Source organism: Deltaproteobacteria bacterium (assembly GCA_005879535.1).
Taxonomy (GTDB): Bacteria; Myxococcota; Myxococcia; order Myxococcales; family 40CM-4-68-19; genus 40CM-4-68-19.
Window position 1 is genome coordinate 1 of sequence record VBKI01000053.1, and the last position, 113,689, is coordinate 113,689.

The 113,689-nt window shown below is 68.6% G+C and carries 99 protein-coding genes, 1 tRNA gene and 8 pseudogenes (1 of these 108 cut by a window edge); 50 read left to right on the forward strand and 58 right to left on the reverse strand.

The features are described from left to right. Both E6J58_07125 and E6J58_07130 read left to right on the forward strand, forming a co-directional pair. Positions 1-721, forward strand: a 721-nt coding sequence (locus E6J58_07125) for a hypothetical protein (protein TMB39195.1), incomplete at its 5' end; no start/stop codon positions are given. Next, positions 721-873: pseudogene (locus E6J58_07130) on the forward strand (site-specific integrase). The gene E6J58_07125 and the pseudogene E6J58_07130, both read left to right, overlap by 1 nt. Before the next feature lie 160 nt (positions 874-1,033). Here E6J58_07130 and E6J58_07135 read toward each other — a convergent pair. The 8 genes from E6J58_07135 to E6J58_07170 form a co-directional block, all read right to left on the reverse strand. After that, positions 1,034-1,110: transfer RNA gene (locus E6J58_07135), tRNA-Arg, on the reverse strand. After that, positions 1,101-2,480: a hypothetical protein gene (locus E6J58_07140; GenBank protein ID TMB39196.1), complete on the reverse strand. Its 1,380-nt coding sequence runs from the start codon at positions 2,478-2,480 to the stop codon at positions 1,101-1,103. The genes E6J58_07135 and E6J58_07140 overlap by 10 nt, the downstream gene beginning before the upstream one ends. Continuing rightward, positions 2,477-2,941, reverse strand: coding sequence for an EVE domain-containing protein (locus E6J58_07145; protein TMB39371.1), 465 nt, complete (start codon positions 2,939-2,941; stop codon positions 2,477-2,479). Before E6J58_07145 ends, E6J58_07140 begins: the two co-directional genes overlap by 4 nt. Further along, positions 2,941-3,843 carry a hypothetical protein gene (locus tag E6J58_07150; GenBank protein TMB39197.1) on the reverse strand — a complete coding sequence of 301 codons (903 nt, stop codon included), beginning with the start codon at positions 3,841-3,843 and terminating at the stop codon, positions 2,941-2,943. The genes E6J58_07145 and E6J58_07150 overlap by 1 nt, the downstream gene beginning before the upstream one ends. A gap of 10 nt (positions 3,844-3,853) precedes the next feature. Continuing rightward, positions 3,854-5,311, reverse strand: coding sequence for a DUF1501 domain-containing protein (locus tag E6J58_07155; protein ID TMB39198.1), 1,458 nt, complete (start codon positions 5,309-5,311; stop codon positions 3,854-3,856). Further along, positions 5,070-6,722: a DUF1800 domain-containing protein gene (locus tag E6J58_07160; GenBank protein TMB39199.1), complete on the reverse strand. Its 1,653-nt coding sequence runs from the start codon at positions 6,720-6,722 to the stop codon at positions 5,070-5,072. Before E6J58_07160 ends, E6J58_07155 begins: the two co-directional genes overlap by 242 nt. Continuing rightward, positions 6,719-8,260, reverse strand: coding sequence for a murein biosynthesis integral membrane protein MurJ (murJ, locus tag E6J58_07165; protein TMB39372.1), 1,542 nt, complete (start codon positions 8,258-8,260; stop codon positions 6,719-6,721). Before murJ ends, E6J58_07160 begins: the two co-directional genes overlap by 4 nt. Positions 8,261-8,372: 112 nt before the next feature. Further along, complete coding sequence (locus E6J58_07170; protein ID TMB39200.1) at positions 8,373-10,691, reverse strand: hypothetical protein; 2,319 nt, start codon at positions 10,689-10,691, stop codon at positions 8,373-8,375. A gap of 181 nt (positions 10,692-10,872) precedes the next feature. Here E6J58_07170 and E6J58_07175 point away from each other — a divergent pair, with 181 nt between their 5' ends. Genes E6J58_07175 through E6J58_07185 form a run of 3 tightly spaced genes read left to right on the forward strand, consistent with a single transcriptional unit; the run spans position 10,873 to position 13,228 of the window. Next, complete coding sequence (locus E6J58_07175) at positions 10,873-11,568, forward strand: TetR/AcrR family transcriptional regulator (GenBank protein TMB39201.1); 696 nt, start codon at positions 10,873-10,875, stop codon at positions 11,566-11,568. A gap of 6 nt (positions 11,569-11,574) precedes the next feature. Then, positions 11,575-11,835 carry a hypothetical protein gene (locus E6J58_07180; GenBank protein TMB39202.1) on the forward strand — a complete coding sequence of 87 codons (261 nt, stop codon included), beginning with the start codon at positions 11,575-11,577 and terminating at the stop codon, positions 11,833-11,835. A gap of 4 nt (positions 11,836-11,839) precedes the next feature. Next, entirely contained in the window at positions 11,840-13,228 is a 1,389-nt protein-coding gene (locus E6J58_07185) for a TolC family protein (protein ID TMB39203.1), read from the forward strand. A gap of 5 nt (positions 13,229-13,233) precedes the next feature. Here the strand turns inward: E6J58_07185 and E6J58_07190 are convergent, their stop codons facing one another. After that, positions 13,234-13,833 carry a hypothetical protein gene (locus E6J58_07190; GenBank protein TMB39204.1) on the reverse strand — a complete coding sequence of 200 codons (600 nt, stop codon included), beginning with the start codon at positions 13,831-13,833 and terminating at the stop codon, positions 13,234-13,236. A 71-nt stretch (positions 13,834-13,904) separates the two neighbouring features. Between E6J58_07190 and E6J58_07195 the strand changes: the two genes are divergently transcribed. The 7 genes from E6J58_07195 to E6J58_07225 all read left to right on the forward strand — a co-directional run bounded on the left by E6J58_07195 (position 13,905) and on the right by E6J58_07225 (position 20,623). Continuing rightward, a complete protein-coding gene (locus tag E6J58_07195) occupies positions 13,905-15,236 on the forward strand; it encodes an MFS transporter (GenBank protein TMB39205.1) in 1,332 nt (443 codons plus the stop codon). Beyond that, complete coding sequence (locus E6J58_07200) at positions 15,233-15,622, forward strand: nuclear transport factor 2 family protein (GenBank protein TMB39206.1); 390 nt, start codon at positions 15,233-15,235, stop codon at positions 15,620-15,622. Before E6J58_07195 ends, E6J58_07200 begins: the two co-directional genes overlap by 4 nt. A 5-nt stretch (positions 15,623-15,627) precedes the next feature. Further along, on the forward strand, positions 15,628-16,599 hold the full coding sequence (locus E6J58_07205) for a zinc-dependent alcohol dehydrogenase family protein (protein ID TMB39207.1): 972 nt from the start codon (positions 15,628-15,630) through the stop codon (positions 16,597-16,599). A gap of 75 nt (positions 16,600-16,674) precedes the next feature. Further along, complete coding sequence (locus E6J58_07210) at positions 16,675-16,893, forward strand: hypothetical protein (protein TMB39208.1); 219 nt, start codon at positions 16,675-16,677, stop codon at positions 16,891-16,893. A gap of 100 nt (positions 16,894-16,993) precedes the next feature. Continuing rightward, positions 16,994-17,890 carry a hypothetical protein gene (locus E6J58_07215; protein TMB39209.1) on the forward strand — a complete coding sequence of 299 codons (897 nt, stop codon included), beginning with the start codon at positions 16,994-16,996 and terminating at the stop codon, positions 17,888-17,890. After that, positions 17,874-19,187 carry a hypothetical protein gene (locus E6J58_07220; GenBank protein ID TMB39210.1) on the forward strand — a complete coding sequence of 438 codons (1,314 nt, stop codon included), beginning with the start codon at positions 17,874-17,876 and terminating at the stop codon, positions 19,185-19,187. The genes E6J58_07215 and E6J58_07220 overlap by 17 nt, the downstream gene beginning before the upstream one ends. A gap of 95 nt (positions 19,188-19,282) precedes the next feature. Next, positions 19,283-20,623: a phosphoenolpyruvate kinase gene (locus E6J58_07225; GenBank protein TMB39211.1), complete on the forward strand. Its 1,341-nt coding sequence runs from the start codon at positions 19,283-19,285 to the stop codon at positions 20,621-20,623. On the opposite strand, the gene E6J58_07230 is transcribed toward E6J58_07225, so the two are convergent. Both E6J58_07230 and E6J58_07235 read right to left on the reverse strand, forming a co-directional pair. Next, positions 20,611-21,204 (reverse strand): hypothetical protein, encoded by a 594-nt coding sequence (locus E6J58_07230; GenBank protein TMB39212.1) that lies wholly within the window; start codon positions 21,202-21,204, stop codon positions 20,611-20,613. The two genes, E6J58_07225 and E6J58_07230, sit on opposite strands and share 13 nt — an antisense overlap. Positions 21,205-21,213: 9 nt before the next feature. Then, complete coding sequence (locus tag E6J58_07235) at positions 21,214-21,753, reverse strand: NUDIX hydrolase (protein ID TMB39213.1); 540 nt, start codon at positions 21,751-21,753, stop codon at positions 21,214-21,216. Between E6J58_07235 and E6J58_07240 the strand changes: the two genes are divergently transcribed. Beyond that, positions 21,752-22,375 carry a hypothetical protein gene (locus E6J58_07240; GenBank protein TMB39214.1) on the forward strand — a complete coding sequence of 208 codons (624 nt, stop codon included), beginning with the start codon at positions 21,752-21,754 and terminating at the stop codon, positions 22,373-22,375. The genes E6J58_07235 and E6J58_07240 overlap by 2 nt on opposite strands. Here E6J58_07240 and E6J58_07245 read toward each other — a convergent pair. Then, positions 22,372-23,679, reverse strand: coding sequence for a 5'-deoxyadenosine deaminase (locus E6J58_07245; GenBank protein ID TMB39215.1), 1,308 nt, complete (start codon positions 23,677-23,679; stop codon positions 22,372-22,374). The two genes, E6J58_07240 and E6J58_07245, sit on opposite strands and share 4 nt — an antisense overlap. Positions 23,680-23,764: 85 nt before the next feature. Between E6J58_07245 and E6J58_07250 the strand changes: the two genes are divergently transcribed. Genes E6J58_07250 through E6J58_07260 form a run of 3 tightly spaced genes read left to right on the forward strand, consistent with a single transcriptional unit; the run spans position 23,765 to position 26,530 of the window. Then, on the forward strand, positions 23,765-24,460 hold the full coding sequence (locus E6J58_07250; protein ID TMB39216.1) for a rhomboid family intramembrane serine protease: 696 nt from the start codon (positions 23,765-23,767) through the stop codon (positions 24,458-24,460). A gap of 45 nt (positions 24,461-24,505) precedes the next feature. Further along, the gene (locus tag E6J58_07255; protein ID TMB39217.1) at positions 24,506-26,266 is read left to right on the forward strand and encodes a fatty acyl-AMP ligase; all 1,761 of its coding nucleotides are present in this window, start codon (positions 24,506-24,508) and stop codon (positions 26,264-26,266) included. A gap of 3 nt (positions 26,267-26,269) precedes the next feature. After that, entirely contained in the window at positions 26,270-26,530 is a 261-nt protein-coding gene (locus E6J58_07260) for an acyl carrier protein (GenBank protein ID TMB39218.1), read from the forward strand. Here E6J58_07260 and maiA read toward each other — a convergent pair whose 3' ends face one another. Together maiA and E6J58_07270 are read right to left on the reverse strand one after the other, a co-directional pair. Further along, a complete protein-coding gene (gene maiA / locus E6J58_07265) occupies positions 26,531-27,157 on the reverse strand; it encodes a maleylacetoacetate isomerase (GenBank protein TMB39219.1) in 627 nt (208 codons plus the stop codon). Beyond that, complete coding sequence (locus E6J58_07270) at positions 27,154-28,137, reverse strand: NAD-dependent epimerase/dehydratase family protein (GenBank protein TMB39220.1); 984 nt, start codon at positions 28,135-28,137, stop codon at positions 27,154-27,156. The genes maiA and E6J58_07270 overlap by 4 nt, the downstream gene beginning before the upstream one ends. Positions 28,138-28,255: 118 nt before the next feature. On the opposite strand from E6J58_07270, the pseudogene E6J58_07275 reads away from it, so the two are divergent. From E6J58_07275 to E6J58_07290, 4 pseudogenes are all read left to right on the forward strand, one after another. Beyond that, positions 28,256-29,098: pseudogene (locus E6J58_07275) on the forward strand (polyketide synthase). Positions 29,099-29,401: 303 nt separating this feature from the next. Further along, positions 29,402-29,812, forward strand: a pseudogene (locus E6J58_07280) (hypothetical protein). A gap of 123 nt (positions 29,813-29,935) precedes the next feature. Next, positions 29,936-30,901, forward strand: a pseudogene (locus tag E6J58_07285) (acyltransferase domain-containing protein). A 231-nt stretch (positions 30,902-31,132) separates the two neighbouring features. After that, a pseudogene (locus tag E6J58_07290) lies at positions 31,133-31,585 on the forward strand (acyl carrier protein). Positions 31,586-31,994: 409 nt separating this feature from the next. Here E6J58_07290 and E6J58_07295 read toward each other — a convergent pair. After that, positions 31,995-32,177, reverse strand: a pseudogene (locus E6J58_07295) (hypothetical protein). On the opposite strand from E6J58_07295, the pseudogene E6J58_07300 reads away from it, so the two are divergent. Both E6J58_07300 and E6J58_07305 read left to right on the forward strand, forming a co-directional pair. Continuing rightward, positions 32,111-32,755, forward strand: a pseudogene (locus E6J58_07300) (SDR family NAD(P)-dependent oxidoreductase). The pseudogenes E6J58_07295 and E6J58_07300 sit on opposite strands and share 67 nt — an antisense overlap. 888 nt (positions 32,756-33,643) lie before the next feature. After that, positions 33,644-35,032 (forward strand): aminotransferase class I/II-fold pyridoxal phosphate-dependent enzyme, encoded by a 1,389-nt coding sequence (locus tag E6J58_07305; GenBank protein TMB39373.1) that lies wholly within the window; start codon positions 33,644-33,646, stop codon positions 35,030-35,032. Here E6J58_07305 and E6J58_07310 read toward each other — a convergent pair. Both E6J58_07310 and E6J58_07315 read right to left on the reverse strand, forming a co-directional pair. Further along, a complete protein-coding gene (locus E6J58_07310) occupies positions 35,029-35,670 on the reverse strand; it encodes a response regulator transcription factor (GenBank protein TMB39221.1) in 642 nt (213 codons plus the stop codon). The two genes, E6J58_07305 and E6J58_07310, sit on opposite strands and share 4 nt — an antisense overlap. Then, positions 35,667-36,761, reverse strand: coding sequence for a hypothetical protein (locus E6J58_07315; protein ID TMB39222.1), 1,095 nt, complete (start codon positions 36,759-36,761; stop codon positions 35,667-35,669). The genes E6J58_07310 and E6J58_07315 overlap by 4 nt, the downstream gene beginning before the upstream one ends. A 68-nt stretch (positions 36,762-36,829) precedes the next feature. Between E6J58_07315 and E6J58_07320 the strand changes: the two genes are divergently transcribed. After that, positions 36,830-37,549 (forward strand): ankyrin repeat domain-containing protein, encoded by a 720-nt coding sequence (locus tag E6J58_07320; GenBank protein ID TMB39223.1) that lies wholly within the window; start codon positions 36,830-36,832, stop codon positions 37,547-37,549. Positions 37,550-37,804: 255 nt separating this feature from the next. Here the strand turns inward: E6J58_07320 and ubiE are convergent, their stop codons facing one another. Both ubiE and aroF read right to left on the reverse strand, forming a co-directional pair. Next, on the reverse strand, positions 37,805-38,491 hold the full coding sequence (ubiE, locus tag E6J58_07325; GenBank protein ID TMB39224.1) for a bifunctional demethylmenaquinone methyltransferase/2-methoxy-6-polyprenyl-1,4-benzoquinol methylase UbiE: 687 nt from the start codon (positions 38,489-38,491) through the stop codon (positions 37,805-37,807). Next, on the reverse strand, positions 38,488-39,345 hold the full coding sequence (aroF, locus tag E6J58_07330; GenBank protein ID TMB39225.1) for a 3-deoxy-7-phosphoheptulonate synthase: 858 nt from the start codon (positions 39,343-39,345) through the stop codon (positions 38,488-38,490). Before aroF ends, ubiE begins: the two co-directional genes overlap by 4 nt. A gap of 117 nt (positions 39,346-39,462) precedes the next feature. On the opposite strand from aroF, the gene E6J58_07335 reads away from it, so the two are divergent. Genes E6J58_07335 through moaA form a run of 8 tightly spaced genes read left to right on the forward strand, consistent with a single transcriptional unit; the run spans position 39,463 to position 47,973 of the window. Further along, positions 39,463-40,686, forward strand: coding sequence for an isochorismate synthase (locus E6J58_07335; GenBank protein TMB39226.1), 1,224 nt, complete (start codon positions 39,463-39,465; stop codon positions 40,684-40,686). Beyond that, positions 40,626-42,311 carry a 2-succinyl-5-enolpyruvyl-6-hydroxy-3-cyclohexene-1-carboxylic-acid synthase gene (menD, locus tag E6J58_07340; protein ID TMB39227.1) on the forward strand — a complete coding sequence of 562 codons (1,686 nt, stop codon included), beginning with the start codon at positions 40,626-40,628 and terminating at the stop codon, positions 42,309-42,311. The genes E6J58_07335 and menD overlap by 61 nt, the downstream gene beginning before the upstream one ends. After that, the gene (locus tag E6J58_07345; protein ID TMB39228.1) at positions 42,308-42,982 is read left to right on the forward strand and encodes an alpha/beta fold hydrolase; all 675 of its coding nucleotides are present in this window, start codon (positions 42,308-42,310) and stop codon (positions 42,980-42,982) included. Before menD ends, E6J58_07345 begins: the two co-directional genes overlap by 4 nt. Next, the gene (gene menB, locus E6J58_07350) at positions 42,979-43,794 is read left to right on the forward strand and encodes a 1,4-dihydroxy-2-naphthoyl-CoA synthase (protein TMB39229.1); all 816 of its coding nucleotides are present in this window, start codon (positions 42,979-42,981) and stop codon (positions 43,792-43,794) included. Before E6J58_07345 ends, menB begins: the two co-directional genes overlap by 4 nt. Then, on the forward strand, positions 43,791-44,660 hold the full coding sequence (locus E6J58_07355; GenBank protein TMB39230.1) for a 1,4-dihydroxy-2-naphthoate polyprenyltransferase: 870 nt from the start codon (positions 43,791-43,793) through the stop codon (positions 44,658-44,660). The genes menB and E6J58_07355 overlap by 4 nt, the downstream gene beginning before the upstream one ends. After that, positions 44,660-45,646 carry an o-succinylbenzoate synthase gene (locus tag E6J58_07360; protein ID TMB39374.1) on the forward strand — a complete coding sequence of 329 codons (987 nt, stop codon included), beginning with the start codon at positions 44,660-44,662 and terminating at the stop codon, positions 45,644-45,646. Before E6J58_07355 ends, E6J58_07360 begins: the two co-directional genes overlap by 1 nt. After that, on the forward strand, positions 45,643-46,821 hold the full coding sequence (locus E6J58_07365) for a 2-succinylbenzoate--CoA ligase (protein TMB39231.1): 1,179 nt from the start codon (positions 45,643-45,645) through the stop codon (positions 46,819-46,821). The genes E6J58_07360 and E6J58_07365 overlap by 4 nt, the downstream gene beginning before the upstream one ends. 15 nt (positions 46,822-46,836) lie before the next feature. Then, complete coding sequence (moaA, locus tag E6J58_07370; protein ID TMB39232.1) at positions 46,837-47,973, forward strand: GTP 3',8-cyclase MoaA; 1,137 nt, start codon at positions 46,837-46,839, stop codon at positions 47,971-47,973. 6 nt (positions 47,974-47,979) lie between these two features. Here the strand turns inward: moaA and E6J58_07375 are convergent, their stop codons facing one another. Further along, positions 47,980-49,194, reverse strand: a complete 1,215-nt coding sequence (locus tag E6J58_07375) for a class I SAM-dependent RNA methyltransferase (GenBank protein ID TMB39233.1) — start codon at positions 49,192-49,194, stop codon at positions 47,980-47,982. On the opposite strand from E6J58_07375, the gene E6J58_07380 reads away from it, so the two are divergent. From E6J58_07380 to E6J58_07400, 5 genes are read left to right on the forward strand one after another with little or no spacing between them, the layout of a single operon-like run. Next, positions 49,117-49,947, forward strand: a complete 831-nt coding sequence (locus E6J58_07380) for an SAM-dependent methyltransferase (protein TMB39234.1) — start codon at positions 49,117-49,119, stop codon at positions 49,945-49,947. The genes E6J58_07375 and E6J58_07380 overlap by 78 nt on opposite strands. Continuing rightward, positions 49,944-50,900 (forward strand): agmatinase family protein, encoded by a 957-nt coding sequence (locus tag E6J58_07385; GenBank protein ID TMB39235.1) that lies wholly within the window; start codon positions 49,944-49,946, stop codon positions 50,898-50,900. Before E6J58_07380 ends, E6J58_07385 begins: the two co-directional genes overlap by 4 nt. Before the next feature lie 15 nt (positions 50,901-50,915). Beyond that, positions 50,916-51,680: a methyltransferase domain-containing protein gene (locus tag E6J58_07390; GenBank protein ID TMB39236.1), complete on the forward strand. Its 765-nt coding sequence runs from the start codon at positions 50,916-50,918 to the stop codon at positions 51,678-51,680. A 43-nt stretch (positions 51,681-51,723) separates the two neighbouring features. Next, complete coding sequence (locus E6J58_07395; GenBank protein TMB39375.1) at positions 51,724-52,455, forward strand: glycosyltransferase family 2 protein; 732 nt, start codon at positions 51,724-51,726, stop codon at positions 52,453-52,455. Then, on the forward strand, positions 52,452-52,850 hold the full coding sequence (locus tag E6J58_07400; GenBank protein TMB39237.1) for a DUF2304 domain-containing protein: 399 nt from the start codon (positions 52,452-52,454) through the stop codon (positions 52,848-52,850). Before E6J58_07395 ends, E6J58_07400 begins: the two co-directional genes overlap by 4 nt. Before the next feature lie 8 nt (positions 52,851-52,858). Here the strand turns inward: E6J58_07400 and E6J58_07405 are convergent, their stop codons facing one another. Then, positions 52,859-53,485, reverse strand: a complete 627-nt coding sequence (locus E6J58_07405; GenBank protein TMB39238.1) for a hypothetical protein — start codon at positions 53,483-53,485, stop codon at positions 52,859-52,861. A 17-nt stretch (positions 53,486-53,502) separates the two neighbouring features. Beyond that, positions 53,503-54,855: a DUF2142 domain-containing protein gene (locus tag E6J58_07410; GenBank protein TMB39239.1), complete on the reverse strand. Its 1,353-nt coding sequence runs from the start codon at positions 54,853-54,855 to the stop codon at positions 53,503-53,505. 75 nt (positions 54,856-54,930) lie between these two features. Between E6J58_07410 and E6J58_07415 the strand changes: the two genes are divergently transcribed. From E6J58_07415 to E6J58_07430, 4 genes are all read left to right on the forward strand, one after another. Further along, positions 54,931-55,722: a glycosyltransferase gene (locus E6J58_07415; protein TMB39376.1), complete on the forward strand. Its 792-nt coding sequence runs from the start codon at positions 54,931-54,933 to the stop codon at positions 55,720-55,722. A 131-nt stretch (positions 55,723-55,853) separates the two neighbouring features. Beyond that, complete coding sequence (locus E6J58_07420; protein ID TMB39240.1) at positions 55,854-56,753, forward strand: hypothetical protein; 900 nt, start codon at positions 55,854-55,856, stop codon at positions 56,751-56,753. A 34-nt stretch (positions 56,754-56,787) separates the two neighbouring features. Beyond that, positions 56,788-58,236 carry a glycosyltransferase family 2 protein gene (locus E6J58_07425; GenBank protein TMB39241.1) on the forward strand — a complete coding sequence of 483 codons (1,449 nt, stop codon included), beginning with the start codon at positions 56,788-56,790 and terminating at the stop codon, positions 58,234-58,236. Positions 58,237-58,262: 26 nt separating this feature from the next. Beyond that, positions 58,263-59,087, forward strand: a complete 825-nt coding sequence (locus tag E6J58_07430; protein ID TMB39242.1) for an FkbM family methyltransferase — start codon at positions 58,263-58,265, stop codon at positions 59,085-59,087. Here the strand turns inward: E6J58_07430 and E6J58_07435 are convergent. Together E6J58_07435 and E6J58_07440 are read right to left on the reverse strand one after the other, a co-directional pair. Continuing rightward, on the reverse strand, positions 59,078-61,702 hold the full coding sequence (locus E6J58_07435) for a DUF2142 domain-containing protein (protein ID TMB39243.1): 2,625 nt from the start codon (positions 61,700-61,702) through the stop codon (positions 59,078-59,080). The two genes, E6J58_07430 and E6J58_07435, sit on opposite strands and share 10 nt — an antisense overlap. Next, entirely contained in the window at positions 61,584-63,749 is a 2,166-nt protein-coding gene (locus E6J58_07440) for a glycosyltransferase (protein ID TMB39244.1), read from the reverse strand. Before E6J58_07440 ends, E6J58_07435 begins: the two co-directional genes overlap by 119 nt. Before the next feature lie 99 nt (positions 63,750-63,848). On the opposite strand from E6J58_07440, the gene E6J58_07445 reads away from it, so the two are divergent. Both E6J58_07445 and gmd read left to right on the forward strand, forming a co-directional pair. Next, positions 63,849-64,802: a GDP-L-fucose synthase gene (locus tag E6J58_07445; protein TMB39245.1), complete on the forward strand. Its 954-nt coding sequence runs from the start codon at positions 63,849-63,851 to the stop codon at positions 64,800-64,802. Then, positions 64,799-65,797, forward strand: a complete 999-nt coding sequence (gene gmd, locus E6J58_07450; protein TMB39246.1) for a GDP-mannose 4,6-dehydratase — start codon at positions 64,799-64,801, stop codon at positions 65,795-65,797. The genes E6J58_07445 and gmd overlap by 4 nt, the downstream gene beginning before the upstream one ends. 31 nt (positions 65,798-65,828) lie before the next feature. On the opposite strand, the gene E6J58_07455 is transcribed toward gmd, so the two are convergent. Further along, complete coding sequence (locus E6J58_07455) at positions 65,829-66,824, reverse strand: zinc-binding dehydrogenase (protein TMB39247.1); 996 nt, start codon at positions 66,822-66,824, stop codon at positions 65,829-65,831. A gap of 46 nt (positions 66,825-66,870) precedes the next feature. Between E6J58_07455 and E6J58_07460 the strand changes: the two genes are divergently transcribed. Next, complete coding sequence (locus tag E6J58_07460; protein ID TMB39248.1) at positions 66,871-67,722, forward strand: hypothetical protein; 852 nt, start codon at positions 66,871-66,873, stop codon at positions 67,720-67,722. On the opposite strand, the gene E6J58_07465 is transcribed toward E6J58_07460, so the two are convergent. From E6J58_07465 to E6J58_07540, 16 genes are all read right to left on the reverse strand, one after another. Beyond that, entirely contained in the window at positions 67,719-69,419 is a 1,701-nt protein-coding gene (locus tag E6J58_07465; protein TMB39249.1) for a TldD/PmbA family protein, read from the reverse strand. The genes E6J58_07460 and E6J58_07465 overlap by 4 nt on opposite strands. Before the next feature lie 97 nt (positions 69,420-69,516). Then, on the reverse strand, positions 69,517-70,854 hold the full coding sequence (locus tag E6J58_07470) for a nucleotide sugar dehydrogenase (GenBank protein ID TMB39250.1): 1,338 nt from the start codon (positions 70,852-70,854) through the stop codon (positions 69,517-69,519). Positions 70,855-70,888: 34 nt separating this feature from the next. After that, positions 70,889-72,790, reverse strand: coding sequence for a hypothetical protein (locus E6J58_07475; protein TMB39251.1), 1,902 nt, complete (start codon positions 72,788-72,790; stop codon positions 70,889-70,891). Further along, the gene (gene asnB, locus E6J58_07480) at positions 72,787-75,873 is read right to left on the reverse strand and encodes an asparagine synthase (glutamine-hydrolyzing) (protein ID TMB39252.1); all 3,087 of its coding nucleotides are present in this window, start codon (positions 75,871-75,873) and stop codon (positions 72,787-72,789) included. The genes E6J58_07475 and asnB overlap by 4 nt, the downstream gene beginning before the upstream one ends. Beyond that, positions 75,849-76,880, reverse strand: a complete 1,032-nt coding sequence (locus E6J58_07485) for a glycosyltransferase family 4 protein (GenBank protein ID TMB39253.1) — start codon at positions 76,878-76,880, stop codon at positions 75,849-75,851. The genes asnB and E6J58_07485 overlap by 25 nt, the downstream gene beginning before the upstream one ends. A gap of 23 nt (positions 76,881-76,903) precedes the next feature. Continuing rightward, a complete protein-coding gene (locus E6J58_07490) occupies positions 76,904-77,932 on the reverse strand; it encodes a glycosyltransferase (GenBank protein TMB39254.1) in 1,029 nt (342 codons plus the stop codon). Between the two features lie 78 nt (positions 77,933-78,010). Beyond that, on the reverse strand, positions 78,011-79,486 hold the full coding sequence (locus E6J58_07495) for a polysaccharide biosynthesis protein (GenBank protein TMB39255.1): 1,476 nt from the start codon (positions 79,484-79,486) through the stop codon (positions 78,011-78,013). Beyond that, positions 79,483-80,661 (reverse strand): polysaccharide deacetylase, encoded by a 1,179-nt coding sequence (locus tag E6J58_07500; protein TMB39256.1) that lies wholly within the window; start codon positions 80,659-80,661, stop codon positions 79,483-79,485. The genes E6J58_07495 and E6J58_07500 overlap by 4 nt, the downstream gene beginning before the upstream one ends. 50 nt (positions 80,662-80,711) lie before the next feature. Then, positions 80,712-81,899 carry a GNAT family N-acetyltransferase gene (locus E6J58_07505; GenBank protein TMB39257.1) on the reverse strand — a complete coding sequence of 396 codons (1,188 nt, stop codon included), beginning with the start codon at positions 81,897-81,899 and terminating at the stop codon, positions 80,712-80,714. After that, positions 81,896-83,095 (reverse strand): aminotransferase DegT, encoded by a 1,200-nt coding sequence (locus E6J58_07510; protein ID TMB39258.1) that lies wholly within the window; start codon positions 83,093-83,095, stop codon positions 81,896-81,898. The genes E6J58_07505 and E6J58_07510 overlap by 4 nt, the downstream gene beginning before the upstream one ends. Before the next feature lie 2 nt (positions 83,096-83,097). After that, the gene (locus E6J58_07515) at positions 83,098-84,237 is read right to left on the reverse strand and encodes a GNAT family N-acetyltransferase (protein TMB39259.1); all 1,140 of its coding nucleotides are present in this window, start codon (positions 84,235-84,237) and stop codon (positions 83,098-83,100) included. After that, complete coding sequence (locus tag E6J58_07520; GenBank protein TMB39377.1) at positions 84,234-85,148, reverse strand: exopolysaccharide biosynthesis polyprenyl glycosylphosphotransferase; 915 nt, start codon at positions 85,146-85,148, stop codon at positions 84,234-84,236. Before E6J58_07520 ends, E6J58_07515 begins: the two co-directional genes overlap by 4 nt. A 699-nt stretch (positions 85,149-85,847) precedes the next feature. Next, positions 85,848-86,573: a CpsD/CapB family tyrosine-protein kinase gene (locus E6J58_07525; protein TMB39378.1), complete on the reverse strand. Its 726-nt coding sequence runs from the start codon at positions 86,571-86,573 to the stop codon at positions 85,848-85,850. A gap of 90 nt (positions 86,574-86,663) precedes the next feature. Further along, on the reverse strand, positions 86,664-88,046 hold the full coding sequence (locus tag E6J58_07530) for a hypothetical protein (GenBank protein TMB39260.1): 1,383 nt from the start codon (positions 88,044-88,046) through the stop codon (positions 86,664-86,666). A 43-nt stretch (positions 88,047-88,089) separates the two neighbouring features. Beyond that, positions 88,090-89,280 (reverse strand): hypothetical protein, encoded by a 1,191-nt coding sequence (locus tag E6J58_07535; protein ID TMB39261.1) that lies wholly within the window; start codon positions 89,278-89,280, stop codon positions 88,090-88,092. A gap of 11 nt (positions 89,281-89,291) precedes the next feature. Further along, positions 89,292-89,852, reverse strand: coding sequence for a sugar ABC transporter substrate-binding protein (locus E6J58_07540; GenBank protein ID TMB39262.1), 561 nt, complete (start codon positions 89,850-89,852; stop codon positions 89,292-89,294). 304 nt (positions 89,853-90,156) lie between these two features. On the opposite strand from E6J58_07540, the gene E6J58_07545 reads away from it, so the two are divergent. After that, positions 90,157-90,360, forward strand: a complete 204-nt coding sequence (locus E6J58_07545; protein ID TMB39263.1) for a hypothetical protein — start codon at positions 90,157-90,159, stop codon at positions 90,358-90,360. A 42-nt stretch (positions 90,361-90,402) separates the two neighbouring features. On the opposite strand, the gene E6J58_07550 is transcribed toward E6J58_07545, so the two are convergent. From E6J58_07550 to E6J58_07575, 6 genes and pseudogenes are all read right to left on the reverse strand, one after another. Then, a complete protein-coding gene (locus E6J58_07550; GenBank protein ID TMB39379.1) occupies positions 90,403-92,037 on the reverse strand; it encodes a sigma-54-dependent Fis family transcriptional regulator in 1,635 nt (544 codons plus the stop codon). 131 nt (positions 92,038-92,168) lie between these two features. Then, the gene (locus E6J58_07555; protein ID TMB39264.1) at positions 92,169-93,332 is read right to left on the reverse strand and encodes an alpha/beta fold hydrolase; all 1,164 of its coding nucleotides are present in this window, start codon (positions 93,330-93,332) and stop codon (positions 92,169-92,171) included. A gap of 12 nt (positions 93,333-93,344) precedes the next feature. Further along, positions 93,345-94,352: an SDR family oxidoreductase gene (locus E6J58_07560; protein ID TMB39265.1), complete on the reverse strand. Its 1,008-nt coding sequence runs from the start codon at positions 94,350-94,352 to the stop codon at positions 93,345-93,347. A gap of 79 nt (positions 94,353-94,431) precedes the next feature. Next, a pseudogene (locus E6J58_07565) lies at positions 94,432-95,160 on the reverse strand (SDR family NAD(P)-dependent oxidoreductase). Positions 95,161-95,185: 25 nt separating this feature from the next. Continuing rightward, a complete protein-coding gene (locus E6J58_07570; GenBank protein ID TMB39266.1) occupies positions 95,186-95,935 on the reverse strand; it encodes a uracil-DNA glycosylase in 750 nt (249 codons plus the stop codon). Beyond that, complete coding sequence (locus tag E6J58_07575; protein TMB39267.1) at positions 95,932-96,297, reverse strand: RNA-binding protein; 366 nt, start codon at positions 96,295-96,297, stop codon at positions 95,932-95,934. Before E6J58_07575 ends, E6J58_07570 begins: the two co-directional genes overlap by 4 nt. Positions 96,298-97,176: 879 nt before the next feature. Here E6J58_07575 and E6J58_07580 point away from each other — a divergent pair. Then, positions 97,177-98,139, forward strand: a complete 963-nt coding sequence (locus E6J58_07580) for an ABC transporter permease (protein ID TMB39380.1) — start codon at positions 97,177-97,179, stop codon at positions 98,137-98,139. Between the two features lie 187 nt (positions 98,140-98,326). Further along, complete coding sequence (locus E6J58_07585; protein ID TMB39268.1) at positions 98,327-98,671, forward strand: hypothetical protein; 345 nt, start codon at positions 98,327-98,329, stop codon at positions 98,669-98,671. A gap of 12 nt (positions 98,672-98,683) precedes the next feature. Here E6J58_07585 and E6J58_07590 read toward each other — a convergent pair whose 3' ends face one another. The 4 genes from E6J58_07590 to E6J58_07605 all read right to left on the reverse strand — a co-directional run bounded on the left by E6J58_07590 (position 98,684) and on the right by E6J58_07605 (position 104,393). Beyond that, positions 98,684-100,375 carry a hypothetical protein gene (locus tag E6J58_07590; protein ID TMB39269.1) on the reverse strand — a complete coding sequence of 564 codons (1,692 nt, stop codon included), beginning with the start codon at positions 100,373-100,375 and terminating at the stop codon, positions 98,684-98,686. A gap of 196 nt (positions 100,376-100,571) precedes the next feature. Further along, positions 100,572-101,627: an ABC transporter ATP-binding protein gene (locus E6J58_07595; GenBank protein ID TMB39270.1), complete on the reverse strand. Its 1,056-nt coding sequence runs from the start codon at positions 101,625-101,627 to the stop codon at positions 100,572-100,574. Then, the gene (locus tag E6J58_07600) at positions 101,620-103,293 is read right to left on the reverse strand and encodes an iron ABC transporter permease (GenBank protein TMB39271.1); all 1,674 of its coding nucleotides are present in this window, start codon (positions 103,291-103,293) and stop codon (positions 101,620-101,622) included. Before E6J58_07600 ends, E6J58_07595 begins: the two co-directional genes overlap by 8 nt. A gap of 2 nt (positions 103,294-103,295) precedes the next feature. Then, positions 103,296-104,393 carry an ABC transporter substrate-binding protein gene (locus tag E6J58_07605; protein ID TMB39272.1) on the reverse strand — a complete coding sequence of 366 codons (1,098 nt, stop codon included), beginning with the start codon at positions 104,391-104,393 and terminating at the stop codon, positions 103,296-103,298. Between the two features lie 71 nt (positions 104,394-104,464). Here E6J58_07605 and E6J58_07610 point away from each other — a divergent pair, with 71 nt between their 5' ends. Then, complete coding sequence (locus tag E6J58_07610; protein TMB39273.1) at positions 104,465-105,130, forward strand: response regulator; 666 nt, start codon at positions 104,465-104,467, stop codon at positions 105,128-105,130. Beyond that, a complete protein-coding gene (locus E6J58_07615) occupies positions 105,127-106,533 on the forward strand; it encodes a sensor histidine kinase (protein TMB39274.1) in 1,407 nt (468 codons plus the stop codon). Before E6J58_07610 ends, E6J58_07615 begins: the two co-directional genes overlap by 4 nt. A 7-nt stretch (positions 106,534-106,540) precedes the next feature. Here the strand turns inward: E6J58_07615 and E6J58_07620 are convergent, their stop codons facing one another. From E6J58_07620 to E6J58_07640, 5 genes are all read right to left on the reverse strand, one after another. Beyond that, the gene (locus tag E6J58_07620; GenBank protein TMB39275.1) at positions 106,541-107,683 is read right to left on the reverse strand and encodes a hypothetical protein; all 1,143 of its coding nucleotides are present in this window, start codon (positions 107,681-107,683) and stop codon (positions 106,541-106,543) included. Positions 107,684-107,755: 72 nt separating this feature from the next. After that, positions 107,756-108,508 carry a triose-phosphate isomerase gene (locus E6J58_07625; GenBank protein ID TMB39276.1) on the reverse strand — a complete coding sequence of 251 codons (753 nt, stop codon included), beginning with the start codon at positions 108,506-108,508 and terminating at the stop codon, positions 107,756-107,758. Beyond that, positions 108,505-109,692: a phosphoglycerate kinase gene (locus E6J58_07630; protein TMB39277.1), complete on the reverse strand. Its 1,188-nt coding sequence runs from the start codon at positions 109,690-109,692 to the stop codon at positions 108,505-108,507. Before E6J58_07630 ends, E6J58_07625 begins: the two co-directional genes overlap by 4 nt. Before the next feature lie 6 nt (positions 109,693-109,698). Further along, complete coding sequence (gap, locus tag E6J58_07635; GenBank protein ID TMB39278.1) at positions 109,699-110,706, reverse strand: type I glyceraldehyde-3-phosphate dehydrogenase; 1,008 nt, start codon at positions 110,704-110,706, stop codon at positions 109,699-109,701. A gap of 72 nt (positions 110,707-110,778) precedes the next feature. Further along, complete coding sequence (locus tag E6J58_07640) at positions 110,779-111,006, reverse strand: hypothetical protein (GenBank protein ID TMB39279.1); 228 nt, start codon at positions 111,004-111,006, stop codon at positions 110,779-110,781. 239 nt (positions 111,007-111,245) lie between these two features. Between E6J58_07640 and E6J58_07645 the strand changes: the two genes are divergently transcribed. Further along, positions 111,246-111,881 (forward strand): hypothetical protein, encoded by a 636-nt coding sequence (locus E6J58_07645; protein TMB39280.1) that lies wholly within the window; start codon positions 111,246-111,248, stop codon positions 111,879-111,881. Between the two features lies 1 nt (position 111,882). Here E6J58_07645 and E6J58_07650 read toward each other — a convergent pair whose 3' ends face one another. Both E6J58_07650 and E6J58_07655 read right to left on the reverse strand, forming a co-directional pair. Beyond that, positions 111,883-112,065 carry a hypothetical protein gene (locus tag E6J58_07650; protein ID TMB39281.1) on the reverse strand — a complete coding sequence of 61 codons (183 nt, stop codon included), beginning with the start codon at positions 112,063-112,065 and terminating at the stop codon, positions 111,883-111,885. Positions 112,066-112,139: 74 nt separating this feature from the next. Next, entirely contained in the window at positions 112,140-113,483 is a 1,344-nt protein-coding gene (locus E6J58_07655; protein ID TMB39282.1) for a hypothetical protein, read from the reverse strand. Here E6J58_07655 and E6J58_07660 point away from each other — a divergent pair. Continuing rightward, positions 113,263-113,689 carry the 5' portion of an HD domain-containing protein gene (locus E6J58_07660; GenBank protein TMB39283.1) on the forward strand. 329 nt of this gene lie beyond the right edge of the window, so the window shows 427 of its 756 coding nt (coding positions 1-427); it begins with the start codon at positions 113,263-113,265; its stop codon lies beyond the right edge, outside the window. The genes E6J58_07655 and E6J58_07660 overlap by 221 nt on opposite strands.

Sequence of the window (113,689 nt, forward strand, 5' to 3'; positions counted from 1 at the left end):
CGAGACGCACCTCGCTGACAACGAGTTGGTCCACCTGCCGCTGCGTTCGGTCACTGCCGCCAGGATCGAATCCTATCTGCAGGGCAAGGCGGCCGACCTCGCTCCCGCCTCACTCAATCAGCTCCGCGGCATGATCCGCACCGCCTGGAATGCCGGTCGCCGAGCTGGCTTCTGCGCGGGGGCAAACCCCGTCGCGGACGTCAAGCTCCGCCGCGTCCCCAAGCGTAAGCCGACGTTCCTCGAGGCGCACGAGGTGGCGCCCGTACTCGAGCAGATCGCCGAGCGCTGGCGGCCCTTCTTCGCGACGGCCATCTACACCGGCCTGCGCAAGGGCGAGCTGATCGGGCTGCGCAAGAGCGATATCGACCTGCACCGTCTGCTGCTCACGGTGCGCAGCAGCTACGACCGGACCACCAAGGGCGCGCACGAGGAAGCGATCCCCATCGCAGCTGAACTCGTGCCTTACCTCGAGCGTGCTCTCGACCAGTCGCGCAGTGAGCTCGTCTTTCCCGGACCCGATGGAAAGATGCTCAGCGAGCACACTCCGGTCGGCGACATGCTTCGTCGCGCGCTCTGGGGCGTGCTGGAATCGTCACGGGATGGCGCCACGTCTGCCGCTGGTGCAAGCGCGAGGAACACCACGCCGACGATGCGCAGCGCTTCTGCACCACCTGCGTGCGCCAGGAGCGGCCCGGGTTTCCCAAGCGCGGCCGCAAGCTGATGGCCATTCCCATCCCACGCCGCGTGCGCTTCCATGACTTGCGCCACACCACCGCGAGCTTGCTGCTCGCCGCCGGCGCCGACCTGTACGCCGTCGCACGCATCCTGCGGCATACCGATCCGAAGCTGACCTTCGACGTCTACGCGCACCTCGTCCCTGGCTACCTGGCTGGGGCGATCGGCCGCCTGCAGCTCGGTCTTCCGCCGCCCGCGCCGACAAATTTTGGTGCACCCGTGGTGCACAGGTCGCGAAAGGCGGCCGAAGCGGTGATCGACGCACCGACAAATCGCCCGGGTTTCCGCGATCGCAGAGTGGCGGGCGCTACTGGATTCGAACCAGTGGCCTTCGGCTTCGGAGACCGACGCTCTATCCAACTGAGCTAAGCGCCCGCAGGCGGCGGTGTGTACCCCGCCGGGACGGCAGTGGCAAGACTGAATGGCGCTGCTGCGGTGCGCCCGGAAGGCGACGCCGCCGCGAGGGCGAGAAGTGCCGAGCACAGCCACCAATAGTTGCAGAACGACTGCTTGTTCCAGATCAGCACCCCCGCCCATGCGGCGGCGGCGGCAGCGCACGCCAGCGGCAGCTCGAGACGCCGGCGGGCGCAGAAGGCGAGCACCGCCGCTCCGAGCACGACGCCTGCGAGCGCAATGGCCTGCACCGAAGGACCCGCGAGCCGGACGCCCAAGGCCGTCAGCGAGAGCGAGTCCGCCCGGAAACCCTGGACGAAATGGAAGCGCACCAGCCCACGCCAGAAGCCCGCGGGATCGGGAAGGGCAAACGGCACGAGCAACGCGAGCAGCACGGCTGCCGCCACCCAGAGACTGCGCCGGCGCGGCATTGCGAACGCGAGCGGGACGACGAGGAAGAGCGAATACTGCTTGCTCGCCACCAGCAGTCCCAGCGCCGCGCCGACGAGCGCCCAGTGCGCGCCGCGGGCAATCGCGTACACCGTGAGCGCGAAGCAGAACAGCACCAGCGGCTCCGTCCACGCCTGCTCGAGCACGAACATCGTGCGCGGCTGGAAGAGCACCAGCGCCGCGGCCAGCTCGCCGGTGTTCCCCGGAGCGGCGCGCGCGATGAGCCACGCCGCCGCCACCGTCAAGGCGAGGAGCGCATAGCGGACGTCGCCGAAGGCGGCGAACGCCGGCACTCCCGCGAGCAGCGTCAAGGGCGGATAGGGAAAGGCGGCCACGCGCTGTCCCTGCAGCAGCTCCGGAGCGTACGGCGCCAGCGCATTCGGACCATAGATGTCCGGATACGACGCGGAGTACGGATTCGCGCCGTGCAGCAGCGCGTCCGCCCCGCCCTGCTGGAAGACCCAGACGTCGATCCACGGCCGCGGGCTCGCGCGGAGCACCACGATGCCCAGCAACAAGAAACAGAGAAGCAGAAGCAGGAAGCGCGCGCGGACCAGCGACGCGCGCAGATGGATGCACAAGTACGCCGAGAGGACCACCAACGAGATCAGCGCGAACCAGCGAAAGCCGCCCTGGAACGCTCGCGGATCCGCGTAGTAGGTCGGCGTCGTGAAGAGATGGCAGGCAAGCCCCGCCGCACACCCCGCGCCGAGCACCGCTTGCGCCGCGACCGGGTTCTCCAAAGCCGCGCTGCGCTTGCGCCAGACCACGCCGATGAGCGCCGCGATCGTCGCCAGCGTCACCAGCGCCAGCGCGCGCTCGTCGTACGTTCCGCTGGAGATCTGTAACGCCAGTGCGACGGCGAGCGCCGCCAGCGCAAACAGCGCCGCGGGACCCGTCACTTCTCTCCCATCCGGACGATGAGCGCGAACTCCTTCTCGCCGACCGGCTGGACCGAGAGACGCTGCCCTCGCTGCACCAACGGCATGTTCGAGAGCGCCTTCGTCTCGCGGATCTCCTGCAGAGTGATCGGGTGCGCCAGCTTGTGCACCGCCTTCACGTCGACCTGGAACCAGCGCGGCGCTCCCGGCACGCTCTCCGGGTCGTAGTGATCGTTCTGGGGATCGAACTGCGTCGGGTCCGGATATCCCTCGCGCGCGACTTCCGCGACGCCCACCACGGCCGGCGGGTCAGCGCTGGAATGATAGATGAGGACCCCGTCGCCCTTCTTCATCCCGTCGCGAAGAAAATTGCGCGCCTGGTAATTGCGGACGCCGTCCCAGCCGCTGGTGCGGTTCGGGGCGCGCATCAGGTCGTCGAACGAGAAGACGTCGGGCTCCGTCTTCAGCAGCCAGTGCGCCATCACCTGGCCCTGGCTCGCCCCTGCGGCGCCGGCCCGAACTTCCATCCCTCCTCATGCTGCCACTGCAGCTCGTCGTCGACGGAGAAGGCTAGGTACCAGGGCTTGATCGGCAGCACGTTGTAGCGCCCGTCGATGAACAGCGAAGGCGTGCTCTCGACGCCCGCGGCGAGCCCCTCGCGGCGATTCTTCTCGACCTGATCGTCGAATTTCCCGGCGTACACCTGCTTCAACATCTCGTCCCCGTCGAGGCCGACCTCCTTCGCGTACGCCTTCAGATTTTCGTCCTCGAGCTGCTCCTGATGCGCGAACAGCGTCGCGTTCAGCGGCCAGAACTTCCCCTTGGAACGCGCATACTCGGCGCACGCCGCGGCGATGCGCGCCCGCGGGTGGGAAGTGAATGGGAAATACTTCGCGCAGAGCCGGGCCTTCCCCTTGCGCGCCTTCTCGACCAGCTCCTCGAGCGGGGTTACCGCCAGGGCGCAGTGCGGGCACTGGTAGTCGCTGAACTCCACGAGCGTGACGGGCCCTTTGCCGTCGACGGGACAGGCGGCGGCGTTCAGACGAACGCGCCGGCCGGGATCGAACGAGGCGTAATACTGCTCGACCAACTGCACGATCGGCGTCGCCGGATGGCCTTCGCTCGCGAGCTGCTTGACCAGCGCCGCCATCCGCACGGCGTGCGGATCCGTCTGACCAGCCGCGAGGCACTTGGCGAGCGTGTCCTGACAGCCTGCGTAGTTGAACACCTCAGTGGCGACGTCGAGGAAAACGCCGCGCTGCGCGTGTGTGAGATCGGCGAGATCGGCGCGCGGAACGATGTTGCGGGCCTGCTCCGCGGTCACCGGATTCGACTGCGCCATCGCCGCGGACGCCGCAAGCGACAGCAAGACGAAGAAGCGCATGGGCACGCGTTTATACCAGACCGGGGAGTGGCGCACCGTCGAATCCGGGGAACACGCGCCGCACGTCGCGAACGCCGAGCTGGGCCTTTGCCGCCGCGGCGAGCAAGCTGCGCAAGTCCGTGGTCACCGCCAGGTCGCGGCCCTCGTATAGCCGGTTCTCTTGAAGGCCGGGCCAGATGCCGTGAATTCTCCCTCCGCGGACGCCGCCGCCGAGCACGAACGCGATGCTGGCGTGCCCGTGATCCGTGCCGTTGGCGCCGTTCTGCCGCACGGTGCGGCCGAATTCCGTCGCGGCGATCAGCATCACGTCCGAGGCGCGGCGGCCCAGATCGCGCTGGAAGGCAGCCAGCGATTCCGCGAGCCGGCGCAAGCCGCTCTCCAGGCGGGCCGGCTGCGCGGCATGCGTGTCCCAGCCGCCCGCGTCGAGGCAGCCGATCCGCAGCCCGACGTCCGCCTTGATCAGTCGGGCGAGCTGCCGGAGCGGCTGCGAGAGAGGGGCTTTCGGGTAGTCGGGCGCCGGACCCTCGAGTCCGCCTTCCAACTTCCCCTCGAGGAGCTGCAGCGCGGCGAACGCCTCCTTTCCGGAAGCAGCCACCGGCTCGTCGGAGTGCAAGCCGTACATCGCGTCGAATGCGGCCTGCGCCTCGATGCGACCCTTCTTTCCCGCCGGCGCTCCCGCCAGCGCGTGCAGACGGAGCTGGTCGAGCGAGGAGAACGCGAGAGCGCCGCGCGCACCCTGCAGGGACCGCGGCAGGCGCTGAGAGACCGCGACGGCCTCCACCAGCGACGGATTCCGGATCTCTGCGAGCGAACGCGCGAGCCAGCCGTCCGGCGTCCCTTTCACACCCGGGGTGCCCAGCTCGAGGAAGTCCTGCGCGTCGAAGTGCGATCGCGTCGGATCCGGCGAGCCGATCGCGTGGACGATGGCGAGGGAACCGTCGCGCCAGAAGGGCAGCAGCGACTCCATCGAACGATGAAGCGCGAATCCCGGAACCCCGAGATCCGCCATGTCCTCACGGCGCGCGAGCTGCGGGCGCAGCGCGTACAGCCTCGGCTCGTCCACCGGAGGCACTGCGTGCAGCCCGTCGAGGGCGCCGCGGAGAAAGAGGAACACGAGGACCTTGCTGCCGCCGGTCTCCTGCGCGAGGGCGCGACGAGTCCAGACCGGCAGAAACGAGCCTGCCGCGACCAGGGCGCCGTGCTTGAGGAGGAATCGCCGGTTCACCTCATCTCCTCTGCAGCTCGGGAGCGCCGAGCAGCAGTCCCACGGCGCGCGCGGGCACCAGATCGGGCGGAGCGGGAGATCGGCGCAGCTCCTCGAGGATGTAGGCGCGCGTCTTCTCCGAAAGCTCCGTTGCGCCGAGCCGCGCTGCGACCTTCTGCACCGTCTCTTCCGCGGTGGCGGCCTGCAGTGGCGCCAGATCGAGACGCGTGCCAGGCACCTTTCCGTTCGCGAGTTGAAGACCAAAGTCGATGCGGGCGAGGAGCGCTCCGGAGGTGAGCCAGGTCTGGGCCCGGTCGGGATAGCCGGTCGGGGCCTGCGCCGCATAGAGCGGCTCGCCGATGCGCGCCACCACCTTCGCGAGGGCCTGCGGATCGTCCACTGCCGCATCGAGAGCGCGCAGTGACGCGGCCACCAATTCCAGCGGCGAGCGAACCTTCGCGCGAAGCGCCGTGCGGCTCCAGAACTCGGGCGATTCGAACAGGGTGCGCAACATCGAGCGGATGTCGCCGGCGGTGCGCAGATACGTGACCGCGACGCGATCGACGAGCGCGTCCGGCGGTTCGTCGCTCACGAACCTGCGGGCCAGCTTCTGGGCGATGAATCGCGCCGTCGCGGGATGGGCGGCGAGGACGTGCAGCACCTGCTTCGCATCCTCTTCGCCCCGACCCGGTGGAATGAGTAGCCCGAGCACCACCTTGCTGCCGAAATCGTGCACCGCGGGCCGGAAGACGAAATGCGGATTCGTCCTCGGCTCCGCGACGGTCCACCCGGTAAAGCAGCGGGCGACCTCGACCACGTCCTCTTGCGTGTACCCGCCGTCGACGCCGAGCGTGTGCAGCTCGAGGAGCTCGCGGGCATAGTTCTCGTTGATTCCGCGGTTCTGCTTCGCGCCCGGACGGGGGACCGCCGAGCGCCAGTTGTCGAGGTAGATCAGCATGGCCGGGCTATGCGCCGTGGCCTCGAGCAGCTCGGGGAAGCTTCCCAGCGCGTGCGCGCGGATGACGTTCTGCTCGTAGTCGGGAAGGAGCGCCGCCTCCTCGTGCTTCCCGGCGAAGACGTTGAAGTGATTGAACCAGAAGTCGGTCATCACCTCCTTGAGCTGCCGCCGCGAGAACACCGCGCGCATCAGCTTGGCCTGCGCGAGCTGGGAGATCGCGTCCCTCTTCAGCGATCCATTGCGCATCGGTTCCTGCGGCTCGCCACCGTCGGGAGGAGGAGGCGCGTCTTCGACCATCGCGGCTCGCTTGCGCATCTGGCGCTGCTCCACGAGCTTCTGCACCAGTGCGTCGGGACCTTCCCGGAGCAGGTCGAATCGCTGAAGCTTCTGCTCGAGCAGAGCGTCGTCGAGGCGCTCCGGGTGCAGCTGCTCCTCGACGAAGGCGGCAATCCCCACGCTCTGCGCACGCAGCCGATCTTCCGGCCGCGCACCGAACGTAGTGCGCGAGAGGATGTGCTCGATCATCTCCGGGGCAGTCAGCGGCGGCGCACCCGGGGCGGCTGCCTCTTGCGCCGCCGCTTCCGGCGCCTCCGCGGCGAGCGCAGGTGTGAGGTCCTTGCGCGCCGCATGCGAGCAAGCCAGCACCAAGGCGCAGAGCAAGGCGGGACGCGCCATCGACATCCCAGACACGACGGACGTCTGGGTGGTGAAATTCAAAGCCGCAGCATCCGGCGCGCACGCTCCAGCGCGCGGGAAGCCTCGTCGACCTTGAGGGCGAGCGCGACGCCCAGGTACGTCGCGCCGAAGATCGCGAGCACCACGACAGCCCGAATCACCGGATGCACGGGAGGGAGGGCAATCTTCACCAACAGGCCGGCCGCGGTCGCTGCGGCAGCCGAAGCCCAGAGGCGGGGGAGCAGGCCCTTCGGCAGATGGCAGGGCCCGATGCGTGCGCCAATCCCGCGGCGGAGGAGCGCAAACTCGATCCAACCGGCAACGCCTGCGCTGCCCGTCAGGCCAAGCGCGCCATAGCGCAGGTCGATGTGCAGGAGCCGCGGCACCCAGAGGCCGAAGAAGACGCCCAGCGCCGCGGTGAGCACCACTCGCAGCGTCGCGTAGCGCAGAGGCGTTCGGGTATCCCGCAGCGCGTAGAAGGCGCTCGAATAGAGCCGCGCCATCGTGGCCGCGAGCAACCCGACGGTGCTGCCGATGAGGAACAACCAGACGTACTGCGTGTCGCGGGCGCGAAAGTTGCCCGTCTCGAAGAGGGCAGCGCAGATGACGTCGCCGAGGGCAAGGAACGCGGCCACCGTCGGCACCACCGGAAACGCGATGGTCCGCAGCCCTGCCTCCGTCTGCGCATGCAACTTCTCGCGCACGTCCGCATCCGCCGACATCGACGGCAGCGCGGCGGCGCTCACCGCCATGCCGAACAGCGAGACCGGCAGCAGGTAGACCGTCTGCGCGTAGCCGAAGGCCGCCACGGTCCCGGTCTGCATGAAGCTGGCGATCAGCATGTCGACGTACGCGGAGAGCTGGACGACTCCGCGTCCGGCGACGACGGGAAAGAAGTTGCGCGTCACCTCCGCCACGTCGGCATCGCCACGACCCAGCGAGAGACGCGCGCTCTTCCCCAGCAGCCGGACGACGGAGGGCAACTGCACGAGAAGCTGTAACGCCCCTCCCGCGACCGCGCCCCACGCGGCCCAGACCGCGATGCGCGACTGATCGCCCGGCGGCCCTGCGTGGGCGCCGAGGATCAGCGCCGCGACGATGGCCGCGCTCCAGACTACGGGCGCCGCGTAGCTGAGGAAGAACCGCCCGTGGCTGTTCAGGACGCCGATGCAGAAGGCGGAGAGGACCAGCAGCGAGATCCCGGGAAAGAAGATCCGGACCAGGACGATGGCGAGGCCGCGCGTGTCTCCGCTGAAGCCAGGAGCGATCACGTCGAGCAGCCAGGGAGTGGCCGCGATACCGATCAGTGCCAAGGCGCCGGTCAGAAGCGACAGCAATCCGGCGACGGCGCCAGCCACCCGACGCGCTTTCCCCTCTTCGCCACGCGCGCGGAGCGCGGCGTACACGGGAATGAAGCTGGCGGAGAGCACGCCTTCGCCGAGCAGGTTCTGCAGGAAGTTCGGGATCCGCAGCGCAGCGGTGTAGGCGTCGGCGGCGGGCGACGTCGCGAGGTAGTACCCGAGCACGCGCTGCCGGATCAGCCCTGCGATCCTGCTGAGCAGGATTCCGGCGGCGACCAGCAGCGCCGCGCCGCCGCTCCGCGGCTTCTGAGGAGCCGGAGCTGCGGGCGTCGCGGCGACTTCGCTCACGCCGCGCAGGATACCGGTCAGCTCCCGCGCAGCGCGAGAAAATCTACCCGAGCGGCGAGCACTTCACCGGGTTGGTCGTCGTGATCGTGTTGTTCTCGGGATGGCAGTCGCCGATGACTTCCTTCTCGTCGACGATGGCCTTTACCCGGACGGCCTGGGTCTGCGGCGGCGCGGGCCAGGGAACGCTCACCGTCTCCGAATCGCCCGGCTTCAGCGTCTTCGTCGTCAGGCCCTGTCCGATGTGCGCCGTCTGGCCGTTGTCGAGGATGGCGTAGAAGTCGACGGTGACGCCCGGCTTCGAAACCAGCGCACCCCCGTTGTAGACGATGGCGCTCGCCTTCCCCGAGCCGCCGTTGGCGCAGGTCGACATGTCCACGTCCACCGCGCAGACGGAGAGGTCGGGCGAGCTGAACTGCCCCTGCCCCTGCACGTTCTGCCGGTAGCTGTTCGACTCTCCCGGCGACCAGGAGTTGGTCTCCGGGAACGGCAACGTTCCATCCAGGTTCACGTTCGTCACGTGGTAGGTGTGCTGGTTCCAGACGCTGCGCGTGTTCACCCACTTGTCGCTGGGAGATCTCAGCGCTTTCAGCCCGACGTAGCGCCTGTAGTTCGTGTTCGGCCAGACGGGGCCGCACTGCTCGCAGATGTTGTTGTTGGGCACGAGGATCTTCGCGCGCCCGGTGCCGTCGATGTCCGCGACGATCGGCATCTCATACTCGGTGCACGATACGTTCGGCTCCTTGATCAACTCCTGCCCGGACTTTCCATCGAACACATGGAAGAAGCACTGGTCGGAGTAGACCACCGTCGGCATTCCCTTTCCCTCGAAGTCGAAGACCGAGCTGCCGGTATTGGCGGAGCAGTCGAATGTCTTCGAGCTCCAGATCCAGCCGACGCCGGGCTTCCAGACCGAGTACGCGCTCTGGGAAGCCACGCCGACTTCCGGCATGCCGTCGCCGTCGAAGTCCGCGATGGTCGGCGCTCCTCCGGGGTTGTAGTCGCTCCCGTTGCAATCGGCGAAACCCTTGGTGGGCAGCGGAATGGGATTGAGGAGCAGGCCGCCGGTCCAGTCGTGGATCCGCAAAAATCCGCGGCTGACGACCACCACCTGCGGATGCGGATCGTCCGGCTTCAGCCCCATTACCGAGCCGTACTTCGAGAAGTTCGCGACGGCCGGAAATCCTTCCGGGCAAAGCGAGCCGGATCCGCCGGCGCAGGGAAGGCCACGCGGCATCTTCACGCCCTCGCCGAACATCGGCTTGCAGGTGTAGCCCGTGGCCGAGGCTGGGTCCTTGACGAGCTTGAGGGCCTGGTTGCCGGTCACCACCTCCGGAATTCCGTCGAGATCGAGGTCCGCCACCGCGCTGAGCGTGCCGTCCCCGTTGCCGCCGACCGAGCCGCCGGCGTTCGTCTGCGGGCACAGTGTCTCGCCGGTCGCGCCATCGAACACGCCATTGCCGACCACGACCTGCGCAGGGCCCGTGGGCCCGAGCAGCCGTGCGATCACCGGAGCTCCCCACCAGATTTGTGCCTTGCGAGTCACCCAGAGGAAGCGGCCGTCGCTGCCGAAGGCAATCAGACCGCCATGCTGATGGGCGTTCTTCGGATTCGGTACACGCGGCGGCTCGTCGTAGGGATCCCAACCGCCGGTGATGAAACAGACCTCTCCGGTTCCCATGCAATCGCCGGCTGCGATTCCGGAGTTGCCGTTGACGGAGAACTCCATGTGGGTCCACATGTCGAAGGGAGCAGACCACAAGGGCGATCCGTCCGAGCCGCGCACGGCGCGCATCACGCCCTGCACCTCGAACATCTCGCCGCCTTTCGTTCCCGGTGAAGTACCCGAGAAGGTGTTGAACACCACCGCGGGCTCGCTGTCCTTGGGGTGCAGCCGCATCACGACGGGCGTGCTGATCACTTGGTGGTGAGCCGGGTACTCGACGTTCAGTGGGATATCCATCGGCGAAGGCGCCTCGGGTCCCAGCGGCGTGGAAAACGGCCACCACCAGGCGTGCTCCGGCGGCTCGAACGAGCCGTGCGGAATGAAGATGCACGCAGGATCCGGCTGCTTGCACTGCGCGGATGCCGGGAGGCACTGGCCATTGCTGCAGAAATAGTCCGAGGGGCAGCTCACCTTCGCGCACGCCGTCGGCACCGTCACCGGCTGCGCTGCGTGGCACGTCCCGTCGGCCTGGCAGACGCCGTCGCCGCAGTCGGCGTCGCGCTCGCACCTGCCCGTGCCGCCGGCCGCGACACTGCAATCCTCGCTCTGGGGGTCGCACGCCTGCGACGCGGCGTTCCTGTCCACGCACGCCGCAAGCAGGCCGACCAAAACGACGATCGCGAGCTTCCCCGACCCCATCCCGCACCTCCCCCAGGCTCAGCGGCAAGTTGGGGCCCAAGCTGCCGGGAGGCAACCGGGCGTGCGTCCGTCAGGAAACACTCCCGATTTCGCTCGTCTATGACCAACGGGTCAGAAACCCTTTGACCGTTTCTGACTTGGTGTTTAGAAACCGGCACGGTTTCTGGTCAAAGGACCAAGCATGGCCCGCCCCGCCGACCCCAACGCCAAGGAAGCGCTCGTCGCTGCCGCTCGCGCGGAGTTCGCCCGGCGAGGGTTGGTGGGCGCCCGGATCGAGGACATCACTGCGGCGTGCAACCTTTCGAAGGGGGCGTTCTACCTGCACTTCCAGTCCAAGGAGGCGCTGCTCGGCGAGCTCGTGGACGCGTTCCTCGAGTATCTCGGGGAGTGCGACGACCGCCGCGAGCGCGACATGGCGGACTTCTTCGCCGAGTTCGGCGCCATCACCCGCCGCGATCTGGAGGAGCGCTCCCCGCGCTACCGCAAGTTCCTCGAGATGGAGACGGCCGAGGATCAGCGGGTGCTCGAGCACATGTGGGCGTACCGCGATGTCGTCGGCGTGCTCCTGCGCGGCGCCCAAGGGACGAAGTTCGAGGGCGCAATCTGGGAGATCACCGACCGCGAAGTCGAGCGCATCAAGCAGAACTTCGACCGCTACCAGGACGAGCACGCCTGCCGCACCGACATCCCACCCGAGATCTTCGGCTCGTTGATCGTCGGCACCTACGTGCTGCTCGGCATGCGCATGAGCCGCATGACCGAGAAGCCGGACCTCGCCGAATGGGCCCGCAGCCTCCACACGCTGATCCGCGAAGGCAGCATCCCTGCCGAGGAAAAACCCGAATCCGCAGTGTCGCTGCAGGACGGTCCCTCGTGATCGAGCATGAGGATCTCGTTGCGCAAAGCCATCGCCGGGCACAAGCTGGTGCCCGGGTACAACGTGAAATACGACGGCCAGATCAAGACGCTGGACGAGCAGAACGATGCCTCCTCCGGGGCGCTGACGCTGCTCGTGGTTCCGGTCGCCGGGGTGGAGAAGCTGTCCTTCGTACGGCTCTTCAGGCGCAGTCGCCAGGAGAAGCCCGTGCTGGTTTCCGCAGGCGCCGAGGAAGAAGCGGCGCTGGCGCGCGTGGTGAACGGGTAAGCGCATGAACAGGACTTGCAAGGTGGCGCTGCTTCTGGCAGCGGGTGCGGTGGGGATTTCTCTCGCGGCGTCGGCTCAGAAACAACAGCCTGGAGCCATTGCTCCCCCGCCCCGGGCGGAGCTCGGTCCGCAGCGGCGGCGCATCTCGTTGCGTGAAGCGCTTCAACTCGCGGCGGAGCAGAGCCCGGATGTGGCGTCAGCGCGGGCGACGGCGGCCATCGCAGAAGCGAGCGTCCGCCGGGCGTGGACGGCATGGCAGCCGGACGTTACGGCGACAGGGACGTTCGATCATACGAACGGAATCTCCGTCGTCGATTTCCGTCCGCTCGTCACCGCGCTCGGGCATCCGGAGCTTGCGGCCGATCCTCGATTCGCTCCGACCACGATCGTTGCGCAGAACAGCCGCTACGCGACCTTGCAGCTCAACCAGCCACTCCTGACTCCACAAGGGCTGTTCTTGCCGGGAGTCGCAAACTCGTCGGCCGAAGCGGCCTTGCGCGGATTCGATGAGGCGCGCGAGCAGGTGTTGCTGAACGTCGCGCGCAACTACCTCGCCTTGCAAGGATTGGAGGGACTGCTGGAAGCAGCGCGGGAGGCGGAGAAGGTCGCCCTGCGTCGAGAGCAGGATGCGCGAGCGCGGATCGCCGCGGGCACCGACGTGGAGATCGCGTTGTTGCGCGCGCAGACGGAAACGGCGCGGGCGCGTGCGCAGATCGCGAACATCCAGGGTCAGAAAGACTCGACGCTACCGGTGCTCGAAGCGCTGGTCGGCGAGCCCATCGATCCGCTGCCCGCGCGCATCGAGGATTTCGGACCCAGCGGCGAGGAAGCTGCAAGCCCCTGGGAAAACGCGTACTCGGTGAAGAGCGCCATCGCCGCAGCCAACGCCGCCCAGAAATCGGTGCGACTCGCCCAGTTCCTGTGGCTGCCGACCGTCTCCGGCATTGCACGCGAGAACTACAACTCCAACGCCGGCTTCGCCGGAAAGGATTGGATCTACGACCTGATTCTGACCGTCAGCGTCCCGATCTACGACCGTGGCGTGCGATATGCGCAGCTGCATGAAGACCAGGCGCGCCTGGCTCGGGCACAGGCAGATCTGGCGACGGTTCGCGCGCGTGCGCGCTCCAACTGGATCGGCGCCCGGGCAAACCTGGTAGCCGCCGATGCCGTGCTGCGGCAGAGCGAATCGCAGTCGCAGCTGGCGACGCGGGCGCAGGCGCAGGTCGACGCGTCCTATCGCGCGGGCGTGGCTACGTCGCTGGACGTCTCGGTCGCCGACCAGGAGAAGTTCGCCGCCCAGAGCACGGCGGCGCAGGCGCGAGCGCAGCTGGAGATTCGCCGGGCGGAGCTGGCGGCGGCAGCGGGCAGGCTGTACGAGTCCTCGCGCTGACGCGCTCAGGACACCTTTGCGACGAGCCGTTCCAGCGCCGCGCGCCCGCCTTGCAGGAGAGGCGCACCGTCGCCGACGAGCAGCGAGTCGAACTCCAGTCTGGCCAGCGTGCGAAGCGACTCGATCAGCATGCGCTTGTCGTCGATGACCTTGTCGGGCAGCAAGGCGCATTCGCCAGGCGGATTTCCCACGCAGGCGTCGCCGACCAGCAGCACGCGCCCCTCCGGCCAATGGAGAGCGATCTCGCCCGGTGACTTCCCTTGGGCGTCGACGACGGCGAAAGGACCGACGCGATCTCCCGGGCGCAGATCGTCGTCGACGACGACTCCCCTCTCCCGGACGAACGGGGCGTCGGCGGGATGGATGGCGACGCGCGCTGCCGTCCGCTCCCGCACCCGCATGCAGGCGCGGAAGTGGTTGCGGTTGGTGAGCACGATCCGGGCGGCGCCTTCGCGGGCAATCTCCTCGAGCACGTCGTCGGTCATCTCGACCGGATCGATGCAGACGTTTCCCTGCGGATGCCGGACGAGCCAGCCGTTGAAGTCGTAGCCGTGGCGAGCGGAGAACCACGGCCAGTTGAGGATGCCGGGCAGGATCTCGCGCATGCCGCTCGCCTACACCCGGCGGGCGCCTTTGTGAAGCGCCGCACGCGCCTTCCGCTATAAGTCCGCGCTTCATGTTCGCCGTCTTCCGCCACCGCGCCTTTCGCTGGATCTGGATCGGCGCGCTCGTCAGCAACGTCGGGAACTGGATGGAGGCGGTCGCGCAGAGCTGGCTGGTGCAGCAACAGACCGGCTCGCCCTTCATGGTGGAGTTGCTGGCGGCGAGCGAGTTCGTGCCCCACGCCGTGCTGATGCTGGCGGCAGGATGGCTCGCCGATCACTACGATCGCCGCAAGCTCCTGCTCGCGGGCCAGTCGATGATGATGGTTCTCGGCGCCGTTCTTGCCGTTGCGGCACACCTCGGCTGGGCGACGCCGTGGGTCATCATCGCCATCTCCTTCGCCGAAGGCGCAGCCTGGGCCGGGGTCACGCCTTCCTGGCAGGCGTTGATTCCGGCGGTGGTCCCTCGGTCGGAGTTGCCTTCCGCCATTGCGCTGAACTCCGCCCAATTCAACACCGCGCGCCTGCTCGGGCCGATGATCGCCGGCGCCCTGCTCACCACCGTGAGCGCTGCGTTCGTGTTCGACCTGAACGTGGTCAGCTTCCTCGGCATCGTGGTGGTGCTGGCGCTCGTGCGCGTCCCGCGCGCCGAATTGGCCGCCGCGCACACTTCAGGAGGAGAGCTGAAGCAGTCGGGCGGCGTCATGCCCGCGCTGCGCTGGGCAATGCGCGAGCCGGGCCCGCGACGGATCATCCTCGGGGTCTTCGCCTTCGCGCTGCTCGCCGCGCCGGTCCAGGGCCTGCTTCCGGCGATAGCGGACCAGGTCCTCCACGTCGGCGCCCACGGGTACGGCGTCCTGCTGTCCTGCCTCGGCGCCGGAGCCGTCGTCGGCGCCCTGACGCTTGCGCGACTGCCGCGAACCTATCCCCGGCACCACCTGATTCCGCTCTCGATGCTCGCATTCGCGCTGTGTGCCCTGGTCTACGGCAGCTCCCGCTGGCCCCTGGTCTCTGGTGCGGCGCTGGCTGTCGGCGGAGTGTTCTGGGTGTGGTCGCTCGCGTCTTCCAGCACCGCGATGCAGCTGCTGGTCCCGGAGGGCCTGCGCGGACGCGCCATGAGCGTCCTCGCGCTGGCGACCACCGGACCGCTTCCCCTGGGGCACCTGCTCGGCGGAACCGTCGCGCACGCGTTCGGGATCCGCGCCGGCGTACTGTTGAGCTGTGGCGCTCTTGCCGCGTTCGCCGCGTGGGCCGCCTCTACGCGCGAGCCAGGAATCGACGCCATGCAGCTCGCGCCGCCGCCGCCTCGGGGATTCCGCGCCGCTCTGTGGGAAGCCTTGACTGCCGCATCGCACCGGGCGCAGGTGGCAGAGCCGCGCGCAGCGGAGCCGCTGGAGGAGTCATGACCGACGAGCAACGCGAGGTCTGGGAACTGGTCCGGCGGAGCAATCGCGCCTGGGTGGCCGGAGCGGCGCACGAGGTGGGCGAACTCTTCGACGAGAAGGCCGTCGTCGTCGCGCCCGGGTTGCAAGGACGGGTCGAAGGACGCGAGGCCGTGGTCCGCAGCTACGAGGAATACGTGCATCATGCGCACACGCATTCCTTCGAGGAGCTGGAGCACTCGATCGACGTGTTCGGAGATCTGGCCGTGGTCGCGTATCGGTTCGCGGTACGCTACGCGCTCAACGGCGAGGACGGGGAGCGCGACGAGATGGGCCAGGAGGTCCTCGTCATGCGTCGCGGCGCCGGCGGTTGGAAGGTCCTCTGGCGCACGCAGACGCCAGAGGAGTAGCTGCGATGCGAGCGATGGTGCTGATCGAGCCACGGCGTCCGCTCGAGCTCCGCGAGCTGCCGGATCCCGATCCACAGCCCGGCCAGGTCCTCCTCCGCGTGCGCGCCTGCGGCGTATGCCGGACGGATTTGCACGTCGCCGACGGTGAGCTCGCCGAGCCGAAGCTGCCGCTCGTACTCGGACACGAGATCGTCGGCATCGTCGAGAAAGGCGGCTCACGCTTCGCGAGAGGGACGCGGGTCGGCGTTCCCTGGTTGGGCTGGACCTGCGGCGTTTGCGAATACTGCCGCGCGGGGCGGGAGAATCTCTGCGACCAGGCGCGATTCACCGGGTACCAGATCGACGGCGGATACGCGGAGCTGACGGTCGCCGACGAGCGCTACTGCTTTCCGCTCCCCGATCGCTACTCGGACGCCGAAGTCGCGCCCCTTTTGTGCGCGGGGCTCATCGGAGCACGCTCCTTGCGGATGGCAGGCGACGCGCGGCGGCTGGGGCTGTATGGCTTTGGCGCCGCCGCGCACCTGGTGGCGCAGGTTGCGCGCGCCGAAGGTCGCGAGGTGTACGCGTTCACTTCGCCGGGCGACGCGGAGGCGCAACGATTCGCGGTCTCGCTCGGCGCCGTCTGGGCGGGATCGTCGCTGGAGATGCCCGCGGAACTGGACGCCGCGATCCTCTTTGCACCCGTCGGAGCTCTCGTTCCCCAGGCGCTGCGCGCCGTGCGGAAAGCGGGCGTGGTCGTCTGCGGCGGGATCCACATGAGCGACGTTCCCTCGTTCCCCTATCGCCTGCTCTGGGGGGAACGCGTCGTGCGCAGCGTCGCCAACCTCACCCGGCGCGACGCCGAGGAGTTCCTCGCAATTGCCGGGCGCCTGCCGCTGCGCACGCGCGTCGCCGCCCATCCGCTCACCGCGGCCAACGACGTGCTGGCCTCGTTGCGGGCCGGCGGCGTCGTCGGAGCAGCCGCCCTCGTTCCCTGACTGGCCATCCGCCACATACCCGATTGGCTTGACGCGACCGACGCGTCATGTGCTTGATCGCCGGGGGACTCTCTCGTGGCGGACAATCTCTACGCCCTGCTGCAGCAGGCGCGCCAGGTCGCCACGACGAGCGGCGCCAAGATCTTCGGCGTCGAGACCGCCATCGTCACCAACGTCAAGGACCCCGATACCCTCGGCCGCGTGAAGGTCTGCTTCCCGCGACTCCCTGGCAAGCCGGAGAGCGACTGGGTCCGCGTCGCCCAGCCTTCGGCCGGGCCCGATCGCGGCTTCTAGATCGTACGTCGCCGCGCATGAGCTGGGGCACGGCGATTCGCTGCCGGACGAGTACAACGAGCGCTGGAACGCGTTCTCCAACAGCGAGCTCAGCTTCCAGATGAACACGCCGGGGGACCCGTTCGAGACCGACGGCGTCAACTGGGACCCCGCGCAGGTCACCAGCCCCGACAGCGGGCTGATGAACGGCGTCCAGACCATGCGGAACCGGTACTTCTGGCATTCCGCCGAGTTCGCCCGCACCGCGAGCGGGATCCCGCTGCTGGTGAAGCTGGGCCTCAACTACACGAAGTTCGAGGTGCCGCCGCACGAGACCGTCGCGCCGGAGACGGCGACCACGGTGCCGCGGCGCAGCTACGTGTACTGGCCGATCCAGGACAAGGTCGACGACACGGCCGGGTCGCGGAGCCAGTACGACCTGCTCCTGTATGCGATGGGCGAGGACCGCTTCACCAAGCACCTCATCCCGAATGGCCCGTTCGAAGGGACGCTGGTCGTGGTGGTGAAGATGCTGTTCACCTTCGACGCCACCTTCGCGCCGAGCGTCGGCACCATCCTGCCGGCATTGCGCAACCGGATCCGCGCGGACCACGGCAGCAAGTTCTACGCCGTGGGCAAGGTCCGGGTCGGAACTCCGCAGGAGTGGGAGTTCAAGAAGTGCCTGATCCGCTTCTCGCCGCGCTTCATCGTCAGCAACGGCAACACCGGGAACGCGACCTACAACGGCCTGGTGACCCACGTAGGACCGCACTTCCGCATCAACGTGAACAACGCTGCGCCGGCGAACACGCGGTGGACCGCGGCAGCGCCGAACCGCAACCTGATCCTGGAAGCCGACGCTTCGAGCCCGAACGCGCAGAATGTGCTCCAGGGCGCGTTCAGCGATCGGTTCGCCGAGATGCTCGGCTTCGCCAACGCGGCCGCGGTGACGGCGGCCTCTCTCAACCCGTACGCGCAGAAGGTGATTACCACCGCGGCCGATGTCAAAACGTTCTGAGGCGCGCCTCGCGGCGATCCTGCTGTGCGTCGCCTGCGCGCTCGGGGCGGCGGAGAAGACGAGGAAGAGACCAGTGATCGACGTGACCCGACAGATCGCGCTTCTCCCGCCCAAGCCGGTCTCCCTCCCGGGAGTCCCCATCCGGCAGGTCGATGTGCGCCTGCCCTTGCCGAAAGCGTCGCCGGCGCCGGGCACCGCGTGCCCGCGTCTGTTCTGCAACGACGGGCTCACTTCGAGGCTGCCCGCCGCCGCCCCGAAGGACGGCTGGAAAATCCGTTGGCAGGCGCCCGTCATCCCCGAATTCACGCCGACCGCGGTCGTGCAGGACGGCGATCGCGTCCTCGCGTATGGCGGCGGCGCGTGGCGCCTCTTCGATCTCGACGGCAAGCCGCTGCAGGATGGACGCAACGGGTCCAGCGGCATGGTGCTCGACGCCGGACACGGGCTCTTCTACTTCGTCAATCCAGACGGCTTCCTCGCGGCGCATCGTCTCTCCGACGGGAATGCGGAATACAACCTCAACCCGGCGCCCGGAGACGCCTGGCCCTTCATCGCGCGACGCGGCAACCGGTTCATCGACGCCGCCGTCGATCTGCCGAAGCCATATCGGCCGGAGCCGCCCAATCGGGCTGTGTTGCAGCACCTCGACGTGGACGCGAAGATCGAAGTCGACGCCGTCAAGGTCGTCTCCAACCTCACCGCGCTGGCGACCCTGCAGCTGAAGACGAGCACGATGCTCGCGGCCATGCGCGGAGACGACGTGATCTTCGCCGCCCCGGGCAGGATCTTCCTCTCGTCGAGCGATCTGCAGCCGCGGGCAGCGCTCGACGGAGATTTCGCTCCGCGCTTGCTCAGCGTCGACGAGCTCGGCCGCATGCACCTCATCGTCGGAACCGGCGACAAGCTCTCGGTCTGGGTGGTGACGCCCGACGGAAGCCGGACGGTCTCGAGGCCGCTGAATACGGAATACGGCCCACCGATCGCGCCGCCGATCGTCGGCTACGATCACCGCATCCATCTCGTCGCCGCGGACGGGATCGTCACGCTCGATGCCTACGGCGGTCCGCTCTGGGAGCGCCGGCCGCAAGGCCGGGTCGCGGGCGCAGGCGCAGCTGCCGACGACCAGCTCATCGTCGCCGCGGGACGCGAGCTCCAGGCGTACGACGGCAAGGGGGAGCGGGAGATCCTCTTCCGCTCGGTCGCGGGAGCGCTCACCACTCCTCCTGCGATGAGCGCGAGCGGAGAGATCTTCGTGGCCACGGCCGAAGCGCTCTTCTGCCTGTCGCGCGCGAAATGAGCGCGCCGCCTGGCGAAATGCAACCTCCGTCGGTCTCGCGACACCCCCGCGACGAGCAGGATGCCGCAGCGCGGCGGAATTGATACACAACCCGGATGGCCCAGACCACCCTCTCCGATCGGATCCTGCGCGATCTCGGGGCGCGCCTGAAGGCGCAGCACGATGAATTCGCACGCCATTATCCAGGCGAATCCGGCACGCGCCAGCCGGTGCACACCGTGTACGGTGGCTCGCACCTGTTCAAAAGCGATACCACGAGGAAGCTCGGCGACCTCGCCCTCAAGGCCCTCGCGCAGTACGCGCCCAACGCCACCACCTTCGCGGAAGCGATCGGCATCGACCCGGCAGTCGGCGACACCGTCTACGCACGCGTGCAGGAGAAGCTGAAGCGCGAGGCCGTGGAAGACTTCCGCATCGACTTCGAGGACGGCTACGGCATCCGCGGCGACGCCGAGGAGGACGGGCACGCCGCCCAGGCCGCGCAGGAATGCGGGAGGGGGCTGAAGAACGGGACGCTCAGCCCGTTCGTCGGCATCCGCATCAAGTCGCTCAGCGGGGAGCTCGCGGGCAGGGCGCTGCGTACGCTGGACGTCTTTCTCACCGGGCTCGGCGGCGCGCTCCCGCCGAACTTTGTCGTCACCTTGCCGAAGATCACCGCTCCGGCCCAGGTGGCGACGCTGGTCGCCGCCTTCGAGGCGCTGGAACCGAAGCTCGGATGGAAGGCGGGCGCGCTCAAGGTCGAATGCATGGTGGAGACCACGCAGTCCATCCTCGATCACGACGGCACTTCGATGTTGCCGAAGTTCATCGACGCCGCGAAGGGCCGCATGACCGGCGCGCACTTCGGCACCTACGATTACACGGCCTCGTGCGACATCACCGCGGCGTACCAGTCGATGCGGCACCCGGCCTGCGACTTCGCCAAGCACATGATGAAAGTCGCGTACGCCGGAACGTCCGTCTTCCTTTCAGACGGCGCAACCACCACCATGCCCGTCGCTCCGCACAAAGGAGACGCGCTTGGCGAGGAGCAGAAGCGCGAGAACGCGCGCGCCGTCCACGCCGCGTGGCGACTGCACGCAGACGACGTCCGCCACTCGCTCGCCAACGGCTTCTACCAGGGCTGGGACCTGCACCCGGGGCAGCTCCCCAGCCGCTATGGCACCGTGTACGCCTTCTTCCTTCGCAGCCTCCCCGCCACGCTCGACCGGCTGCAGAACTTCATCAACAAGGCCGCGCAAGCGACGCTGCACGGCGATACCTTCGACGACGCGGCCACCGGCCAGGGACTGCTCAACTTCTTCCTCCGCGGCGTGAACTGCGGCGCGCTGACCGAGCAGGAGGCGCTTTCGACGGGCCTGACCATCGAGGAGTTCCGCGGCCGGTCGTTCCTGAAGATCCTCAACAACCGCAAGGCGAGCGCTCAGAAGGCGTAACCGAGGATCATCTTGAAGATCAGCGACTGGCTGGCGGAGGTCAGCCCCTCGCCGACCGCGGCGTTGACCTCCACGCCCTCGAGCGCCAGCAGGTCGATGGCCTCGAACAGGTAATGCTCTCCCTCCGCGAGGGAGCCGTAGTACTCGAGACCCGCCGCGATCGGCCCGAGCTTCAGTTTGGCCATCACTCCCGGCTCGAACGAGAGCGGAAACCCGACGTTGGGGTTGGCGGCGAAGAGGAAGCGGGCGTTCTCCCAGGCGAGGATGGGCCGGATCTCGCCGCCCCAGCCTTCGTTCGGGATCCGCGCAATTTCGCCATTGATGAAGAACTTGGTGCGCAGCTTCACCCCCTCATAGCGGCCGTCGGAGGTCTGGAAGTAGCCGCCCAGCTCCCAGAAGGGCAGGACGCCGAACGACGGTTCCAAGGTGACGTTCAGGGTCCCGCCGCGGGGCCGGTTGACGTGAACTTCGAGGCCGGCCTGGCCCTGGTCGTCGGCCCTTCCGTCGTAGACCTGGATCTCGAACGGATCGAACGCGAGCGCCGGCGCAGCGGCGAAGAGTGCGAGGAGCGCGGCCCGCATCTAGTCCGTTCAAGCCACGGTCGGGCCGAGTCCGCCCCGGGCCGCGAGCCAGTCGCGGACGGCCTGGCCGGTGCCGAGCGGCCACGGGCGCAGCTTGTCGGGAGGCACCGCCTTCACGCCGGCGATCTCGTCGCCCACGACGATCTCTCCGTGCCCGCGCACGTGGTACGCGAGGATGATCTGGTTCATCTCGAGGAACGGATAGGCGCCGATGAAGGAGACGATCTCGCCCTTCAGGCCCACCTCCTCCTTCACCTCGCGGAGGACGCCGTCCTCGGGCGACTCCCCTTTTTCCAGGAAGCCGGAAACCAGGCCGTACCATTTCTCCGGCCAGCCCTTGTTGCGGACCAAAAGGACCGTCTGCCCGTGCTCGACGAGGGCCGCCACCACCGGCGCGGGGTTGTCGTAGAAGACGTAATCGCAGGATTCGCTCGCGCAGACGAGTCGCGTGCGCTCATCCAGCTTGCGGGCGATGAGCGGACTGGCGCACGACGGGCAGAACTTCATCCGCGAAGGCACAGGGATTCCGTGCCAAACTGCCGACGCCATGTCAATCGCGCTCCTCAGCTTCGACGTTTTCGGGACCGTTCTGGACTGGCGGCGAGGACTGCGGCAGGCGCTTGGGGGACGCCTGTCGGACGCGCAGTTCGACCGCATCGTCGATCGGCAGGGTGCCCTCGAACAGGCCGATTTCCGGCCCTATACGGAGATCGTCGCGCAATCGCTGGTCGACGAGCTCGGGATCGGCGCTCAGGAGGCAGCGGCGATCGGCGCGGCAGCCGGGACGTGGCCGCTGTTTCCGGATGCCGCCCAGGCCCTCCGGCAGCTCCGATCCGTGGCGCCTTGCGCCGCGATCACCAACAGCGATCTCCGGCACCGGCCGCAGATCGAGGCACAGCTCGGATTCGGGCTTGACGGGTGGATCTGCGCCGAGGAGGTCCGGGCGTACAAGCCCGACCGGCGGATGTGGCAGACGGCTGCGGAGCGCATGGGCGTGAAGCCCCGGCGCGAGTGGTGGCACGTGTCCGCCTACGCCGACTACGATCATGAGACCGCGCGGTCGCTGGGGTTGTCCTGCGTGTTCGTCCGGCGCCCGCATTCCCGGCCGGGTGCTGCCGATCTGGCCGTGGCCGACCTCGCCGCGCTCGCCGATTCACTGCCCAGGAGTTAACTCACCGCGCTGAGGACGCGCCGGGCCTCCGAGGATGCTGCGGCGGCGAGCTTGCCGGCATCCAAGGTGAGCAGACGGCGATCGCGCACCAGCACCCTGCCGTCGACGAGCACGTCCGTGACGTCGCTCGCGCGCGCGCAATAGACGATGGTCGCATGCAGATCCGGCCCCGCCGGCTGGAAGTGCGCGGCGGAGAGGTCCAACACGGCGATGTCCGCCTTCTTCCCCACCTCGAGCGAGCCGATCTCCTCCGACAGACCCAGCGCTCGCGCGCCGCGCACCGTGGCCATCGCCAGCACCTCTGCCGGCGGCACAGCCGCGGCCCCAGCCGCCGGGAGATGGATGGTCGCCGCGAGGCGCATCTCGTGAAAGACGTCGAGCGTGTTGTTGCACGGCGCTCCATCGGCGCCGAGGGCCACGTTCACTCCGGCCGCCAGCAGCCGCGTCAGCGGCGCGTGACCGCTCGCCAGCTTCAGATTTGCGCCAGGGCAATGGGCCACCGACGTCGCCGTACGCGCAAGCGTCTGGATTTCGTCCAAAGTCACCTGGACGCAATGCGCGAGCACCGTCCGCGGCCCGCAGAGTCCCGCCTGCTCCAGATAGGAAACGTTCTCCGCTCCAGTCTGCTCGCGAACCAGCTCGACCTCGCGCCAACTCTCGCTCGCATGCGTGTGCACGAGCCAGTCCTCGCGCGTGCTCAGCTCGCAGACAGCGCGGAGCAGCGCCGGCGTGCAGGAGAGCGCAAATCGCGGGCAGAGCGCCCAGCGAATCCGGCCGCCCGCAGCGCCGTGCCATTTGCGTCCGAGGCTTTCCGCCTCGCGCAGGGCGCTCGCGCCGTTCTCGGGCAAAGGTCCGCTGCCGGCGTCCATCAGGCATTTCCCGCCCGTATACCGGACGCCGCTCTCCTCGGCCGCGCGGAGCACGGCTTCGGTGTGATGTACCGTCGCCATGTCGAGCACGGATGTCGTCCCCCCGAGGAGGAGCTCGGCGATCCCGAGGCGCGCGGAGAACGCGAGCGACCTCTCGTCGTGCGCGGCCTCGTACCGCAAGATCCGCTGCTCGAGCCAGTCCATCAGATCGAGGCCGTCGGCCTGGTTGCGAAACAGCGTCTGGCAGAGATGGACGTGCGCCTGGATCAGCCCCGGTAGTACCGCCTTTCCGGCGCAATCGATGATCCGGGTGCCACGCGGCGGCTTGACCCTGCCGATGCGTACGATCCTGACGCCGTCGACGAGGACGTCCGCGCGCCGCACCGTTCGCGCCGCGTCCATGGTGACGACGGTGCCGTCGCGGAGCAGGATCATCGGATCAGGGACAGGATCTGCTCCATGCGGCACGCTTACCACAGCCGAATGGGCACGGACGGCCGGCGTGCGTTATGGAAGTGCAGTGATCCCCATCCGTGACACCATCCGCTCCCGCACGGCTCCGGTGGTCACGGTCGCGTTGATCGTCGTGAACGTGATGGTGTTCCTGCACGAGATCGCTCTCGGCCCGTACATCGAGCGTTTCGTCTACGCCTATGGCTTGATCCCGCGGCGATTCGTGTACTGGCCGGGTGCGCCACTGGATCCGATGCGGTTCCTGCCGCTCTTCACCAGCATGTTCTGGCACGGCGGCTGGCTGCACCTGATCGGCAACATGCTCTACCTCTGGATCTTCGGCGACAACGTCGAGGATCGCCTCGGCCACCTGCGCTTTTTGCTCTTCTATGTCTTCGCCGGCGCCGCCGCGGGGCTCACGCATGTGGTGCTCGGTCCGACATCCGCGTTGCCGACCGTCGGAGCTTCGGGCGCGATTGCGGGCGTGCTCGGCGCTTATCTGGTCACGTTTCCGCGCTCGCGCGTGCTCACCTTCATACCCATCTTCTTCCTCCCCTGGTTCGTGGAGATTCCCGCGGTCGTCTATCTCGTCTTCTGGTTCCTGATGCAGCTGCTCCAGGGACTGGGATCGATCGGAGCGCCGGTGGAGACCGGCGGCGTGGCTGTCTGGGCGCACATCGGTGGCTTCGTTGCCGGCATCGTGCTGATCAAGCTCATGCAACCAACGCGCCGCCGGCCGCGTCAGCTCGGTGTCGAGCCGTGAAGTTCGCTTGACGACGCAGGCCGCTGCCGTTTACACGGGGCGCCCATGATCGGCGTCGTCCCTGCCCTGAACGCTTGCGAAGGCGAGCATTCGCGCGGTTTCACCTTCATAGGCGCCAGAGGTCCCGGCAAGGATCTCTTCGTTTCCTTTCATGATCTTCGCCTCGCCACCCAGCGGCGCGCCGCTCATTACGCGGCGGCCGGGATCGGGCGCGGCGACCGGGTAGCGCTGGTGGTACCCGAGGGAGAGCAGTTCATCCCCGCATTCCTCGGCGCGCTTTGGGGTGGATTGATCCCGGTACCGCTCTACCCGCCGGTCTCGCTCGGCAAGCTGGACGCGTTCATGGATGCCCTGGTGAGCATCCTCAACGTCGCGAAGCCCCGGATCCTGGTCACGACCGAGCGCGTCGCCAAGGTGCTGTGGTCGGCGGTCGGCCGGATCCCGAGCATCGAGAAGGTGCTGACGACCGCAGAGTTGGCGAAGGATGCCGGCGCGCTTCCAGCCGCTGCCGACGTGCGCGACGACGAGGTGGCCTTCCTCCAGTTCACGTCCGGCAGCACCGCGCTCCCCAAGGGAGTGATGGTGACGCACGGAAGCCTGGCAGCGAACTGCGCGGCCATCGTGCGTGACGGACTGTGCGCCGACGGCGCGCACGACGTCGCCGTGTCGTGGCTGCCGCTGTACCACGACATGGGGCTGATCGGGTTCGTCATCGCCCCCATCTGCTTCCGGATCCCGGCAGTGTTCATCGCGACGATGAGCTTCATCAAGAACGCCACCATCTGGCTGGAGACTTTGCACAAGTACCGGGGGACGCTGACGTTCGCGCCCAACTTCGCATACGCGCTGATCACCAAGCGGGCGAGGCCGGAGCAGATCGCGCGCTGGGACTTGTCGCGGATGCGCGTCTTTGGTTGCGGGGCGGAGCCGATCAATCCGGAGACGATGCGCGCCTTCGTCGCCGCCATGGCGCCCGCCGGGGTGAAGCCCGAAACGCTTCTCCCTTGTTATGGAATGGCCGAGGCGACGCTGGCCATCTCGTTTGTTCCCATCGAGGAGCCTCTCCAGACCGACCGCATCGACCTCGACCGGTATCACCGCGACCACAAGGCCGCGCCCGTCTCCGACAGCGCACCCTTTCTCGAAGTGGTGAACTGCGGTCGCACTTTTCCCGGCCACGAGCTTTCCGTCCAGGACGACGACGGCCGCATCCTCCCCGACCGCCACGTCGGCGAGGTGTGCCTCCGGGGCCCGAGCGTCACCGCCGGCTACTGGGAGAGTCCGGAAGCCACGAAGGCGACATTCCGCGGCGGGTGGCTGCGGACCGGCGATCTCGGCTATCTCGTCGCCGGCCGCGTTTTCGTCTCCGGCCGGATCAAGGACATCCTCATCGTCAACGGGCGCAACTACTACCCCCAGCGGATTGAATGGCTGGTGGACGAGATCCCCGGCGTGCGCAAGGGAAGCTCGGTGGTCTTCACCCGGCCCGGCTCCGCGTCCGAGGAGATCGTGGTGGCGGTCGAGTCGCGCACCGCCGATCCGGCGGCGCTCAGGGCGCAGATCGTCTCGCGCGTCGGCGAGGAGTTCCAGCTCGCCGTCTCCGACGTGGCGCTGGTCGCGCCCGGTGCCCTCCCGAAGACGTCCTCCGGCAAGCTGCAGCGGAGGAAGACGCGCGAGCAGTACCTGAACGGCACCATTGGACGCGTCGGCCGCGGAGGCAGCACGCGGATTGCGGTGGCCAGGCACCTCGCGCTGTCGCTGGTCGGGCGGGCGCGCCACGAAGTCAGGAAGCTCTTCGGAGGTTGAGGGATGGGCGAGAGGATCGACGTCATCGAGATGTTCAAGCAGGCGGCCTTCGAGGTCGACAATCGTCGCCTGCCCGACCTGAAGGCGGATACGCCGATCGCCACGCTGGGGATGGACTCGGTGGCGGTGATGGAGCTCGTCGCCTGGTTCGAGGAGAAGCTCGGCGTCAGGATCCCCGACGAGGAGCTGTCGAAGATCCGCACCGTGCGCGACCTGCGCGACACGATCGCGCGGCTTTCGCCGGATAAGCAGTTCGCCGCCTGATCAGCGCTGCCGCTGATCAGGATGGGCCTTGGCGAAGGCGTCGAGCTTCATGCAAGCGTCGTAGATGCGGCGCGTGCGCGGGAAGCCGGCGATGTCGACCTTGTACCGGATCGCGTTCGCCACCTGAGGCACCAGGAACACATCCGCCGCCGTGGGCGCATCGCCGTGGCAGTACGGTCCGCTCTCCGGCAACGCCGACTCCAGCCCGCGGAAGCCCTCGTGGATCCAGTGCGCGTACCAGCGGTCGCGCGCCGCATCGTCGGCCTTCAGCTCGCGCGCGAGGTAGCGCAGCACCCGCAGGTTGTTGAGCGGATGGATGTCGCAGGCGACGAGCTGCGCGATGGCGCGGACGCGCGACCTCGCCAGCGGCTCTTTGGGCAGCAGCGGCGGCTCGGGATGCGTCTCGTCCAGATACTCGACGATCGCCATCGACTCGAAGAGGAACTGTCCCGGCGCGAGCTCCAGCGCGGGAACGGAATGCATCGGGTTGACCCGCCGGTACTCCTCCGTCAGGTGCTGGTTCGCCCGCAGGTCGAAGACCACCGACTCGTACGCGAGGCGCTTGAGGTTGAGGGCGATGCGGACGCGGAACGCAGCGGAGGAGAGCACTGCTTCGTAGAACTTCATAGCCACCCCTCGGCGCGGTACCACTTCACCGCTTCCTGCACTCCTTGTGCCCACTGCACGCGCGGCTCCCAGCCGAGCTCGCGCCTCGCGCCCGCGCCGGAGCAGACCCAATGCGGCTGCGTCAGCTCGTTCACCTTGTCGAGCGTCAGCATCTGCGCCGTATTGGTCATCTTTCCCCAGAGCTGCGTCGCCGCTGCCGCCACCTTGACGACGCCGAGCGGCATTCCAAAGCGCACCAATGCGCGGCGGCCGAGCGCAGTCTCGATCTCCTTGAGGGCGTCACGCCAGACGTAGACCGAGCCATCGTCGACGAAATAGCTGCGGCCAGAGGGCACGCCCTGCGCGTGCAGCACCCGCACGACCGCCGCCGCGCAGTCTTCGACGTAGACGACGCTGAGCGTGTTCGTCCCGTCGCCGGTCATCGGCAGCACGCCGTTGCGAACGGAGGTGAAGAACGCCAACGTCTCGCGGTCGCGCGGGCCGTAGATCAGCGGTGGTCGCACGACGGTGACGTGAAGCCGGTCCTTCGCCGCCAGCACCGCCCGTTCCGCCTCGAGCTTGCTCCGCCCGTAGTGCGTAACCGGCCGGGGCTCGACGTCATCGGCAACCGGCGTGCCGTCGGTGCTCGGTCCCACGGCCGCAAGCGACGATACGTACACGAACCGCGGGACGGGCCGGCGCAGCGCCGCCTCGAGCAGGTTCCTGGTGCCCTGGGTGTTCACCTCGAAGAACTCCGCTGGCCGCCGCGCCTTCACGATGCCAGCCACGTGCACGACGGCGTCCACGCCGTCCACGGCCGCGCCGAGCGACGCGCGATCCTCGATGGCGCCGGGAGCCAGCTCGACGCGCGGCAGCCTGTCCAACACCTTCCGCTCGCTGCGCGGGCGGACCAGCGCCCGGACTACATGGCCTTCCGTCGCCAGCCGCTCAGCGACGAACGACCCGAGAAAGCCTGAACCCCCGGTCAGCAGGACCCGCATCGCGCGCCCGTATAACCCAAGTGGCCGCCGGACGGCGGAAAAGGTCGAGAAGAACGATCCTTGACGTGTAGCATCAAAGGGCCTTAAACGTCGCTCGGCAGGCTGTTTTGGAGGCGGTTTGGAGATAGCGATCGTCGGGCTGGGGTGCCGTTTCCCCGGCGCCCGGGACCCACTCGCGTACTGGGAGCTCATCCGCAGCGGCACGGTCGTCTTCCGGCCCATCCCGGCGTCGCGCTGGGACCATTCCCGGTTCTACGACCCGACCACCCGCGTTCCCGACAAGGCGTACATCGACAAGGGCGCCTTCCTCACCGACGAGGAGCTGCGGGAGTTCGCCTCGCTCCACTATGGGATCGCTCCACGGCGGATCCAGGTGACCGACCCGCAGCACCGGCTGCTGCTCGACTGCGTGAGCTCCGCGCTGCAGGACGCCGGGTACGAGCGACGCCCTTTCGAGCGCACCCGCGCCGGCGTCTTCATCGGCGCGAGCGTCAGCGAGCACAAGGAGTTCCTCCTCTCCCGCATCCGCGCCGTGCAACTCTTCGACGGCGCCTTCGGGCGCGCCCTTTCCGGACCGGAAGCCGACAACCTTCGCGACGCGCTGATCGAGCACGTGGTGCCGATGCGGGCCTTCTCGATGCCCGGCAACCTGCTCAACATGGCCGCCGCCATCGTCGCCCAGACATGGGACCTGGGCGGCCCCGCGCTCTCGGTCGACGCGGCCTGCTCCTCGGCGCTGGTCGCCACGCAGCAGGCCATCGTCAACCTGCGCGGCGGCCAGATCGACCTCGCGATCGCGGGTGGGGTGTACCTGAACCTGCTGCCGGACAACCTGGTGTGCTTCAGCCGCATCGGGGCGCTGTCCCGCCGTGGTGAATGCCGTCCCTTCGACGCCGGCGCCGACGGATTCGTGATGGGCGAAGGCGCCGGCGTGGTGGTGCTCAAGCGCCTCGACGACGCGGTTCGCGACGGGGATCGCATCTACGCCGTGGTGAAGGGAGCGTCGGCGAACAACGACGGCCGCAGCGAAGGGCCGATGACGCCGCGCCAGGGCGGTCAGCTCGAAGCCTTGCGGATGGCATATCGCGATGCGGCCATCTCTCCCACGAGCATCGGTTACCTCGAGGCGCACGGAACTGCCACGACCGTCGGCGACGTCGTCGAGGTGGGAGCGTTGCGCCAGCTCTTCGACGAGGCGGGATGGACGGCGGGCGGCGGCATCCGCACGGCGCTCGGAAGCGTCAAGGCGAACATCGGACACACCATGTCCGCGTCCGGCATCGCGGGTCTGATCAAGACGGCTCTCGCGCTCCACCACGGAAAATTGCCGCCGCAACCGGGTGTCGCCGAGGAAAATGCGAAGCTCGAGCTGGGAGCCGGGCCGTTCTTCCTGCCGAGAGCCGAGACGCCGTGGGAGAGGAACGGGCGTCCGCGCCGCGCCGGCGTCAGCTCGTTCGGGTTCGGCGGCACCAACGTGCACCTGGTGCTCGAGGAGGCGCCGCAGCCGGCCCAGCCTCGCCGCACGCTTCCCGCGCCGGGCAAGGCGCGCGCCGAGCTGTTCCTGCTCGGCGGCGCTCGCGCCCCGGTGGTCGCGAAGTTCGCGCGGCAGATCGCTGCTTCCCTCCCCGGTCTGAGCCGCGAAGGGCGCTCGTTGGCCGACGTGGCGTACACGCTCTCGCAGCGCACGCACGGCGATGCCCGGCTCGCGCTGGTGGCGGACTCGTTCGACGTCCTCGCCGAGAGACTGCTCGCGTCCGCGGACGCGCTGGAGAAGCGCGGCGACGGCGTGGCGGACCGGATGGCGCATCCGGAGCCCTCGGTCCCCGTCCAGCTCTTTCCGGGCGCGGTGTTCGCGCAGGGGCCGTTCGAGAACCGGAAGGTCGCCCTGCTCTTTCCCGGCCAGGGCGCGCAGAAGGTCGGGTTGCTCCGCGAAGCGTACGAGCAGATACCAGCCTTCCGCGAAAAGCTCGATCAGCTCGATGCGTCCATCGCCGACCTGCATCCGCGCATCGGCGGATCGCTGCGCGGCTTCCTCCATGCGGAGCCGTCCGCGGAGGCCGAGAGACGCCTGACGCGCACCGAAGTCTGCCAGCCGGCGATGGCCGCCGTCGGCCTTGCCCTCCACGCGCTGCTGCACAAGCTCGGCATTGGCGGCGACGTCGCGGTCGGGCACAGCCTGGGCGAATTCGCGGCCGCGGGCGCAGCCGGATTGATTGGCGCGGAAGATGCCGTCCGACTGGTGTCACAACGCGGACTGGCCATGGTGGACTTGCCGCTCGCCGACGCGGGGGGCATGGCGAGCGCTGCCGCGTCTGCGCAGGAAGTCGCGGATGCGCTGCGCGGTATCGACGGAATCGTCGTCGCCAACCTGAACCACCCGAATCAGACGGTCATCTCGGGAACCACCGCCGCCGTGAACGCCGCGAGCACGAAGCTGACGGAGCGCGGTATCGCGGTGACGTCGCTGGACGTCTCGCACGCCTTCCATTCGCCCTTGATGGAGGGAGTCGCCGACACCATGCGCGCCCTGGTCGCCGATCTGCCGCTGGATCGCGCGGCGATCCCGGTGGTCAGCGCCATCACCGGCAAGCCCTACGCCGGCGACGAGCGCGACGTGTGGGTGCGGCACGCGACGGCGCCGGTAGACTTCGTCTCCGCACTTCGGGCGACGGCGGCGCTCGGCGCCCGCATCTTCATCCAGGTCGGCGCGGGCGGCGTGCTGACGTCCTTCGTGCGCGCGACGCTCCCCGAGAGCGAGCGGACGGTGAACGTGTCCTTGGCATCCCGCGAGGACGACGGCCTGCAGCAGCTCGCTCTCGCGCTAGGGCACATCTGGGCAGCGGGCATCGAGCTGAACGCAGCCCCGCTCTTCGAGGGACGGGATGCCGGGCTCATCACCTTGCCGCCCACAGCGCTCGATACGCAGCCGTACTGGGTCGTCGAACGCCCGCAGGTCCCCGCAGAGCCGTTGCGGCTGCCCACGGCAGCGCAGGAGATGACGCAGATGGATCCGTTGGTGGCGCTGTTCCGCGAGCAGGTCGCTCTGTTGCAGCAGCAGGCGAAGGTGCTGGAGCAGCAGGCAGCGGCGCTGGCTGGAAAGGGAGTGGCGCTGCCGCAGCTCCCGGCGATCCCGCAGCTTCCGCAAAGCGCGTCGGCAGCACCGCCGGCGTCCCGGCCTGTCGAGCTCGCCGCCGCCGAGGCGGTAAAGCCGTTACCCCCGTCCGAGGAGCGGGTGGCGAAGGCGATCTTCGCGTCCGTCGCCCGCATCAGCGCGTTTCCGCTGGAGGCCATCAAGCCCTCGCAGACGCTCGCCGGCGATCTCGGCTTCGACTCGCTGATGACCGTCGAGCTGGACGGCGACGTGAACAAGGCGTTCCCGGGCTCCGGCGGACTGCCGCGGAACCTGCTCGGGCCGCAGACCAGCGTACAGGACATCGTCGAGCACGTGGCGCGGGCCGTCGCGCAGCCGCATGCGCCCATCGCTCCGGTGCTTTCGCCCATCCTCGGCGAGATGGCGAGCGAAGGGCGCGAGCTGCTTCCATTCGCCCCCTCGTTCGTCGAGGCGAATCTCGGCACGCCGGCGGCGGAGAACCCGTTGCCCAAGCGCCTGTTGCTCACGCGCGATCCGCTCGGCGTCGCGGACGCGCTCGCCGCGCTCCTCAACGACAATGGCCACGACGCAATCGTCGGCGAGCCTGGAGACCCGCTGGAGAACATCGGCGGCGTGATCCATCTCGCGCCGCTCGGCCGTGGGGAGTCGGAGGTCGAGCCAGGGTTCAAGGCGGTGCTGGAAATGCATCGGCTCGCGCGGGCGCAGGCCGGGGCCGCCTCCGGCGGCACGTTCGTGGTCGCCGTCCCCGGGACCGACGAGATCGACGCCGCCCTGGCCGGCTACGTGAAGGCCTTGGCGCGCGAGCGCACCGACGAGCTGGTCAAGTGCGTCGAGTTGCGCAGCGGGGACGGAGCTGGGGCCATGGCGAACGCGCTGTTCGCCGAGCTGCGCTCGGGCAACGCCGCCGCCGAGGTGCGCTGGGCAGGCGGAACGCGATACGAGCCGGATCTGGTGCCGGCCGCAACCGGCGAGCCCGTCGAGATCGGCTCCGGCGACGTCGTCCTGGTGACCGGTGGAACCCGTGGCATCGGGTTCAAGCTGGCGCAAGCGCTCTCCGAGCGGGGAGCGGCGGTGGCGCTGGCAGGCCGGACGCCCCCTCCGGCGCTGCCGCCACGGGCCGTATTCGTGCAATGGGACGTGACGAAGCCGGCGGCAACCGCTCTCGACGACGCGCGGGCGCGGCTGGGAAAGTTCACCGCCATCGTGCATGCCGCCGGAATCACCGAGGACGGTCCGGCCGCGGATGCGCGGGACGAGTCCGTCGAGCGCGTGCTTGCGACGAAGGTCGCCGGTTTCTGGGGCGCGGTCCTGGCCACGATGCAGGATCCGATCCGCGCCGTGGTTGCGGTTTCGAGCTGGGCGGGCCGCTTCGGAAACGCCGGGCAGACTTCGTACGCCGCCGCGAATGCGGCGCTGTCGCACGCCGTTGCGTCGCTTGCCCGCAAGCGCCCTGGCGTCCGGGCATCGTCCCTGGAGTATCCGCCCTGGGAAGGGACGGCGATGGTGGCGAAGATTCCGCCGCTCGTGCGAGCCGCGCTCGCCGAGCAGGGGGTGCCGTTCATCGACGACGCAGCGGGGATCGCGGCGTTCCTCTCGGCGCTGCGCGGCGGCTGGTCCGGGCCCGTCCTGCTTGCGCACTCTCGTCCCGCCCGCCGGATTGCGCACAAGGTTCGCATGCAGGTGTCGCGAGCCGAGCATCCGTACCTCGAAGACCATCAGCTCGCCGGTCAGCCGGTGCTTCCCCTTGCGGCAGCCCTCGACGTCGCCGCGTATGCGGCGGCGGAAGCGATCGGCACCTCCGGAGCGCCGCTCCTGCTCCGCGATTTCCGGCTGCGTCAACCCATCCGCATCGCCGACGCCGCCCAGTTCACCGTCTCCGTGAGTGGGTCGAACGAGCTGGCCGTGTCGCTGTCCTCCGCTGCTGCAGGAGCGCCGCGGGCGTTCTCGCGCGCCCCCGCTTACACGGCATTCGTCACGCCCGCCGCCGACGTCGCTTCCGCCTTGAGCTCCGCCCTTCCCGCCCCGGCAGCGATGGCTCTGCCCGAGCTGCCGATGACGCTGGACGAGTTCTACGGCGGCTTCACCTTCCACGGTCCGCGGATGCGCGCGATCGAGTCCATCGAGCAGATGTCGCCGCAGGGCATCGTCGGTTGGGTGCGGACGAGCAAGCCGGCCAACTGGATCCGCAATCCGCACCGGTCTTCGTGGACCGTGGATCCGCTCGCGGTCGACGGCGCGTTCCAACTCGCCGCGTACTGGGCGTGGTCCCACCTGCAACGGGCGGGGTTTCCCATCGGCATCGAGGAGTTCGTCCAGGTCGCTCCGCTGGGCGAGGGCCCGGTGCGCGCCTCGCTCACGCTCGAGCAGAGCGGCGGCGACGAGGTCCGCGGCACCATCGTGCTGCAGTCGCGCGACGGCAGGGTGGTGGCCGTTGCCCGCGGCGTGCAGGGGGAGTTCAAGCACCGCGATCCGCGCTTCCTCATCGGCCGCACCTCGCCGCTGAAGACGGCTCCCCCGGCTCCGGAGCCGAAGCCGCCGGCGGTCGACGAGGCGACGTATCGCATCGAGCAGTTCCCCGAGGTCCAGGAGCTGGAGCAGCGGCTCGGCCTCGCCACTGCGTTCGGCCTGCGCAATCCGTACTTCAACGTCCACGAGCGCGTCACCAACGACACTTCGGTGATCGGCGGCCGGACGGTGATCAACTGGTCCAGCTACAACTACCTTGGCCTGTCTGGCGACCCGAACGTCACCCGGGCCGCGCAGGAAGCGGTCGCGCGGTACGGCACCAGTGTCTCCGCGAGCCGCGTCGCCTCCGGCGAGAAGCCGCTGCACCGCGAGCTCGAGCAGGAGCTGGCCGCGCTGCTCGGCACGGAGGACAGCGTCGTCACCGTGTCCGGCCACGGCGTCTTCGTCACCACCATCGCCACGCTGGTGAAAGACGGCGACCTCGTGTTGCACGACGCGCTGGCACACGACTGCATCGTCTCCGGCGCCAAGCTGTCGGGCGCGAAGCGCCGGCCGTTCCCGCACAACGACTGGCGCGCGCTGGAGAAACAGCTCCAGCAGCTCCGGCCGCACTACCGGCGCGTCCTCATCGCCATCGAGGGCGTGTACTCAATGGACGGGGACTTCCCCGATCTGCCGCGCTTCATCGAGCTGAAGAAGAAGTACGGCTGCCTCCTCCTGGTCGACGAGGCGCACTCCATCGGCGTGATGGGGAAGACCGGAGCTGGAATCGGCGAGCACTTCGGCGTGAACCGCGCCGACGTCGACCTCTGGATGGGGACGCTGAGCAAGAGCTTCGCCTCCTGCGGCGGCTACGTCTGCGGCAGCAAGCAGCTCGTCCAGTTCCTCAAGTACAGCGCCGGTGGTTTCGTGTTCAGCGTGGGCATCTCGCCGGCGAACACCGCCGCGGCGTTGGAGGCGCTGCGGCAGCTCAAGGCGCATCCGGAGAAGGTGGCGCGCCTGCACGAGCGGGCGTCGCTGTTCCTCCGGCTGGCGAAGGAGAAGGGAATCGACACGGGCTTCTCGGCGGAGAGCGCGGTCATTCCGGCCATCCTGGGGAACTCGCTGCACGCGCTTCAAGTCAGCGATGCCCTCAAGCAGCGGGGAATCAACGTGCAACCGATTCTCTACCCCGCCGTCGAGGAAACCGCGGCGCGCCTCCGGTTCTTCTGCACCGCCACGCACACCGAGCAGCAGATCCGCGAGACCGTGGAAGTGCTGGCGGAAGAGATCGCGCGGGCGCGGGCCGAATCCGGCGAGGCGACCGGTACGGCTTAAAGAAGTCGTAGCGAAAGCGCCTTCAGCACCGCGCGCGTGCGGTCGCGCACCCAGAGCTTGCCGAGAATGCTGGCGACGTGGTTCTTCACCGTCCGCTCGGCGACGCCCAGCGCGTCGCCGATCTCGCGGTTCGAGTAGCCGCCGGCCAACAGCCGCAGCACTTCCCGCTCCCGCGCGGTGAGGTCTTCCCTCACCTCGTCGTGTCTTTCGCCCGTTTGCAACGAGGCGAGGCCGCGCAGCACCGTGTCGCTGACGGCGGGTTTGAACCAGGTTCCGCCGGCGGCGACGGCGCGGATGGCCTCGCCGAGCTCCTGGGGCGAGGCGTCCTTGAGCAGGTAGCCCCGCGCTCCGGCCCGGAGGGCGGCGAGGAACGCGTCCGCGTCGTCGAAGGTGGTGAGGACGATGCAGCGGATCGGATTCGCGTCCGCCCCCAGCTCGCGCAGGACGGCGATTCCGTCGGCGCGCGGCATGCGCACGTCGAGGAGCGCGACGTCCGGCCGGCTCCGGCGCAGCATCTCGACCGCCTCCGCGCCATCGCGCGCCTCGCCCTCGACGCGCAGGCCGCCGTCCAGCTCGAGCACCCGGCGGAGCCCCTCGCGGACCAGGGTTTCGTTCTCCACGATGGCCACGCGGATCACGAAGCGCTCCGCAGCGGCACGCTCGCGCGCACGGCGAAACCGGCTCCGGAGTCGACGGTCAGCGTGCCGCCTGCCGCCTCCACCCGCTCCCGCATTCCCCGCAGCCCGTTTCCCGTCCGCAGCTCGGGTGCTCCTTCTCCGTCGTCGCGGGCGCGCAGCTCGAGCATGCCGTTGCGCTGCACGAGCTCGAACCAGAGGTTGCTCGCGGATGCATGGCGGGCGGCGTTGGTCGCGATCTCCTGCGCGCACCGGAGGATGGCGGTGGCGCAGAGAGGATCGCGCACGGAAAGCGAGGCGGGCGCCTCGACATGGATGCGCGGGGTGGGAAGCTCCTCGGCGATGGCGCGCAGCGCGACGCAGAGATCGACCCGTTCCGGGTCGCGCAGCTCTTCGACGGCGCCGCGCACCTCCGCGAGCAGGCCGCGGGAGAGATCCCGGGCGGCCGCCAGCGCTTCGCCGCTGCGGTCGGCGACCTCCAGGTTGAGCCGCAGCGCGGTCAGATGGTGGCCGAGGCGATCGTGCAGCTCGCGGGAGATGCGCAGCCTCTCCGCCAGGCGCTCGTTCTCGAGCTGCAGCTCCTGCGTCCGCGCCAGGCGCCACATCCCTTCCGCCGCGAAGTACGCGAGCAGCTGGAAGCCCAGGTACGGTGGGGCAAGGAGCAGCGCCGCTCCCCGGTTCCAGTGGATGGCGATGGCGGCGAACAGCGCCGCGCTCTGAAGGGCAATGGCGGCGAGACCTGCCCGGCGCGAGGTCCTTCCTCCGAGTTGGAGCGCGACCAGCACCAGCAGCGCGCCTTCGAACCCGTCGCACAGGATCAGGACGAGCGCGATCACGGCCGCGGCCTGCGGAACGATCCAGAGCAGCCGTCCGGTGCGCAGCGCCAGCGCGAGAACGACGCCGAAGGCGACGTATGCCGCGGACCATGCGGCAAGCCGCCATGGCTCCTGCGCGCCACGGATGAAGATCGGGAGCCCGACCATCACCCAGACCGCGGCGCCGCCTGCCGCGATGAGCCTGCGCAGCTCCCTCGGCATGTCCGGAGCATACGCTGGGCGCTCCCGGGCGCACATGGGCCTGAAGGACCACGCCACGGATCGCACTTCGGGACGATGTGGCCGGCCCGGGGCCGCGGCTACGAGGAGAGCAAGGAGGAACACACATGCTCATGGCCATGGTTCTTGCTGCCGCCGATCCCGCCGACTTCCTCGCCGCCGTGCGGGCACTGGACCTTGCACGCGTCGAGCGGCTGCTCGAAGACGATCCGTCGCTCGCCTCCGCCCGCGACGAGAAAGGATCCGCCGTCGCTGCAGCGCTCGGCGCACGTCGCGGCGAAGGGTTCGTGCCTCGCCGCCAGAATCGCGTCCTCGACGCGATCCTGCGGCGTCAACCCCGGCTCGCGGGCTGGGAAGTCTCCGCGGTCGGAACCGCAGAAGACGTCCGCGCGCAGGTCGCAGGTGATCCCGCCTTCGTCAAGAGCGTCGCACCCAACGGCTGGACTCCGCTGCACGCCGCGGCCTTCGCCGACAACGCCGCGACGGCGGCCATCCTGCTCGCTGCGGGCGCGGACGTGAACGCGCGGGCGAAGAACAAGTTCGACAACACGCCCCTTCACGTGTCGATGCTCTCGCAGTCGTCGGAAGTGGCGAAGGTGCTGATGGCGCACGGCGCCGAGATCGATGCGCGCATGTCGGAAGGCGCCACTGCCCTGCACGAGGCGGCCATGAACGGCGACGCCGTCTCGATCCGGATGCTGCTCGACGCCGGGGCGGATCCGTCGCTGAAGATGCCGAACGGCAAGACGGCGCTCGATCTCGCCCGGAAAGGAAAGCATCAAGAGGCGGCGCGCGTCCTGCAGGCGGTGTCTGCCAAGGTGCGGTGACAGCGCGGTCGGAAGAGGCGGAGCGCGGCCGCATGCTGGTCTGCTACTCTCGGTCGGGTGCCGTCCGGGAGAAGGCAGCGATGAACAAGACTTTGGCAATCCTCATCGGAACATTGCTTGGCTGTGCGACGTCGCAAGGCCTGCAGGACAACGTGCAAGACAGGCCCACCAGCACCACCGTGCTCATGAACGGCGCCGCCCGGGACGACACCTCCACGAAATGAAGCTTGCGTGGTCTCTGCGCGCCAGGTCGACCTACTTCACGCCACGGTAGACGTACGCCGTCCCGAACGTCAGCGGGTGCGCCTCCGTGGCGCTGAACGCGTCCGACTCCCGCATCACGCCGAGGAACTTCTCACCCGCGGGAAAGGCCGCCGCCGTCCGGGGCAGATACTCGTAAGCGGCGCGGTTCCCCGTGAGCAGGCCCCCCACTACCGGCATCACCCCGCGGCTGTAGGCGCGGAAGAGCGCGCCGAAAGGGCCGCGCGGCTGGCCGAACTCGAGCACGATGACGCAGCCGCCGGGCTTTACCACCCGCGCCATCTCCCGCAGGCAGAGCAGCGGATCGTCGACGTTGCGAATCCCGAACGCGATCGAGGCGACGTCGAACTGTCCGTCCGGGTAGGGCAGCGCGAGAACGTCGGCGACGGCGAACTTCACCTGAAGGTGCGCCTTCGCCGCCTTGGCCGGAGCGCTTTCCAGCATCTCGGCGCAGAAGTCCGTCCCGATCACCTCGCCGCCGGCGCCGACCGCGCGCTTGAACTCGAGCGCCAGATCTCCGGTGCCGGTGGCGCAATCCAGCACGCGCTGTCCCGGAGCTGCCCCCGAGAGATGGACTGCCGCCCGCCTCCAGCCCTTGTGAATGCCGAGCGAGAGCACTTCGTTGGCGGTGTCGTAGCGCCGCGCGATCGAGGCGAACATCTCGCGCACTTCGGCGCTCATCGCGCGACCGCCCGCCGATCTTCTACGGGACGCCATAGCTCGCGCCCCACCGCATTGAGAACGGGCGCGAGCCGCGCCATGAGCGTCCTGAGGTCGTCAGGGAGCAGGGCCTGCTCGCCGTCGCTCAGGGCCTCGGACGGGCGCGGATGGACCTCGACGAGCAATCCGTCGGCGCCCGCGGCTGCGGCGGCGAGGCTCAACGGGATCACCAGCTCGCGCCGCCCGGACGCGTGGGAAGGATCGACCATCACCGGCAGATGCGTGCGCTGCTTCGCGATCACCACCGCCGAAAGGTCGAGCATGTTCCGGGTGGACGGCTCGAAACCGCGGACGCCCCGCTCACAGAGAATGACCTGATCGTTTCCACCGGCGAGGAGATATTCCGCCGCGAGCAACCACTCTTCGACCGTGGCGGCGAGACCGCGCTTGAGCAGGACCGGCCGCCGAAGCTGGCCGAGCGCCTTCAGCAGCGGGAAGTTCTGCATGTTGCGGGCGCCCACCTGGAGCAGCGCCACACCGTCGAAAGCAGGCAGATCGGCGGGCTCGAGCACTTCAGTGACGACAGCCAACCCTTGCTCGCCCGCCGCGTCGAGGAGCAGGCGAACTCCCCGCGCACCGAGTCCCTGGAAGCTGTATGGACTCGACCGCGGCTTGAAGGCGCCGCCTCGCAGCACCGGACAGCCCGCCGCGGCGACCAGGCCAGCAGCGGCCTCGATCTGCTCTCCGCTTTCGACGGCGCACGGGCCCGCCATGACTACGAACGCCGGGCCACCCACAGTCACCCCGGGGGCGATACGGACCCTAGTGCCCTGCGGCCGATGGTCGCGGAGCACCAGCGACGGCCCTGAGGTCATGGGCGGCGTCCTCGCTGCGTCTCCGGGATGCGAATCTGTTGCATCAGAGGTTTCAGAATGTTTTGAAACAAGTGTGGTATAGCGGGCCCCCCCGGGGCCGGCAAGCAGGGAGCGCAGATGGCGTGGGTCCACACAGCCAGGCCGCAGATCCCCTCGGCCGGAGCGGAGGTCCCGCGTGCTCCGTCGCGTCTGCCGGACGGCTCCTGGTCTCATCCGGAGGCCGGCGTCCGCCTCTTCGCTTATGGGGCTGCGGAGATCCGCGAGGGGGCCTCGCTCGGCGCCGTGCTGTCGAGCCTGGAAATGCCATCGGCGCTCCCGCGGCATCTACCCGGTCCGTGGTTCGGCGCCGCCGCGTTCAATGACGGTCTCGGCCCTGACTGGGCAGGTTTCTCGCCGCTGCGCTTCACGTTGCCCGCGCTCCTCGCCTGGAGCGAGAACGGCCATCACCACCTGAGGGCGTTCGGCGACCGGGCCCAGGAGCGGCTCGACTGCGCGCGGGCAAAGCTCGACGTGCCGTACGCGACCTCGCCTTCCGCGCCCGCGCGAATCCGGCGCCGCCGCGGGGAGCGCGAGCATTGGAATACGCTCGTCCTCCGCGCGCTGGAGGCCATCGCCTCGCGCGCTCTGGACAAGGTGGTGCTCGCGCGCGCCATCGACGTCGAGGCGGACGCGCCCATCGATCCGCAGGAGCTGCTCCGCGCGCTCGAAGGGCGATATCCGAGCTGCAGGGCCTTTCTAGTGCGCGGATCGGGTGGCGTCTTCCTCGGAGCGACGCCGGAGATCCTCTGCCGTGTCGAAGGTGGCAGGGTCGAAGCCGACGCGCTCGCCGGCTCTGCTTCCCCCGAGCACGCCTCGGAGCTGCCCACCAGCGGCAAGGACCTGCGCGAGCACCGCTGGGTCGTCGATCACATCACCGACGCCCTCGCCGGCGTCGCCGACCACGCCCATTGGCCCCGCGAGCCACGCGTCCGCGCGCTGGCCAACGTCGTCCATCTGCACACGCCGGTGGTCGCACACCTCTCTCCCGGACGCGGGATTGCCGATGTGGCGGCGGCTCTTCATCCGACACCGGCGGTGGGCGGCGTTCCCGTCGGAGCCGCCCTGCGCTTCCTCGCCGACCACGAGGGCCTCGACCGCGGCCTGTATGCGGGCGTCGTCGGCTGGGTCGGCGAAGAGCGGGCCGAGCTGGCCATCGCCTTGCGCTCCGCTCTGGTCCGCGGCCGGCACGCGCGGATCTTCGTCGGAGCCGGCATCGTGGATGGCTCGTCGCCCGGCGCGGAATGGGAGGAGACGGAGCTCAAGGCGCGCGCGCTCCTCGACGCGCTCGGAGCGCGCTCGTGAACTTCAATCTCCTCTGGGCCGGCGCGGTGGCTGACGAGCTGGTGCGCGCCGGAGCGCGCGATGCGGTGATCTGTCCCGGCTCCCGCAGCGCCCCGCTCGCCCTCGCCCTGGCCGACCGCCTGCGGCCGCACACCGTGATCGACGAGCGCAGCGCGGCGTTCTTCGCCCTCGGAGCGGCGAAAGCGTCCGGCCGTCCCGTCGCGCTCCTCTCCACTTCCGGAAGCGCGGCGGCGCATTTCTACCCCGCGCTGCTGGAGGCCGAGGCGACGGCCATCCCGGTGATCGCGATCACCGCCGATCGCCCGCCGGAGCTCCATGGCTGGGGCGCGCCGCAGCAGCTGGATCAGCACCGGCTCTTCGGCGGCCACGCCTTTTTCGCCGATCTCGGCCTGCCCGATCCGCTGACGCTTTCGCACATGCGCGCAACCGTCGCGCGCGCACTCCATCACGGGGGGCCGGCGCATCTGAACGCGCCCTTCCGCGAGCCTCTGGCCCCTGTTCCCGGTCCGCTGCCCGAGGTCCGCAACGAGCCCGCCGTGCACCACGTGTCGGCGCGCGGCATGCCCGACGTGCGCGAGCTCGCCGGGATCCTCTCCCGGCATCCACGCGGTGTGATCGTCTGCGGTCCCCGCGACGCTCGCGACGATTTTCCCGCTGCCGTCCGGGAGCTGTCGCGCGCTCTCGGCTACGCCGTCCTCACGGATGCGGCGTCGGGTGTCGACGAAGGCGTCGCGCATGCGGATCTGATCCTGAGGAACGAAGCCTGGGCGCGCGCGCTGCGGCCCGAAGCCGTCGTGCGGGTGGGCGGAGCAATCAGCTCGAAGCTCGTGCAGTCCTGGGTGGAGCAGGCCCGGTGCACGATCGTGATTCACGAGCGCGGCGAGCCAGTCGATCCGGCGCACGGAGCAACGGCGGTGGTCGCCGGGCCTGCTGCGGAAGTGTGCAAGGCAATTGCCGCGTCAGCGCGCGCCGAAGGTCCCCTCCGGCGTCTGTTCGAAGGCGCCGAGAGGCGCGCCCGCGGTGCCCTCGAAGTGGCCTTCGCCGAAGGTGATTGGGGAGAGCCGCTCGTCGCCCGCGAAACGGCGCTGGCAGCGGACCTGCTCTACGTGGCGAGCAGCATGCCGGTCCGCGACGTGGACGCGTTCGCGCCGCGGCGGGGTCGAGTGCTGGTGAACCGCGGGCTGAACGGCATCGACGGGATCGTCTCCAGCGCCGCCGGCGCCGCCGCCGTCACCGGCACGAAGGCCGTCGCGCTCGTGGGCGATCTCGCGCTGCTGCACGATCTGGGCGGCCTGATCGCTGCCGCCCGGTTGCGGCTCCCGCTCACCGTCGTCTGCGTGAACAACGACGGCGGCGGCATCTTCCATTTCCTTCCCATCGCCGCGCACGCCGAGCGGTTCGAAGAGCTGTTCGCCACTCCGCACGGGCTCGATCTGGAAGGCGCTGCGCGGCTCTGCGGAGCCACCTTCACGCGTGTCGCGGACGGGAGAGCGCTGCGCAGCGCGCTGCAGCGAACCACCGCCGGCCTGCAGATGGTCGAGGCGCGCACGGACCGCGCCGCCAACGTGGCGCAGCACCGTTCGCTGCAGGCCGCCGTGATCGCGGCGCTCGGGGATCCGCCTTGAGGACGTTGCTGCTGCACGGTTTCGCTGGAAGCCCGCGCACGCTCGCGCGCTTCCTTCCCGAGGCGGAGGCGCCCGACTTGCCCGGACACGGCGGCGCTGCCGATGCCACTTCCTGGAACGATGCCCTCGCTGCTCTCGAGCCGGCGGACCCGGTGCGCATCGTCGGCTACTCGATGGGGGCGCGGCTGGCGTTGGGCCTCGCCTTGCGCAATCCAGCGATGGTCAGCGAGCTGGTCCTGGAAAGCGGCACGGCCGGCATCGAGGACACAGGTGAGCGCGCCCAGCGGAAGGCCGCCGACGACGACCTGGCCGCCTTCATCGAACGCGAAGGGATGGAGAAGTTCATCGACCGCTGGGAGCGGCACCCTACCCTTGCATCCTTGCGGCCGTTTGCAGCGCAACTCCGCTTCGAGCGGCTTGCGCATCGTCCAGCCGGGCTCGCCAGCGCGCTGCGCCATCTCGGCGCGGGCGCGCAGCCGAGCTACTGGGCGGATCTGCCGCGCCTGCGCGTACCCGTCCGTCTGATCACCGGCGCGAACGACGAGAAGTTCTCCGCGCTCGCGCGCCGGATGCGCGACCTCCTCCCGCAGGCGTCGCTGATCCCGATTCCCGACTGCGGGCACGCGCCGCACCTCGAACGACCCCAGGCATTCGTGGAGGCACTGCGATGAAGTGGAACCTGGTGCAGAAGCACGAAGACGTCATCTACGAAAAATCGGGCAACGGGATTGCCAGGATCACCATCAACCGCCCCGAAGTCCGCAACGCCTTCCGCCCGCAGACGCTGTTCGAGTTGCAGAAGTGTTTCGACGACGTGCGCGAGGATCCGGATACCGGCGTCGCCATCCTCACCGGCGCCGGGAACGAGGCGTTCTGTTCGGGCGGCGACCAGCGCATCCGGGGGACGCAAGGATACGTCGGCCGCGACGGTGTTCCCCGCCTGAACGTCCTCGACCTGCAGAAGCAGATCCGGTCGCTCCCGAAGCCGGTGGTCGCGATGGTCGCCGGATATGCCATCGGGGGCGGGCACGTGCTCCACGTCGTCTGCGACCTGACCATCGCGGCCGACAATGCCCGCTTCGGCCAGACCGGACCGCGGGTGGGCAGCTTCGACGGCGGGTTCGGATCCTCGACGCTGGCGAGCATCGTCGGCCTGAAGAAAGCGAAGGAGATCTGGTTCCTCTGCCGCCAGTACGACGCCCAGCAGGCGCTCTCCATGGGGCTCGTGAACGCGGTGGTCCCGCTCGCCCGCCTCGAGGAGGAGACCGTGAAGTGGTGCGAGGAGATGCTCCAGCTCAGCCCGCTGGCGCTGCGGATGCTGAAGCGCAGCTTCAACGCCGCGCTCGACGGCCAGGCGGGGATCCAGGAGCTGGCGGGCGACGCGACCATGCTCTTCTACATGAGCGAGGAAGCGCAGGAAGGCCGCGACGCGTTCAAGGAGAAGCGCAAGCCCGACTTCCGGAAGTTTCCGAGGCGACCATGACCGAGCTGGCCGCCATCCGGCCCGGACTCGGCGTGTGGCTGATGGCCGCGCGCCCGCGTACGCTGAGCGCGGCGGTCTCGCCGGTTCTGGTGGGGACCGCCATCGCGCACCGCGTCGGGGCACTGCGCCCCGCTGCCGCCGCGCTCGCGCTGCTCGCGTCGCTGCTCATCCAGGTCGGAACGAACTTTGCGAACGACTACTCGGATTTCCGGCACGGGGCGGACGCCGACCGGGTGGGGCCGACGCGAGTCACACAGAGCGGCCTCGTGCCGCCGGGAACCGTCAAGCTCGCTGCCTGGTTTGCATTTGGCATCTCCGGATTGTTCGGGATCGCCCTGGCCGCGATGTCCGGCTGGCCCATCCTGGTCATCGGTTTGGCGTCGGTCGCTGCGGGTTGGCTCTACACCGGTGGGCCGTGGCCGCTCGGCTACCACGGGCTCGGCGATCTCTTCGTCTTCGTCTTCTTCGGGCTGGTCGCCACCTGCGGCACGGTGTACGCGCAGGCCCTCTATGTTCCATCCATGGCCTGGATGGCGGGAGCGGCGGTTGGATCGCTCGCGACGGCCATCCTGGTGGTCAACAACCTTCGCGACCGGAAGACCGACGCGCACGTCGGCAAGAACACGCTGGCGGTGAAGCTCGGCGCGCGCGCGACGCGCGTGCAGTATGCGATCCTGGCACTTGCGCCGTTCGTCCTCGCCATCCTGCTGGGTACTCTCTGGCCGCTGCTCGCCTTGCCCGCTTTGCTCCGGGCGCTGCGCACCGTGCTCACCCAGGAAGGAGCTGCCCTGAACCGCGGCCTCGGCGAGACGGCGCGCGCGCAGATTCTCTATTCGCTGCTGCTGGCCGCGGGATTGTGGCAATGATGCCGGCGCGCGCCGTCGGGCGGCGCATCGAAGTGCGCCCCTACCGCTTGCGGCTCACGCGACCGGTGCGCACGGCGCGCGGCATCCATGAGCTGCGCGAAGGCTTTCTCGTCTTTGCCCACGACGGAGAGCGCATCGGCCGCGGCGACGCGGCGCCGCTGCCGGAGCTCGGGACCGAGTCGCTCCGCGAGTGCCACCGCCAGCTCCAGGAGGCGACCTTCGAGGCCTTCCCGGAGACTCCCGCCGCACGGTGCGCCGTCGAGCAGGCGTTGCTCGACCTCGAAGCGCAGCGCGCCGGCGTCCCTCTCGCGCGGCTGCTCGAGCGCGCGGCGCCGCTGGAAGTGCCCGCGAGCGCCTTGCTCTCCGCCGACGCGGTTCCCGAGCTCGCGCGGGAGGCGCAGCGCGCGGTGGCCGAGGGATTCCTCACCTTGAAGCTGAAGGTGGGGATGGGCGACGACTACGCGCGCGCCGCGGTCGTTCGCGACGCGGCCGGGCCCGACGTGAAGCTCCGGCTCGACGCAAACGGCGCCTGGGACGCTCCCGAGGCGCTCCGGAAGCTGCGAGAGCTCGCGCCGCTGCGGATCGAGCTCTGCGAACAGCCCACGCCGGACCTGCTCGGCCTGGAAGGGTCACAGGTGGCGTTGGCGGCCGACGAGATGGTGGCTTCCGACCCGGAGGGCGCGCTCGCCCGCGCGGCCGTCATCGTTCTCAAGCCGATGCTCCTCGGCGGCATACTTCCCGCTCTTCGCCTCGCACGGCGCGCGCACGAGCGCGGCCGCAAGATCGTCGTCACCAGCTCGCTGGAGAGCGCCGTCGGGCGCGGCGGCGCAGCACACCTCGCTGCCGCTGTGCTCGCGCTCGGACCGCAGCCTGCTGCCGGCATCGCCACCGGGACGCTGGTCGAGGAAGACGTCGGCCCGGACCCGTTCGCCCCGGCCGGTGGAATCGTGCGCATCCCGGCTTTGCCGGGACTCGGTCTGCCGTGAAGCTCGTCTTCCGCGGATCGGCGCTGGAGATCGCGCCTACCGCCGTGCATGAGCGGCGGATCTTCGCCGAAGGAAACAACACGCCGGATACCGCCGGTCTCGTGCTTGGCGCGATGGATCGGGGCGCGGAGCTGGTACTGCTCAATCCGCGCCTGACCGCCGCGGAGCGGACGGCGCAGAGGCAATCGATCTCGGGGATCCCGCCCGCGGGCGAGGCCGCGTTGGTCCTCTTCACGTCGGGCACCACGGGTTCGCCCAAGGCGGCCCGCCTGGCACGCGACAATCTCGAAGCGAGCGCGCTCGCGGCGAACCAGGTCCTCCAGGTCGACGCCCGGTCCCGCTTCCTCTGCGTGCTGCCGCTGTTCCATGTCGGCGGCCTCGGAGTCCTTTTCCGCTGCGGGCTGGCCGGCGCCACCGTGCTGCTGCACGAGCGCTTCGACGCCGCGGCAGTCGCGGGGGAGCTGCGCGAGGGGGCGACGCACGCCAGCCTGGTCGCGACCACGCTCGCGCGGGTGCTGGAGCAGGGTGCCACATTCCCGCCCGCCATCGTTGCCGTCGGCGGCGGTCCGGTGCCGAAGCCGCTCCTCGAGCGCGCCCGAAGCGCGGGGCTGCGCGTTCTGCAGACCTGGGGAATGACCGAAACGTGCTCGATGGCCACCTGCGAGCGCCCGGACGACGCCGACGGCGCGACAGCCGGACCACCTCTCCCGGGGTTCCAGGTGGTCGTGGACCAGGGAGAAGTCGTCGTTCGCGGACCGGCGGTGATGCGCGGATATCTGGGGCAGCCGCCGCTTCAGGGAGGGTCCTTCCGCACCGGCGATCTCGGCGAGATGGATGCTCGGGGACGGCTCATCGTCCATGCGCGCCGGAGCGATCTCATCGTCAGCGGAGGCGAGAACATCTATCCCGCCGAGGTGGAGGCAGCGCTGCTCGCACACCCGGAGGTGCGCGATGCGGCGGTGCTCCCCGCCTCGGACGAAGAGTGGGGGCAGATCGGCGTCGCGTACGTCGTGACGGACGCGCCGGTGAGCGGCTTGCGCGAGTTTCTCCGTGCGCGCCTCGCGAAGTACAAGGTGCCGGTGCGTTTCGTAGCGGTTTCCGAGCTGCCCCGGAACGCCGCCGGCAAGGTCGATCGGGTCGCGCTGCAGGGGCGCCTGGAACTGGAAGAGCGCTGACTTTGGTTCCCGAGCGTGGAAGCGTTATACACAGCGGCCGTGGACGCGCGCCCCCTGCCCGTCGTGTCTTCCGCGCCCCGCCCTCTCGACGCGGCGTCGCTCGGGCTCGTTGCAAGGGCCGATGCGCGGGCGCAGGGATTGTTCGACCGGTTCGGCCGCGCGCACACGTACCTGCGCATCTCGGTGATCGAGAAGTGCAACCTCCGTTGCCGCTACTGCATGCCGGAGGAAGGCGTGGCATTGCTGCCCAAAGGCGACTTGCTCTCCTTCGAGGAGATCGAGCGCCTGGCGACGCTGTTCGTGCGGCTGGGCGTTCGCAAGATCCGCGTGACGGGCGGTGAGCCGTTGGTGCGCCGCGGGGTGGACGATCTGGTGGCGCGTCTCGGGAGGCTGAAGTCATACGGTCTGCAGCGGCTGGCGATGACCTCCAATGCGCTGCTCCTGCGGCAGCACCTCGACGGCCTCCGCGCCGGCGGGCTCGACGCGGTCAATCTTTCGCTCGATACGCTGCGTCCCGAGCGCTTCCGCGAGATCACCTTGCGCGACGGGTGCGAGGAGACCATCGCGGCGATTCGCGCGGCAGCAGCGGCGGGATTCGATTCCGTCAAGGTGAACGCGGTCGTGATGGCCGGCGTGAACGACGACGAGCTCGTCGATCTGGCGCGCGCGTTCGCTCTCGATGCGCCCATCGAGATGCGCTACATCGAATATATGCCATTCGAGGGAAATCACTGGGGCGAGCGGCTCCGGATGTTTCCCGCCGAGGCGATCCGCGCGCGGCTCGAGGAGCAACTCGAGCTGGAGGAGATCGGGTTGGCCGAGACCGCACGCGTTTACCGGGTACGCGAGAGGAACGGCCGCGACTTCCGCGGTCGCATCGGGATCATCTCCAGCATGACCGAGCCGTTCTGCGCCACCTGCAACCGGACCCGCCTGACCGCGGACGGGCACTTCCGCTGGTGCCTGCTGGACGAAGGCGAGATCGATCTGCGCGGGCCGATGCGCGCGGGCGCCACCGACGCCGATATGGCGCGGCTCATCGAGGACGGGCTGCGCGCGAAGAAGCCGGGCCATGCGCCGGCCGAAGAGCTGGTGGCGCTGCACCAGGGCCCGGGGCACGCGGGCCGCTCGATGATCCGCATCGGCGGCTGAGACCGCCTACGCCGAGACGAGCATCTCGATCGGAATTCCACCGCTCTTCGTCCGCAGCAACGTCGCGAGCGGCAGGGAGGGCACCGGCGCTGTTGCCTGCGCCTTGACGAGCACGATCCGCCATCCCGGTCTTCGCCGAGCGGCGTCCGCGACCTCCGCCGCAAGGCGGCGCACGTCGGCGTTGATGCGGACTCCATAGGGCAGATTGCAGCCAATCAGTCCGCGGCCCGGGTCGGCAGTCAGGTCCGCGAGCCGCCGTTGGAGGATGTCGATGTCCACTCCCGCGCGGGAAGCGTTCTCGGCCGTAGCTTCGACGGCGCCCGCGTCCTGATCGGAAGCCTCGATACGCACGGTGACAGGACGCTCTTGCTTCCGCGCGGCAACGGTCAGGTGTTCCCATTGCCGCGCGGAGAATTCCGGCCAGCGCTGGAAGGCAAACCTGCGCGCGATGCCCGGTGCACGGCGCATCGCGATCAGCGCGGCCTCGATGGCGATGGTCCCGGATCCGCAGAGCGGATCGCAGAATGGTTCCTCGCCGTCGTAGCCTGCGCCGAGGAGCAGCGCAGCCGCGAGGGTCTCGCGGAGCGGTGCCTTCGCCTGAGGCCCGCGCCAGCCGCGCTGGTGCAACAGTGCGCCGCTGGAATCGACGCTGACGGTGCAGACGTCGTGGTCGAAGCGGGCGAGGAAAAGCTGCGCGTCCGCCGGCGCCTCCTCGCCGGTACTCTCGACGCGCGAAATCCTGAAACCGACCCTCGCCTCCAAGGCCGCGTGAAGCCGCTGCGCTACTGCACCCGAGTGGTAGAGCCGCGACTTGCGGCACGTCACCCGGAAAGCCGCGCATGTATCCTTGCGCAGGAACCGTTCCCACGGCAGCGCTGACGCTTTCCGCACCAGTTCCGGGAAGGTCGTGGCGCGAAAGGGCTCGCCGATCCGCAGCAGCACGCGGCTTGCCGTGCGCAGCCAGAGGTTCAGCCGCATCGCTTCCGACAACCCGCCTGCCACTTCGACGCCGCCCGCCAGCGCGCGCCCAGGAAGGCCGAGCGCTCGCATCTCCGACGCCAGGACCGGCTCCAGACCCGGCGCGCAGACCGCGAACAGCATCGCGCCCTGCTCTACGACATCCTGTGGTACGTGGCGAGGGCGATGCGTCAGGTGAAGGGCGAACAGGTGCGGCGCGAGCTGCTCCCCGGGCAGTCGGTGGAGCTGCTCAAGGAGCTCCATCTGGTCGGCCGCGACGGCGCGCTTCACGCCGACACCCTGCGCAAGCTCAAGCAGGTCAACCACCTCGTTCAGCTGCTGACGCCGGCGGTGGACGACGTGCTCGAGCGGCATCCGAGCCCGGTGTTGGTCGACGCCGGCGCCGGCAACGCCTATCTCGGCTTCGTCCTGTACGAGCTCTTCCTGCGCGAGCATCCCAGCGCTGTGATCTATTCAGTAGATACGCGCGCCGATCTGGTCGCGCGCGGGCAGGAGCGCGCGGAGCGCCTCGGCTTCTCGCGGATGCGCTTCGTTCGGGGCGGTATCGGCGATTCTCCTGGCGAACTGCCGGAGCGCGTGCACATGGTCCTCGCCCTGCACGCGTGCGACACCGCGACGGACGACGCGCTGCTCCTCGCTCTGCGCCACGATGCGGACCACGTCGCCGTCGTGCCCTGTTGCCAGGCGGAGGTGGCCGCGCAGCTGAAAGAGAACCGGCACGCCGCCCCGCAACCTTGGCCGCTCTTGTGGGGACATGCCATCCATCGCCGCGAGATCGGCGCGCACCTCACCAACGTGATCCGCGCGCTGGCGCTGCAGAGCCGCGGGTACCAGGTGACGGTCACGGAGTTGACCGGCTGGGAGCATTCGCTGAAGAACGAGCTGATCCTCGGCCGCCGCGTGCACCGCGAGCACCGCGGCGCGCGCGCCGAGTTGGAAAAGCTGCTGGAGACGACCGGAGTGCGACCCAAGCTGGTTCGGGAGCTGAGTGGATGAGTTTCGACCCCAACGCCGCCGCTGGCCCCGACTCGGGCATCTTCGGACTCGACCACTCGCCGGAATCGGCGCGCGTCGTGCTGGTGCCCGTGCCGTTCGAGGCGACCACCAGCTACGGCGGAGGGACATCGCAGGGGCCGGCCGCGATCCTGCGCGCGAGCCGCCAGGTCGACCTCTGGGACCTCGAGACGGGGAAGCCATATGAGGCCGGGATCGCCATGTTGCCCGAGCCTTCCTTCCGGCCGCCGTCCGGGCGCGACCCGGCGACCGTCAATCCCGTCTCGCGGGAGGTGAACGCGTGGGTGCAGAAGACGTGCGCGGATTGGCTCGCACGCGGAAAGATCGTGGGGACGGTAGGCGGCGACCACAGCATCTCATTCGGCGCCATCGCGGCGCACGCCGCGAAGTATCCCGGACTGGGCGTCCTGCACTTCGACGCGCACGCGGATCTGCGGCACGCGTACGAGGGATTCGAGCACTCGCATGCCTCGATCATGGACAACGTCGTCCGCGAGACGAGCATCGAGCGGCTGGTCCAGGTCGGCATCCGCGACCTGTGCGAGGAGGAGCACGAGCGCATCGCTTCCTCCGGCGGCCGCATCGTCACCTTCTACGACGCGGAGCTGGCGGAAGCGCGCTTCGCCGGGGAGTCCTGGGCAGCGCAGTGCGGCCGGATCGTCGCGAAGCTGCCGAAGCTCGTCTACGTGAGCTTCGACATCGACGGCCTCGACCCGGCACTCTGCCCGCACACCGGCACGAAGGTGCCGGGCGGACTTTCGTTCCAGATGGCGACGTCGCTGATCGCAGCGGTCGTGAAGAGCGGCCGAAAGCTCGTGGGCTTCGACCTGACCGAGGTGGCGCCGGCACAGGACGGCAGCGAGTGGGACGAGAACGTCGGCGCACGGATGCTTTACAAGCTGATTGGATGGTCGCTGAAGTCTGCGGCTGCGTGATATCTACCGCGGCGCATGCCTCCTCGATGCGACGGCGAACCTGGCGATTCCGTCGAGTTCGTGCGCAAGCAGAAGTCGTACTGGCAGGAGGTGGACGAGCCGCATTTTCGTTGGCAGACGGAAGGGCCGTACATCGCGGGCACCGAGGCCGCGCTCCTCGCACGGGCGCAACCGCGCCCTGGAGAGCGGATGCTGGAGATCGGCTGTGGCGAGGGTGCGAATCTCGTTCATCTCCGGCACGGGCAGGCGGATCTCGACCTGTTCGCCGTGGACTTCTCTCATGCGAAAGCCCGCTTCGCACGCACGGCAACCGCAGCGCACGTCGCGAACGCAGACGCGGCGTGCTTGCCGTTCCGGAGCGGAACGTTCGATGCGGTGCTGGTCCGGGATCTTCTCCATCACGTGCCCGATCGCCGCGCGGTGATTTCCGAGGCATTGCGTGTGCTGCGCTCCGGGGGGTCGATCACCGTCATCGAGCCGAACGCGTGGAACCCTCTGGTGGCCGCGATGGCGGTTGCCATCCCTCCCGAGCGCGGAATGCTGCAGTCGACGATGCGCCGGGTCGGAACGGAGCTTCGGGAGGCAGGAGTCACGAAAGTCGCGATGGAACGAGAGCAGCCGCTGCCGATTTCCCGTGTCCTCCTCCATTACAGGCTGGGCCTGCCGGCATTAGGGCGGAATCGCTTGATCGCCGCCATCCTGCGAGTGGCCGAGAGATCCGCTTCCGTTCTGCCGCGGTCCACGTGGGCCTACTTCGTGGTCCGCGGCCTCGCGCCGTGAACGGCGTAGCTTTCGCGTGGTATGCCTCGTCGGTCCTGCTAGCATCCGCGCTCCCAAGGAGGATACCGTCCGCGCGCTGGTCATCGTCCCCGCGTACAACGAGGCGCGCAGTCTCCCGACCTTGCTGCCCGCGATCCGGGAAGCAATGCCGGCAGCGGACATCTGCGTCGTCGACGACGGCTCGGACGACGAGACCGCTGCCATCGCGGCGGCGCACGGCGCGGTGGTGCTCCGGAATGCCGTGAACCTCGGCATCGGAGGCGCGGTGCAGGCGGGCTACCTCTGGGCGCGGGATCATGGCTACGAAGTCGCGGTACAGGTGGACGGGGACGGTCAGCACGACCCACGCTCCGTTCCGCTCCTGCTCGCGCCGATTGCCGAGGGCGGCGCGGATCTCGTCATCGGGTCGCGCTTCCTCACCGCCGGTGGCTTCAGGTCGACTGCGCTGCGCCGCGCGGGGATCAGGTATCTCTCGTGGTTCATCGCGATGCGATGCGGGGCGCGCGTGAGTGACCCGACCAGCGGCCTGCGGGCCGCAGGGCGGCGTGCCATCGAGCTCTTCGCGCGGGCGTACCCCTCCGACTATCCCGAGCCAGAAAGCATTCCCATCGCCATCCGCGCCGGACTGCGCGTCACCGAGCAGGCGACCGAGATGGCGCCGCGGCGTCACGGTCGCAGCTCCATCGGAGCGTCGCAGACGCTCTACTACCTGATGAAGGTGTCGCTGGCGCTGATCCTGCTGCCGCAACACCCAAACCGGAGGGACGCCAGATGACATCCGCCGAAGCGATCTCCCCTCAGCTGCGCATCTTCGGCGCAGCCGTGTTGCTGGTCTTCGTCGGCTGGGTGGTTCGGCTGGTGCGCACGGAACGCCTGACGCTGCGCGACAGTCTCTTGTGGCTGCTCTCCACGTTGGTCGCACTCGTCACGATCGCGTTTCCTGAGTTGCTCTTCGAGACGGCGCACCTGCTCGGCGTCCAGGTGCCTTCGAACGCCCTGTTCGTCCTGACCATCCTGTACCTGCTGCTGAACCTGTTTTCCGTGACGGTGGGTGTCTCGTTCGTGTCTGCACGTACCCGGCGGCTCACGCAGGAGTGCGCGCTGTTGCGCGCCGAGATCGAGCTCCTCCGCGGCGACAGATCAAGTGCCGCCCACCCGAGCGAAGCCTGAGCATGCCCTCATGACCCAGCGTCCCGAGGCGGCGCGGGATCGTCAGCTGCAGCCGTCCGGAACGAAAGCACCTGACAAGCCGCGAACGCGGTGGCAATCGCGAGAGCGCACGCACCCAGCGCCGCAAGGAACAGGTCAACACCCGCCATCGCCCGGAAGACTTCTCGTGCGCGCCGCGCCGGCAGGCGCCAGCTGTAACCCTGGATTACTTCCACGGCCGGGGTGGCCCCGTCTCCGCGAAGCGCGACGGGTCTTCCCGAGACCACCGTCGAGGTCAGAGACAGGGCGCCGCCGGTCGCCGCCTCGCTGGGCACGGCCAGCACTGCCACGTCACCGTTTCGCGCCTCGATTGCGCGGTCGTCGCACGACGTCGGTCCACAGAGGCGCAGCTTCACCTGCGCCGGCGCGGCCGCTTCGAAGCGCACCGCCACCGCGCGGTATGGAATCGAATCGGCGGCAAGCGGAATCGCCACCGTGCGCTCCGCCTCGAGCAGCACCTCGACCTGGGAGCCCGCGATCGCAACCGCGCGGCGCCCCTTGGGCCGCTGATGCAGATCCAGGGCGAAGAGACCGCAAGCCCATGCCACCGGCGCGACGACGAGCGCGGTCGCGCCTGCCCGCCTGGCGAGACTCAAGGTTGGTGTGATCGTCGTCACGCGTAGTAGCGGACCAGAGCGCGCGCGACCGCCGCCGCGTCGATCAGCAGGAGCAGCGGTGCGAACGCCCAGGCGCCGTCCATCCACGCTCCGAGCCGGCGGGACAGCGCGCGCAACCCGATGACCAGGCCGAGCGCCTGCAGCGGAAACAAGGGCAGGAGGTAACGTCCCTGGATCAGCCCCATGCCCATTTTGCGGACGATGATCAGCTCCATCGCGTGCAGGGCGACGAGGACGAGTGCAGTCCCTCCCGCGGCGAGCCACGCCACCGCATGCTCACGGGCATCCAGGCGCCGCCAGGCCAGCGCGAACCCTACCACCGCCAGCAGGACGCTGAGCGCCAGGGCGCGGTAATAGTCGTCGTGAATCCAGGTATCAAGCCATCCCCAGCACATCCAGAAGGTCTTGTGCCAGATGACGTACAGGCGATCCGGAGTCATGGTCCACGCCATGATCTCGCCGTAGGACAGCGGGTGCGGCGTGGACGGCAAGTTCTCCGCGACGCGAGCGCGGATCGACCAGGCGACGATCGACACCGCCGCCGGAGCGAGCGCTGCCGCGGCGCGGAGCCAGGATCCGAGGCGCCGCGGGCCGAGGACGAGGGCGACCGCGACTCCCAGTACAGGGAGAATGAACGCGAAGAGCGGCTTCGAGAGACCACCGGCCACCGTGGCTGCGACGAGGAGAAGGTATGCTCGCCGGCTCCCTCCCTCGCGCGCGAGCAACGCCACCGCCGCGAACGCGCCGGTCGCGCAGGCGATCAGGGCAGCATCGTTGTTCACCACCGCGGAGAGATGCGCGATCATGGGCTGCGCCGGCACGATGATGCCCAGCAATGCCCCGTCGCGGACCCGTCCAGACCAGGCGACACCCAGGAGGAATGCGAGACAGGCGGTAACGACTCCCCATCCCACCGAGGCAAGGCGCGCAGCGAAGAGCCGCTGCAGATACGGCGCGTGGCGCGCGAGACGGTACGCTCCGGCCGCGGGCGCGTAATAGAGCGGCGGATAGGTGGACGCGGGGCCGCAACCGGTCGTGGCACGCGACGAGGGCTGATCGGGATCCGGCGCAACGAATGCCGACAACGGCGGCATCGGTCGTTCCGGCCGGAACTTGATCGGGTCGTTCAGGGTCGCCGTGAGCGCCCGGTTCTCGGCGCTGTACCCCCCGCAAACGGACTTCGGGATGGGGAGGCGCAAATCCTCTCCCAGCCGCTGGACGTAGTCGAAGTGCGCCGGCTCGTCGGGGCCATTGAACGGTGGAATGAGGCCGGCGAGCAGGACGCCCCGTGCGAACGTGAGGAATGCCACGAAGCCGAGCCACAGCCTCCACGATCCATTCGCGCTCATCGGTTTCGCAGCGAAGCCTCTGCGCGGCTCCGTGTAGCACACACCCGCCGCGTTCTGGTAGCTGAAGACGGAATGATGAAGTTCACCGTCGTCACTCCCTCTTTCAACCAGGCGCGGTACCTGGAACGAACCATCGAGAGCGTGCTGTCCCAGCGCGGCGACTTCGAGCTCGAGTACCTGGTGGTGGACGGCGGTTCGTCGGATGGGAGCGTCGACATCCTGCGCCGCTACCAGGGCCGCCTGTGGTGGGTCTCGGAGCCCGACCGCGGCCAGTCGCACGCCATCAACAAAGGGCTGGCGAGGGCGACGGGCAGCGTCCTCGCCTGGCTCAACTCCGACGACACCTACGAGCTGGGTGCGCTCGACCGGGTCGCCCGCACGTTTCGCGACACCGGCGCGCGCTGGTGCTTCGGCGAGTGCCGCATCGTCGATGAACAGGATCGCGAGATCCGCCGAGCCATCCGCTGGTACAAGCGACGACTCGGGCGCCAGTACAGCCTCGGGCGGCTGCTTACGAAGGACCTCGTCCCGCAACCCGCGACCTTCTTTCGCCGCGACCTGTTCCTCGAGGCCGGGCCCGTCGACGAGGCCTACCACCTGGCCATGGACTATGACCTGTGGCTGCGGTTCGCCCGCATCGCAGAACCAGCCTTCATCCCGGAGGCGCTGGCGACGTTCCGCTGGCACGATACGTCGAAGAGCGGCGGGCGCTACGCCGACGCTGCATGGGAGGCTTACGGAATTGCCCGGCGGCACGCCCTCTCCGGTGAGCGGGCTGCGCTCCGGCGGCACTACCTCCACGTGCTTTCGCTGGTCGCCGTGTACCGCGCGCTCGATCTGCTGCCGCGATCGCGCCGGTCGGCTTGAAAAGGGGCAGCCCCGAATGGTCCGCGGGGCGCATTTGCTGACGAATTTCTGACGTTGCCTCGTCGCGTCCACTTCACACCCCGCATTACAGTGCTTCCCCTTCCCCTGAGGCGCGAAGCTCGGAGGGGGCGATGGCTCGGGTGCAGGTCCTGGTCGCGGCGGCGGTGGTCGCGTGTTCGGGGCAGGCTTCCCATTTTCGGCTTCAGGTTGCGTCGTCGTCGAGCACCGGAGCCGGTCAGGCCCCGACCGTCACCATGCAGGCGGGGGAGACCCGGCTGGTGCGGTTCATGGTGGTCGGCGAGGTGCCTGAATCCGTCACCTTTTCCGCGACAGGACTTCCATCGTTCGCCAGCCTGACCGGCCCGCTCCTGACGCTTTCGCCGGCGCGGCCGGATGCGGGCGAGACGGTTGTCACAGTCACGGCGAGCGCGGGCTCGGAATCGGCGAGCGCCTCGCTGCGCGTGGTGGTGGAGCGCGGGAACAAGCCGCCCCTATGGCACGCCGGAGTCGGCGACCATTACCTCCTCCGCGATGATGCGCCCTACAATCAGGGCTACCACCACGTCGGCATTTGCCCCGGTCCTTCGTGCACGCTCGTCGGCACGCCGAGGCTCCTCCTCGAGTTGGGCGAGCCTGATGGTGATGCGATCAACGTCGAAGTTGAAGTCGTCGTCCGGGGGCAAGCCTTCTCCCGCAAGGCCACGCATATCGGCCGCAAGGAGCGTGAACCGGGGGCATACAGCCTCTATGAGCTCGAAATGCCCCTGACCGGATTGACGACGGACCAGTCGTATGACTTTGCGATTCGCGTGACGGATGAATTCGGAGCGTCCTACGATATGAAGTCTTCCGACGGTTGGGTGTACGCTTGGGGCCTCCTGCCATTCGAGTTCGATCTGGGTCCCTGCACGACGCACCAGTGCGCGTGCCTTCCCGCCGGCGCATGGGCCGACGGGGCGCCCGAATGCTGCAGCGGTGCCGCCGATCCGGGTGGTTGGTTGCCCGGGTTCGTGGACTGGACCTGTCGTTGACTCGACGAGGGCCCTGCTCTATTGAGACGGGCCCGTGTCGTTGCCCGTCGATGCGCCTTCCACAGCCGTAGGTGAAGCGAAGATCTCCCGGCCGCAGGTCTCGCAGGATCGCATCGCACCTGCGCCCCGCGCGAAGGGCATCGCCTCGCGGATCAGCGCGTTCATGCGCAAGGGGATGGAAGAGGACACCCTGCGCGTCCTCAACCGTCTGGTGCGTCCCGGCGACCACGTACTCGAGGTCACTGCCGGCCCCCATTCCTACGCCCATGCGCTCACGGCGGCGCGGGTGGAGACATTCCACGTCGATGCGACGCGGCTGGCATCCGGCGATCCCGTGGCGGAAATGCTCGGAGCGCACGGGCAGAGCGAACCCTACGACGTCATCTTCCTCCAGGGCATCGTCAGCTACACCAGCGACATCCAGGATCTGCTCACCGCGTTCCGCCCCTGGTGCACGTCCGACACGCGCCTGGTCCTGCTCTCCTACAACGCGCTCTGGCAGCCGTTGCTGCAGCTCGCGAACGCGCTGGGGATGCGCAAGCGTACGCCGGACGAGAACTGGCTCTCCTTCCACGACGTCAACAACCTGCTCCTGCTCGCCGACCTCGACCTGATTGGACACCGCAGGCGGGTCCTGTTGCCTGTGGGAATTCCGCTTCTCACTGCCCTCGCGAACCGGTTCTTTTCCGCGCTTCCCGGGCTCACCTGGTTCGGCCTTTGCGACTGGTACGTAGCGCGCGCCGCCGGCGCTCCCCATCCCGAGGGAAAGGTCTCCGTTGTCGTGCCGGCACGCAACGAAGCAGGGAACATCGCCCGCATCCTCGAGGAGATGCCGAAGATGGGCACCGGCGTGGAGGTGATCTTCGTCGAGGGCGGCTCGACCGACGACACCTGGGAGACGATTGAGCGCGAAAAGCAGCGCTACCGCGGCCACGCGGAGGTGCGGCTCCTGAAGCAGAAGGGCAAGGGAAAGAAGGACGCGTCGTTTCTCGGCTTCGACGAGGCGACCGGCGACTACCTGATGATCTTCGACGGCGACGTCACCGTGCCGCCGGCCGATCTACCCAAGTTCTACGAGGCCGCTCGGTCCGGAAAAGGAGAGTTCATCAACGGCACCCGCCTGGTCTACCCCCTGCACGAAGGGGCGATGCGCTTCCTGAACCTGATCGCGAATCGCTTCTTCGCCATCGCCTTCTCCTTCATCCTCGGCCAGCAGCTCAAAGACACGCTCTGCGGCACCAAGGTCCTCAGCCGGCGGAACTGGCAACGTCTGCTCAGCCTTCGCGCGGAGTTTGCCGGCCGCGACCCGTTCGGCGATTTCGATCTCCTCTTCGGAGCAGCGCGGCTGCAGCTCAAGATCGTCGAGGTGCCGATTCGCTACCAGGCGAGGACCTACGGCACTACCAACATCAGCCGGTTCAGCCATGGCTGGATGCTGCTGAAGATGTGCGTCTGGGGCCTGCGGTCGCTGAAATTCGTCTGAACCTGTCTGCCCCATTCGAGACCTGCATGAGCCTCAGCTCGACACTGGTCTCCGCGCTTGTCTCCGCCTACGGGCGCGCCAATCGATGGGGCGTGTTCCGAAGCGCCGCGGCGCGCGGCCTGTTCGTCCGCTCGTACTTCGCGTACAAGCGCCTCATCGAAGACGCGTTCGCGTCGCTGGTGCGCAAGCGACCCGATCTCTTCGCCGGCGGACACATCATCGACGTCGGAGCGAACGTCGGCTACACGGCGACGGTCTTTGCCCGGGCCGTCTCCCCCGGTTTCCAGGTGTACGCGTTCGAGCCCGAGGCCCGGAACTTCGAGGACCTCGAGCGAACCGTCGCCCGACGGAACATGAAAGGCGTGGTGGTTCCGGTACGGCTTGCCGCCGGCGAGAAGGAAGGCGAGGTGGAGCTCTGGTGCAACGAGGCGCACCACGCCGATCACCGCATCGCCACCGACGCGCTGCGGGCCTCCGGATTACCCGTGAAGAGGACGATCCGGCTCCCGATGGTGAGCGTCGACGGATTCCTCGAGCAGCGTCGGATTGGCGGACCGATCAAGTTCGTCAAGATCGACGTGCAGGGCTACGAGCTCGCCGTGTGCAGGGGAATGGTCGCGACGATGAGCCGCAACCCCGACCTGGTCATCGCGGTGGAGTATTGTCCGGCGGCGATCAAGGAGATCGGAGACGAGCCGGCCACGCTGCCTGCGTTCTTCTCGGGCCGCGGATACGCGATCAGCATCCTGCGCGGCGATGGAGAGCTCCTGCCGGCGGATCCGGTTACCCTCGCCCGGATCATCGCGGAGCGCGGCTACGTCGATCTGCTCTGCACGCTTCCTCACGCGTAGTACCGTTGAACGGTGTAGAAGAGGGCGCTCCCCAGCACCAGCGAGAGGAACGCCGCGAGCCGGAGCTTGATCGGTTCGCCGCTGGAGCCCACCGATCCCCCGGCGATCGCCAGGAACGCCAGCGGCGAGAGGGGAATCAGGTACCTGCCCATCCCTCCGTCGATGACCGGGGCGCCTACCTTGGTCCAGATCAGGTAGTGGTAGCCGAGCACCATCGACCAGGCACTGGCGGCGATGGCGAGCAAGAGCAGCCGGTGCGACGCCTTCAGGATGCCGCGCGGGATGCCGAAGAAGATCGACGAGATCAGCGCCACGAACAGGTACGAGACGATCAGCCAGTGAGGGAGCGCGACGTCGAGCCACCCCAGATTTCCCACGAAAGAGGAGAGATAGAAGCTCCCGTAGACGCGATGCGTGCGCAGCAATACGCCGATCATCCGCAACGGGTCGCCGAGCACGAGAGCCATCTGTTCGGCCGGATTCGAGCCGGCGTGCAAAGCCGGATGGTCCTTGATCGCCAGATCAGTCCAGACGACGGTCGCTGCCAGCTGCAGGGCGACCAGGCCCGCAAGCAGTAGCGCTCGCCGCGGCACGCCCCGCAGCTTTCTCGCCGGGACCAGAAGCAACATCAACGAGAGCACGAAGTAGACCTGCTTGCAGAGCGACAGGAGAAAGGCGAGCAGCACCAGTCGCGCGATCTCGACTCGTCGAAGCGGCGTATCTCCACCAAAAGTGGCGTTCAGGAACGCTGCTACGAGGACGAAGGACAGCCAGTTGGTGACGACGTCCGGAGACGCGGATCCGGCGAGGAAGACGGACATCGGGCTGAGCGCGAGCAGGGCCAGGCCCCACTTGAAGACCGGGGCGATGCGGATTGCGAACCACATCCCCGCAACCCAGCAAAGCAGGTTCGCCATCCGGGCGAGATAGAGCAGCACCAGCGGAGACAGACCTGCCACGCGACCTGCAGCGATGGCCAGTGCCTGCGGCAGGTACGGGATGGGCGCGTATCTGCTCGGAGCGCCAAAATCGATGAACTCGCGATCTTCGGCAGCGAGCGGTTTGGAAAGCTGAGCGAGACGGCTGTCCGGATCGAACTTGCGCTCGGGATGAAACGGAAGCTCCCAGAGTCCCACCGCGTCCTGCATCCGCAAGAAGCTCTTTGGAATCCGGGCGCCGACGAACTGCCTGCCGTCGATGACCCGGATCTCCGGCAGGACGCGGCCCTCGGAGACGGCGAACGCACGAAAGAAATGAGCCGGCTCGTCGGGGGTCTGCAGCGGAGGCGTGAGCAACGCGAATGCCAGTCCTGCGAGTGAACCGGCGACGAGGAGGAACCGCTCGGGACTCAACCATCGCCGCCCGCCGTCGAGCGGTCTGCCGGAGCTTGCTGGCTGCAATTCGCGTCGCAAGACGTCGAACGCAGCGCGACGGGTGGTAGGGATGAGAAGACCGACGGCCAAGCAGAGCACCAAGGCACCGAGCGCAATCCATTGGCGACCGGAATGCGGTGCAGGTTCGATCCAGAGAGCGGACCCGCCGACTTCCATCAAAGAGCCGCTCCGTGCCCGTGCATCGACGCGGAGCGTGCGCGCGTCTTTCGGAACGGCGCCGTTGGCGATGAGCAGCTCCCAGGCGCCGTCGCCTGGATGCCAGCGCGAGAAAAACCTGCTCGATCCACTGCTCACCGCCAACTGCACGGCCTCGGCGGTCTCCGTCCTGACCCAGGTCTGGAACGAGAACCGCCGACCCGCGAGCAGATGCGCGTCGCCCAGGTCCTGATACAGGGCGACGTCGCCACGCGTTCCGGCAACGATGGCGGCGAAGGCGGCACCCGGGGCACCGCGCGGGCCGCGCCGGACCGCGCCCGACCCCTCGCCTCCGAGCCCCCAGCCGTCCGGTGGCGCGTCTTCGCCGCCCGACCAGGCTGCGAGATCGAGGTTACGCAGGGCGGTGTCTGGAGCGGGATCGAGCCAGAGCGAGAATCCGCCCACCTCCACCTCTGAGCGATTGCGCGCCCAGGCGTGAAAGCGCAAGGCCGTCACGCCGGGCGGTACGGTGCCGGCGGACGTGAGCAGCTCCCAGCCTCCGCTTCCGGAATGCCAACCCGAGGTGAAGAGCCGCTGGCCCGCGTTGATGGTCAGCTGCGCGACGCCCGGCGACGTCGCCCTCACCCACGCCTCGAACTTGAAGGCGTGGCCGATGGCGAGATGGGCGTCGTCGACGTCCTGGTAGAGCGCCATGTCGCCCGACGTTGCGGAGACGATTGCGCCGAATCTTCGCCCGCCGGGAAGTGCCGGACCCGTCCGGACCGTGCCCGTGCCGGGCCCGCCCAGGACCCAGCCGTCAGGCGCGGACGAAGGTCCATTGGTCCAGGAGATCAGGTCGGGATTGCGCAGCTTGGGTCGCGGGGTGAATCCTGGGGTGCCACAACCCGCACCGATTGAAATGAGCACAGCAGCAGCGATCGTGCGCACGAGGCCGCGCCGGAGGAGCTCAGACGTCGTAGAGCTTTCGGATGTCGTGCTCGAGCACGCCCCAGTCCCTGGCTGCCGCGGTCGCCAGGCCGCTCGCGATGATCCGCTCGCGTAGCGTCGCATCGCCGCAGATCTCATGGATCAATCCCACAGCCTGCTCCGGCTTTCCCGCCTGATAGAGCAGGCAGTTCTCGCGGTCGCGCAGGTACTCCGCATTGCCCGCATTCGCCGCGACGATGGCGATTCCGCCCGTCGCCATCATCTCCAGCGGAGGATACGAGAAACTCTCGAGCAAGCTCGACTTCACGAGCAGGTGGCAGGACTGGTACGCCGCGGCGACGGAGTGGTGCGGCACTTTGTGGAGGAAGCGGTCGACGCGGTACCACCTCTTCGGGGCTCCCTGGTACGAGAGGTACCACACCTCGAACCGGGAAGGATCGAGCTGATTGGTGATCACGAAACTCTCGTCGACGTTCTTGTAGTGGTCCTCGGAGTTCCCCTCGACCAGCACCCGGATCCTGCCGGAGAAGTCGCGGGCCTTGCGCGCAAACAGCGCCAGATCGATTCCGTTCGGCGCGTAGGCCGCTTCCTTCCTGAAGCGCTCGGCAAGCCAGCCCTGGCACCATCGCGAGATGGTGATGTACTTGAGCCGGTCGAGCGAATTGTAGGTGGCGTTCGCGAGGATCCGGCGCGGATCCCCGAACGGGTAGAAATCGGTCTCGAAGTTCTGCACGAGATAATACCGGGATGCGAACCGCGAAGAGTGGTTCACCACGTCGACCGTCGACCACAGCGTCGCGACCGCGCGATCGAAGCGGGCGTGCACGCGCGTCTTCCGCCACGGCATCACCGGGAGGCCGGAAACGTCGGTGGCCCGCTCCTTGTCGTCCATCGAGAACAGCGTGACGTCCGCTCCGTTTTTCCGCAGGATCGACGCATGGCGGACGACGACGTTGACCCCACCGCTGACCTGGGTGGAGGGGAGGACGAACGCCACGCCGATCGGCAACTTGGAGCCAATGACCTTCGCAAACGACACGGCCGTGGAGGACGTCACCGAGCCGCTCAGAACGGACCGCCGGGCAGCGACGCCGATCCGTTCGCGCTCCTTTGGCGACTCGATGAGGCTCGCCACCGCCCGGTACCAATCCTCGCCGGTGCGGCAGAGGAGCGCGTTCTCGCCGTTCGAGGTTCGCGCGGCCACCGCCCCTGTGTCGCTGGCCACCGTCGGCACTCCGACCAGCGAAGCCTCGATCCACTTGTTCTCGGACTTTGCTTCGTTGAAGAGGCTCGCCTCCAGCGGAGCGAGGTTGATGTCCGTGCCCGCGATCAGCCTCGGCAACCGCGTCCAGGGAACGAATCCCTCCGCCTCCACCCGTCCCGCAAAGGGCATCAATTCGGGGGGAAGGTCGAGGATCCCGACGATCTTCAGGCGTGCCTGGGGAAAGTCAGTCAGGATGCGCACCAGGGTGGGGAGGATCATCCTGACGTCGTCGTTGTGGGTAATGCTTCCGCTGAAATACCCGAGCACGACGCTGCCGTCGCCGCGCGGGCGGCGGCGCTGGAATGCCTCGTTCGACAGCGCGACCATCTTCTCCGAGGCGACGTTCCGATTGACGAACACCTCCGGAACGTACCTGGCCAGCTCGGTCGCCAGCGGCTCGGTGGTGGTGATGGCGGCATCGCAAAGGCGAAGCGTGCGTCGCATCCGCTGGACGCCGTCCATGTAGAGGTCCTTTTCCGCAGCCGTCATCGTTCCCAGGTACTTGATGGTGCGCACGTACGTCTCGTCGATCACCAGGTCGTCGATGTCGAAGAAGACGGGCTTGTTGCAGGCCTTCGCCCGCGCGATGAACTCCTCGACGACGGGAGTATGGGGGCAGCGGAAGAACACGAACGCCCGGTAGTACCGGACGAGATCGAGATCGAGCGAGTTGTAGAAGACCGAGGCGGCGGAGAGACCGGCAAATTGCAATTGCTCGATCTGGTGGTCCACCCGGTACCGGGTCGGATGCGGCAGCGTGCATCCGTTGACGAAGAGGACGTCCCTGTATTCCCTGCGTCCGAAGAGCTTCCCGCGCCGCTCGGCAACGATCCGGCGCACGAACTGCTGCGTCTTTTCTGCGAACGCGACCGGCCCGTCGTGCACGAGCGTGTCGAGTCCCTTCCGCAGCAGGACGATCATTCGCTCGTTGCGCTCGGCGGGGACATGCGCGGCTGCTGATAAGGCACGCCTTCGTCGACTGTCAAGGGCGAAACGCTCGTGGCACGAGGCGGCCTTCCCATGTATGAAGCCGCGGTGACGTACTGGAAGAACAAGCGCGTGGTGGTGACCGGCGGGGCGGGATTCCTCGGATCCTTCGTCACCGAAGCGCTCCGTGGCGAAGGGGCCGACCCGTTCGTACCCAGGAGCGCGGCCTTCGACCTCCGGGACGCGGGCAACGTGCGTCGGCTGTACCGGGAGACCCAGCCCGATCATGTCCTGCACCTCGCCGCCAGGGTGGGCGGCATCGGTGCAAATCGGACGAATCCGGGCACGTTCTTCTACGACAATCTGATGATGGGAGTGAATGTCCTGCACGAGGCGCACGTCTGCGGCGTGCCGCGCGTGCTGGTGGTGGGCACCATCTGCGCGTATCCGAAGCACTGCCCCGTGCCCTTCCGCGAGGATGACCTGTGGAACGGCTATCCGGAGGAAACCAACGCGCCTTACGGGATCGCCAAGAAGTCGCTGACGGTCATGTCCGATGCGTACCGGCGCCAGTTCGGGCTACGATCCACCGTGGTGTACCCGGTGAATCTGTATGGACCGCGCGACAACTTCGATCTGGAGACCTCACACGTCATCCCGGCGATGATCCGGAAGTTCCTGGCAGCGAAAGAGAGCGGCACGAGCGAAGTCGTCCTCTGGGGCGACGGCTCTCCCACCCGCGAATTCCTTTACGTCGAAGATTGCGCGCAAGCCCTGCTGCTCGCGGCCGAGCGATACGACTCCAGCGATCCGGTGAACATCGGCTCGGGCGTGGAGATCTCGATCCGCGAGCTCGCCTCGCTGGTGGCCGCGGCGGCTGGCTACGCCGGGCGGATCGTCTGGGACGCGTCACGGCCGAATGGGCAGCTCCGCCGGCGGCTCGACGTGTCGCGTGCCCGCGAGCGTTTCGGCTTCACCGCTACGACACCTTTGTCCGAAGGCATCGGTCGCACGATCGAATGGTACCGGAAGGAACGGATGCGATGAAGAAGGCGCTGATCACCGGCATCACCGGGCAGGACGGCAGCTATCTCGCCGAGCTGCTGCTCGGCAAGGGCCATGAAGTCCACGGCATCATTCGCAGGTCCAGCTCGTTCAACACCGAGCGGATCGAGCATCTCTATCGCGACCCGCACGAGAGCGACGCAAGAGTGCGGCTCCACTACGGCGATCTGAACGACTCTTCGTCTCTGCAGGCGATCCTGCGCAGCGTCCAGCCCGACGAAGTGTACAACCTCGCTGCGCAGAGCCACGTCCGCGTCAGCTTCGACATCCCCGAGTATACGTCGGAGATCACCGGGCTCGGGTCCATCCGGCTGCTCGAAGCGATCCGGCAAGTCGGGATCATGCCGCGTTTCTACCAGGCATCGTCTTCCGAGTTGTATGGCGCTGCGGTCGAGACGCCCCAGCGCGAGACGACGCCGTTCAATCCCTGCAGCCCGTACGGGTGCGCGAAAGCGTATTCCTTCTACATCACGAAGAACTACCGCGAAGCGTATGGCATGCACGCGTCCAACGGGATCCTTTTCAATCACGAGAGTCCGAGGCGCGGGGAGACCTTCGTCACGCGCAAGATCACCCGCGCCGCGACGCGCATCCGGGTCGGCCTGCAGGACAAGCTCTACCTCGGAAACCTGGAGGCAAAGCGCGACTGGGGATTCGCGGGCGATTTCGTGGAGGCGATGTGGCTGATGCTGCAAGTCGACCGCGCCGACGATTACGTGATCGCGACCGGCGAGATGCATTCCGTGCGCGAGTTCCTCGATCTCGTCTTCTCCATGCTCGACCTCGACTGGCATCGCTACGTCGAGATCGACCCGCGCTACTTTCGTCCGCGGGAGGTCGACATGTTGCTTGGCGACGCGAGCAAGGCGCGCAAGGTCCTGAACTGGCGGCCGCGCGTGAATTTTCTCCAGCTCGCCAGGATGATGGTGGACAGTGATCTCGCGCTCGCGGAAGGGGAAAAGCGGGCCCGTGGTTGACCGGCAACGATGACCCCCCGCTGACGGCGAATCACGGCACCAGCACCACTTTCCCGAAATTCTTCCTCGCCTGCAGCCGTTCGTGGGCGCGGCGCGCTTCGGCGAAGGGCACTTCCTGGTCGACGATGGCCTTGAACTCCCCGGCCGAAAAGCCCTTCAGGACCTCCCGCATCTCCCTCGCGAGCAGCTCCGTCTCGCCCCAGAGCTGCCCCATGTTCACGCCGAAGATGCCTTTGTTGTCCGGCAGAAGCTGCAGCGGGTGGAACCAGCGCATCTTCAGCACCGTCCCGAGCGCGGCGAAGAGGTTCCGCCTCTCTCCGGAAACAGTGGCGCTCGCGCCGTACATCATCAGCCTTCCCACCGGCGCGAGGCAGCGGAAGCTCTTGCGAAACGTACCCACCGGATCGAGCGCGATGTCGACGCCGCGGCCGCCGGTGATGCGCTTCACCTCCTGCTCGAAGTCGAGCTTCCGGTAGTCGATCGCGTGCGAGAGCCCGAGCTCGCGGAGCCGCTCGTGCTTTCCCGACGATGCGGTTCCGATGGAGGTCGCGCCGAACTTCCTGCAGATCTGCACCGCGGCAGTCCCGACACCGCCCGCCGCTGCGTGAATGAGCACCACGTGGCCGCGCCGCAGATTGCCGAGCTCCACCAGCATGTGCCAGGCGGTCAGCCAGACCACCGGAATCGACGCCGCCTCCGCGAAGCTCAAACCGGAAGGCATCGGTATGACCGCGCCCGCCGGCACGCAGACCATCTCGCTTTGCCCGCCGAACCTCGTCAGCGCGATCACCTTCTCGCCTGCGCGGTCGATCGGCAGATCGATCTCTCCCGAAACCTCGTACCCGAGCACACCTGGCAAGGGCGGCGCGTCGGGGTACATGCCGACGCGCGCCATCACGTCGGCGAAGTTCACACCCGCCGCGCGCACGCGGATGCGAACTTGTCCGGGCGCCGGCTTCAGGTCCGGCGCCTCCCGCACCTCCAGGACCTCCGGCCCGCCCCGCCGCGTGATGACGACCTGTCGCATCCGGCCTCCCTTGCGCGAAACCGCCCACCGCTGCGACCATGCGGGCGTGCGACCCCTGCGCATCCTCGCCATCGCCGGCCCCGCGGTCCTGCTCGCCTGCGCGACGCCGGGCAGACGTAGCACGGCTCCCGAGAGTCCGCTCGCGGCCCGCGTCGAGGGTCCGGGCCTGCTCTTCGAGGTGCTCTACAGCGGCGTGGATGCCCGCGAAGTGCCGCGCATCGAGCAGGGCCTCCTCACCGCCGGCGCCCGCGTCGCCCGCTGGGGCAGCTTCCGCGAAGGCGTCTACGTCCACCTGCTGCCCGATCATGCCTCGCTGGAGGACGCCGTCGATCGGCACGGTTATCCCTGGCTGCGCGCCTGGGCATTCGGAGACCAGGTGCTGCTCCAGTCCCCGCGCAGCTGGAATGGCGAGGCGCAGGACGACGACGTCGTCGAGTTGCTCACGCACGAGCTGACTCACGCCCTGATGTACCAGCTGATGCAGCCGGCAACCTCTCCGCCTTGGGCGACGGAAGAGCCACCGCTCTGGTTCCGCGAAGGAATGGCCTCGGTCACGGCCGACCAGGGCCGCCGGCGCCTTTCCGCCGAGGAGCTGGCAGCATGGGTGGCAAATCACCCGGGTATCGATCTGCTGCGTCCGGATGCGGAGCTCTACCGGGCGCAGAAGGACGCGGTATACGGCGCCGCGCACCGCGCCTTCGACCTGCTCGTGCGCCTCGCCGGGGAGGATTCGGTCCGCCAGGTGCTCCAGCGCGTCAGCGGCGGAGCAGGCTTTTCCGACGCTTTCCGCACCGTCACCGGGTACGCGCTCGACGACTTCGAGCACGAAGCGCTGCGGAGCGGATTCGATCCCAGGGTCATCCGGTTCACGACCGCGACCGGAGCAGGCGGACCCTAACGCGTCGCCGAGACTGGCGGCCGCGCCCAGGGCGACGGAAGCACCGGCGGACGTCCCGTGTCCTTGCGCGTCCGCTGCAGCTCGATCTCGCTCACCAGGATGGTCGGAGCCACCGTGCTCACCGCGACGTAACCGCTCTCCGCCCCGCAGTACCCGTTGAACACGCGCTGCTCGTCGCCCGTCGCAATGATCTTGTTGATCGATAGCAGCGGCGTTCCGACGATCTCCACGCCGCGCACCAGCGTCTCCGCGCCCGTGTTCGCGTCCACCTTGTAGACGAGCCGCGGCTGCCCCTTGAAGGCCTGGTACGCGTAGCCGCTGGTGTCGGTGTTTCCTCCCGTGACGTCGCGGATGATCAGCCCGAACGGCTTCTCCTGCCTCTTTGCCTCGGCGATCAGCGCTTCCTTCAGTTTCGGCCACGGCATCGCCTTCGACGACTCGACGATCAGATTCGACATCCGCGCCACGGGATCGCGCCCCGGCGCCGAGCGCCCGTGGCCGTTCGACTGCGGCGGCACGCCCTGGACCGGTGCCCGCGACATCAGGAACGTCCTCAGCACGCCCTTCTCGACGAGGACGGTCTTCTGGCCGGGAACGCCCTGGTCGTCGAAGCGGTAATACCCGTTGAGCGAAACCGGACCCGCTGCCCGCTGCGTCGGATCGTCGATGACGCTGATGAAGAACGGCAGGATCGGCTTGTCCACCTGGCCCTTGAAGGTGCGTCCATCCTTGTCGTCGTTCTGGCGCTCGCCCTCGAGCCGGTGCCCGACCGCCTCGTGGAAGAGCACTCCCGCCGCCTCAGGCTCGAGCAGTGCCGGACCTGTGTACGGGTCGAGCACCGGCGCCTTCCGCAAGGCCAGGAGCTCGTCCACCATCACGTCGATTCGCTTCGAAAGGTCCGCCCCGCGGGGAAGCTCGATCTCGCTCGCCCCGTAGAAGTCGCGGCTGTCCTCGAGCAGCATCCCGTCGGGAGCGCGCGCCCAGGCCTGGACGTGCAGCGCGTAGATCACCCTTTCCGTCACCAGCCGCGCGCCTTCGGTGCTGGCGAACTCGCGCTCCTCGTGATCCACCGACACGCGCACGTGCGAGTCGAACAGCTCGGGGTGCGCTCCGAGCCGCTGGGTCTGCTCGCGGAGCTCCCGGTTCCAGCGGGCGCGATCGAACGAGAACGTCGCCGGCGGATCGACCGACACCTGCGGCTGTTCACGGGAGAAGCTGGGCGGCGTCTCCGGATCGTCGGGCCGGTACACCTGCTTGCCCTTCTTCTTCAGGAACGCCGAGAGCGCCTTCTTGTACGTCTCGTCCGTCAAGAGCCAGAGCGAGTTGCGCAGCGCGGCGGGATCGTCGTCGAGAGGAGCTTCTCGCCCTGCCGAGTATCCGGACTCCGCCCCTTCGAACTCGAACATCTCGGGCGTGCCGGTGTTGTCGAACTGGTAGCTCCCGACGCGCACGTCGACCTGCAGCCGCCTGTCGCGCCGCCGGCGGTCGACGAAGACCGCTCCGTACTTGGCGCCGATCTCCTGCGTCTCGATGCCGCGGACTGCGTAGCTGAGGAAGTAGGGAGCATCGTGTCCGCGAAGCTGCAGGCTCTTGTGCGCCCGCTGGAGCTCCTCCGCCATCGCGGCGAGCTGACGCTGCCGTGGGTCTTTCGGATCCGGATTGAAGGCAACGGCAGCAACCAGCAGCAGGTACAGCATGCTGCGTTTGTAACCCGGTCTGGAGGGTGACGGCAGAAAAAAAGGCGCGGGCCCGCCCGGAATCGGGCCGCGCCACGCCCTTCAAGTGAAAGGGCGTCTACGCCGTTCGCACCTTGTCCTTGCCGAAGGTGACGTTCTTCGTCGCGTTCCGCGTGTCGATCACCAGGGTGGCGTCGCGCACGAGCTGCTCGTAGTCGATGCACTCGTGGTCCGTGGCGATCACCACCACGTCCGCATCCTTCGCCGTCTCCAGCGGAACGCTCTCCATCTCCAGCATGTACTTGGGCTGGTGCCGCATCTCCTTCATCTTCGGGCAGTACGGATCGTGGTAGCTGACGTGCGCGCCCTTCTCGCGGAACAGCTCGATCAAGCGGATGCTGGGACTCTCGCGCAGATCGTCGATGTTCTTCTTGTAGGCGAGGCCGAGGATCAGCACGCGGGCGCCCTTGAGCGCCTTGCCCTGCTCGTTGAGGGCGTCCATCGTCCGGTCCACTACGTGGTGCGGCATCTGCCAGTTGATCTCGCCGGCCAGCTCGATGAACCGGGTGTTGAACTCGAACTCGCGCGCCTTCCAGGTCAGGTAGTACGGATCGATCGGGATGCAGTGCCCGCCGAGGCCCGGGCCCGGGTAGAAGGGCATGAACCCGAACGGCTTGGTCTTCGCCGCCTCGATCACTTCCCAGAGGTCGATGTTCATCCGCTCGCAGAGGAGCTTCATCTCGTTGACGAGCGCGATGTTCACGCAGCGGAAGATGTTCTCGAGCAGCTTGGTCAGCTCGGCCTCGCGCGTGCCCTTCACCGGGACCACCCTGGTGATCGCGCTCGCGTACAGCGCGCAGGCCACCTCGGTGCACTGCGTCGTGTGCCCGCCCACCACCTTGGGAATGGTCGCGGTATTGAAATGCGGGTTGCCCGGATCCTCGCGCTCCGGCGAGAACGCGAGGAAGAAGTCGATGCCGGCGCGGAGCCCGGAGAGCTTCTCGACGATGGGCTTCACCACCTCTTCGGTGGTCCCTGGATACGTCGAGCTCTCCAGGACGACGAGTTGGCCGGAATGCACGTAAGGTCCGATGGCCCGCGCGGTGTTCTCGATGTACGTCATGTCCGGCTCGCGGTTCGCGTTGAGCGGCGTGGGCACGCACAGGATCAGCGCGTCGGCCTTCGCCGCCCGGCGGAAGTCCATCGTCACGGTGAACGGCTTCTCCGACCTCGTTGCCCTGGCGATGCGCTCGGCGGCGATGTGCTTGATGTAGCTTTCGCCCTTCTCGATGGCCTCGATCTTCCGCTTGTCGATGTCGAACCCGATGACCGGGAAGCCCTTCTCACCGAACGTGAGCGCGAGCGGCAGTCCCACGTACCCCAATCCGCAGATGCCGACCACCGCGTCCTTCGCGAGGATGCGATCGAGCAGCGTCGGCTCTTTGACCTGGAGCATTTCCCCTCCCCGAGGCGGGCAAGCTAGCCATCGCTCAGCGTTTACGCAGAAAGAGCACGGCGGTGAACAGACGAGCCGGCGCGGTTCCCGCCGCGTCGATCCGGATGCACCGGGCGGGCTTCTTCTCGGCATACCCGGGCGATACGTCGCTGGATAAAAGACTCAGGTCCCAAGGAAGGGTGGCGCCGAACGCAAACAGCGCCTTGCCGGCAACCTCCACGCACCTCTCCAGGTCGTAGCCGAAGCTCAGGCCGCTGCGCTCCAGGCGGGCGAGCAGTTCCTTCTCCTCGGCGGTGGCACGGCGCTGGACGACGCTCTCTTGCGGCACGTACCAGCGCGACTGGAACACGTGCTCGCCGCGCCCGCGCAGCTCGTCGACGAACGCCGCGCAATCCTCTCGCAGGGCGGCAACACGTCGATGGACGATGCCGCTGCGCTCATACCCCCGGTGCTCGCCTGCCGCGAGGTCGAATCCGTCGCGTCGCTCCATCGCGGCGATGCCCGCGCGCGCCGTGTCGGGAAGCGCAAACAGGCGCCCCGGGATGATGCGGTTCTGCTCGAGCCCGTCGACCTGGACCGTATTGTGGCCGGCCGTCCCGCGGCGCGCGTTCCGTTCCTGCGGGTCGCGCGCGTAGACATACGTGCCGCGGTCGACCAGCACGTCGAACGAGCCGAAGCTCAGCTCGACCGAGTTCTTGTCGTTGTGCCCATGGCCGCCGGTGCCACCCTGCCCGTTCGGTCCGGCGCTCAGGCACATCCAGGCGTCGCCGGAGCGAAGGACCGCCAATCCGGCATCGGGCAGCACGGCGCTGTCGCGGCGCCGCTCGGCAGTGAATCGCTGAGCGGACGGCATCCACGCCCACTCCGGCGCGCTCGCATCCGCGACGAACGACGCGTCCAGCGCCGTGCGGGGAGCGAGCGGCAACGCGCGGCAGGAATCGAGGTCGCCGATCTGTGGCATCTCGCCCGAAGGCTTGAGCATCGCAGCCAGGCTCTGGAACAGCCCGCGAACGGCGCGCTCGACGCGATCCGGCGCCGAGAGACCTGCGGCCCGCGCGGCCAGCGCCGCGGCCAGGAACATCTCGGCGCAGAGCCGGTGGTATCCCGTCGACGATTCGAAGTGCGTCCCGTCGGCGCGGCATTGCCGCGGGATCTCCTCCCACAGCCTGGGCGCGAACGCGTCGAACCAGCGCCGCAGCTCGGGAAAGAGCGCGCCCACGACGACCAGCCCGACCAGGTCGGCGGCGTAGTGGTTGGTGCGGATTGCGCCGGTCTCCTCCAGATGACCGGCGACCCAGGCGCAGTGCTCCTCGAGAAAATCCACCAGGAACGGAGCATCGGCAGCGTCCCGGACCAGGCCGTGCGTCAGCGCCACGGACGTCGCCCGAAGGCTGACTTCCATCGCGCACGCCCACTGCACGCCGAGCCCTGCAGGATTGGTATCCCGGAAATGGCGGACGGTCTCCACCCAGGCCTGCGCCCACGAGAAGTCGCAGCTGATCTGGTACGCCTGCGCGAAACGCCAGAGTTGCGGAAGGCGACCGACCTCCCACATCACCTTGGCGTCCGCGCCGCGCTGGAAGAGGTCGACGCGCTCTCCCGGAACCGACGGGTCGTACTCGATGCCCGGCGCGAAGGGATCGCGATGATAGTCGATCGGCGACCCGCAGCTCTTCCACTGACCGAACAGCGGCAGATCCCCGCGCAACGCCGCCTCCGCCTCGCGCAGGATCTCAGTGCGGTCACCATCGGCCGGCGCGCGAAGGACCGCGGGACGCGGGCCCATCTGCGCGAACGCCGGGCGGCGCGGGGGCCAGTCGAAGAAGAACGGCCGTCCGCGCAAGAGGGCCCGGCGGGCGCGCACCACCAGCGCGCGGGCAATCTCGCGCGGCGGAATCGTCTGCGCGAGATAGCCGTAATACGAGACATCCATCACGCCGCCTTCTTGCGAGCCACCAGCGCCGCGGCGACGATCTCCTGCATCTCGGCGACGCGCGCTTCCCAACCCTCGCTTCTCATCTGCGCCGCGCGCACCTCGCTGGGTCCCGCTCCGGCGGCAATGGCGGCCGCGATCTCCCGGACCACCTGGTCGGCGTCCTTGCCGATGCGGCACACGGAGAGCCGTTCCACTTCCGGGATCGGCGTGGACACGACGGGAAGTCCGGCCGCCAGGTACTCGCGGACCTTGAGCGGGTTGGAGGCGAGAGTCAGCTCGTTCATCTTGAAGGGCATCAGCGCCACGTCGAACGCCTTCGCGTACCGCGGCAGATCGGCGTATCGCTTCCGGCCGAGAACGCGGATGTTCTGCGCGCCGTCCAGCGGCTTCATGTCGGTTGCACAATTCCCGAGCAGGACCACGGTCCCGCCGGAAAAGGCGTCCGCGACGTGGCGGATGAGCTGCAGATCGACCCAATCGGCGATGAGGCCCCAGAAACCGATGACGGGCCCGGGCGCGCCTTTCAGGTCGTCCGGAGTGGGAGTGGCCGGATCGAACGCCTTCGCGAAATGCTCCAGATCGACGCCGTGCTGCACCAGGTGAGCGTTCGAGTTCACCCGCGCCTTGTCGGCCCGCAGCTTCTCCGACGAGCAGATCACCACGTCCGACTTGAGCAGCAGGCGGCGCTCCAGCTCGCGGATCTCCTGTGCCGGCGCGTCGCTGAAGGCGCTGAACTCGTCGACGCAGTGATAGACGACCAGGGATTCGCCGAGAGTGCCCGAGACGGGCGCCGAGCTGGGCAAGAAGCTCCAGGAGATCGGGGCCTCGAACCCGAGATGCTGCATCGCCCGCTGGATCTGCGCCTTGAGCAGCGCTCCGTTCGCGGCGCGGACCAGCTCGCTGCCGTAGAAGGGAATGGCGAGCGGTGTCAGCACCCAGATGTTGGGATGCCGCTCACGAAGCCCCTGCATCGCGCCGGACACCTTCTTCAGCATCCGCTGCGCGTCGCACATCGAGATGGTCGGGCGGCGGTTGCCGATGCTGTTCACCCAAAGCACGCGGTTCTGCCTGGAGAGAATCTTCATCGCGTGCATCTTGGAGAGCGGATCCCCGTCCCAGTCGTTGGAGAAGCAGACGATGTCGCGACCCCGAAGTGCTCCCATCCCCGTTTCCACCTTTCGCTTCGTCGTCTGGATCGCGGGCGCCGGCGCGCAGCGCGCGCCGACCTCGAACCGCTTGCGCCACAGCTCGAGCACCCAGAGCGCATACAGCTCTTCCTTGCGGTCGCTCTTGCCGCGCTGGTGATCGTCGAGCAGACGCCGGACCGCCTTGTCGCCGAACCGCGAGCGGGCCAGAGAGTCCGAGGCCAGCAAGGCATCGCGCAAAGGACCGTGGAGCTGCCGCCGGAACCAGTTCGAGACCGGGACCGTGAACCCGCGCTTGCCCGGAGCGGTACACTCCGCAGGCAGCCAGTCGCGCGCGGCCTGCCGCAGTAGCCACTTCCCGGTCCTGCCGCGCAGCTTCACGTCCGCGGGAAGCCCCGCGGCCCACTCGATCAGGCGGTGGTCGAGGAACGGCACCCGCAGCTCCTGCGAGGTGGCCATCGTCATCTTGTCGGCCTTGAAGAGCAGATCGTCCGGCAGCCAGATGCGCCGGTCGAGCTCCAGCATCCGTTCGAGCGGAGGCAGCCCCTCGGTCTCCGCCCACTCCTGGGCAAGCCGGGTCACCAGCCGTTCGCTGACCCGCGCCGCCGGGCGGCCGATGAGGCGCGCTTTCTCGTCGTCGCTGAAGGCGACGGAGACGCCGCGGTAGCGCTGCTCGAGCGGCAGCGTCGCCCAGCGCAGGTACTTTCGCGCCTTCGGGTGCCGCATGAACGGCAGCGCCGCCGAAGCGAGCGGAGCGGCCGCGCGGAGCTGCTCCATCCACAGCATGGTCCGGTAGATGGGGTAGCCGGCCAGCACCTCGTCGGCGCCTTCGCCGGAGAGGACCACCACCACCTCTTCCCGCGCCCGCTTCGACAGATAGTACAGCGGCACGCAGGCGGCGTCCGCGATGGGCTCGTCCATGTACCAGACGAGATCCGGCAGGAAGCGGTGGAAGTCCTCGGCGGTGACCAGCACTTCGCGATGTCGCGTGCCGAGCGCGTGGGCCACCCGGCGGGCCTGGTCCAGCTCCGAGCTGCCGTCATCGGCCCGGTAGCCGACCGAGAACGACTTCACGTCGCCCTCCCCGCGCTTCTGCCGCAGGTCGACGAGCTGCGCGGCGATGCAGCTCGAGTCCAGGCCACCGGAGAGGAAGACGCCGAGGGGCACGTCCGACATGAGCCGCGCCTCGGTCGCGTCCCTGAGCCGGTTCCATAGCTCGTGCGCGAGCTCGCCCTCGCTGCGCGCGTCGGTCTCGTCGGGGAACTGGCACTTCCAGTAGCGCCGGATCTTCAGCTCGCCGTTCTCGTAGACGGCAGCGGACGCCGGGGGCAGCTTGTGGATGCCGGCGAACATCGTCAGCGGCGCCGGCACGTAGCGGGCGCTCAGGTAGAGATCGAGCGCCTCGTCGTCGAGGTCGCGGGGCACGCTCGCGTCGCAGAGCAGCGACTTGATCTCGGATGCGAAAATGAACCGATCGCTCCCCAGATGGTAATAGAGCGGCTTCTTTCCCAGCCGGTCGCGAGCAACGAACAGCCGCTGCCTGCGCGCGTCCCAGATGGCGAACGCGAACATTCCGGCCAGCCGTTCCGGCAACGCGTCGCCCCACTCCTCGTACCCATGGACCAGCACTTCGGTGTCGCAGCGCGATCGGAAGACGTGACCTTTGGCGATCAGCTCCTCGCGCAGCGGCAGGTGGTTGTAGATCTCGCCGTTGAAGGTGACGGTGACCGCGCCGTCCTCGTTGTGCATCGGCTGCGCGCCGTTCTGCGAGAGATCGATGATCGCGAGGCGGCGGTGGCCCAGGCCCACCGAGCCGGTGCAGAAGTGGCCGCTGCCGTCGGGACCGCGATGCGCGATGACGTCGGTCATCCGGCGCAGCAGCGCCTCGTCCGCGGGCCGATCCTTGTCGCGGTTCACGAAGCCGCTGATGCCGCACATGCCGTGACTCCGTAGAGCGAGAGAATCCGTTCCAGCCCGTCGGGACCGGTCGCTTCCGGGCTGCCGGCGGGCTCGGCCGACGAGGCGATCAGCGCATCTGCCAGCGCCCGGGCGTCCCCGGGCGGCACCAGACGCACTCCCGGCGGCCGATGGCCGACGGACGTCGCCACCACCCTGCGCCCGAGCGCCAGCGCCTCGCGAACGCTGACCGAATCTCCATCCGCAAGCGTGGGCCGCACGAAGATGTCGCACGCCGCCATCACCGCGAGCGCCTGCGACCGATGGAGCTCGCCGAAGGGATGCACTCCGTCCTCGCGGACCGAATCGCTTCCGGGGCCGTACAGCGCCAGCGCGGCGGCGGGAATCTTCACCCGCACGTCGGCGAATGCGCGCAGCAGGATTCCCTGGCCGTACTCGGGACGGGGAGCGATCATCGCGCAGTAGAGTGGCGACGCCCCTGCGCGCAGCGTGGCGAGCGCCTCCGGCGGGGGCCCGGGCTTGATGAACTCGTGCGAGAAGGCGGGCACGACGTCGACGCCAGCGACGCCGCACTGCACGAGCGCGTCGCGGATTTCGCCGCTGACCGCGATCACCCGCGCGAACTGGGCCAGCACCGCCTTTGCCATCGTCCGGCGGGACCGCTTCGCCAGCAGCCAGGCCGGGCCAAGGCCGGAGTGGAGCGTGATCAGCGCGCCGCCGGAAACGCGTCCGGCCGCCGCGCAAGCCTGCGCGAGCATCCAGGATTTGGGATTGCTCCCGCTGGTGTGGACATGGATCCGGAAGCCCCGCGCCGCATACGACCCGAGCAGCGCGGAGAATCGGGGAACGCTGCCCGCCGGGATCACTCCCGCCGCCGGAAGCTGTCCCTTGCCGATGTCCAGCACTTCACAGACGCCGCCCCGACCGCGGACCGCACGGAAAAGTTCTTCCACATGCGTGGCTACCCCGCCGTTCGGCGGCGGGTAGTCACCCACGAGAAGCACCCGGGTCTCGTGCTGCGACGTCATGGTGGCCAGGGCGTCTGCAAGGGTCAGGCCCGCTGCAGTCGCCTCGGACCCTCGATGTAGATGCCGGCGTAAGGCTGCGGCGGAATGCGCGAGATTGCCGCGTAGCAGCGCGCGAGCTCCTGCGCGACGGCGCGCGGGGCCGCAAGCTCGAGAGCGGCCGCCCGCGCGTTGTCGCCCACTTTCTTCGCGACGATCGCGTCGTCGACCACCTGTGCAAGCCTGGCCGCCAACGCCACCGGAGCGCGCGGCGGCACCAACCAGCCGGTGCGTCCTTCCCGAACCCACGTGGGATGCGAGCCCGTCGCAGTGGCGACGACGGGAGCGCCTACCGCGAGCGCCTCGGGTACGGGGTCCGGCGAGCTGCCGGATCGGCTCGGCGCGACGACGGCGACCGCGCGCCCGAACAGCGACGGCAACTGCTCGAGGCAGACTCCATGGACGAGCACCCGATTGAGCATGCCCGCGGCTTCGGCCTGGCTGCGCAGCCTCGCCGCCTCGGAACCTTCGCCCGCGATCAGCAGCTTCAGCCGGGGCCGGGTGCGCGCGATCGAGAGGAACGCGAGCAGGAGGTCCTGGTGCCCGCGCTCGGGGCCGTCGCAAGGCGAGGCCGCGACCACCCAGCGAATTGCCGGATCGAGCATCGGCGGGAAGATCGCGGCGGCCCGCAGGTCGTCCTTCACATCGAGCAAGCTGCGCAGCACGCAGGTCGTGGACGCGGTCGCGCCTTCCGCGACCAGTGCCTCCCGTACCGCGGCGCCGGCACAGAGCGTCCGGCTGCTCATCCGCGCCGCCCGCGCCGTCAACGATCCAACGTCGGCGCGCCCGGCATGCAGGACGACAGGCACGTCGAGCAGCCTGCCGACGAGGGCGGACTTGAGGTGGTTCTGCCGCGCATGGACGAGCGCCGGCCGAAGGCCATACAGCTCGCGGGCGAGCCCGACGATGCTGTCGCCCGATACGCCGTCGACGCGGTACCCGTACTCGCGCAGCGACTCGCACACCGCGCGGTCCGGCGAGCCGACGAACGCAATCCTGCGAACGAGGTTTCGCATGTTTCCCGCCCTCCACGACGCCCGGCAGGGGAGCGCCCGCCAGGAAGGTGGGGAGGAGCCCGAAACCAGGCAAGTGTTCTAGGTCGCTGCCGCAGGAGCGCTTCCGAGCAGCACGCGGCGAACCCGTGCCACCGGGGTTCCTTCCCCTGGAATCATCGCGATGACTGTCAGGTAGACGGCACAATAGAGCGCTCCGGCCGCGCAGAGCGCGAGGAAAGGCCGCGGCGACTCCGCGGCCATCTGCGAGATCAGCGTGGCGGGTACACATGCGACGAGCGAGGCCACGCCGATCACGGAGAGCTGCCGCCAGGGCAGCACCTCCTTCCAGCTCACCTCCAGCTCGCGGCGGACGCGGTCGAGCATGGCCACCCGGATGGCCGACTCCGCGATCGCATGACCGCTGATCGCGCCCACCATGCCGAACAGCTTCAGGCCGAGAAGCACCGCCGCAACCGTGAGCAGCAGGCGCCAGAAGAAGATGCGGAAAAGGTACCTGGTCTGGCCCATCGCCCGCAGGACGCCGTCGAGCGGCAACGCGGCGAAGGGCGTGAGCAGGATGGCGACGCGGAAGATGGGAACGCTGGCGTCGTACAGGTGGGTGAAGAGCGCAGGGACGAAGAGCGAGGCCGCGGCGACGAGGCCGGCGGTGAACGGGAAGAACACGGCGGCCAGCCGCAGATTCGCGTCGTGGAACAGGTGCACCCGGTGCTCGCGCGCGCCGGGCTCGGCGAGCCGGACCTGGAGGATGTCGCTGATGGGCGCGTAGAGGAGGTTGATGATCGGCACCTGGAAGCAGCCTTGCGCGTAGATGGCGAACGCAGCCGCATCCACGCTCCAGCCGACCGCCCACTGGTGGAACGTCCGCTGCGCGATCTCGAGCAAGAGGGCGGCGCCGAACGGCAGGGCATATGCGAGCTGCTCGCGAAACAAGTCCCATTCGATGCGCGGCCGGCCGCGGCGAAAAAAGAACCAGCATTGCAGCGCGAAGCGCACGCCGCCATGGAGGACGTAGGCCCAGAAGAAACCCTGCAGCCCCATCCCGAGCAGGAGCGGCACGACGCTCGCCACCACGCGCACCGCGTCGGAGAGGAAGATGATCATTGCGGCGGTGCGAACGCGTCCCTCCGCCGTCAGCGAGATCTCCAGCGGCGCGGAGGCGATCATCAGCCAGGTGATCAGCGCCATCTGCAGACCGAAATCCGCCAGCCCGGGATTGGCGAACTGTCTCGCGACCGCGAACCGGGCCGCGTACAACGCCACGGCGCAGACTCCGCCCAGTGTGACGAGCGAGAGCGACGCCTGCGTCAGCCAAACGCGGGCGCGTCCGTCCTTGCGGGGAACGAAGTAGTAGAGACTCTGCGCCAGTCCGAGCTGGAGCATGAAGTAGGCGGTGGTCACCACCAGCCAGATCTGCTTGTACGTACCGAACTGCGCCTGCGGGAGCAGCCTGGTGAGGATCAGCGGAAGCGCGAACCCGAGGACCGTCGCTCCGCCGCGGCCGAGCATCAGGGGCCCGGCCTGTCTGAGGATTCCGCCGGGCCTGGCCATGATCATCCGTGCGCGGAGATCCCCCGCCCCGCGCCCGGCCTGTCCGCGGTCCCGAAGTTCGTCGGGCGCGCGCCCATCACCGGCTTCTGCAGCGCGAGCATGACGAAGGTGTCCTCGAACTGGCAGGCGACGAGCGGCTTCGAGTAGAACCCGAGGATGCCGCAGGAGGAACCCTCCCAGAGCACCTTGCGCTTGAGCGCAAACGGGTCGACGCCGGGCGCATTCGGCATGTCCTCGGTGGTGGCCGCACTGATGAAGCCTTCCGCTTTGAGCGCCTGCGCCACACCCGCGCTGTAGTAACCGTTGCAGTAGGCGAAGTGCCGGATCGGTTTCTTCAGGCCCTTCTCCAGCGCTGCCTTGCACTGAGCGATCTCGCGGCGGGCGTCGTCGAGGCGCTGGTTCGTCAGCACCGTGTGCTCGGCACTGTGCGCGCCGGTGACGAGGCCGTGCGCCTCCATCTCCTTCAGCATCTCCCACGTCACCGGCAGCTCGCCGTCGGGCGGCCTGTGCGATCCAAGACCGAGACGATCTTCGAGCGCGTCCGCCAGCCGCAGGAGGCCGGGCGTGGGATGGCGCCCGATCAGCCGCTCGAGGACGATGACAGGCTGCGCGTTGCCTTCGAAGGCGTCGATCAGCCAGCGCTCGCCGGGGTTGCCGACTCCCACCGCCATGGGGCCGATCCCGCGCTCCCGCATCCTCCGCAGAGCTGCGAAGAGCCGGTCGTGACCGAGGCGCCGATCCGTTCCGACGAAGGAGGACGGGACGTAGACGATGCCGGGAACGCGCAGATCGCGCATCACCGGAAAAGCGTGGCTGTAGACGTCGCGGTAGCCGTCGTCGAAGGTGATCACGGCGACGTCGCGCGCCGCCTGGCGCGTGCCGTCGAGGACGGAGAGCGCATCCTCCAGCGAGACCACGTCGTGGCTCTCCTGCAGCACCTCGAGATGGCGGCGGAACGTCCTCTGCTCGATGTTCAGCGTGTAGAGGCTGCGCTTCTCCTCGAGGCCGAAGTCGGCAACCACGCGGTGATAGCTCAGGATCAGGACGCGCCGGCCGCCCACGGCACGCCGCTGGACCGCCGAGAGGAGCTCGCGAGCGCCGGAGTAATGCAGCGCCAGCGCCGCGGCGCCCTTTGCCACGCGCCGCAACACGTGAAGCCCGCGCTCCTTCAGCTCACCCATCGCCGCCCTCCCTCGCTCCACCGCGCCCGGAATTTGTGCATCCGTAGAGCTCACGGCTCCTGCATGGTTTTGAACGGCTCGCGCAGGAGCCGGCGCGCCTTGCGGATCATCCGCAGCGCCCGCTGCGGCAAGGCGGCCTTCACTGCTGCGCGGGCAAAGAGGGTTGCTCCGAGCGCCGCCCGCGCCGCGCGCGCGCGCGTGCCGCGCCAGAGACGGATCTGGATGGTCCAACGTTCCCCGCGCGACCAGTCGGCCTTGTACCCCTCGTTGCCGCGCAGGAAATCGAACTCCTTCAGACCTTCGCCGAAAGCGTCCTGGACCGTGCGCGCCAGCAGCACGAGCCCCACCGACTTGCAGGCCCAATTCGGGTCGTAGCCGGATTGGTAATAGTTGAACTTCGCGCCATGGATGACGCCGTAGACGGAGGCGACCGGACGGCGCGCCGCGTAAAGCGTGTACATGCGGAGCATGCCCGCCTGCGCGAGGCGCTGCGCCGCGTCACGGTGGAACGCCTCGTGCCGCTCGTCGCTGAGGCCGTCGGAGCCACCTTCGACCGACCAGCGGGCGCGGTGAAGCTGGAGGAACTCCTCGGTCGCCCTGACCGCGTCCTGCGGGGTGCGGGCACAACCGACGGAGACGCCCGGCTGCCGGTAGAGCCACTTCTCGCGCCTCCGGAGGTTTTCCCTCCGCCCAAGGCCTTCGAGATACTGCTCCCAGGTCCCGGTGAGCGGGATGTATGGACAGACGTATCGCACGCGTCCGTCGCGCAGGATGCCGGCGGCCGTCCCGGGCGGAAAGCGCTGCGCCAGCTGGAGCGCGGTGAAGCTCTCGCGCCAGAGGCCGTCGAGATCGCAGACGTCCCAGGGCAGCTCGACGAGCCTGGCCAGGCAATGCTCGATGACCTCCCGCTCGCGGCCAGGCTCCGAGAGCAGGTCGAGGTCGTCGCAGCCGGTGTCGCCGTCGCCGAGGAACGCCAGGCGGCGGACCTCGACGCCTCCCAGCCGCGCGGTCTCGATGAAAACCGGAAGCAGGCCGATGAGACGTCCGCCCTCGCGCACGCAGAGCGTGGCCAGGTCGCGGCCTTCGCCGAAGTGCTTCCACCACGGCTCCAGCCATTCCGGGCCCAGGAACATGTTCCCGCTGCGCGAGCGCAAGTTCAGATCGCGCCATTCCCCGGCGCCGGGTGCGCCGATCGTCGTCTCGATCGGGAGCACCTCGATCACGCGCGCCTCGCTCACCGCAAGAGCTCCCGCACGCAGGTCGCGACGTGCTCCGCGTCTGCCGGTGAGAGGTCCTGGTGGACCGGCAACTCGAGCACGCGCTCCCGCAGCCGGTCGACTTCGGGGAAGAGGCCGGGGGGCACCGCCGGATGCCGCACGCGCCAGAAGTCGACGGTCTCCACGCCGCGCGCGAGCAGGCGCGCCATCGCGCCCGCCTTGTCGTCCACCGGCATCGGATAGAAGAGCGGACAGACGCCTGGCTTGAGCTCGCCCGTCACCGGCGGCGCCACGTCGCGGAGCGCGGCGTAGAGCAGGAAGTAGTTCCTGCGGCGGCGTTCGACGATCCCGGCGGTGTCCTGGTTGCGCAGCACCAGATGGCTCGCCGCGCTCATCCCCAGCTGGACGTCGTCGATGTTGAAGTGCTGCGTCCCCGTGGCGACGCGCTCGACGTTCGCGCGCCGGACCACCCAGCGTCCGGCGTCGCGCATGGCTTGCCGGACGCGCCTGCCCACCTCGCCGGTGCGCAGCTCGAGATTCGAGAGCATGTTGCCGATCAGGTGCGAGGCGGTACTGGCCAGCGCCGGCGGCCGCACCGGCGCAAGCAGGTCCAGCTTCTTCGCGTAGTCGCCACGGGCGAGCAGCGCGCCCCCGTTCGGGACCGGAATGGTCTTGTAGAGGCAGAAGACGGAGAGGTCGCCGAAGGAGCCGAGCGGCTTCTCACCGTCGCGCGAGAGGAGCGCCAGCGCGCAATCCTCGATCACGGGGACGCCCAGCTCGTTCGCGAGCTGCCGCGCCGCGTGCATGTCCTGGGGGAACCCGGCGTAGTGGATGACGTATAGCGCCGCCGCTCCGGCGGACTTCGCCTTCGCGTCCTCGAAGTCCGCCCGCATCTGCGAATCGACGCGGAAGAAGACCGGCTGCACGCCCGCGGCGAGCAGCGTCTCCAGCTCGACGCCGTGGTGATAGGCGGGCACGAGCACTTTCTTGCCGGCGAGCCCGAGCAGCTGAACGGCATCCCAGACGGCGTTCCGCGCGAAATAGCGATAGCGCAGGCCCGGCTGGTCGAAAGGAAAGACCAGCGGCACCGTAGCGGCGATCCGCGGGAACAGCATGTGCGGCCACGTCGTCTGCATGGCCGGAACCGTCCGCTGGGGCGTGGGGGCCTTTTCGCCCCTGCCTTCCGCGACCCGCAGTCGCTGCGCCGTGTTTGCCATGGTCAGTTCCTCCGCAACAGCGCACGCAGTATGGGCCAACCCACGAAGCGCGCCCCGTGGACCAGCTTTCCCGCCCGCGTCGGCCGGAAGATGGTGAGCCAGAAGTGCGTCCTCAACTGGCTCTCCCAGTCCAGCTTCCACTCCATGCAAGGGCCGAGGAAATCGAACTCGGCGAGACCGCGCTCGCACGAGTCGTGGATGGCCTCGGATACCATCTGCTGCCCGGGCGAGTGCTCGTGCAGCGCCTCGTCGTAGCCGATCTTGATGAGGAAATGGCGTTGGGCGTGGACGACGCTCAGATGCGCGGCCACCGGCTTGCCGCCGAGGGTCAGCGTGCCAAGGGCGAGAGCGCCGCGCTTCGCCGCGTCTCGCGCGATCTGCGTATAGAAGCCCACCAGCTCGGGGCGCAGGGCGATGGCGGTTCCGTCCTTGCCCTTCCATCCCCCCGCCTCGATCTCGAGGAAGTCCGCGAGAGCCGCGTCGAGCGCCTTCGCATCCTTGCCGTCCACCTGCGCGTACTTGATCTCGCCCTTCTCGGCGAGGCGCCGCTTTCGTCGCCTCAGGTTCTGGCGGAACTTGGCGTCCAGCGCCTTCTCCACGGCGTCGTAGCTCTTCGGCAGCAACAGGTACGGCGAACGGAGCGAGACCCAGAGGCCGCAGAGGTACCCGGCCTCCTCCGCCCAGTCACGCAGCTGCCACTCGGGCGCGCCGGCGGGCAGGTCGCGCAAGCGGAGGCGATCCCATCCCGGGGTCTCCGCCAGCCGCTCCCAGATCATCCGCAGGCCTTCCTCGCCCCGGCGACCCAGGAGGACGCCACCCCGTTGCGAGTGGTCGTTGCTCGGGGTGTGCCAGGTGGTCATCGGGACGAAGCACGTGTCGGCGCTCCGTTCCCTCGTCTCGATCAGCGGAACCGCGGCGCAGATCTCCTTGCCGGCGCGCGCCATGAACGTCCGCAGCGTCGCTCCGGGCGCGAAATTCTCGATCCATGCCCGCAGCCACTCGTGGCGGAGCATGGGCTCGTCGCGCGGCCCGCGCGAGAGGGCGGCGTTCCATTCCCGCTCGAGCTGCACGAACGCATCGCGTCCCTCGACGACGTCGAGGCGCAGCTCGGGCTCGGGCTGCTGCTTGAGCGCAACGCTCATCGCGCGCCCCGACCGAAGAGGACGATCTTCACGGTGTGGAAGCAGATCGCCAGATCGAGGAAGAGCGACTGGTGCTGCACGTAGTACAGGTCGTACTCGAGCTTGGCGCAGGCGTCCTCGACCGAAGAGCCGTACGAATACCGGATCTGTGCCCAACCGGTGATTCCAGGCTTCACCGCCTCGCGCAGCCCGTAGAACGGGATCTGCGTCTTGAGCTGCTGCACGAAGAACGGCCGCTCCGGCCGCGGGCCCACGAACGACATGTCGCCGCGGAAGACGGCAAACACCTGAGGAATCTCGTCGAGGCGCGTCTTGCGGAGGAAGGCGCCCATCCGGGTGACGCGCGGATCGCGGTGCGAGGCCCAGACCGGCCCGGAATGCGTTTCCGCGTCCTTGCGCATCGTGCGGAGCTTGTGGAGCCGGTAGATCCTCCCTCCCCGGCCGACGCGCTCCTGGAAGTAGAAGACCGGCCCTTTGGAGTCGAGCTTGATCAGGATCGACAGCACGGCCAGGAGCGGGGCGGTGCAGACGACCAGGATGCTGCTCATCACCAGATCGAACACGCGCTTGGCGGCCGTGCGGACCGGCGAGTTCAGGCCCTCGCCGATGGCGAGATCGCTCGGCCGTACCAGCGCCATGGGGATGCGGCGCAGCACGCGCTCGGCGAACCTCTGCGCGGGCAGGACCGTCACTCCCGACAGCCGCAGGCGGATGAACTCCTCGATGGGCATGCGCGAACGCCGCTCGTCGGCGGCGATCACCACCGTGTCGACGCGCAGGTCGCGCACCGCTCCGGTGAGCGTCCGCGCGGTCACCGCGATGGCAGGATTCGGGTGCGTGGGAAGCGGCACGACCGCCGCGAGAGGCTTCTCCTCCGGCGGACGTCGCGCGGCGACCTTCGCCTCCGCCATCGGTCCCTTGATCTGCGACGGAGCGCCGCCGGGACCGACGATGAGCTGTGATGCGGGAAGCACTTCCGCCGTTGCGCCGAGCGCAACTTCGCCGCCGCGGACCTCCCCTCGCTCGACCAGCGATCCGGCCGCGGCGATCACTTCGCCGCCGCCCGCCGCGATCTGCTGCGGCTGGGAGAGGTCCACCGTCGGATCGAGCTTGCCGGCGATCTCGTACTCCCCGTACGCCTCGCTGCGGACGATGCGCTCGATCTCGGCGGCGCGCTGTCCGGCCCCGATCACCAGCACGCGGTTGTGGCCCCGCTCGTCCAGCCGCGCCACCAGGGCCGCCCGCGCCAGCAAGACGCCCACGCTGGCCACGCCGATGGTATCGATCAACGCGCCGCGCGGCAGGGCTCCGCCGCCGAGCAGCCCGAAGATCGCCGCGGCGAGCGCGGCGAAGCCGAGCGCCTTGAGGACGTTGGCTCCCCGGGTCCGATCGTTGCGCATCACCTGCGGGTCATAGAGGTCGGCGAGGTAGAGCGCCGCCGGCACGCAACCCGCAGCCCCGACCAGGGCGGCGAGCTCGCGCCAGCCGCGCGCGTCGTGTCCGCTGATGGAGAGCGCCACGCCCACCAGCGCCGCCTCGACGAACACCAGGCGGGCGGCGCGTCCGCTATACCAGTGCCCCGAGAACTGCGGCATGGCGAGAAGGCCCCCTTACTTGCCACTCGGGAGTTGACCCTTGACCAAAGGCAAGGGGGCGGGAACGCGGGACGGCTCGACGCCGTTGAGCACCAGGCCCCAGACGGGCGCGCCTTGCAGCGAGCGCACCGCGGCGGCCACCTGCTCGCGAGGCGTGTTGCCCGCGCGCGCGACCATCACGATGCCGTCCGCCTTGTACGCGACCACCTGGGCGTCCGCCGTCGCCAGCGCGGGCGGAACGTCGAGATAGATCTCGTCGAAGAGCGTGCGCAGGAGCGAGAGGGTCTGCGCGAAGCGCGGCCCCGCGAGCAGCGACGCCGACTCGGCCCCCGGGGCCCGCCCGGCGGCGATCACCGCGAGGTGTCCCTCGTGGTAACGGCCCAGCGCCTCGCCCACCTCCGTCTTGCCGGTGAGGACGTCCGCGAGACCTGCCCTTCCCCCCATGTCGAAGAGCTGCGCGAGCCCGCCGCGTCGCAGGTCGCAGTCCACCAGCGCCACCCGGGCATCGCGCGAGCGCGCCGCCGTCAGCGCCAGGTTGGCCGCCGTCAGCGAAACGCCTTCGCCCCGGATCGCGCTGGTCACGGCGACGACGGCGCCGCCCTGGATGGCCTCGCCCCGCAGCGACCGGATGTGCCGCAGCCGGTGCAACAGCATGCGGTACTGCTCGGCGGCCGCGCTCATCGGCGCGGTCAGGGCGACCAGCCGCTCGTCGACCGACGTCTCCGCCGCTCCGCCCTCGATCCTCTCGAGGAAACGGCCCCGGCTCTCCACTGCCTTCGGAATGCTGGACATCGTGCTTCTCCTTTGGATTGGGGTTGGTCGTTCCTCGACTTAAGCCTCGGCCTGCTGCTGCATCGGGAGCAGCGCCACGGTGCCGGAGCCGTTGAGCTCGGGCACGCAGGCCAGGACGGGCAGCGCCAGCGCGGTACCGACTTCGCTCTCGCTGCGGATCGAGCGATCGGACAGTTCCTGCCCCGTCGAGACCGCGACGGCCAGAACCAGCGCTCCGAGCAGCGCCAAGAGCAGCGCCTGCTGGCGGTTGGGGCTGGAAGGAAGGGCCGGCGGCTGCGCGCTCTCCAGCACCCGGAAGGCGCTGGGGCCGCTCTTCTGCTCGAGGTCCGCCGTGATCTCCGCTTCCGCCTTCTTCGAGATGAGTTGCGTGACCTTCGCCTTGACCATGTCGGTGTCGCGGGTCAGCTCGGCCAGGTCGGCCGCGACCAGCGGGGCGACGGCGATGAGCTTGTCGATCTCCGTCTGCCGCTTCAACAGATCGGCAATCCGGTTGCGGCCGCGGGCGATGGCGTCGTTCATCCGCCGCAGCTCGAGGTCGTTGGCGGCCGCGCGGACGCGCGCGTTCTGCAGCCGGACGCCCGTCGACTCGACCTCGCGCTTCATCGCGTCGACGTCCGGGTGGTCGGGGGTCAGCGACGCCTGCAACGTGGCCAGGCGCGCCCGCATCGTGTCGTAGAGCTCCTCGAGACGGCCGACCTCGGTGTCCTTGCCGAACGGCTGCGTGCCGAGCAGGTCGATGCGGCGTTGGGCCTCCTTGATGAACGTCTCCTCCAGCTCGACCTGCTTGGTCACCTCGTCGCGCTGGTGGAAGCGGGCCTCGATCAGCTCCGGCAGCGAATCGGAATTGGCGCGCTTGAAGGCGGTCACCTTGCTCTCCGCCTGCGTCAGCTCCCCGCGCATCTCCGCCAGCTTCTGGGTGATGATGTCACGGGTCCGCGTCACCTGGCCGGCGCGCACCTGGAGGTTGCCCTCGATGTACAGCTCGGCCAACCGGTTCGCGGCGCGAGCGGCGGTCTCCGGATTGCGGCTGCGGACGGTGATGGAGAACGCGCTCTCACCCTCCGCGTGGACCTCGGCGTCGGCGCGGAACGCGGTCACCGCCTCGTCCATGCTCTTTTCCCGCTCCTTGGGGTAGAGCTTGAGCTCCTCGATGGCGGTGGCCATCACCGACCGCGCGTAGATGCCCTCGCGCACGGACTTCACCTTCTGCTCCAGGTTGAGCGGGTTGACGACCGGCACCACCAGGTCGGGGTGCGGCATGAACGGCTCGACCATCACCAGGGCGCGCGCCCGATATTCGTTCGGCAGCCGCGCGATCACCAGGGCAGCCAGAACCAGCACGCCAAACGCCACCACCGCCAGGGTCTTCCAGCGGCGCCGGACCGCGGCCCAGAGCTCGTCGATCGTGTACGTCCGATCCATGTTTCCCCTCTCCTTCCATCCGCGGCCGCGGCCGCGAGAACCTTCACTCGAATCGCGCCTTTTCCCAGACCAGTCGCAGCTGCGCCACGTTGCGGTCCACCTGGTGCGCGGTGGTCAGGTCATTGATCCGCGCATCGCGCAGGGCAGCCGCCTCGATCCTCAGATCGCGCGTGAACTTCCAGGCGAGCCCGACCTCCGTGCCGTATCCCAGCGAGCCGATGTCCACGGCGTGGGAGAGGGCAGCGTTGCGATACATGCCAATCATGAAATGTGCCGAGACGTGCTCCCAGTCGCGGACCACCCCGAGCTCGGCGACGTCGCCAATCAGCGGTCCCGCTGTGCTGGGGCCGATCACCAGGTCGTGCGCTACCTGCACGCTGATCGCCAGGGTTGGCGTGTAGCTCTCGAGTTGCACGCGCGCCGTGGGCATCGCCGCCTGCTGGAAGCCGGTGACCATCACGCCGCCGGCCCGGACCGTGAGGTCCGTGGAGCGGTTGAGCGCGTAGGTGTAGCCGAGCCAGACGGAGTGGCCTTCATCGAGCAGGCCGCCGGGGGCGCCGTTGGGAGCGTGCGCGCTCCCGACCGGCGCGCCGACGCCGAAGAAGAGCTGCTCGCGCACACCCAGGTCCCACTTGCTGCGCGCGCTGGTCCGCCAGGCGTAACGAGCCTGGGGCGCAAGCATGTAGCCGTTTCCCGGATCGTTGGTTCCGAACGCCAGCGCCTGCGCGTCGACTCCGTAGTCGATCTCCGTCCGGGCGCTGAGCGCGTGCTGGACCTCGCCGCTGAATCGCGCGACGAAGATGTCACTCTGGCCGGGTCGCAAGAGCAGCCCGAGGCCGGCGATGGAGAATGGATCCTGCGCATACGTCGCGCTGCTGCGGAACTGGAGCTTGTCACGCGGCGAGAGATGCACGCGCGTCGCCAGCGTACAGGTCTCGTTCGCCGCGAAGGCTCCGCTGGAAAGGCCGAACTCCTGCGGGTGCGCGAGCCGGGCCAGTCCCGCCTGGCAATCGGCGGCGACGTGCAGGTTGTGCTCGCCGAAGAGATCGAGCTTGATGCCCGGCACGGCCTGGCCGAACCCGTCGGCCCCCGAGCCGTTGAGCAGCACGTTGTCGTTGTACCCCGCCATCAACGAAATCCGGGGCCGCCATTCGACGTAGACCTTCGCGCCCGCCTCCCCGGCCGCGAGGAGCGCGGCGAAAGCCACGAGCGGCGCCAGCCTGGTCGCGGCCATCGTCATCGCTCCTACGGCACCACCACGGTGTCGCCCGGCCCGAGCGTCACCTTGCTCTTGCCGGTGACCAGGTCGTCGTACGCGACCTCGAGCCTGCGGCCGTCGGCGCGCAGCACGCTGATGCTGCCGCGATCGGCGAACTCGGCGAGTCCGCCGGCGAGCGCGAGCGCCTGCAGCACGCCCATGCTGTTGCGCAGCGGGAACGCGCCGGGGTGTCCCACCATGCCGGTGACGAAGACGCGCTGTCCGTTCACGTCGTGGACGATGACGGTCACGTGCGGGTCGCGGACCAGCGAGGCGAGCTGCTTCTGCACGGTCGCCTCCAGCTCGCGCGGCGTGAGCCCTTCGGCCCTCACGTCGCCCAGCAGCGGGAGGGTGATCTTGCCGTCCGGCCGGATGGGCACCGTGCGCGACAGCTCCGGCTCCTTCCACACCGAGACCTCGACGACGTCCTCGCGGCTGAGCCGGAACTCGGTGATGTGCTTCACCTCGTCGTCCTGCACCGGGGCGGCGTGCGAGCAACCCACCGCGACCGCCAACACCGCCATCCAGATTCCGACACCCCTCGACATGCTTCCTCCTCCCCGAACCCTTGGCGCACGTGATCGGACGCCACCGGAGCACGCGCCATGCCAGCGCCAGCTGGCCTTGCTGCGCTGCTCCCTCCGCTCCGTTTGCAGGCTCTGGACCAGCCGGACTGGCAGGCGCTCTTGCGCCCCTGCGTCGGTGCCGGGTCACCGGCGTTCCGCGACGGGGAACGCGCGTTCCCACGCTCGCGCACTACGCCTGCTCTCGAACAGCGTTGGCGCACTTTTCGCTATGTGTAGGTGCGGGCCGCGCGACGCGAGACGCGGTGAGGGGAAGGGGACTGGGTAGATGTTCCGAACCATCGCAGCAGCGGCCATCGTTTTCGCCTTCGCAGCGTTCGCTCTCCACCGTTCGAACATCGCGGGGCCATTGCAGGAGCCGCTCCTGCTCCTCTTCATGGGGACGCTGTTCCTGGTCGTCGGGAAGGTGTTCTCGGCGCCGCCCAAGAAACCGCAGCCGGCGGCGCAGCTCGCCGAGCGGCGCGCGGCCTGATTCAGTAACGGGGAACCTCGAAAAGCGTGAGCGCTCTGCCGATCACCCTGTATGGGTGCCGTCGGCGACGATTCCGATCGGGCCCAGATTTTCCGGGAGGCTTGCGGTGATGCGGGGATCGGTGAGGCCGCAGTCCTTGATCTTGTAGAGCAGCGCCTTGTAGCTGATTTGCAGGCGCGCGGCGGCCTTTCGCTTGTTCCAGTTGGTGCGCGAGAGCATCGCGGAGATGGCTTCTCGCTCCGCGCGCAGCGCGGCCTGGCGGGCGATCTCCTTCAGCGAGACCGTCTCCGCGCCCATGGGAACGACAGGCGCAGGCGGACCGGAAGGCGCCGCGGCAGGTGGCGCCGCGTGGCCTTGCGGGGACCAGGCGTGACCCTGGTTCGCAGGTGGCAGCGCGCCGCCGGCGGAACCGGCGGCGAGCGGGACCTGCTGCGCGGGGCGGCGGCTGATCGCGGAAGCGAGCTCGTCGAGGACGAACCGCTCGTCGCGAAGGACGACCAGGCGGCGGACGAGGTTCTCGAGCTCGCGCACGTTCCCGGGATAGTCGTAATCCTGAAGACGCCGCGTCACGTCTTCGGAAAACTGGATGGCGCCGCCGCGATACTTGCTGCCGTACTTGCGCCGGAAGTGCTCGATCAGGCCGGGGATGTCTTCCTTGCGTTCGCGCAAGGGCGGCACCACGACGCTGACCACGTTGAGACGGTAGTAGAGATCCTCGCGGAAGTTGCCGCGGGCGATCTCCTCTTCGAGAACGCGGTTCGTCGCGACGACGACCCGCGCATCGGCGCGAAGCGCCCTCTTGCCGCCGACGCGGTAGTACTCCTCGTCCTGCAAGACCTGAAGGAGCTTGGCCTGCAGCGCGGGATGCATCTCGCCGATCTCGTCGAGGAAGATGGTCCCTTTGTCGGCCAGCTCGAACTTGCCGGGCTTTTCGCTGGTCGCGCCGGTGAACGCGCCCCGCTCGTGGCCGAACAGCTCGGATTCGAGCAGCTCGCTGGGAAGCGCGGCGCAGTTGATCTTCACGAACGGCTTCCCACGCCGCGGCGACCGCTCGTGCAGGGTCCGCGCGATGCCTTCCTTGCCGACGCCGCTCTCGCCGCGGATGAGCACCGGCACGTCGGTCTCCGCCACGCGGTCGACCATGTCCCAGATCGAGAGCATTGCCGGGCTGGAGGCGACGTATTCGGTCGGCACGCCGCGCCGGCTGGCGTCGACGCGCGAGGGAGGCGCGACCGGAGGCGGATCCATCGGCCGGACGGCGGGGATGATGGGAGCGGCCTGTGGTTCCTCGACGGGAGGAGGCCGCGAGGCGGCGCATCGCTCGATGGCCTCTTTCAGCTCCTCCGGCTCGATCGGCTTCACGAGGTAGTCGCTCGCGCCCAGACGCATCGCCTTGACCACGGCATCTTTTTCGTCCATCGCGGACAGCGCGATCACCGGCGCTGTCCCGCCGTCGGCCCGGTACCGCCGGAGGACTTCGAATCCGTCGAGGAGGGGCATCCGCAGGTCCAGGAGGACAGCGCGGGGAGGCGCGGCGGCCCCGGCGAGCCATTCCAGACCGGCCTTGCCGTCGCCGGTTGCGAACGCGTGGTATCCGATCCTGCCCAGCAGCTCGACGAGGATCTCGCGAGCCGCCTCGTCGTCGTCGATCACGAGCACCTGGTTCGGTCGTTCCAGCATTTCCTCACCCGATTCGACCGTGTGCTGGTGAACGGCACACGGTTCTTTTTTCCGAAACGCCGTTCCGGGAGGCGGTTCGGAGACCAGTCGAGCAAGCGATGTGCCAGAGTGTGGAGCGCGGTGGAGCGTCAGGGCACGCGCTTCCACAGCGCGCGCAGTGCGCCGTTGACTGCGCGTTGCCCCTCGAGGTTCACCGCGTGACCGACCTCGGGAAGGATGAGCAGCTCCGCCCCCCGGATCAGCCGCGCGAGCTCCTCGCCGTTCTCTTTGACGGACAGCTGATCGAGAGCGCCGTGGATCACGAGCGTGGGAACGTCGATGCCAGCAAGGCGGTCCCGCGAATCGTGGGAGAGCGCCGCATCCACCTGGCCGACGAATCCCTGCGCCGTCTGCGGCGGCTGCGTAGACGCGAAGCGCAGCGCCGCGCGCACGTTCGCCTCGCTGCGCCAGAATCGATCGGTGAACAGCCACGCGTACGCCTGCAGCTCCCACGCCTTTCGCAGGCGCGGGTCGGAAATCGCTACCGGATAGAGCGCACGCCACGCCTCCAGCAGCGCCCGCGCGCGCGGCGGTTGCGCCGCGAACGTCGAGAGCAAGGCCAGCGACCGGACGCGCGCCGGATGTCCCAAGGCGAGCTCCTGCGCGACGGCGCCTCCCAGCGAGATGCCGACGACGTGCGCCCGGCCGACCCCGGCTGCATCGAGGACCGCGCCGGCGTCCGCGGCGAGCTGTCGCGCCGTGTACGGTCCGGGCGGCGCATCGCTCTGACCGACTCCGCGCGCGTCGGGCGCAAGACTCCGGAAGCTCTGCGCGAAGTGGGCGAGCTGAACGGCCCACGCCGCCGCGGGAGCGTTCAGGCCCTGCAGCCAGAGAACGGCGTCGCCCGCGCCCTGGTCGACGACGTGCAGCCGCGCGCCGTCCTGTGCCGTGACCCACACGGAGCGCCTTGTATCCGCATCACAGCAGATCGACCAGCAGTGCGAAGGTCGTCGCGTGAGCGAAGAGCATTGGGATCTCGCCCCGGCGCCACTTGCGCACCGGCGGTGTCGCGCCGACCCGAGGCATCGCCACCAGCTCGCAGAGCGCGATGGCCGGCCCGAAGAGGAGCGCGGGAAGGCGTAATTTCTTCTGCACGATCGCCAACGTCGGCCCGTAAACCCAGCGCAGCGCACTGCCTGCGCGCGCGCTCCCGAACAGTCGTCTGCCCATTGCTCCGACGTCGTAGGCAGGGCGATGGCCCAGCAGCTTTCGCTCCAGCGCGTCCGCGGCCTGCAGGGAAAACGTGGCGACAAGCGCCGCGGCGATCATCCGCGCAATCCGCGCCAGGTCACCAGCGCCATCGCGGCTGCGGCGGCCGCGCCGGCCGCGAGCTTGCCCGCGTTCAGGCGCATCCACAGCTCGCCGCTCGAGGTGCGCGAGCGGGCGTCGAAGTCGCCGTGCGCGCCGCGATCGCCGGGCAGGGGCGCTGCCAGATTGTCGCGCCTGTTGACCGGATCGATCGGCCTGTCGTCCATCTGCGAGTCCCACCCTGCCTTCGCCAGGTATCGATCGAGCAGGCCGCCGATGAACTTCTGGCCGAAGATCGCTTTCGCCGCGCTCCAGCCCACCCACATCTCGCGGCGCGGATGCAGGGCCAGGTGCAACACGCCGCGCGCGATCACCTCGGGCTGGAAGATGGGGGGCACCGGCTGTGGATGCCGCGGCAGCCGCGTGCGCACCACGTCGAACTGGGGCGTGTTCACCGCCGGAAGCTGGATCATGCAGACTTTCACCCGAGAGCGATCGTGGATCAGCTCGGAGCGAAGCGAATCGGTGAAGCCGCGGATGGCGGCCTTCGACGCGCAATAGGCGCTCTGCAGCGGAATGCTGCGGTAGACCAGCGCGGATCCGATCTGGATGATCACGCCTTCGTCCGCGGGAATCATGTGCCGCAGCGCCGCCAGCGTCCCGTAGACCGTGCCGAGATAGTTCACCTCGGTGACGCGCCGGTATTCCTCGGGGGTCATCTCCACCACCGGCGAGAACACCGAGACCACCGCGTCGTTCACCCAGGTGTCGATCCGTCCCCATCTCTCCACCAGCGCATGCGCCGCCTTCTGCACCTCGGCAGCGCGCGAGACGTCCGCGGGAAGGACCAGCGCCTCGCCGCCCGCGCGGCCGATCTCCACAGCGGCGGCGTGCAGCCCATCGACCCCGCGGGCGATGAGGCCGATTTTGGCGCCCGCGGCAGCGAACGCGCGCGCGACGGCACGCCCGACCCCCGACGACGCGCCGGTGACCGCGACGACCTGTTCCGAAAGGCGTTTCGGCATGCGGGAAAGTTGGGGTGCAAACGACTGCCGTGCCCGCCTGCCCGCCCGCAACTACATGTACTGTCCGCCGTTGATGTTCAGCTGCGACTTCGTCGGCGTCGCCGAACCGGCCGAGGGGAATGCGGCCCTTCACCGCGTCCTTCGCCGCCTGGGGCATCGAAGCCACCATGTCGGTGTCCACGAATCCCGGGCAGATGGCGTTCACGGTCACGCCGAACTTCGCCACTTCCTGCGCCACGCTCTTGGTGAAGGCGATCACGCCCGCCTTCGCCGCCGCGTAGTTTGCCTGGCCGTAGGCGCCCGTCTGCCCGATGATGGAAGCGATATTGATGATCCGCCCCCACCCGCGGGCGATCATCGGCTCCAGCACCGCCTTGCTGCAGTGGAAGACGGAGTTGAGGTTGGTCTGGATCACCTCGTCCCACTCGCCGGCGCTCATCTTGCGGATGCTGCGGTCGCGGTTGATCCCGGCGTTGTTCACCAGGATGTCGACCGGCCCGAGCTGCTTTGCGGCCTGCTGCAGCATCTTGTGACAGTCCTCGGCCTTGGCGACGTCCGCGTGGAATACGCCGACACGGCATCCGTTCCGCTCGAACTCGGCGGCGAGCTCGTCGGCCTGCTCGCGGCCGCGGCAGTAATGAACGCCGACGATCGCGCCTTCTGCGCCGAGAGCGCGCGCGATCGCCTTGCCGATCCCGCGCGAAGACCCGGTCACCACCGCGACCTTGCCGGCGAGCCGCTTCTGCGTCGTTCCGTTCACCTGCGGCTTCTCTCCCGCGAGGTCGTGCACTCCCTGGTCCTGGCGCATAGCACAGACCCTCCGACGCGGCACGTTACGGACGTAACGCCGGGCGCGCAAGCGGTCGGGTGCTTACCCTGTGTTCACCAGCGGATAGCGGAGGCCTGGCGACCAGCTGCTTCGCTCGGACGAGCACCGCATCGATCATCTTCGGCGTGAGCTTGCCGGTGTTCGTGTTCTGCTGGCTCACGTGATAGCAGCCCAGCAGCGTCGGACCGCCCGCGATCGTCGCCACTGCGCCATGGCCGAACTGCGGCCGGGGCCGCGGCACCAGAAGACCTCGGCGGGCGAGGTGCGCGAGCGCCGCGCCCCACCCGATGCTCCCCAGCGCGAGCACTACCCGCACCCGCGGCAGCAGCGACACCTCCCGGTCCAGCCAGGCGCTGCAGCGCATCAGCTCGTCGGGCATCGGCTTGTTCGCCGGTGGAGCGCAGCGGCACGGGGCGGTGATGAACACGTCCCGGAGCGCGAGCCCGTCGTCGCGGCGCACGCTGGTCGGCTGATTGGCGAGGCCGGCCCGGTGCAGCGCCGCATAGAGGAAGTCGCCGCTGCGATCGCCGGTGAACATCCTCCCCGTCCGGTTGCCGCCGTGCGCCGCCGGCGCGAGCCCGATGATGAGCAGCCTCGCAGCCGGATCTCCGAAGCCGGGCAGCGGGCGCGCCCAGTACGTCCAGTCGCGAAATCGCCTCACCTTGATCCGCGCGACCTCCTCGCGCCAGGCGACCAGGCGCGGGCAGGCGTGGCACTCGACGATCTCGCCGTGCAGCGCGCGCAGCCGGCTCAAGATCCGCGCGTGCCGCCCCGGCCGCCGCCGCGCTGGCTCCCGCGAGGCATGTTCTGCGCCGGTCCGCGCATGCCGAATCCGCGCTGCCCCTGGACGTCCTTGCCGTGCGGCGTGCCGCGGAACCCTCCGCCTCCTCCGAACTTGCCGGCGCCCTGGCCCCGCTCCTCGGCCTCGTTGACCTTGAGCGGCCTGCCGCCGAAGTCCTTGCCGTTCAGCTCCTCGATGGCGGCGCGCGAGCGGCCGGTCTCCTTGTCGGTGATGATCTTCACCGAGCGGACGGTCCGGTTCTCGCCCGCGATCAGCTGCTTGATCTGCGCTTCCGTCGTGTCGAAGGGAAGATTACCTACGAACAGGCGAGCCATGTCCTCGTTCCTTTCTCCAGCGCATTCCGATCCTATTCCAGAAGCCGCCGCCGCGCACCGGAAGCGGCGCTGTGGCATCCTGCCTTGGTCATGCCTGAAGCGGTGCGCCTGCGCGGCGCGACCAAGCGCTACGGCGCCTTCACCGCTCTCGATCACGTCGACCTCGACATCCACCGCGGCGAGGTCTTCGCGCTGCTCGGCCCCAATGGGGCCGGAAAGACGACCCTGATCAGCCTGGTGGCGGGAACCGCGCTCGCCAGCGAAGGCACCGTGGAGGTGCTCGGCCGCGACGTCGTGCGCGACTATCGCTTCACCCGCCGCGCCGTCGGTCTGGTCCCGCAGGAGATCAACTTCGATCCCTTCTTCACCGTCGAAGAGACGCTCAGGTTCCAGGCCGGCTATTTCGGCGTACGGCTGGATGGCGCCCGCATCGACGCGATCCTGGGAAATCTCGGGTTGCGCGACAAGCGCAACGCGAATACGCGAGCACTCTCCGGCGGAATGAAGCGGCGCCTCCTGATCGCCAAGGCGTTGGTGCACGATCCGCCGGTGCTCTTCCTCGACGAGCCGACCGCGGGCGTCGACGTCGAGCTGCGACGCGACCTCTGGGCCTACGTGAAGCGGCTCGCCGCCGCGGGCACCACGGTAGTCCTCACCACCCATTACCTCGAGGAGGCCGAGGAGCTCGCCGACCGCATCGGCGTGATCAAGAACGGCAGGCTGCTCGTGGTCGAGGACAAGCAGGAGCTGATCGCGCGGCATTCGCGGCGGACGGTCCGTCTCGCCCTGGAGCAGCCGGTCGGGACACTGCCGGCGTCGCTCGCCGCCGCCGGCGCGGCGCTGGCGGACGGGGGCGCCGCGGTGGTGCTCACGCCGCGGATGGGAGAGCCGCTGGCCGCGCCGCTGCAGGCGTTGGCTGCATCGGGGCTGCGGATCAACGACGTGCAGACGCGGGAACCGCGGCTGGAGACGGTGATCGTCGAGCTGCTCAACTCGCCGACGCCGGTTGCCCAGGCCACGAACGGAGCCACGGCGCTGGAGCGGCCGGTCCCGCCGCTGCCGCCGCCGGGGCCGCCGATCGAATCGACGCTCGGGGTGCGCACGCTGTACGAGAAGGAAGTGAAGCGCTTCTTGCGCGTGCCCGGGCAGACCATCCTCTCGCCCCTGATCACCACCGCGCTCTACTTCGTCGTCTTCGGATGGTCCCTCGGTGGACGGCTGCGCGAGGTGGAAGGGGTGCCCTACATCCGCTTCCTCGTGCCGGGCCTGGTGATGCTCGGCATCATCAACAACGCGTTCCTCAACACCAGCTCGTCGCTGTTCATCATGAAGCTGCAGGGCACCATCGTGGACCTGTTGGTGACCCCGCTCACCTACTTGGAGATCCTCGCCGCGTTCCTCGCCGCGGGCGCCACCCGCGCGCTGATCGTGGGAGGAATGACCTGGGCCACCGCCGCCCTCTTCATCGGTCCCGAGGTGCCGCATCCCCTGGAAGCGCTCTTCGCGGGCGTGGTCGTGTCGCTCGGCTTCTCCGCCGCGGGCCTCATCGTCGCCCTCTGGGCGGACAAGTTCGAGCAGGTGAACTTCATCCCCACCTTCGTGATCACGCCGCTCGCTTTCCTCGGCGGCGTCTTCTACTCCGCGGCCATGCTGCCGGCGACGTTCCGCGTCGTGCTCCACTTCAATCCCATCTATTACATGATCGAGGCGATGAGGTTCGCGCTCATCGGCCATACCGTGGAGCGGCCGTGGGCGGGCTTCTCGGTCATGGTCGGCATCGCGGCCATCCTCGTGGTCTGGGCGCTGCGCCTGCTTCGCAACGGCTACAAGCTGCGCGCCTGAATATTCTGCGGCTACGTGCGGTGGCGCGTGTCGAGTGCTGTGCATCTGGAATCAAGTGGCCTCTTGGGCTCGTACGGCTGTCGACAGAAGCAGGCTCGCCGCCCCAAAAAATGTTGGGACGACGCCACATGCATGTGTAGTGATGGCTGTGCGAGGCGTCATGAACGTCCGAACCATGAGTGCAGGAGTGGCAGGAATCGCAACGGCGATTGCCCTCCTGTCCTGTGGCGAAGGTGTGTCGGGTCGCGCACCCATCGAGACATGCAGTGGTGTGCGGCCTCCATCAAGACTATTGCTTCATCCCGACAACGGAGTCCCAGGCGAGTACATCGTCGTCTTTTACGACTCGGTCCCGGATATTCCGGGCACGGCAAATTCGCTGGCCACGAAATACTCGGGACGGATCCTGTTCGTCTATGAAACCGCGCTCCACGGATTTGCGCTCGATGTCGCTGATTCGGCCGCAGTCGCAATCTCGAACGAGCCGACGGTCTGTTGGGTCGAGCAGAGCACGTACGGCCATGGCGACTAGCGCAGGTGCTGATCAGCGGACCGGAAGCGTCCCGCTCGTGCGCACCACCACGACGTAAGGGGCCGTCTCTTCGCGGCTGCGTACCACCACGCGCGCCGGCCCTCCCAACCCGGTACCCGACGTCACCGCCGCGATGCCGTCGTTGCGCAGCGTCACGGTCCCGGGAGCGCGGGTATCCAGATGGCGCAGCCGGTCGTGGAGCGGCGACCAGGAGGTCCCCGAGAAGCTGTAAGGCGAACCCGGCTCGTTCGAGAGGAGCAGCGCCGTCGCCCACTCCGCCATCGCCATCGGCAGCGGAAGGCCCAGCGTCGTTTCCAGACCATCGACTCCGCCGGGGCCCGCGTTGAGCCGTCCCGCGAGACCCGTCCCCATCCGATCGGTGAAGAGCCGCAGGAAGCTGTGCGCTCCCTGGTAGTTGCCGATGGGATCCCCTTCCCAGCGCGTCAGGCTGCGGCCGTCATAACCGCGAAGCTGACCCGCCCCACGGCGCAGATAGGTGGCGCCTTCGGCGCGCCCGGTGGCCCCGTTCCAGCCGTAGCCAGCCAGGTCTTCCGCGACCTTCGAGAGCGCCTCGTTGATCCACGTCTGTTCGGGCCCGTCGCAGGAGCGCTCCACGCAGCGGTGGGCGAAGTTCAGCAGATGCTGCATCTCGTGCGCGACCGTCGCGGGGTATACGCGGGCGAAGAGGTCTGCTGCGGCGTACCCGTTGGCCGCGCCGTTGCCGGGATCGTTCAGGTAGACGATCTCGCCGTGGTTCGATCCTCCCCCGCTGCACTGTGGCGAATCGTCCCGCGCTCGCACAAGATCGGCGTTGCCGAAGTAACCGATCAGCCACCCGCCGTTGAGATGCGCGCCGAGCTCGTGCGTGATGAGGACCGTGAGCTTCCCGCTGGCGTCGACGTCGGTGGGAAGGCCGAATGCAGAAGTCACTGCCGGCCAGACGGTCTCCTCGAACGCCTGCGCGAGCGGCTGCAGCGCGGGTACCTCGTACTCTCCGAGATCGTCGTCGTCGACGTACATCTCGGCGTGCGCGGTCGCGATCGCGAGCGTCGCCGCCTTGCGTACGTGGTGCGAGAAGTCGAGACCCTGGACGACGCAGAACGATCGGCGCGCACCGGGCTCGAGCGCTTCCACCGGCGCAGGCCGCTCGAGCGCGAGCGCGGCTTCACGCGCGCGGACGATCTCGTGCAACGCAGGCGGCGCGGCGGCCCCGGCGACGCTGAGCTCCGCGGCCTGCACCGGCGGATCCGCCGCGCCGTCGACGACCACCTCCGCCTGCGCTGCGTCGCTGCCGCCGAAGTTCACGAGCAGGACTCCGAGCCGCTCCGTCGCCGCGAGCCGGGTGAAGCTCGCGCTCAACTCGCCGCGACGGAAATCCCAGGGAGCGAAGATCTGCCACGCAGCCCCGGTGCCGCCTTCATCGCCCGCGCTGACGATGCCGATGGCGCGGCCCCCGGGAAGAGCGTCGACCCAGACGCCGGATGCAGACCCGCGGAGCGAAGCGCGCGTTCCCTGGACGAAGATGGCATCCGATGCGCTGGTCGAGCTGTCGAGATCGGCGAGTTGTACGCGGTGCGCGGCGAGGACGAACGAGGAGCTCCAGGAGACCTCGACGCCAGAGTTTCGCGCGGACGCGCGCACGTCCCGGGGCCGCATCGATCCGCCGCAGGCGACGGCCGCGAGCAGGCAGACGCTGAAGCGCATCTCGATCGATCAACCACGGCGCCCCGGCTTGCTCCGAATAAAAAGCCAGAAGAGAAACTCGCCGTCCGGCCGATGCGCGTAGAACCCACATGCCCTCACCTGCGTGCCAATCAGTTGAAATCATTTGGAATCCACCGCCTCCCCAGCTCGCGGGTTGGTACTGTTGCGGGCGTGATTCGGCTGCTGTTCGTGTAGCTCAGTAGATCCAGAGCGATTCCGCAGGCAGTCCGAGAAAGCGGGGGCCCTGCGCCGGCGGCGTGGCCGCCCATGCCCGCAGTCGCAGGTCTCCGGCACGGTAGAGATGATCCCACCGCTCGCCGAGGTACACCGCCGTCTCCAGTTGCGCCGGTACGCGGTTCTCGCCGGGCGCGTCGTGGATGCCGACGCGCTCGAGCCGGATGACCGCAATGGCCTCGTCACCGCCGCGCTTTTCCGTCTGCAGCTGACCCCAGAGCTCCCAACCGGTACCGCTGATCCGCGCCCGTGACCCGCGGACCTCCGCGATACGGCCGGCGATCCGGTTGTTCGATCCCATGAACTCCGCGGCGAAGAGCGTCCGGGGGCGGTCGTAGATCTCCTCCGGAGCCCCTTCCTGCACCGTGCGCCCCTGGTCAAGAAGCAGGACGCGGTCGGCGAGCGCGAGCGCCTCCACCTGATCGTGGGTGACGCAGACCGCGCTGATCTGCAGCCGCTCGATCAGCTCGCGCAGCCAGACGCGCGCCTCCTCGCGGAGCTTCGCGTCCAGATTGGAGAGCGGCTCGTCGAGAAGGAGCAGCGGCGGGTTGTAGACGATGGCGCGCGCGAGCGCGACGCGCTGCTGCTGCCCGCCGGAAAGCTGGTGCGGATAGCGGGAGCCCATGGTCTCGAGCCCGATCTCGCCCAGCGCCTTCAGCGCCCGTTCCCGCATCTCCGTCCCCGGCACCCGCCGGACCCGCAAGGGATACTGGACGTTCTCCAGCACCGTACGGTGCGGCCAGAGCGCGTAGGACTGGAAGACGAGGCCGAGCCCCCGCTGCTCCGCCGGCACCGCCGCTCTTGCTGCCCCGTCGAACAACGTCCGCTCGCCGAGGCGGATGACGCCCGAGTCGGGGTGATCGAGCCCCGCGATGGCCCGGAGCAGCGTGGTCTTGCCGCTGCCGGAAGGGCCGAGCAGCGCCACCACGTCGCCGCGCTTGAGGGTGAAGGAGACTCCCTTGAGGACCTGGTTGTCCCCCAGCCGCTTGTGCACATCGGAAACGACGAGGTCATTCATGGACGCGCACCCCGAGCCGCAGCGCGACGGCGAGACCGACGCCGACCAGCAGCACGTTGACGACCGCGAGCGCGCTCACCGTGTCGACCGCGCCCGTCGCCCACAGAGACACCATCAGCGAACCGATCACCTCGCTGCCGGGGGCCAACAGGTAGACGCCGGTGGAATACTCGCGGACGAAGATGAGGAAGATGAGGAGCCAGCTCCCGAGGAGTCCGAAGCGCACCAGGGGGAGCGTCACCTCGCGCGTCACTCGCCCGCGTGAGGCGCCCGCGGTGAACGCCGCCTCCTCGAGCTCGGGAGAGATCTGCAACAGCGCGCTGGAGATCAGGCGCATGCCGTAAGCCAGCCACACCACGCTGTAAGCCAGCCACAGACTGACGGGCGTCGCGCGCAGCGGCGCGATGGGCTTGACGAAGAGGAAGACCCAGAAGAAGGCGAGGCCGGCGACGAGCCCGGGCATGCCGCGCGGAACCATCGCCAGGTAGTCCATCACCCGCGCCCAGCCGCTCTGCCAACGATGCGTGGCCAACGCGATCGCGGCGTAGCAGGCCACCGCAAGCGCCCCTCCGACGACGCCGATGAGCAGCGTGTTGCCGACGCCGCGAACGAGGTTCGGATACTCGAGGAGCTCGGTGAAGTGGTCGAGCGTGAGCACCTCCGCCAGTCGCACGCCTTCGCCCCAGGTCGTCACCACCGACCGCAAGACCACGCCGGCGAGCGGCGTCACCACCGTGACCGCGAGCCAGGCGAGAACGAGGGCAAGCGCCGCCCAGCGCCAGCCACCGATGCGCAGCGGACTGGCCCGCGCGGCTTTCCCCCGGACGGACACGTACCGGTTCGCCACGCCGAGAAGCCGGCGCTGCATCCACACCAGCGGAAACGCGATCAACATGATGACGACCGCCACCACGGCCATCAGCTGGTAGGACGGCACACCGAGGCGGTTGGTGAGCTTGTACAGGTACGTCGAGAGGACCAGCAGCCCTTCGGGATCGCCGAGGATGAGAGGCAACCCGAACAGCTCGAACCCAAGGAAGAACACCAGCACCCCGCTGTACAGCAGCGCGGGCCAGACCATGGGAAGGCTGATGGTGAGCGCGATCCGGCCGCTGCTCGCGCCCGCGACCCGCGCCGCCTCTTCGAGGTCCGCTCCGACCGCCCGCAGGGTCGACGAGGCATACAGATAGACGTGGGGAATGTGCGTGAGCCCGGCGATGACGGTGACGCTTGCCAGCGAGTACAGGTTCCAGGGCTCGCGCCCGATCATCCCGCGCACCGGAACGGTGAAGAAGCCTACGGGCCCTACGGCGACGACGTATCCGAAGGCGATCACCACCGGCGACAGGAAGATGGGCACGAGCAGCGCCGGCTCCAGCCAGCGGCGGCCGGGAAGGTCGGTGCGCACGACCAGGAACGCGAGGAGTGCTCCGAGCGGGACCGCGATGGCCGTCATCCCCGCGGCGACGATGAGGGTGCTCCCGAACGCGCGGTGGAAGTCGGTGTCGATGAACACGAACTGATACGCGGAAAGCGACAGCTTCGAGCTGGCCTGGAAGAACGGACCGTCGAGAAAGCTCTGGTAGAGGATGATGACGAGGGGAGCGAGGACGGCGGCAGCCGCCAGCAACACCACCGCCACCCGGCTCCACGACCCGCGGCCCACGGCTACTTCGTCCCGAGCGCTTGCTGCCACTGCTTGAGGAACTCCAGCCGCTTCGCCTGGTCGAGGTAGACGAGGAGCGACGGTCCGACCGGAAGCGGCTTCAACGTCCCGCCCAGCTCCTTGGTCAGCGCCGAGGCGGTGGCCTCGCCTTCGACGTCGTCGCGGATGGAGAAGAGCATCGCCTTCGCCAGCAGCCGCTGCCCGCGCTTCGAGAGCAGGTAATCGAGGAACACCTTGGCGCCGTTCGGGTGCTTGGCGTTCTTCGGAATCAGGGCAATGCGTGACATCACGAGCGTGTAGTCCTTCGGGTACGCGATGGCGATGGAGGGGTCCTTCTTCTGCCGCGCGAGCGCGTACGATCCGAAGATGTTGAATCCAAGCAGGTGCTCTCCCGACCCGATCCGCTCGAGCATCGCCCCGACGCTGGTGTAGAGCTTCACGCCGACGCGGCCGTACGCCCGCTCCGTCTGGGCGAAGTTCGGATCCAGGCGCGAGTCCTGGGTAATGAGGAGGAACCCGATCCCGCTCCGCTCCGGATCGTACGAGGTCACCTTCCCCTTGAAGCGATCGGGATTCGACTCCAGCGCCTTGACGAGGTCCGAGTGCGAGTGCGGCACCTCCTCGGGCTTGAGCAGACGCTTGTTGTACACGAAGACGATGGGCTCGAACGTGGTGGCGAACGCCTCGTTCCGCCAGACGGCCCACTTGGGCAGGTGAGAGGCCTCGGGCGTGGGGTACGCCTGCGCGACCGCGTCGTTGGCGAGCTTGACCTGAAGGTCCATCGCCGAGCTCCAGAGGAGATCGCCCGCCACCGAACCCGCGGCCGCCTCGCTGATCACCCGGTTGTAGAGCTCGGTGCTGTTCATGTCCGTGTACTCGACCGGAATCTTCGGATAGAGCGAGGCGAAGTCCTTGAGCAGCGGCTGCACCAGCGCGGAGTCGGTGGTCGAGTAGATCGTCAGCTTTCCTTCCTGCTCGGCGGCGGAGATGACGTCCTTGGCGGTGCCGGGACGCTCCTCCTCGGCAGCGGTCGCATGACGCGGGATGGCGACGCAGAAGAGCAGGAGTGCGAAGGCGAGCGCTCGAGTGGGTTGCCGCATCGGGTTCCTCCAGGCAGCAGTTGTCGTGGCATCATAGGGACGCTCGCTTTCATATCCCTTTCATGGGTCCGATGCGGCTGCTTCTGGTCGAGGACAACGAAACGCTCGCCGCCAACGTGGCGAAGACCTTCCGGGCAAAAGGCTACGCCGTCGATGCGGTGGGCACCGCCGATGACGCGCGCGCCGCCTTGGGGACGCAGCCCTATGACCTCTTGATCCTCGACCTTGGTCTGCCGGACGGCGACGGGCTGGACCTGGTCCGGCGGCTGCGGCGCGCGAGATCGCGGCTTCCCGTCCTGGTGCTCACCGCCCGCGCTTCGCTGCAGAGCCGGGTGACCGGGCTGAACACGGGGGCGGACGACTACCTCGTCAAACCGTTCGCCCTCGAGGAGCTGGAGGCACGGGCGGGAGCCCTGATCCGCCGTGGCGTGGGCGGTTCTGGCGCGGTCCTCAGCCACGGCCGGCTGACGCTCGACACCGCCGGACGGATCGCGGCGCTCGAGGGTGTCGCCCTCGACCTCCCCCGGCGGGAGCTCTGCCTTCTGGAGCTGCTTCTGCTCCGGGCCGGGCAGGTGGTGCAGAAGCAAGTCCTGCTGGAGAAGCTCTTCTCCTACGACGAGGACGCCGGCCTGAACGCGATCGAGATTTACGTGCACCGGCTGCGCAAGAAGCTGGAGCCCGCCGGGATCCGCATCCGCACCATCCGCGGTCTCGGATACCTCCTGGAGAACCCGTGACCCGCCGCCGGTCGCTTCGCGCTCAGCTGCTCTGGTGGCTGCTGGTGCCGCTCGGCCTTCTCTGCCTGGCCGGAGCCGCAGCGGCCTGGTTCACGGTGCGCGACGCCATCTACGCCGCCTACGACAAGACGCTCTCCGCGGCAGCCCTGGACATCGCCGACCACCTGCGCATGGTGGGGACGCGCCCGGAGATCGATCTGCCGCCCGTCGCGCTGGAGATGCTCGATACCGTCGATCAGGATCGCGTCTTCTACTCCGTCTCCTGGCGGTCGTCCCAGGGCGACGCGTTCATGACCGGCTACGAGGACCTGCCGCGGCCGCCCGACTCGGTGCCGGGCAAGGCGATCTTCTACGACGCGCACTACCGGGGCGAGCGCATCCGCGTCGCGGCGCTCTTCACCGCCATGCCGGCCTCGCCCCCGGTCACCGTCGTGACGCAGGTCGCAGAGACCATCGGCGGCCGCGCAGCGCTGATCAAGACGATCCTCGTACACGCGCTCGGGCAGCAGCTGCTCCTGCTGGTGCTGGGAGGGGCGCTGGTCTGGTTCGGCGTGACGCGGGGCCTCGCTCCCCTGCGCGAGCTCAGCGCCGAGGTGGCGCGGCGCACCGCGAGCGATCTCGCGCCGTTGCCTCCGCACCACGGCCCTGAGGAATTGTCCCCGCTGATCGACGCCGTCGATCAGCTGATGACTCGCGTCCGCGAAGCCATCGCCGTGCAGCGACGCTTCATCGCCGACGCGTCGCACCAGCTCCGCACTCCGCTTGCCGTGCTCCGCACGGAGGCGGAATCGGCGCTGCGCGAAGAGGAACCGGCGGCCATGCGCCACGCGCTCGCGCAGCTCCGCGACCATTCGCAGGCCACCAGCCGCCTCGCCAGCCAGCTCCTGTCGCTCGCGCGTGCGGAGCCGGCGGCAGACCTGCGCGCCAACTCCGAGCTCGTGGACCTTTCCGCGCTGGCCCGTGAAACCTGCGCCACGCTGGTGCCGGAAGCGCTCTCCCACGGCGCCGACCTGGGGTTCGAGGACGGAGGAACCGCGGTCATCCGCGCGCAGCCCGTGCTGCTGCGCGAGCTCCTCGCCAACCTCATCGACAATTCGCTGCGGTACGCCCGGGGAGCGACGATCACCGTGGGAGTGGCGCGGCAGGACCCGGGCGTCCTCCTCTCCGTCGAGGACAATGGCCCGGGAATTCCGCCGGAAGAGCGAGCGCGGGTGTTCGACCGTTTCTACCGGGTGCGCGGAACACCGGGAGACGGCGCCGGGCTTGGTCTGGCCATCGTCCGCGAGATCGCGCAGCGGTACGGCGGAGCGGTCGCGCTCCTCGACGGCGCAGGCGGAAGAGGCCTGCGCGTCGAGGTGTCGTTTCCGGCTGCCGTCGCGTCGACGAGGGCCGGAGCAGCCTGACCGTCGCTCAGAACGCAGCCTGCGACTGCAACACGATCGCCTTCTGCGAAGGGGTCCTCTCGATGACGCCGTTCGGGACGTTGCTGCTGAACTCGAGTTGCAGCTTGGCGTTGTGCTTGACGAAGTAGTAGTTCACTCCGCCCGCCGCCCGGAACGAGCTGTTGTTCTTCGGGTCGCTGTTGAACCAGAGGATGTTTACCTGAGGGTTGATGGGTCCGATCCGGTACCCGATCTCGCCGCCGATGCCGTTGCCCGTTCGGGGCCGGTTCGGGCCGTAGTCCCAGCGGTAGATGCCCACGCCCGTCGCGAACTCCTGGTCGCCCGGCAGCGCGAGATTGACGAAGACGTCTGCCGCCATCGCGGAGTAGCCATAGTAGTTCGTCGTCGTGCCCTGCCGGTCTCCGGAGTGCGGCTGGTATTGCCCGCCGATGCCGACGTTGATGCGCGACTTCCCGTCCATGTAGATCCCCGGGAACGAGTACCCTGTCTCCTCGCCGACGAAGTTGTAGCGGATCATGCCCGCCACTTCCGGGGTGCCCTGCGGGTTCACCGGCGGCGGGGGCGTTCCCGTCGCCGGCGCGATGAAGCGGTTTCCCTCGTAAACGCCGCCGCGCAGGTAGATGCGCCGGTCGAGCAGCAGGCCGCGGAACTGAATGCCGGTCTCTCGCGAGCCGCGCGCCAGCGGGTAGAAGAGGATGTCGCCGGGTCCCTCCACTGCCTGCACCTGGGTGTTGGAGGCGAGCGAGCCGCGCGTCAGCGGCATGTAGAGGAACCCCGCCTCGATGTTGATGTCGGGGAACGGCTGATACCCGACGTACAGGTCCTGCACGAACTCGGTGCCCGTCGATCCGCCGTAGTTCCCGCGCGCCCCGAACCTGGGCGAATCGAGCATCATGTAGAAGGTGAAGTACTTGTAGGCGATACCCGAAGTGATCAGGCGCGCGCGGCGGATGAAGAAGTCGTGATTGTAGTGGCCGGTCGGCGACGCCAGGTTGTTGGGCGCCCCGTCCCAGTCGCCCTCGTAGCGCGCCTGCAGCTGTACGTTGACGTTGAGGTTCAGGTCAGGGGTTCCCGTCTCTACCTTGATCGCGAACGCCCGCGACGATGCGAGCAGCACGGCGACCAGCATGAGGTTCTTGGTCCTGGTCATGGAGGGTTCCTTTCGGGCGCCGTCCTCGGGCCCGCGACCCTCACATTGCCAGCCGTCCCTTTCGTGACCCTGTCATCCGGCGCCGCGGATGATGTTTGCGAAGTCCTCGCCCTTCAGGCTCGCGCCGCCGACCAGCGCCCCGTCGATGTCCGGCTGGCCGAGCAGATCTTTGGCGTTCTCGGGCTTGACCGATCCGCCGTACTGGATGCGCACCGAGTCGGCGATCCGGGCGCCCGCCAGATCGCGCAGCAAGCCGCGGATCTGCGCATGGACCTCCTGCGCCTCCGCCGTGGTCGCCGTCTTCCCCGTGCCGATCGCCCAGACCGGCTCGTAAGCGATGGTGCAGGCGCCGATGGCGTCGCCGCCCATGCCGGCGAACGCGCCGCGCACCTGTCGCGAGACCACCTCCCAGGTGCGGTTCGTTTCCCGCTCCTGCAAGGTCTCGCCTACGCAGACGATGGGATGGAGCCGCGCGTCGAGAGCCGCCCGCACCTTGCGGTTGACGCCCTCGTCGGTCTCGCCGAAGTACTGGCGGCGCTCGCTGTGACCGAGGATGACGCCTTGGCAGCCGATCTCCCAAAGCATCGGCGCGCTCACTTCGCCGGTGAACGCGCCTTGCTTCTCGTGGTGACAGTTCTGCGCGAAGAGCTGGATGGCGGAGCCCTGCAGGGCCTGCTTCACCGCCGCCAACGCCGTAAACGGGGGCGCGACCGCGACCTGCGCTTGCGTGGTCACCTTCTGCTGCAGCTCCCGCACGAGCTGCACCGCCTCGGCGGAGGTCTTGTGCATCTTCCAGTTTCCGCAGATGAACTTGCGACGCGTCATTCGTCCAGCACCTTGATCCCGGGAAGCTCGCGGCCTTCGAGGAACTCGAGCGAGGCGCCGCCGCCCGTGGAGACGTGGGTGACCTTGTCCGCGAGCCCCATTTCGGCGATCGCAGCCGCCGAATCACCGCCGCCGACCACCGTCCGCGTGCCCCGCTTCGTCGCCTCCGCCAACGCCTCGGCGACGGCGCGCGTGCCCGGCGCGAATTCCGACACCTCGAAGAGTCCCATCGGACCGTTCCAGAAGATGGTCTTCGCGCCGACGATCCTCTGCCGGTACAGCTCGCGCGTCTTCGGGCCGATGTCGAGCCCCAGCATTCCCTCCGGGATCTGCGCCAGCGTCTGTACCGCAACGCCGCTCTTCGGCTCCTTGGCGACCACGTGGTCGGCCGGCAGCAGCACCTCGACGCGCGACTGCCCCGCCTTCTCCAGGATGCGCCGGGCGACGTCGATCTTGTCCTTCTCCACGCGCGATGCGCCCACCGGCACCCCGCGCGCGGACAGGAACGTATACGCCATCGCGCCGCCGATCAGGAGCGCGTCCACCTTCCCCATCAGTTGATCGATCACCTTGATCTTGTCGCTGACCTTCGCGCCGCCGAGGATGGCGAGGTACGGCTTTGCCGCTCCCTTCAGCAAAGGCTGCAGGTTCTTCAGCTCGGCGGCGACGAGAAAGCCCGCCCCCCGCTGCGGCACGTGCTTCACCATCCCCACCGTCGACGCGTGCGCCCGGTGCATGGTCCCGAAGGCGTCGTCCACGTAGGCGTCGCAGAGCGAAGCCAGCTCGCGCGCGAAAGCGTCGTCGTTCGCCTCTTCCTCGGGATGGAACCGCAGGTTCTCGAGCAGGAGCACCTGCCCTTCGCGGAGCTCGCCGACCAGCTTCTTCACGCCGTCGCCGACGCAGTCGTCCGCGAAGATGACGTCCTGTCCGAGCAGCTGCGAGAGCCGCGCTCCCGCCGGCTCCAGCGACATCTCCGGCACCACCTTGCCGTCCGGTCGGCCAAGGTGCGAGGCGAGGATCACCTTCGCCTTCTTCCCGATGGCGTACCGGATCGTCGGTAACGCCGCCTGGACTCGGGCGTCGTCCTTCACCTTGCCCGTCTTCTTGTCGAGCGGAACGTTGAAGTCGACGCGGATGAACAAGCGCTTCTGTCCGATGTCGAGCTGCTCGATGGACCGGATCATCCGGCCTCACATTTTGCCGCCGATGAACAGCGATACGTCGACCATGCGGTTCGAGAAGCCCCACTCGTTGTCGTACCAGCCGAAGATCTTCACGAACTTGCCGTCGTCGGCGACGGCGGTCTGCGTCGCGTCGAAGATGCAGGAGGCGGGATTGCCGTTGTAGTCGACGGAGACGGTCTGCTCGGTGTTGTACTGGAGCACGCCCTTGAGCTTTCCCTCGGCGGCGGCCTTGAAGGCGGTATTGATCTCCTCCACGGTGGCCTTGCGCGAAAGCTCCGCCGTGAGATCGACGAGCGAGACGTTCGGCGTCGGTACCCGGATGGAGGTGCCGTTCAGCTTCCCCTTCAGCTCGGGGATGACTTCGCCGATCATCTTCGCGGCGCCCGTGGACGACGGAATCATGCTCAGGGCGGCGGCCCGCGCGCGGCGCAGGTCCTCGTGGGGGAGATCGAGGATGCGCTGATCGTTGGTGTAGCTGTGAATGGTGGTCATCAGGCCGCGCTCGACGCCGAAGCTGTCCATCAGCACCTTGGCCATGGAAGCGAGGCAGTTGGTGGTGCAGCTCGCGTTCGAGATGATGGTGTGCTTCGCGGGATCGTACTTCTCGTGGTTGATCCCGTAGCAAAGCGAGAGGTCCTGCCCCTTCCCCGGCGCGGAGATGATCACCTTCTTCGCCCCCGCCTTGAGATGCTTCTCGGCATCCGGCCGGTTGGTGAAGCGGCCGGAGCATTCCAGCGCGACTTCGACGCCGTGCTCCTTGTGGGCCAGCTCTCCCGGATCGCGCCTCGCCGACACCGCGATCTTCTTGCCGTTGATCACCACCGCGTCCTCGGTCGAGTCGACCGTGCCGTCGAAAATCCCGTGCACGGAGTCGTACTTGAAGAGGTGGGCGAGCGTCTTCGGCTTGTCGATGTCGTTGATCAGGACGACGTCGAGGCCCGCACGGCGCTTGAGCGCGGCGCGCAGGATGTTGCGACCGATCCTGCCGAAGCCGTTGATGGCGAAACGAGCCATGTAGAAGCCTCCTTGGGGGAGGCACAAATAGGCTCGGAACTGCGGAGCGTCAAGGCGACTTGGAGCGCCTGTCTACGCTGCTCCCTTGCGCTCCGCCTGCAAGTCCTGCGTGATCAAATCGATCAGCTCCGTCGAGAGCGCGAGTAGCTGGCGCGGCGTGTAGCCGTTCTCGCGAAGCTCCTTGTAGAAGGACCTGGCGAGAATGCGCGCGCCGGCGGCGCGATCGATGCTGGGGATGGATCCGTCTGCGCCGCTGGCGCTGGGGGCCGTTCCATCCTGGGGGAGGAGCTTCTCAGACACGAGAGACCTCGTTTGGGGCTACGTGTATCCGGGAATGGTCTGCAACTGCTTTGCCGGAATCTGAACTACAAGAAAATCGGTAGTTTGCAAGGGTCAAACGTCGAATGCCGCGCTGCGGTGCGAATGGGAAGCGTCGCTTTCGCGACGTTTGGCGGTGCGAGCCGCGTAACCGGATTCGCACCGCGCCGCGTCGTCCTCGGATTGCCGGATCCATGCGCGATCCCTAACGTGACGGGCGCATGAAGCTGCTGGTCAGGCAGGCGGGCGGCGCTCAAGCCCTGACGGTCGGGAGCCAGAAGGAGTTCCTGCAGCTCTGGAACAACGGCGTCATCGCTCCCGACGATCTCGTCCAGCGCGGCGAGCAATGGGTGCGCGCCGATCAGCTGCCCTGGATCCGCGGGATGACCGCCGAGCGGAAACGCGACGGCCGACGGCTGTTCTGGATCACGCTGGCGCTGATGCTGCTGGGGCTCGCGGGCGTCCTCTGGATCCAGACGCACGCCGGTTTCGTGGCGCGCAAGTCGGGCGCGGTGCCGCCGGGCGCCGTGCACGCAGAAGGGAAGGAGTGCGACGTCCGCGTCGACACGGACCTGGAAGCCAACTGGAGCGTCAGCATCCTCTCCGGCGAGTACGACCCGGTCAGCCTGATCAGGCGGCCCGCGGCGCCGGTGATCATCAAGCTGCGCGCGAAGACGCGGTGGCTGGCCATGGAGGCGGGGCTCAAGGCGCTCAAGGCGCAGGGCAAGATCAGCGACTTCACGATCGAGCCGCGGCCGCAGGCCGAGCTCGAGGCAGAGGCGGCGGAAAAGGCGAGGCTCGCCGCGAAGAAGGCCGCTGGCGCGAAGCCCGCCACCGAAGAGGAAGAAGAGGCCTAGGTCACCGCACGGTGAACGCGTAAGCGGCGCCGACTCCCGCGATGTAGATGCGACCTTTCGCGACAATGGCAGCGTTGAACCGCGTCAGCGATCCGAGCGCCGAGCTGGTGAAGATCGGCGCCCCCGTTTCGGCGTTGAACGCGAGCAGCTGGTTGTCGCCTCCGGCGCTTGGGATCCAGATCATCGACTCAAGTCCGCTACCCGTCGTGGTCGCAATGGGCGAACCCCTTCCGTTGACGTTGGCGCACCAGGCGGTAGTTACGCCTGGCGGAGATCCGGCCGAGATGCGAAGCGCCACAAGTCCGCTTGCGCCGGGGCACGACGAGCCGGTCGCAGGAAACGCGAGCAGTGTTCCCGAAGGAGTGGCGCCTGACCGGAGCCGATGCCACCCAGGCGATCGCGATCGGTGAGATGAAGCCGTCCATCTTTCCCGAGCGTGGCGACGTAATGCGCGGAACCGACGTCGAACGGAACCGCGCCACCAGTCCCGATGTCCGCGTCCTTGGAGTCGAGGTCTGCCCAGTCGGACGGCGCGTAATAGTCGGCGGTATTGGCGGAGAACGACGGCCCCGGCGCGAGCTTGAGGATGGCCTCGCCTCCGTCCCAGGTAGAGAGGCCGATGGTGTTGCCGGTTGCCACGAACAGCGACCCGCCCATCGCGGCGACGCCGGACATCGCCCAAATCCCTCCTCCGTGCCCCGTGTGGTACGCCGCTGGCGGGCGCGATCCCACGGTGTCGAATCCAATGACCCAGCCGGCGTAGTCGCCGCAGTCGCCGAAGTGCCCTCCGTAGGGAACGTAAAGGGTGCCATCCACGAGGGCCAGCGCGCCGCGCTGATTCTGGATGCGCGCGTCGAAACCCGAGACTGCGGATTGGACATCGATGGGCGTGTCGGAAGTGCCCCCGTCCGGCAGCGAGAGCGTGAAGATGCGGTGGCGCGCGCCGGAAGTCATCGCGGCAACGAAGACCAACCTGCGCCCGGCGTCGATGACGGGAGTGCCGGTGATGCCGAGCGGATCGATGTTGCCGCAGGGGAGCTCGGACCGCGAGGCGGGAGCGGCGAGCGTCCGCGACCAGATCCGCGAGCCGGTCAACGGATCGAGCGCGATCACCTCGTTGTTCTGGGTGGCGATGAGCAGCAGGTCCTGTCCACCCTCGCCCCCGTCCCAGTACAACGGTTGGGCATAGACGGTGCCAGCGAACGAGGCGGTGAAGGCCGAATCCTGACGGAGCCGCGCTGCTGCGGCGCGGGTCAGCGATGGATCGACGTACACGCCGCTGCGCGCCGCGTCGTTGTGGTGCTGTAGAACGGAAGCGCGGACACCGGCAGGAAGGTGATCGGTCGTGTGCGGCGGACCCTGGGCGTTCCTGGTACAGCCAATGGCTGCGCAGACGATGACGCAGAGCGCCCTCACGACCCGACGGTTACCCGTCAGATGCGTGTGGTACATCGACACCATGAGAGTGGAAGCGATGTTCGGGCAGATCCGCTCGCTCACGGCGCAGGTGCGCAACCCGCACTTGAGGACTCTGCTCTTCGCATTTCTCGACGACGACACGCTGGTGCCGGCCTTCCTGCGCGCGCCCGCCGCGAAGAGCATCCATCACGCCTATCCCGGCGGGCTCTGCGAGCACACCCTGTCCGTGATGCAGCTCGGCTGGCGGGCCTGCGATCACTACCCGCAGCTCGACCGCGACCTGGTCACCGCGGGGTGCCTCTTGCACGACTTTGGCAAGGCCCGGGAGATCTCGCCGGAGCCCGGGTTCGAGTACACCGACGAAGGCAAGCTCGTCGGCCACCTCATCC

What these genes read in the sequence shown, in the direction of transcription:
- E6J58_07145 (TMB39371.1), bottom strand. Translation starts at nt 2,941, where the DNA reads ATGGCGCACTGGCTGCTGAAGACGGAGCCCGACGTCTTCTCGTTCGAC.
- E6J58_07150 (TMB39197.1), bottom strand. Translation starts at nt 3,843, where the DNA reads ATGCGCTTCTTCGTCTTGCTGTCGCTTGCGGCGTCCGCGGCGATGGCG.
- E6J58_07170 (TMB39200.1), bottom strand. Translation starts at nt 10,691, where the DNA reads ATGGGGTCGGGGAAGCTCGCGATCGTCGTTTTGGTCGGCCTGCTTGCG.
- E6J58_07175 (TMB39201.1), top strand. Translation starts at nt 10,873, where the DNA reads ATGGCCCGCCCCGCCGACCCCAACGCCAAGGAAGCGCTCGTCGCTGCC.
- E6J58_07180 (TMB39202.1), top strand. Translation starts at nt 11,575, where the DNA reads ATGAGGATCTCGTTGCGCAAAGCCATCGCCGGGCACAAGCTGGTGCCC.
- E6J58_07185 (TMB39203.1), top strand. Translation starts at nt 11,840, where the DNA reads ATGAACAGGACTTGCAAGGTGGCGCTGCTTCTGGCAGCGGGTGCGGTG.
- E6J58_07190 (TMB39204.1), bottom strand. Translation starts at nt 13,833, where the DNA reads ATGCGCGAGATCCTGCCCGGCATCCTCAACTGGCCGTGGTTCTCCGCT.
- E6J58_07195 (TMB39205.1), top strand. Translation starts at nt 13,905, where the DNA reads ATGTTCGCCGTCTTCCGCCACCGCGCCTTTCGCTGGATCTGGATCGGC.
- E6J58_07200 (TMB39206.1), top strand. Translation starts at nt 15,233, where the DNA reads ATGACCGACGAGCAACGCGAGGTCTGGGAACTGGTCCGGCGGAGCAAT.
- E6J58_07205 (TMB39207.1), top strand. Translation starts at nt 15,628, where the DNA reads ATGCGAGCGATGGTGCTGATCGAGCCACGGCGTCCGCTCGAGCTCCGC.
- E6J58_07215 (TMB39209.1), top strand. Translation starts at nt 16,994, where the DNA reads ATGAACACGCCGGGGGACCCGTTCGAGACCGACGGCGTCAACTGGGAC.
- E6J58_07220 (TMB39210.1), top strand. Translation starts at nt 17,874, where the DNA reads ATGTCAAAACGTTCTGAGGCGCGCCTCGCGGCGATCCTGCTGTGCGTC.
- E6J58_07225 (TMB39211.1), top strand. Translation starts at nt 19,283, where the DNA reads ATGGCCCAGACCACCCTCTCCGATCGGATCCTGCGCGATCTCGGGGCG.
- E6J58_07230 (TMB39212.1), bottom strand. Translation starts at nt 21,204, where the DNA reads ATGCGGGCCGCGCTCCTCGCACTCTTCGCCGCTGCGCCGGCGCTCGCG.
- E6J58_07240 (TMB39214.1), top strand. Translation starts at nt 21,752, where the DNA reads ATGTCAATCGCGCTCCTCAGCTTCGACGTTTTCGGGACCGTTCTGGAC.
- E6J58_07235 (TMB39213.1), bottom strand. Translation starts at nt 21,753, where the DNA reads ATGGCGTCGGCAGTTTGGCACGGAATCCCTGTGCCTTCGCGGATGAAG.
- E6J58_07245 (TMB39215.1), bottom strand. Translation starts at nt 23,679, where the DNA reads ATGATCCTGCTCCGCGACGGCACCGTCGTCACCATGGACGCGGCGCGA.
- E6J58_07255 (TMB39217.1), top strand. Translation starts at nt 24,506, where the DNA reads ATGATCGGCGTCGTCCCTGCCCTGAACGCTTGCGAAGGCGAGCATTCG.
- E6J58_07260 (TMB39218.1), top strand. Translation starts at nt 26,270, where the DNA reads ATGGGCGAGAGGATCGACGTCATCGAGATGTTCAAGCAGGCGGCCTTC.
- maiA (TMB39219.1), bottom strand. Translation starts at nt 27,157, where the DNA reads ATGAAGTTCTACGAAGCAGTGCTCTCCTCCGCTGCGTTCCGCGTCCGC.
- E6J58_07270 (TMB39220.1), bottom strand. Translation starts at nt 28,137, where the DNA reads ATGCGGGTCCTGCTGACCGGGGGTTCAGGCTTTCTCGGGTCGTTCGTC.
- E6J58_07320 (TMB39223.1), top strand. Translation starts at nt 36,830, where the DNA reads ATGCTCATGGCCATGGTTCTTGCTGCCGCCGATCCCGCCGACTTCCTC.
- ubiE (TMB39224.1), bottom strand. Translation starts at nt 38,491, where the DNA reads ATGAGCGCCGAAGTGCGCGAGATGTTCGCCTCGATCGCGCGGCGCTAC.
- aroF (TMB39225.1), bottom strand. Translation starts at nt 39,345, where the DNA reads ATGACCTCAGGGCCGTCGCTGGTGCTCCGCGACCATCGGCCGCAGGGC.
- E6J58_07335 (TMB39226.1), top strand. Translation starts at nt 39,463, where the DNA reads ATGGCGTGGGTCCACACAGCCAGGCCGCAGATCCCCTCGGCCGGAGCG.
- menD (TMB39227.1), top strand. Translation starts at nt 40,626, where the DNA reads ATGGGAGGAGACGGAGCTCAAGGCGCGCGCGCTCCTCGACGCGCTCGG.
- menB (TMB39229.1), top strand. Translation starts at nt 42,979, where the DNA reads ATGAAGTGGAACCTGGTGCAGAAGCACGAAGACGTCATCTACGAAAAA.
- E6J58_07355 (TMB39230.1), top strand. Translation starts at nt 43,791, where the DNA reads ATGACCGAGCTGGCCGCCATCCGGCCCGGACTCGGCGTGTGGCTGATG.
- E6J58_07360 (TMB39374.1), top strand. Translation starts at nt 44,660, where the DNA reads ATGCCGGCGCGCGCCGTCGGGCGGCGCATCGAAGTGCGCCCCTACCGC.
- E6J58_07380 (TMB39234.1), top strand. Translation starts at nt 49,117, where the DNA reads ATGCGTCAGGTGAAGGGCGAACAGGTGCGGCGCGAGCTGCTCCCCGGG.
- E6J58_07375 (TMB39233.1), bottom strand. Translation starts at nt 49,194, where the DNA reads ATGGAGCTCCTTGAGCAGCTCCACCGACTGCCCGGGGAGCAGCTCGCG.
- E6J58_07385 (TMB39235.1), top strand. Translation starts at nt 49,944, where the DNA reads ATGAGTTTCGACCCCAACGCCGCCGCTGGCCCCGACTCGGGCATCTTC.
- E6J58_07390 (TMB39236.1), top strand. Translation starts at nt 50,916, where the DNA reads ATGCCTCCTCGATGCGACGGCGAACCTGGCGATTCCGTCGAGTTCGTG.
- E6J58_07400 (TMB39237.1), top strand. Translation starts at nt 52,452, where the DNA reads ATGACATCCGCCGAAGCGATCTCCCCTCAGCTGCGCATCTTCGGCGCA.
- E6J58_07410 (TMB39239.1), bottom strand. Translation starts at nt 54,855, where the DNA reads ATGAGCGCGAATGGATCGTGGAGGCTGTGGCTCGGCTTCGTGGCATTC.
- E6J58_07415 (TMB39376.1), top strand. Translation starts at nt 54,931, where the DNA reads ATGAAGTTCACCGTCGTCACTCCCTCTTTCAACCAGGCGCGGTACCTG.
- E6J58_07420 (TMB39240.1), top strand. Translation starts at nt 55,854, where the DNA reads ATGGCTCGGGTGCAGGTCCTGGTCGCGGCGGCGGTGGTCGCGTGTTCG.
- E6J58_07430 (TMB39242.1), top strand. Translation starts at nt 58,263, where the DNA reads ATGAGCCTCAGCTCGACACTGGTCTCCGCGCTTGTCTCCGCCTACGGG.
- E6J58_07435 (TMB39243.1), bottom strand. Translation starts at nt 61,702, where the DNA reads ATGAGATCTGCGGCGATGCGACGCTACGCGAGCGGATCATCGCGAGCG.
- E6J58_07440 (TMB39244.1), bottom strand. Translation starts at nt 63,749, where the DNA reads ATGATCGTCCTGCTGCGGAAGGGACTCGACACGCTCGTGCACGACGGG.
- E6J58_07445 (TMB39245.1), top strand. Translation starts at nt 63,849, where the DNA reads ATGTATGAAGCCGCGGTGACGTACTGGAAGAACAAGCGCGTGGTGGTG.
- gmd (TMB39246.1), top strand. Translation starts at nt 64,799, where the DNA reads ATGAAGAAGGCGCTGATCACCGGCATCACCGGGCAGGACGGCAGCTAT.
- E6J58_07455 (TMB39247.1), bottom strand. Translation starts at nt 66,824, where the DNA reads ATGCGACAGGTCGTCATCACGCGGCGGGGCGGGCCGGAGGTCCTGGAG.
- E6J58_07465 (TMB39249.1), bottom strand. Translation starts at nt 69,419, where the DNA reads ATGCTGTACCTGCTGCTGGTTGCTGCCGTTGCCTTCAATCCGGATCCG.
- E6J58_07470 (TMB39250.1), bottom strand. Translation starts at nt 70,854, where the DNA reads ATGCTCCAGGTCAAAGAGCCGACGCTGCTCGATCGCATCCTCGCGAAG.
- asnB (TMB39252.1), bottom strand. Translation starts at nt 75,873, where the DNA reads ATGTGCGGCATCAGCGGCTTCGTGAACCGCGACAAGGATCGGCCCGCG.
- E6J58_07485 (TMB39253.1), bottom strand. Translation starts at nt 76,880, where the DNA reads ATGACGTCGCAGCACGAGACCCGGGTGCTTCTCGTGGGTGACTACCCG.
- E6J58_07490 (TMB39254.1), bottom strand. Translation starts at nt 77,932, where the DNA reads ATGCGAAACCTCGTTCGCAGGATTGCGTTCGTCGGCTCGCCGGACCGC.
- E6J58_07495 (TMB39255.1), bottom strand. Translation starts at nt 79,486, where the DNA reads ATGATCATGGCCAGGCCCGGCGGAATCCTCAGACAGGCCGGGCCCCTG.
- E6J58_07500 (TMB39256.1), bottom strand. Translation starts at nt 80,661, where the DNA reads ATGGGTGAGCTGAAGGAGCGCGGGCTTCACGTGTTGCGGCGCGTGGCA.
- E6J58_07510 (TMB39258.1), bottom strand. Translation starts at nt 83,095, where the DNA reads ATGGCAAACACGGCGCAGCGACTGCGGGTCGCGGAAGGCAGGGGCGAA.
- E6J58_07515 (TMB39259.1), bottom strand. Translation starts at nt 84,237, where the DNA reads ATGAGCGTTGCGCTCAAGCAGCAGCCCGAGCCCGAGCTGCGCCTCGAC.
- E6J58_07520 (TMB39377.1), bottom strand. Translation starts at nt 85,148, where the DNA reads ATGGCGGAGGCGAAGGTCGCCGCGCGACGTCCGCCGGAGGAGAAGCCT.
- E6J58_07530 (TMB39260.1), bottom strand. Translation starts at nt 88,046, where the DNA reads ATGGATCGGACGTACACGATCGACGAGCTCTGGGCCGCGGTCCGGCGC.
- E6J58_07535 (TMB39261.1), bottom strand. Translation starts at nt 89,280, where the DNA reads ATGGCCGCGACCAGGCTGGCGCCGCTCGTGGCTTTCGCCGCGCTCCTC.
- E6J58_07540 (TMB39262.1), bottom strand. Translation starts at nt 89,852, where the DNA reads ATGTCGAGGGGTGTCGGAATCTGGATGGCGGTGTTGGCGGTCGCGGTG.
- E6J58_07545 (TMB39263.1), top strand. Translation starts at nt 90,157, where the DNA reads ATGTTCCGAACCATCGCAGCAGCGGCCATCGTTTTCGCCTTCGCAGCG.
- E6J58_07560 (TMB39265.1), bottom strand. Translation starts at nt 94,352, where the DNA reads ATGCCGAAACGCCTTTCGGAACAGGTCGTCGCGGTCACCGGCGCGTCG.
- E6J58_07575 (TMB39267.1), bottom strand. Translation starts at nt 96,297, where the DNA reads ATGGCTCGCCTGTTCGTAGGTAATCTTCCCTTCGACACGACGGAAGCG.
- E6J58_07580 (TMB39380.1), top strand. Translation starts at nt 97,177, where the DNA reads ATGGGAGAGCCGCTGGCCGCGCCGCTGCAGGCGTTGGCTGCATCGGGG.
- E6J58_07590 (TMB39269.1), bottom strand. Translation starts at nt 100,375, where the DNA reads ATGCGCTTCAGCGTCTGCCTGCTCGCGGCCGTCGCCTGCGGCGGATCG.
- E6J58_07595 (TMB39270.1), bottom strand. Translation starts at nt 101,627, where the DNA reads ATGAATGACCTCGTCGTTTCCGATGTGCACAAGCGGCTGGGGGACAAC.
- E6J58_07605 (TMB39272.1), bottom strand. Translation starts at nt 104,393, where the DNA reads ATGCGGCAACCCACTCGAGCGCTCGCCTTCGCACTCCTGCTCTTCTGC.
- E6J58_07610 (TMB39273.1), top strand. Translation starts at nt 104,465, where the DNA reads ATGCGGCTGCTTCTGGTCGAGGACAACGAAACGCTCGCCGCCAACGTG.
- E6J58_07620 (TMB39275.1), bottom strand. Translation starts at nt 107,683, where the DNA reads ATGACCAGGACCAAGAACCTCATGCTGGTCGCCGTGCTGCTCGCATCG.
- E6J58_07625 (TMB39276.1), bottom strand. Translation starts at nt 108,508, where the DNA reads ATGACGCGTCGCAAGTTCATCTGCGGAAACTGGAAGATGCACAAGACC.
- E6J58_07630 (TMB39277.1), bottom strand. Translation starts at nt 109,692, where the DNA reads ATGATCCGGTCCATCGAGCAGCTCGACATCGGACAGAAGCGCTTGTTC.
- gap (TMB39278.1), bottom strand. Translation starts at nt 110,706, where the DNA reads ATGGCTCGTTTCGCCATCAACGGCTTCGGCAGGATCGGTCGCAACATC.
- E6J58_07645 (TMB39280.1), top strand. Translation starts at nt 111,246, where the DNA reads ATGAAGCTGCTGGTCAGGCAGGCGGGCGGCGCTCAAGCCCTGACGGTC.
- E6J58_07650 (TMB39281.1), bottom strand. Translation starts at nt 112,065, where the DNA reads ATGATCTGGATCCCAAGCGCCGGAGGCGACAACCAGCTGCTCGCGTTC.
- E6J58_07655 (TMB39282.1), bottom strand. Translation starts at nt 113,483, where the DNA reads ATGCTCTTCGCGGCGGGCGCGCGCAGGAAGGCCGGCACCAGCGTGTCG.